The sequence below is a fragment of the Bowmanella denitrificans genome (assembly GCF_002887595.1).
GTDB lineage: Bacteria > Pseudomonadota > Gammaproteobacteria > Enterobacterales > Alteromonadaceae > Bowmanella > Bowmanella denitrificans.
The window spans coordinates 228,889-344,231 of sequence record NZ_PEBU01000001.1 but is presented as its reverse complement, the minus strand read 5'-3'; the positions used below and the strand labels follow the sequence as shown (position 1 = coordinate 344,231).

The window sequence follows — 115,343 nt, the reverse complement described above, 5'->3', positions numbered from 1 at the left end:
TCTGCAGGTTTGCGCAGCCTTGTCTGAGCCAATTGTTCTGGCCCCTGATCATTATCGCATTGAAAAACCACCCAAAGGCTATTTTTGTGGCGACGCCAGTATCAAGGTGAAGGCGTGCGACGATGCAGCTTGCAATACCCTGTACAGTAACCCGGCCGGTCTGACACTAACCACCAATAAAGGCAGTTGGGACAACAGTAATCTCAATATTAATGGTGAGATAACCGCAAAGCTCAGGGTTGACCAAAGCCTGGCGGATGGTAGTGGCGTTGCTCTGGTCACCATGGGGGGAATAAACCCCAGTCCTTCAGCGCCGGTTTATTGTTATAGCAATGGGCTGCAGACCGATTGCAAGCTGTCGTTTGAAGCCATGGCGCTGGCATTTAGTCAGGGTAGTAAAAATCGTCCGTTTACTGCTATTAGCAGCAAAAACGCCCAGACCGCATTCACTCAGGATATTTATGTGGGATTGGCCGCACCAGAAAGTTGTGAAGCAGACCTAAGTGGCCAGAGTTTGTTATTAAGTATGGATTGCGCTGATCCTGCCGTCTGTCATGCCTTGCAGTTCAGATTCAATGGCAATGCGGTGAGTGAAGGCAACTATATCAATACCCAGCTAACTTTTGATAGTCAGGGCTTTGCCCGCATTCCGGCAAATTCGCTACGTTATGATGATGCCGGAACGATTAATTTGTTGGCGAAAAATTCCGATCAGGATGCAGAAGGCGTCAGCAACAACTTTGTCGTTAAGCCAACAAATTTGCTGCTTAGTGCCGCTATGGACAATCCTCATGTGGCTGGAAAAGATTTCAATATCAGGGTAGAGGCCGTGGGGGCTGCCGGGCAGATCACTCCAAACTACAACGTCAGCGACGGCATTAACACCAATAGCAGTGATTTGCAGGTTAGGCTGGAAAAACTCTTGCCTGCCAGCATAGGAAGCCAGGGACGTTTATCCCTGGGTAGTATTCAGAGTCAAAACCCTGGTTCTGCCAGCTTTCAGGCCATCAGCAGCGAAGATTCCCTTAGTTTTAGTCAGGGCGTTGGCCAGGCCATTGTTAACTATAGTGAAGTGGGGCAGATCAGGCTGACTGTGCGTGACAGAGACTATCAGGGGGCGGGAAGCATTGTGTCTAATAGTCAGACACTGACAAACTTTATTCCCGCCTATTTCAGTTTACCTGTTGCAGGAGATGTGCAACCGGGTTGTGGCGAATTTACCTATATGGGACAAGAGTTTGCTATTAGTGGGCAGGTTGAGGCCAGAAATCTGCAGGGAGTTCGCACGGCAAACTATTTTGGTTCACTGGCCAGCGGATTATTGTATGCCAGGTTAAGCAATGGCAGCACTGAGGTGAATCGATTGCAAAATACCGGGCCTTTTGCCCTGAACTGGAATAATGGCCTGGCAAACTTTTCACAATCGCTGGTGTTTAGTCGTGCCACTGCAGCAGACGGCCCTTTTGCAAACATGCTAGTGGGTGTATTGGTGCAGGATGATGACGGCGTGCAGATGCAAACCCCCAGCACCGGCTTTGTTAGTGCGGTGGCATTGGAAAACCGGGCTGAATTTGAATTTCGTTATGGCAGGGCCAGGCTGATTAATGCATATGGTCCGGAAACCGAAAACCTTCCTGTTCCCCTGGAAATACAATATTACAACAACGGTGTCTGGCAACTGAACCAACAGGACAGTTGCACCCGCTATCAGGCCAGTAAGTTGGTTGCAGGTACCATGACCACCAGAGTCAATGGCATCACTAGTGGCGATGAAACAGTTGATAAAGGCAAGCCAGTGATGCCGCAAATGAGTTTTGTGCTGGATGCCCCGGGTGTCGTGCCCGGCACCAATCCCACGAGTCTAGAATGGCAAGTCGATGACTGGCTCAAATTCAACTGGACGGGGGCTGGCCCCAGCAATCCAACTGCCATTGCCACCTTTGGCACTTACCGTGGAAACGACAGGCTTATCTTCCAGCGTGAAGTTTTTTAGGTGCAACAACCAGCAAGATTTGAACATAAGTGCTACTCGCCACATAAACGGCGGGCGGATAAAAACGCCAAATCGCTGGCTTTAAGGGGTTTTTGCTAAATAACACCGCAAAAACGGAATTTTTCTCACTTTTTTATACCTAATGCCTGACCTGTCAACTTGTGCAGGGGCGGGGGCATTGGTAAAGTTAACCAGTTTGTCGTAAATGCTAAATTAAGCCCCATTTTCGTTAAATGGCGGGCGTAAAGGACCGGGTCAGTACATGTTCAAAAAGCTTCGCGGAATGTTTTCCAATGACTTATCTATCGACCTGGGTACAGCCAATACTCTTATTTATGTAAAAAACCAAGGCATAGTTCTGAATGAGCCCTCTGTGGTGGCCATTCGTCAGGAGCGTGCCGGTGGTCCCAAGAGTGTCGCAGCGGTGGGCAGCGAAGCCAAACGCATGCTGGGTCGTACCCCGGGCAACATCAAGGCCATTCGGCCAATGAAAGACGGTGTGATCGCCGACTTTTATGTTACCGAAAAGATGTTGCAGCACTTCATCAAGCAAGTGCATGACAATAATTTTTTACGCCCCAGCCCGCGTGTGCTGGTGTGTGTACCTTGTGGTTCTACTCAGGTGGAGCGTCGTGCCATTCGTGAATCGGCCCTGGGCGCCGGTGCGCGTGAGGTATTTTTGATTGATGAACCCATGGCGGCGGCTATCGGTTCAGGCTTGCCGGTTTCTGAAGCCACAGGCTCCATGGTGGTAGATATCGGTGGTGGTACCACTGAAGTTGCGATTATCTCCTTAAATGGTGTGGTGTATTCCTCGTCGGTACGTATTGGTGGTGACAAGTTTGATGAAGCCATTATTAACTATATTCGTCGTAACTTTGGTTCACTGATAGGTGAAGCCACTGCCGAGCGAATCAAGCATGAAATTGGTGCGGCTTACCCGGGTGAGGAAGTGCGCGAAATTGAAGTACGTGGTCGTAATCTGGCCGAAGGGGTACCCAGAAGCTTTACGCTGAACTCCAATGAAATTCTGGAAGCGCTGCAGGAACCACTGACAGGCATCGTTTCTGCAGTGATGGTGGCGCTGGAACAATCTCCTCCCGAGTTGGCATCAGACATCTCCGAACGTGGTATGGTACTGACCGGCGGTGGTGCCCTGCTTAAGGATCTGGATCGCCTGTTAATGGAAGAAACCGGTATTCCTGTGGTGATTGCTGACGACCCGCTGACCTGTGTGGCCAGGGGTGGCGGTAAAGCCCTGGAAATGATCGATATGCATGGTGGCGATCTGTTCAGCTACGAATAATCGATAACTACTTGAGGCGGCGTTAGCCGCCCATTCGTTTTTAGGCCTCTGTCTTGGATACTATTTTTACCCGCGGTCCTTCTCTGACCAGCCGACTGGTGCTTGCCACTGTGCTGTCGGTGCTGCTTATTGTGCTGGACGGCAAGCTGGATACCTTCAGCAATGTGCGGGTTTATCTCAATTCCCTGGTAAGTCCATTGCAATATATGGCAAACCTGCCCGGTGAAGTGCTAAACCAAACATCCCGAGCCCTGACTACCCAACGGCAGTTGCTGGAGAATAATGCACAACTTACCCGCCAGAATATTCTGATGAGTGAGCAACTGCAGCGTTTTGAAGTGCTGCGGCAGGAAAATGATCGCCTGCGTACCTTGCTGGGCTCCCCGGTGCGTGCCGACGCGCGTAAGATGGTCGCTGAATTAATGGCGGTAGATAACAATCCCTACAGCCATCAAATCGTGATCAATAAGGGCACATTACAAGGTGTATATGAAGGGCAGCCTGTGCTGGACGATAAAGGCATCGTTGGGCAGGTAATGCAGGTGGGCACTACCACCAGTAGGGTATTATTGATTGCTGATGTCACCCATGCGGTGCCGGTCCGGGTATTGCGCAATAATGTTCGCATGGTCGCTTCGGGATCGGGGCAGTTAAACCGTTTGGTTATCAACCATGTTCCTCATAGTACCGATATTCAGCGCGGTGACATGCTGGTTTCATCCGGGCTTGGGCAGGTGTTTCCAGAAGGTTATCCGGTTGGCCGCATTACCGATGTTATCCGGGATGAAAGCCGTCCTTTTGCTATTATCAGGGCAGAACCTGCTGCACAGTTGGACAGGTTAAAATATTTATTGTTGTTATGGCCTGCCGATGCACCCCAGGCTCCGATAGATCAGGATGAGGCGGTTAATGAGTCTTAGTCTAAGACACTACACTATTGCCATCAGTTTGCTGGTGGCGCAAATGCTGCAAATTATGCCGATGCCGATTCTGGTCGACCCATACCGGCCCGATTGGGTATTACTGGTGTTGGGATACTGGACACTGGCGCTGCCACAGCGGGTTAACGTTGGAGTGGCCTTTTTGAACGGCTTGGTACTGGACATTTTGCTCGGTACCGCGCTTGGCATTCACAGTCTGGCCCTGAGTCTGGTGGTGTTTATTCTGGCTGCCAATTATCAGCGTTTGCGTAACTATTCTGTCTGGCAGCAGGCCTTTATGATTGGCTTGTTGGCTGCGCTTTATCATCTGGTAATCTTCTGGTTACAGCATCTGCTGACGGATATTTATTTTCTCTTCGATTACCTGTGGCCGGTGTTGACAACCATGTTGTTCTGGCCCTGGTCCTTTATGATTCTGCGCAAAGCGCGCAGACAACTGAAGGTAAGTTGACATGTTGATTTTAGCGTCTGCTTCTCCCCGTCGTGCTGAGCTTCTGCATCAACTGCAGGTACCGTTCAGGCAAATCAGCGTTAATCTGGACGAGTCAGTTAAGCCTGCCGAGGAACCCATGGATTATGTGGTCAGGTTGGCCCGTGCTAAGGCTGAAGCCGGCTGGCGTCAGGCCGGCCACGTGGACCCTGTGTTGGGTTCGGATACGGCAGTGGTATGTCAGAATCGCATTTTGGGTAAACCAGTCGACAAAAGTGACTTCCAACGTATGTTCGCACTGTTGTCAGGCGCTCACCATCAGGTCATGACAGCGGTGGCACTACGCAGTGATCGTGGTCTGCAACACCGACTGGTGGTAACCGATGTCAGCTTTAAAGTGTTAAGTCAGGCTGAAACAGACTGGTACTGGCAAACCGGCGAGCCGGCAGATAAGGCCGGTGGCTACGGAATCCAGGGCTTGGCCGGACGCTTTGTGACCCGCATCCAGGGTAGCTATAGTGCCGTAGTTGGCCTGCCACTATACGAAACTGCTGAACTACTGAAGGAGCAAAATCTGCTATGAGTGCCGAGCTGCTGATCAACGTTACCCCCTCTGAGTCCAGGGTTGCCCTGATCGAAAACGGCATCTTGCAGGAAATCCATGTCGAGCGGCATACCAAGCGGGGCTTGGTGGGCAATATCTACCGGGGCAAGGTCAGCCGGGTGTTGCCCGGTATGCAGGCGGCATTTGTGGACATTGGTCTGGATAAAGCGGCCTTTCTGCATGCGTCAGATATCGTTATTCACAATGAGCTGGTGGGTGAGGTATCAGAAAGCCATATGTCCAAGCAAGACATTCGCGAACTGGTGCGTGACGGCCAGGACATTGTTGTACAGGTGGTGAAAGACCCACTGGGCACCAAAGGTGCGCGTCTGACTACCGACATTACCCTGCCCTCGCGCTACTTAGTATTTATGCCCAGTGTTTCCCATGTTGGCGTGTCCCAGCGTATCGAGGATGAACAGGAGCGGGAACGTTTAAAACTGCTGGTGCAGGATTTGTGCAGTGAAGACGGTGGTTTTATTCTGCGCACTGCCGCCGAAGGCGTGGGGGAAAGTGAGCTGCAGCAGGACGCGGAGTTTTTAAAGCGCTTATGGGCCAAAGTGCAGCAGCGCATGAAAAAGCGTAAGGCCAATGTGTTGTATGAAGATTTGCCCCTGGCTCGTCGCGTGCTGCGTGATTTTGTCGGCACTAAGCTGGACAAAATCCGTATCGATTCCAAATTGGCTTTCAGTGAATTGCAAAGCTTTACTAAAGAATACGCGCCAGAGCTGCATGAATTGCTGGAAGTCTATCAGGGCGAACGCCCTATCTTTGATCTATATGATGTGGAGAACGAAGCGCAGCGCGCCCTGGAAAGGCGAGTGGAGTTGAAATCAGGAGGTTACCTGATTATTGACCAAACCGAAGCCATGACCACCATTGATATCAATACCGGCGCATTTGTCGGCCACCGCAATCTCGAAGAAACTATCTTCAATACCAATATCGAAGCCACGGCCGCTATTGCCCGGCAGCTCAGACTGCGCAATCTGGGCGGCATTATTATTATCGATTTTATTGATATGACCGACCAGGATCACCAGCGTCGTGTTCTGCACAGTCTGGAAGTTGCCACCGGTAAAGACCGGGCAAAAATTAATATTCACGGCTTTACTGCACTGGGTCTGGTGGAGATGACCCGCAAACGCACCCGAGAAAGTTTGGAACATATTCTGTGTGGTGAGTGTCCAGTATGTAAGGGGCGAGGTTCAATCAAGACGGTGGAAACCATTTGTTTTGAGATAATGCGTGAGATTGTGCGCGTGAACCGGGCCTATGATGCAGATAAATTTGTGGTTTATGCCTCGCCAGCCGTTGCAGATGCGTTGCTGGGCGAAGAGTCGCATATGCTGGCGGAATTGGAAGTCTTTGTATCCAGACAAATCAAAGTGCAAACCGAGCCATTGTACAATCAGGACAAGTACGACGTGGTGATGATGTAATCATCTTAGCTACGAGCTACGAGCTACGAGCTACGAGCTACAAAGCGCTGCGGTGGTGTTTCCCTGAGCTTGCAGCATAGTGCTGCATACAGATAACTGAATTATTGTGAAGAAAGCTGTTTTTTATTTGTCCTACATCGTCCGTAAACTGTGGACCTTAAGTGCGATACTGCTGGTTACTCTGGCCGTATTGCTGAGTCTGCTGCGTTACAGCCTGCCGCACATGGACAGTAAAAAACACTGGCTGGAAGATTACATTAACCAGGAATATGGCACAGACCTGAAAATTGGCAGTATCTCGGCTGCCTGGCAAGGTACCGGACCGGCTATTGTTCTGCGTGATGTGGCACTGAATAATCAGCTTGATTCACCTCTGCAACTCAACATCCGCGAAACGCAAATTCAATTGGATTTCTGGGGCTCGGTGACGAGCGGTTCTCTGCAGTCTCAGCGTTTTAATCTTGACGGTCTGACACTGTCATTGGACATTCCCAGATTGGAATCGGGCGACGCTGAATATCCGGTGGTAGATGCCTTACAGGCACTGTTTCTTGAACAATTGCAGCGCTTTTCGGTTAACGACAGCGATGTGTTTTTAGCCAATGATCAGGAACGGCAGCATATTCAGATTCAGCAATTAAGCTGGTTGAATAAAGAGCAACGCCACCAGGGCGTTGGTTTTATGCGGGTCGCCGAGCTGACCCGCAACTCAGCCAGGTTTATTCTGGATTTGCGCGGTGGCCGCGACAACCTCAGTGGCACATTCCATGCCGATGCCAAAGAGCTGGATATCTCACCCTGGTTGGCGCAGATCAATCCCAGTCAGCGTGAACTGGCAAGCAGCCGCCTGAATTTTTCCATGTGGGCCGAGATCCGTGATTCTCAGGCTATCTCCCTGCAGGCCAATCTGAATGACAGCCAAATCAGCTTTAAAGGTGAGCAGCCCTTAAATCTTAAAGTGGCCAGTGCCAACTTATATGCCCAGCCGGATAGCAATGGCTGGCGTTTTTCGTTGCAGCAGGCCGAACTGTTAAGTAACGAAGAGGATAGCCTGATAGTCGACCTTAGCGGTCATATTAGCGACAAAGGCGAATATCTGCTGCGCAGTTCTAATCTGCAATTGGAAAGACTTCGTCCCATACTGTCCGGCTTTATTAACGAGCAGGACGCCGCCTGGCTGGCACAGATGTCGCCTAAAGGGGAGTTAAACCAACTGGCCCTGCGCCTGGATGAACAAGGCGTTGCCGCCACGCTGGCATTTAACAATCTTCAGTTGTCTCCCACTGCCCATCTACCCGGAATCAACAGCCTGCAAGGGCGGTTGGATTGGCGTAATGGTTATGGACGATTAGAGGTTGCCGGTCATGACGGTAAATTGCTGACGGACAGCATTTTGGACCATCAGCTAAGTTTTGATGCGCTCAATGCGAATCTGTATTTCAGTCTTGCTGGGCAAGGGCTGGACTTGAGTATGCCTGAACTGGCTTTTGAGTCCGATGTGGTGAGTTTCCGCCAGGCCTTGCATTATCAAAGTGCCGATAATGATCTGGCGCTGGTAACGCAAGTCGCTGGTCTGACAGTCGCTGACGCGAAAAGGCTTTTTCCAGGTGAGTTGATGGGTAAAGAAACCAAAGCTTATCTGGATAAATCACTGGTATCCGGCACCATCAATGCAGCCAGTCTGTTGTGGCGTGGTCAACCCGCCAATTACCCCTTTGCCGATAATAGCGGTATCTTCCAGGCCAGCGTTGATATGCAGGACAGCGAGTTTTTATTTGACAGCGACTGGCCGCCCTTGACCGGCCTGTCTATGCAACTGTTGTTTGAAAATGAAGGCCTGTGGATGAACAGCAGTAAAGGCAAACTGCGCCAGCTCAACGTGGGGCAGGTAAGCGCTGTTATTCCTGAACTAACCGAAGATTCAATTCTGACCATCAACCTACAGGAGCTGGCTGATGGGGCCGCCGTGACGGACTTAATGCTGCACAGTGAACTGGCAGATTCGGTGGGCGCTGCGCTGCAGGAAGTGCAAATCAGTGGTCCACTGCAGGCCGAACTAGAGCTGACTATCCCCTTAAGTGGTCATGACGTTGTCGCCCGCGGTAAGGTGGGGTTCAAAGATAATCTGGTCAGTGTCAACAGTCTGGCACTGGACCTGCAAAAGGCGCAGGGTGAACTGACCTTTGTTAACGATAAAATCCGCAGCGATAGGCTGCAGGTTGAGCTACTAGGGCAACCCACCACACTGGCCTTGCAAGGCGCGCAGCGACAGGATGGCTATCAAACTGATATTCAGTTGACGGGGCAATGGAACTGGCATCAGTTTCTGCTTGCCCAGCATGCCAGTCTCGAACCCTTCGTCGCGGGTGTTACTCCCTGGCAGGCCGATTTAAGTCTGAATCTGCCTGAACAAGGGTATCAATACGAATTTAATCTGCGTTCTGACATGCTGGATGCCGTATCCAGTTTGCCGGAACCCTTTGCCAAAGGGGCCGGCGTGGCCATGCCTTTGCATCTGGACGTCAGCGGTGATGAGCAGGTGTCTAATGTGCGGCTGCAACTGGGTAATAAAGTACGATTTAACGGCCTGCTGCCTCATCAGGAAATGCGCTTTTCCCGCGCCCATCTGGCATTGGGGGAAAGTGGTTTTGCGGGAATGGGCAACGGGTTCAGTATTTCAGCCAATTTGCCCGTGATAAACGTAGAGCAATGGCATAGTACTATCGAGGCGCTGCTGGCTGGCCAGAGCAGTGAAAACGGGCTGTTTCCGGTACCTGAACGTATTTTTGTTAACGCCGGTAACCTTGATGTGCTGGGCCTGGTATTAAACCAGGCTGAGGTGAATTTCAAGTATTCCGATCTGGCCTGGCTGGCGACACTGAGCGCCAAAGAAGGCCGGGCTGAGCTGGAGATTGGTCATGACTGGTTAGGCCGGGGGATCAGTATTCAAGCCGATTACCTCGACCTGCCAGCCTGGCAGGGCAGCGATAAGCCAGCTAATCGCGATCTACGTCAGGTGCCACCCTTAGTGCTGGAATGCAAACGCTGTAGCTATAACGAATATGAACTGGGGCAACTCAGCCTGAAACTAAGCCGGGCTGAGCAAGGCATGAAAATAGAACGACTGGATGTCAGATTGCCTGAAAGCCGATTGAGTGCCATGGGTGATTGGTATATTGGCCAAAGCAATACCAGTACCCGACTGACAGGTAATATGGAGAGCAAAGACTTCGGTGCCATGCTCAAGCATTTTAAGTTCGATGCTGGAGTACGTGATTCCGGCGCCAGAATGGACTTTGACTTAAGCTGGCAAAATGCACCTTACGAATTCAACTTTGCCAGCCTGAATGGCGATATTAAGTGGAGCTTGTCTGACGGCTATTTAAGTGAAGTGAGTGATAAAGGTGCCAGACTATTTTCCATTCTCAGTCTGGAATCGCTGGTGCGTAAATTGACGCTGGACTTTCGCGATGTGTTCGCCAAGGGCTTCTTCTACGACAAAATGGCGGGTACTTTTCAGCTTGAGAATGGCCGGGTGCATACCCAGGACACCAGTATTGATGGTGCTGCGGGTAAAATGGTACTGGCCGGTTATACAGATTTAAACGACAAACACTTGGATTACAAGATTGGTTTCACACCCAAGGTCACCTCCAGTCTGCCAGTGATTCTGGCCTGGATGGTAAATCCAGCCACCGCGCTGGCCGCCTTTGCACTGGACGAGGTCCTGACCTCGGCAAAAGTGATTTCCAATATTGAGTATTCCCTGACCGGCACTATTGATCAGCCGGTACTGCAGGAACTGGGCCGTGACAGCCGCGAGGTGCAACTGCCCGCCAGAGCCCAGCCCAAACAAGAACAGCCACTGCCACCACAGATGCCGCTTAAGGAGACCTCTAATGGTTAATCTGGCAGCCATACAACTGGTGTCATCACCAAAGCCGAACGAGAATCTGGCTCAGGTCAGCAAACAGCTCAGCGAGCTGGATACCTCATGCCCATCCCTGGTGGTACTGCCTGAGTGTTTTGCCTGTTTTGGTGGCAGCGACAAAACCCAGCTTGAACTGGCAGAAGCCCTTGGGGAAGGGCCAGTTCAGAGTGCGTTATCTGCCATGGCGGCCGAACATGGCATTTGGCTGGTAGCCGGTACCATACCCATCCGGGTACCGGACAAAGAAAAATTCACAGCCTCCAGCTTGTTGTTTGGCCCCAAAGGACAGCAATTGGCTCATTATCAGAAAATTCATTTATTTGATGTGGAAGTGGCTGACGGTACCCGCACTTACCTGGAGTCCAAATATACCCAGCCCGGGTCGCAGGTGGTGGTTTTTGACACGGCCTTTGGCCGAATTGGTATGGCGGTGTGCTATGATCTGCGTTTTGCTGGTTTGTTCCAGGCCATGGGTGAGGTGGATATTCTGGTCTTACCCGCTGCTTTTACCCAGGTAACAGGCCAGGCCCACTGGTGGCCATTGCTTAAAGCCCGGGCGATAGAAAAGCAGTGTTTCGTGGTGGCTGCGGGCCAGGGTGGCGTACATGCCAATGGTCGGGAGACTTTCGGTCATTCCACCATCATATCCCCATGGGGTGAAGTGCTGATGAGCCTGAGCAAAGGGCCTGGATTAGTGCAGACCAAGGTGGATTTTGCCCAGATGCAGGAAATTCGCCGTACTATGCCAGTGGCACAACATAACCAATTCAGGAGCGAACTGATTGAATCCGATAGTTGAGCAGAACTTGCTGGCTGCCTCTGAGCTAAGCCAGACCGACCTGCAACAGGCCCTTGGTCTTATTTACCAGCATGACAATGACTTTGCTGATCTGTATTTCCAGTCCAGCCAGCATGAGAGCTGGATATTGGAAGACGGCATTATTAAAGAAGGCAGCTACAACATCGAGCGTGGTGTGGGTGTGCGGGCCGTCAGTGGTGAAAAAACCGGTTTTGCCTACTCAGACGAAATATCCAAACAGGCGTTACTGCAGGCCTGTCAGGCCGCCCGCAGTATCAGTGCGCAAGGCGGCAATCATCAGGTAAAAGCGTTTAGTGCGGCCAGGCAGAATAAGGCCTTATATGAAGGGCGAAATCCTATTCTGGACCTATCCGATCAGGACAAGATCAATCTGCTGAAAAGTATGGACGCCTATGTGCGTGCTCAGGAGCCGAATATCAGTCAGGTGGTGGTCAGCATCAGCGGTGTTTATGAAGAAGTACTGGTAGCCGCAACAGATGGCACCCTGAGCAGCGATATCCGTCCATTGGTAAGACTGAATTGCTCAGTTCTTATTGAGCAAAATGGTCGTCGGGAGCGCGGCAGCGCAGGTATGGGCGGCCGTTATGCTTATGCCAGATTTCTGGAACTGGATGCGGGGGGGCCCCGTTATCAGCAGCTTGCAGATGAAGCTCTGCATATGGCCAGGGTCAATATGCAAGCAGTGGATGCGCCTGCCGGACTGATGCCCGTGGTGCTTGGCAGTGGCTGGCCTGGCGTATTGTTGCACGAGGCCGTTGGTCATGGCCTGGAAGGAGATTTCAATCGTAAGGGATCATCTACTTTTAGTGGTCGTATTGGTCAGCAGGTGGCAGCCAAAGGCGTTACGGTGGTGGATGACGGCACGCTGGCAGAGCGGCGTGGTTCGCTGAGTATTGACGATGAAGGCAACCCAAGCCAGTACAACGTATTGATTGAGGATGGCATACTCAAGGGCTATATGCAGGATAAGCTGAATGCCCGTTTGATGGGCGTGCCCGTGACAGGCAACGGCCGGCGTGAATCTTATGCCCACCTGCCGATGCCTCGTATGACCAACACCTATATGCTTGGTGGCCAGTATGAGGCAGAGGAAATTATCAGCACCATCAAAAAAGGCATCTATGCGCCTAACTTTGGTGGCGGACAGGTAGATATCACCTCTGGCAAGTTTGTGTTTTCCACGTCCGAGGCCTACCTGATTGAAAACGGTAAAATTACCACCCCGGTCAAAGGTGCCACACTGATTGGGAATGGCCCGCAGGTCATGCAAAAAGTATCGATGATTGGCAACGATATGAGCCTGGATCGCGGTGTAGGTGTGTGCGGCAAAGACGGTCAGAGTGTGCCTGTTGGCGTGGGCCAGCCGACCTTAAAAGTGGACGAACTCACCGTTGGTGGTACAGCCTGACGGCATCTTTCTAAATCCAGGGCAGGATCCCCTGCCCTACTGATTCTCTTCCGTTGAGCTACACGCAGGTTGGCTAGCCGCGCATCTCTACCCTGAATAGCAATTGTGTTTGTGTTGCTGAAGACGGGGCTGTGGCGCTAATAGTCAGCCAGTAAAGGCCAGGTGCACCATCATTGGTTAAACTAAACCTGAGTTGGCTGGCATCATTCGTGAAGGGCGTATTTGGCACGCTAAAGGTGCCATTTTCCACAGTCCCTGATTCACTGGTAACATTGATGCTGGTGCCATCGGCCAGCACCTGCCCCGCAGTATCGAGAAATCCCACGATAAATTCCCGCCTTTCCCCGGCATCTAAGCTGATATCCGCAATATTAGGGTTAGTGTTTGGCGCAATCTGCGAACCATTGGCTTGTTGTAATGTCAGCACGGCTTCAGAACTGGACATAATCAGCAGGGCCGACGCGCGCAGGCTGATGCTTTGCGCCTGGCTGTCGCAATATTGCTCGGACTGACAGTGCGGACCGTTAAATTTACCGTCGGCTAAATCAAACAAGCCATTACCGTTGTGATCGTCAAACCACTCGCCAACATCGCGCTCGCCGCTTTCGTTGGCATCCAGCCAGGCTTCACTCATATCCACAAAGCCGGTCAGGGTACCATTCTGGTTATCGTCTTTGCCAAAGCCATTGTTGCTAACTGAGGAAATTGCGCTGCCATCCTCATCGTCAAAGTAATTATTGCTGTTTGCATCCCACAAGGTTTCATGGCCGTCGGTATAGGCCAGAATGGTGACTCTGTGATCCGTAGGTATCGGATGCTGGCCTGTCCAGGTGACCGAACAGACACCATTTTGGGTAACGCAGCGCTCTTCTATCTGCCCACCTTCGGTGACAAAGTTCACCGCCGTGCCGTCGGCCACCGGGTTATTGAACAGGTCCGATAGTCTGACTGTCACCTGCGAGGTGGCACCCTGATAACCGGAGGCTTCGACATTATGTACGGTCTTTGCGATGGAAAAACTGTTCTGATCGGCAAGACCAGTATTGATGGTCAGCAAATTGGACTGGGTGGAAACGCTTTTCCCTGCAGCGCTCTGAGTACTGGCCGTTACCCTGACCACTGCAGGGGCAATACCTGCTATCACCCTGGTGCTCACCGTGCCATCACCATTGGTCATCGCGCTGGAAGGTTCTACTTTTACGCCACCTGCCGAGGTGTTCAGGCTGAAGTCAACCTGTTGCTGTGCCAGCGGATTGTCCAGTACGCCCCTGACCTGAAACGTTAAAGTTGAAGTAGAGACATTATTCTGCCCACCCGTACCCTGGATCAGGATTTTATCTGGTGTGGCAGAAACAAAGGTCAGCTTCTCCAGTTCTTCTGCGGCAATATCCACAGACACTGTGGCTTGCAATGTGGTGGTATTGTCGGTCAATGTGGCCGTAATGGTATCGGTGCTGCCATGGGCTCCGGCACAACTGATGTCCTGATAATCGGTACGGGCAATTCCGCCCACCGTGGATACCGAACTGGCCAGGCTGGCGGCGCCGGCCAGAGCACAATCTGAGCTTAAGCCAATCTGCAAAGCCTGATTAACCGCCTTGTTGTCGGCACCTACTACCACCAGAGTCAAACCCAGCGTGCCACCTGCAGATAGCTCCCCGGCCATACTGACACCGATTTCACCCTGAATAAAATTATTGGCTGCATCGAAATGGCCTAGCTTCAGGTCACTTAAATCGGTATCCGTGCCAGGGTTAAACGGGGTACTGCCGTTATCGCCCGAGGTGCCATTGCAAGCGGCCAGGGCCAATCCCAGCGAGACAGTTAACCATCCCTTTAACAGCCAATTTGTCATACTTATTCTGTAGCCTCGCGCAGATACTGAAAAATTTCCCGGGCCGCTTTGGGCGGTTTGTTTTGTTGCTGCTCTTTTTGCGCCTGGCGGCTTAGCTGGCGCAGTTTCTGCCGCTCAAGCGTTGGATAGCGTTCCATGACCTGATCAATAGCCTCATCGCCCCTGGCCACAATATCATCCCGCAACCTTTCCAGCTTATGGAACTGAGCGGTCGCCTGCTGGTGCTTGTTTTCCAGCAAATCAATGGCTTGCTGGATTGGCTCGACGTCACGATTACGCATCAATTTGCCAATAAACTGCAGTTGACGGCGATAACCTTCCTTTTTTCTGTCGATGCGTTTTGCCAGCTTTACGGCGTCGCTTAATTCCTGATCCATGGGGATCTTTTCCAGCGCTGCCGGGCCAAGGCCAACTAACTTTTCCCCCAGTTTTTGCAGGTCCTGCATTTCATTTTTTAACTGGGTTTTACTCTTGGAATCGAATTCCTGATCGTCGTATTCGGTCATCTTGTTGTCTTTAATGATAAACTAGCTATCCAATTGTAACCTTTAGCCCGTTGGAAAACCTAATTCCCATGAATGCACAACAAAGTCTCGCTGAAATCCAGTCGGTTGTCGATGATGTCCTGACTCTGGCCAAAAAGCTTGGGGCCAGTCAGGCCGAAGCCAGTATGAGTAAAGTACAGGGCATTGCCGTTTCCTCACGTATGCAGCAGGTTGAAACTCTGGAGTTTACTAACGACGGTGGTTTAGGGATCAGCGTTTATGTCGGTAGCAAAAAGGGCAGTGCGTCTACTGCAGATCTCAGTCCGGCTGCCCTGCGCTTAACGGTTGAAAAGGCGATTGAGATTGCCCGCTATACCAGTGAAGACCCTTGTTCAGGTCTAGCTGACGCCGAGCTGATAGCGCGGGATTTCCCTGATTTAGATCTTTATCACCCTATCGAGTTAGATGCCGAAGCCGGTATTGCCATGGCCATTCGCGCCGAACAGGCCGCCTTTGCCGCCGATCCGCGCATTAACAACTCTGATGGTGCTTCTTACAATGCCAATCTTGGCGTAAAGGTGTATGGCAACAGCCATGGTATTAACGCGGGCTATCCAAGCAGCAGATACAGTCTCAGCTGTGTTCTGATTGCAGAGCAGGACGGGGATATGCAAAGGGACTATGCCTATAGCGTGAGCCGCGAAGCCCACTGCCTGGACACGCCCGAACAGATAGGCATCGAAGCGGCCAAGGCCACGGTATCCCGCTTGGGCGGGCGCAAAATGAAGACCGCTAAGGTACCGGTGTTATTCCACCGTGAAATTGCTTCCAGTCTGTTTGGTCACTTTGTGTCAGCTATCAGTGGCGGCAGCCTATACCGCAAATCTTCCTTCCTGCTGGATCATTTAGGCAAACAGGTGATGCCTGACTGGCTGCGTATTGAGGAGCGTCCTCTGTTGCTCAAAGGGCTGGCCAGTTCGTCCTTCGATCATGAAGGGGTGCAAACCCGGGATATGGACATTGTTGAACAGGGCATACTGCAGCACTATTTGCTGACCAGTTACTCTGCCCGCAAGCTGGGCATGCAGAGCAATGGTCATGCCGGGGGCATTCATAACTGGCTGGTGCAGTCCTCAGGCCAGGGTTTTGAAGAATTACTGCAGCAGATGGGCAGCGGCCTGCTGGTCACTGAGCTGATGGGCCAGGGAGTGAATATTGTCAATGGTGATTATTCCCGCGGTGCGGCAGGATTCTGGGTAGAGAATGGCCAGATCCAGTATCCGGTTCATGAGGTAACCATTGCCGGCAATCTTAAAGACATGTTGATGGGCATTCAGGCGATTGGCAGCGACACCGAGAAACGTGGTGCAGTACAAATCGGCTCTGTGTTACTGAGCCCTATGCAAGTGGCGGGTGATTGATAAGCTTGTCTGCCCTGGAGCAAGTGGCCAGTTGTCAGTGAACAGGGTTCAGACTGACAACTGGCAGCTACTATCTGATAACTTATCAGGCGTCAACGGCGCCACAGAAGCGATAGCCTTCACCGTGCACAGTCACAATCAATTCTTCTGCGCTAGGCTCTGACTCAAAATGTTTACGGATACGGCGAATGGTCACGTCCACCGTTCTGTCGTTGGGGCGTAGCTCACGACCGGTCATTTCCATAATCAGCTGTTCGCGAGTAAGGATTTTGCCTGGGTGACGCAAGAACAGGTGCAGGGCTCTGAATTCACTGCGAGGCAGGCGGAATTCCTGGCTCTTAGGTGAAATCAGACTGCGGCTGTCACTGTCCAATGTCCAGCCGTTAAAGGACACCTTGCTGGGCAGATCGTCATCTTCACTGCTGTTCAGCGTACGAGTCAGCAGGTTTCTGGCGCGAATGGTCAGTTCTCTGGGATTGAAGGGTTTGGTCAGATAATCATCGGCACCAATTTCCAGGCCCAGAATACGATCTACGTCGTTATCACGGCCGGTCAGGAAGATCAGACCGACATTTTTACGATCCCGCACTTCGCGAGCCAGAATCAGGCCATTTTTACCAGGCAGATTGATATCCATAATTACCAGATTGATGGTATGTTCAGCGAAAATGTTGTGCATTTCCTCGCCGTTTTCAGCTTCAAAAACCTGATAGCCTTCGGCTTCGAACAGACTTTTCAGGGTTGTTCTGGTAACAACCTCGTCTTCGACAATGAGAATATTAGGGGTTTGCATCTTTTAAAGTTCCACGCTTTGTTAGATTTTTGTAAGTTTACCAGATAATAGTCATTCTCATAAGTGGTCTGGGCCAACAGAATTGCGCGCTGGGCTTATTCTGTCTGTTGTTGAGCCCGTATGACCCACATCATCAGCGAAAGTTCACCCGCTTTAATAAGGCAGAGCTAAACTTCAGGCTGGTTTGTTCATACACATCCTGATTGAAGAAAATCTTCATCTTGGATTGTAGCGGGACAATGGCCATCATGCCGCCACGCTGGATAAAGTTAATGGACTCGCCAATAGAGACTGTTTGCTGGTTCACTTTTGCCAGGCGTTCAAAGAGTTCATCACTCTCCATACTTTGGCCGACAAACAGTACCTGACAATCCTGCCCATCTATTTGTGCGGCCTCAGCCAGCTCCACCAGTTTAATCGGTCTTTGTTTCACTTGTTGGTTAGGTGAACTCTGAAACACCTTGGCATGGGCATAGTTCTTATCTTCCAGAAAACAAAAGTTCACCGGCAATTGGCTGTCTTCATCAACAAATTGCGTAAAATTGGCTATGTGCAGCAGGAACGGGGCGCGCAGTTGTTCAGAACTGAAGCCCTGTGAAAATGCAGCCGTTGGCAACAATAGCGCACAAAGCAGCAGTAGTTTGTGAAGTGTCGGCAATCCCTGTCGCATTATGAACTCTTAGCAATATCTGAATGTTCCAGCTTCCTGATCGGGAACAGAATTTGAAATTCAACACCATGACCTTCTTCGCTGGTTACCGTAATGGAACCATTCAGGGCCTGAGTCACCAGGTTGTACACCAGGTGCATACCCAGGCCACTGCCACCCTGACCGCGCTTGGTAGTGACAAAAGGATCAAAGATGCGTTTACACAGATGCTCCGGTATACCTTTACCATTGTCCACATAACGCAGTGACAGTTTGTTGCCACCCTGCAATTCTACCCAGATATCAATCTGGCCTTTTTCCATAAATTCAAATCCATGAATAATGGAGTTCATAATCAAATTGATCATGATTTGGTTGATTGGCCCGGCTTTACTTTCGATGGTCAGCTCCGGGTCGCAATGCAGGACAATTTCGTGAGGCAGCTTTTTCAGTTTGGGGCGCATGGACAGCAGAATTTCGTCCATTAATTGTTTGAAGGCAAACACTCTGGCCGTTTCACTGGTTTGGTCTACAGCGACTTGCTTGAAGCTGGATATTAGCTCTGCAGCACGGTTTAAGTTGCGGTAGATAATGTTGAGATTTTCTTCGCCTTCCTTAAGGAATTTTGCCAGAGCACTGGCCTTGAGATTTTTGTTCTCAAAATCACTCTGCAGTTGGGTCAATCGGTCCAGCATCATGGTGGAAGCGGTGACGCCCAAACCGATTGGGGTGTTAACCTCATGCGCAACCCCTGCCACCATATCACCCAGTGAGGCCATTTTTTCGTTCTGGACGATCTGACGTTGAAACTGATGGAGTTTCTCCAGAGTTTGAATCAGTTCTTTGTTGGCTTCTTTAAGGGCAGTGGTGCGCTGGCTGACCTTTTCCTCCAGGCTCAGGTTAAGCCGACGGTATTCCTCCTCGGCCTGCTCCTGGCGAAGAATATGCTGCTGTATGGTTTCCAGCATGCCGTTAAAGGCATTACCCAGAATATCCAGCTCCTTAAGGCTGGATGAACGGGCCCGGCTGGAATAATCCTTCTGCTGACTAATCTGCTGAACCAGATAAACCAACTCTTCAATGGGATGGGTTACTGAGCGTTGCAACCTCAGAGTCAGCAAAAAGCTCAGGATCAAGGCCAGCATCAGGACCGAAAACGTGATCAGCACGGTGTTCAACGTCAGTTTGTTGAGAGCATCTACCGAGGCGCGAATATAGGTGAAACCAACCCGATCCCCTTCCAGGTTAACCGGCATCATATATTCCAGTGCATCGGCGCTGAAGGTAGGCAGGGCCAGCTCTTCTGTTCTGCCAAACATGGCTCTTACCGGCGCCTGTCCGGTTTTATTGTAACTGGCAAAGAATTCCAGTTCATTGGCCGGGTTGAGTTTGTAGATATGTACGTTGTTGATAAATGCCGCGGCTGAGAGTGCCTGCAAGTTTTGTTCTTCGGTGACATTGTCATTAAACACAATGCCACTGGCAGCATTGGTACTTATCAACTCTGCAAAAGTTTCCACCTCGTTGATCATTTCTTCTTTATAGTTACTGATTTGAACATAGAGGGATATGCTGGATGCCAGAAGCAATGCCGCCGCAGTGATGGACATTACTACCCAGATGAACAGGCTTTTTATCGATAGGACTTTCTTTTGTTGCGCCATGTGCTCTGATTCAGCCCTGAAATATCTTTATCGTTTCTTGATCAAGCTTATCACCATATTGATACAATCTTTTGAAAAATGAAAATAATTACAAGACCGGAAGGGAAAAGATGAGCAATAGCGAACAACAACAAACAACATCCAGGCTATGGCAACTGTACCAAAATACGATTTTTGTTTTATCTGAACGGCCGGTAGAGGCCGAGCAGAGGTGCATTATCACTGCCTGCAACCCCGGCGGCAGTGTGCTGTCAAAAAGCGAAAACACCCTGTTACAGGGGCAATTGGCTGGTCGTCTGAACCGTCAGGGCTTTCGTTGCAGTGAGTTAATTGGTGCAGGCGCAGATCTTAAGCATCAGGAGCCCAGTTATCTGATTGCCTGCAATAAGTTACAAGGCCTGGAACTGGCCAGGCACTTTAAGCAAAACGCACTTTATTGGCTGGATGGTGAGCAGGTGTGGCTGCTACCGGCAATGCTGGAGGGGTACAATGCTGTTGCCCTGGGAAACTTCAGGGCAAGGTGCAGGGGCTGCGAGCAGCCCCTAGTAACGAATTAGCTCGAGTAAAGTCTGTTCGTCCATATTTAACTGGGCGGCCAGGCTTTTCAGGCGCATTCTCTGCCTGACCCGCTCAGCTTCGCTGCTTGGTTGTGTCTGTAAGTCAGTAAAGTCGCTCAGGCAAACACAGACTAACTGCTTGGTGTTGTTGCCCTGTTTGTCTGTTAATTGCGCCTGTTTGTAAATCAGATGCGGACAGGGCTGAGTGCGGGCAGGGTCCTGCAGGCATTGCTCAGGCACTGCCTGCACGCTGAACGCACAAATCAACAGCAGAGCGGTTCTTGTGACAGCCACTGGATCAGCTATCCATCGGCAGACAATGCTGATACAGGGCCTGATAATTCAGTGCCGCGTCATACCAGGTGAATTTTTGCCGCATTGCACGTTTCTGCATTTGTACGAAACGGTCAGGGTATTCATGGTAAAACAGCATGGCCCGACGTACACAGTTTAACAGTGCTGAACTGTCCGGTGCTTCAAACATAAAACCGGTGGCTTGCTCCGGCAGCATTTGCAGGTCCAATACCGTATCTCGCAATCCCCCTACGGCACGAACAATGGGGATAGTGCCATAGGCCAGACTGTACATCTGATTCAATCCGCAGGGTTCAAACAACGACGGCATCAGGAAAAAGTCGCTGCCAGCTTCCAGCAAGTGTGCCATACGGGTACTGAAGTCGTTGCGAAACACCAGCTTGTCGGGAAATTGTGCGGCATTGAACTGTAATACGTCGCTGATCACAGGATCCCCTGTGCCTATAACCAGAATCTGCACATTATGTTGCAATAACTGGTTTAGCACGGGTAGTAAATAACCAAAGCCTTTTTGTTCCGTCAGGCGGCATAGCATGCCAATCAGCGGCACATTGGCCTTCTCCGGCAATCCGGCTTCCTGCTGCAGGGTTTGTTTACACAGGGCTTTGCCCTGCAGCGCCTCACCCGTGTAGTGCGCGGGTAAAAATTTGTCTGAACCAGGATCCCACTGCTGGTAGTCGCAGCCGTTCAGAATACCACTGACATCATTGGCCCGATGTTGAAAATCGTGATAGAGACTGTGGGACCCCAGTGGTGTGAGCAGCTCCCTGGCATAGTTGGGGCTGACCGCATTTATCTTGTCGGCATACTGAATACCCATTTTCAGAAAATTCAGATTACCCTGACTGTCGATTTGTGCCGCCAGTTCCGCATGAGGACGCAAGAAACTGATATCTGCAAACCTGTGTACGCCCTGATAGGCGCCATTGTGAATAGTCAGCAGGGTGCGGCAGCGGGCAAAAAAGCCGCTATCGTCACGCTTGATAAAATACGGGCAAAGCGACGTATGCCAGTCGTTGCAATGTACTACATCGGGCTGAAAATCCATGGCCTGTGCTGTACGCAATGCCGCCATTGAAAAAAAGGCAAACCGCTCGGCATTGTCGCCAAAAGCTTCATAGCCATCGGAATAGAGACCCGCGCGGTGGAAGTAGTCAGGATAATCCACGCAATACACCGGAACGGTTTCCAGTTCCAGTCGCTTGATATTAAAACGGTACTCTTTGTCGCCTGCGCGCAGAAGCTGTTCGTCGGCAACATTGCCAAGTTTGAATTTCTCGGCAAGCTGCTTGTAGTAAGGCTTCACAATGCGTACATCGTGACCAAGCGCCTTCAGGGCAATGGGCAGGGACTTGGCAACATCTGCCAGGCCACCGGTTTTAGCCAGGTCTTCTACTTCAGAAACGACAAAAAGTATTTTCATTCAAATCCAACCCTCATGCCTTTGGCGATCACGGTCAATCCTTCTTCGGTCACGGTCAGGCCGCGGGCCTTGTCCTGCTCTGGATTAACACCTATCTCGGTGCCGGGCGCAATACTCACTCCTTTGTCGGTGATCACCCGATTCAGGTAGCTGCCGGCACCTATATGCGCTCTGCCGAGGATAACGCATTCCTGCAACCTTGAACCAGCCCCCAGGTGCACATTAAAACCTAATACTGAGCGCTCCACCCTGGAACCGACAATTTTACACCCGGAAGAGATCAGCGAATTGAGTATGGTGGAGTGATTGCCTTTCTCATCGGCCAGAATACGCGCGGACGGTACCGGCGGGTGGTAGCTGCGCAATGGCCATTTTTCGTTATTGAGTTCAAATTGTGGTTCACATTCCAGCAGATCCATATGGGCTTCCCAGAACGAATATAAAGTGCCTACATCCCGCCAGTAATGGGTATTGGTTTCACCCTGAATTTTGTTCTGAGTAAAGTCGTAAACCTGTACTTGCTTGTCTTTATACAGCTTGGGAATAATGTCATGGCCAAAATCATGGTTAGAAAGCTTATTTTCTGCATCGGCGTACAGAGATTTATAAAGTACTTTGGCGTCAAACACATAGTTGCCCATAGAGACCAGTGCCATGGCCGGGTTGCCGGGCAGGGGCTTGGGGTGAGTGGGTTTTTCCTCAAAGCCGGTCATACGGAAGTTTTCATCCACTTCGATTACCCCAAAGCGGTGCGCTTCCTCGATGGGCACACGGGTAGCACAAACGGTCAGGGCAGCGCCGCTTTTCTCGTGGTAACGCACCATCTGGCGCACATCCATCTTGTAGATATGGTCGCTGCCGAAGATGCATACGTTGTCTGGATCATGCTGTTCTATCAGTCGAATATTCTGGTAGATAGCGTCGGCAGTGCCTTCATACCAACGTTTACCCATGCGCATCTGCGCAGGAATGGCGTCAATAAAATTGCCGGTTAAGCCTGAAAGATACCAGGCCTGCCGCAGGTGGATATTCAGTGATTGTGATTTGAACTGGGTCAGCAAATAAATTTTCAGCAGGTCGGAATTCACGAAATTATTCAGAACTAAGTCCACCAGGCGTAAGCCACCGGCGAAAGGGACGGCCGGTTTGGTGCGGGTCTGAGTCAGCGGGAATAAGCGGGTGCCGGCACCGCCAGCAAGGATCATTGCAAGAGTTCGAGCCATTTTGTCTCCTGAGACTGAAGGAATTGTGGTGCTTGTGCATGCGCTGTCCACCTGATGACCAGCCCGTCTGCGCGGAGTCAATAGGGGACAAAATGCAGTATAGACAAAGCACGAAGCGGCATCGGACTGGGTTGCTGATCCCGATCAAGGAATATCTGGTTTGGCAATCAAGTATGCCTTGCCACAGGAGAGGGCTCCGTCCATGAGCCATGCTTGCCTGGAAACAGAATTAAATCAGGCGGATTTTCTAAATCGAAGCGGTCGCAGTCTGGCTAACTGGTGTTGTTGCTCGTGAATTTGTTGCAACAGCGCATCGCGCTCCAATTCGTGAAAATATCTGAACTCCGGCTCCTCGCGGATAAGCTCATTGCAAAGGCTTACTCTCACTTCCAGCTCGCAGATGTTCTGTTCAATGGCCACCGCGGTGGCATTCTGGCCAAACCGAATAGGGACAAGAAGTGCATCTGACATATGGATTTCCTCCAAGATAAGGACAGGACCTGCGTCTTGCCACTGTCATTGCAATCAAATTCAATGCCAAAGCAGTCAGAAATGTGGCTGAAAACGCTAAATTGCCCGGCAATCAAGGCCATGCAGCTTAGAACGAGGGCATGACAATTTGATTAACCGGGGATGAAAATCTGGTGAATTGCGTCATATGAGCCGGGCTGGGGCGTGGTCGCACCCGATTGGTGCGACCAGCAACTTACTTGATACAGCGATAAACACGGAATTTTGGAGTGTCGGCCAGCCATTCCACCTTGCCCAGACTTTGCTCCAGCAGTGGTGGATATTTAAGGAAGCTGTTTGCCACCAGGTATAGCGGGGCTTTTGCTGACATCATTGCCGGAATACGGCGGATAAAGTCTTCACTAACCTGGTAATCGGTTTGTAAACCGGTATGAAAAGGTGGGTTGGTATACACTGCGGCAAATGGCCCCTGGATAGCTGCCAGACCATGACTGGCAACCACTTGCGCATTGATACCATTGTCTTTGGCGCTGTGCTCGGCACAATACAGTGCCAGGGCACTGACGTCGGACATCAGGACTTTGGCTTGCGGGTTTAGCTTACCCAGATAGCAGCCAATCACCCCTGCGCCGCAGCCGAAATCTAGCACCTGGCCCGTTGGTACATGGTCAATCTGTTCCAGTAACAAACGGGTGGCTGGATCCAGCTCGCCCTGGCTGAAAACCCCCGGCAGGAAACTGATGGTGAGTTGCTGATTAGCCACCGACAGACTGGTTTTCTTCAGCCATTGGCTTAGGGTAAAGGCTTTGGCGGGTTTGTCTGGAATTGCACCATACAAAGCACAATGGCGGGCAGAATCCAGCTTATTACAATGCTCAGCATAGGCTGCCATTAACTTAGGTGCCGCTTTTACCCCACCTTTATTGTCGCCCACTAACAATAACTGACCGCCCGGCAGCAGACAGTGCACCAGATTGGCAATCAGCATTTGCGCTTGTTCTTTGGCCTTGGGCATGTAGATCACAATGCCATCGAACTTCTGTTCGCAAGGGTGCTCAGCACCGAAATAATGATGTTCCGATTGGCTTATCTGGCAGGCATGTTGGTAGATATCAAAATACTGGTGATAGCCGAATAGCTGTTTATTACCCAGTTCGCGAAATACCTGAGCATCCTGGGGATTGACCAGCAGCCAGCGGCCAGTGGCAAATTGTTCGGCGTTTCTGACCAGTACCTGGCTGGGCGCACTCAACATCAGGCAATCCTCTCAAACATTAAATCCCAAACACCATGACCCAACCTGTGGCCACGCTGTTCAAATTTAGTCAGGGGACGAAAGTCCGGTCTGGGCACATAGTCGCCGCTGCTGGATTGGTTTTGATAGCCTTCGGCCTGGCTCATGACCTCTAGCATATGTTCGGCATAATTCTGCCAGTCTGTGGCCATATGCCAGACACCGCCAATGGCCAGCTTCTGGCGCACTTTCTGAGCAAACTCGGCTTGTACTATGCGGCGCTTATGATGGCGCGCCTTATGCCAGGGGTCAGGAAAATATAACTGCATTCTGGCCAGGCTTGCGTCCGGAATACACTGTGCCAGGACTTCCACTGCGTCATGTTCGAACAGGCGAAGATTGGTCAGGCCTGCAGCTTCTGCATCGGCCAGACAAGCACCTATGCCCGGGCGGTGTACTTCAATACCAATAAAATCTTTATCCGGCTCGGCCGCTGCCATGGCGACCAGTGATTTACCCATGCCAAAACCGATCTCCAGCACCACGGGGGCCTGGCGGCCAAATACCTGGTTAAAATCCAGCATGCCAGTATCCACCGATAAGCCCATGGCCGGCCAGTTGGTCTCGATGGCGCGGGCCTGACCTTTAGTCAGTCGCCCCTCGCGTTTGACAAAGCTGCGAATCTTACGAAGATAAACCCCTTCTTTTTCGGGTTGTGGATTTTGCTGTTCACTCATACTGTTTATCTCTGTTGTCAAAACACATGCCGTCTCGGCGAAAAAAAGGGCGCGTATTATGCCTTGTTGGTTAAAGGATATCCATGTATGACGGTGTTTTTAGATGCGGCTCTGCAAGTGCAGGGACAGGGCCTTTGGCTGTTCCAGCGGCAGCATATGACCAGCGCCGCTGAAAACCTGCATGCTGCTATGTTTTATGGCCTGATGCATAGTCTGCATAGCGCCAAGCGCTGCAACCTCATCGCACTCTGAGGCAATTATATGTACAGGGAATGCCGCTTGCGCCAAATCTTCCGTTAAATCCGGACGGGAAGAAGCTGCGATAAGGTGATACTTAAGTACCGAGCCACCCAAATCCTGCTCCATCTCTCGCACTACCTGCTGTGCAAATTGGTGGTTCGGGCTGTGTGGGTTAACCATCATGGCCAGACGCTGGGCCGACATAGGACGAAACTGCCCCTTATCCAGCGCGCGGATAATCAACTGACGTTGCTGCAGTTCCTGTTGGTTCAGACCAGCCGAACAAAAACCAATCAGGGTCAGGGACGCCACTTGGTCAGGATTCGCCAGGGCAAAGCGGCAGGCAATATAGCCACCCATGGAAAACGCCACCAGATGTACCTTATCACCAGCCACGGCATGCTCGGTTAAACCATCCATTTGCTCCAGGGTTTCGGCCCATTGCAGCGGTATGTAGCGGCGATCCGCTATTGTCATTTCGCGCCAGACCGGCAACCACAAGCGCTCGTCACACTGAGTGCCTGGAAAAAATACAACGGGCAAAGAATGGCTCATGTAATTGCGGTGTTGGTGTATTTGCTTGCTATCATAGCAGCTTGAATGAGTTCAGCAGTATTCAGGATTGCCTTTTGTTACATACCCAAGCCGCCTTTGCCGACAGAATTCTTGCCTGGTTTGATCAACATGGACGCAAAGACCTGCCCTGGCAACAGCATAAAACTCCCTATTCTGTCTGGGTGTCGGAAATCATGCTGCAGCAAACCCAGGTCAGTACTGTTATCCCCTTTTATCAGCGCTTTATGGCGCGTTTTCCCGATGTGCTGAGCCTGGCCAATGCACCTCAGGATGAAGTGCTGCATCACTGGACCGGGCTTGGCTATTATGCCCGGGCCAGAAACCTGCAAAAAGCCGCGCAGCAGATTCGGGATAATCACAAAGGGCAGTTTCCAAAGGATTTGCACCAGGTTATGGCACTGCCGGGTATTGGCCGCTCCACGGCCGGTGCCATACTCTCTTTGGCGTGCGGGCAAAGCCACGCTATTTTAGATGGCAACGTAAAGCGGGTACTAGGGCGTTTCGCCGCGATAGAAGGCTGGCCCGGTGAGAAAAAAGTTGAGACTCAGATGTGGCAACTGGCTGAGCGGCTAACCCCGCTCAGCAGAACCGGGGACTACACCCAGGCTATGATGGATATGGGCGCCACCTTATGCACCCGCACTAAACCCAATTGTCATGCCTGCCCCATTGGTGATGATTGCCAGGCCAAGGCGTTGGGGCGCCAGAGCGAATTTCCCGGTAAAAAAGTCAGGAAAGCCATTCCGACCCGCCACACTATTATGCTGCTGCCTAAGTGGCAAAATCAGGTGTTGGTGTATAAACGTCCCCCAGCGGGGCTATGGGGAGGTTTATGGGGGTTCTTTGAGGTTAGCCAGGAAAGCCAGATTGCCGGGCGCGCCATTGAATTAGGGCTGCAAGATTTTACCCTAACCGAACTGGCGGGTTTTCGCCATACCTTCAGCCATTTTCATCTGGATATACGCCCTGTTTTGCTGGAATTGCACAGCGCTCCTCAGGCAAGCGGCGTGCAGGAACAAGGGTTGTTGTGGTATCAGCTTGATCATCCAGCCAATATCGGATTGGCCGCGCCAACCAAAACGCTTTTTAGTACACTGAGACAAATTGACACCAGCGCAGCCTGAGGCTGTATTGCGAAAGAGGATTGTATGAGTCGCACGGTTTATTGCCAGTTCCTGAAAAAAGACGCCGATGGCCTGGATTTCCAACTTTATCCCGGTGATTTAGGTAAACGCATATTTGACAATATCTCCAAGGAAGCCTGGGCTTTATGGCAGAAGAAGCAAACCATGCTGATCAACGAGAAAAAGCTGAATATGATGAATGCCGAACATCGTAGCTTCCTGGAACAGCAGATGGCGGCTTTTTTATTTGAGGGCCAGGACGTAGAAATTGAAGGATATGTGCCACCCAAAGGCGAATAAGCTGCCATTCGCCTGGAAAAACCGCACTTTGCTGGTTTTCTGCGCACTCGACTTGAAATGGCAATAAATCTGCAAAAAAGGAGTTGACTTAAGTCGGCGGAATCCGTTTAATACGCACCCACGACGGCACGGCCACAAAGCCGGTCAGTCAACCGAATATTGCCCAGATAGCTCAGTCGGTAGAGCAGGGGATTGAAAATCCCCGTGTCGGTGGTTCGATTCCGCCTCTGGGCACCATATAAAACAAAAGGCCTCTTCGAAAGAAGGGGCCTTTTGTTTTATGCGCTCCAGAAGGTGGATGAGAATCACCGCGGTTCGACAAAAATGCCAGGAGCATTTTTGGACGCCCGGAGGGCGGGCCTTTAGGCCGAGTCCCAGGGATGGGGCGAGCATTCCGCCTCGTTTGCAATACCCCCAATAGCGCGACAGACCGGGGCTTTTTATTTATGGCTGCGCCAGAAATATAGCTCTTTTTTTGCTGCAATGATTATTCTTCATGTCTTTATTGGTGTACAGTGTACACTATCCCTCTTAGGAAGAGAGCTGCATGATGGGTAGGGCAATAGAGTTTGTTGAAACCTCAGTCTTTACCAAGCAGATTCAAGAGTTAGCTACGGACGATGAACTTAAAACGCTCCAGGCAGAGCTTATTGCACAGCCTGAAAAAGGTGACCTGATTAGGGGCTCCGGGGGACTGCGCAAGATAAGAATGGCTGTTGGTGGCCAGGGAAAAAGCAGTAGTGTGCGGGTGATTTATTTCCTGGTCCATGCCGAAAAAATTCATCTGATCCTGGCGTATCCCAAAAGCGTCAAAGATTCTTTATCCAAGGGCGAGAAAGCCGAGTTAAGAAATCTGGTCAAGAAACTGAAAGGAGAGGAAAAATGAGTATTTTTAATGACCTGAAAGCCTCCCTTGAGGAAGCGGTAGAGATCGAAATAGGGTATAGGAAGCCTTCGCGTGTCACTCACTACGAAGTGGCCGATGTTAAGGCGATTCGCGCCCAATTAAATGTATCGCAAGTAGAGTTTGCCGCTGTGCTTGGGACAAGTGTGGATACTATTAAGAGCTGGGAGCAACGACGTCGCAATCCCACCGGGCTGGCAGCCAAAGTGCTGGCGACCATCAAGGACAACCCGGCTATCTATCGGGAATTGGCCGCTCACTAAGCAAAGCTCATTGCGCTTTTGTGCAATACATCCCAGAAGGTGTGTGATAACCACCGACACGGGGATTTTCAATCCCCTGCCCTATTCGCCATCCCACTCAGGGTTCGTTCGATCTTGGAACCACAACATTACCAAAGCAAACTGTAATTCAGATAATGCATATTGGCGCCCTGGTTGCGTTCGGCCAGATAGGCGTTGGAATAATGGTTAATGCCGTAGGAAAGCCGGTGACGCCGGGCAAATTGAACCCCCAGTTCAAATCGGGTTTCAAACAGCCAGCGCGAACCCAATGAACGGTCCATCAGATAAATATCACTGAAGTAGCTGGCGCCGGCGCCTACGCCCAGATACCAATCCAGGGATTGTACTGGAATGCTGTAACGAAGTACCGGCAGCAGGCTGGCACCCTGCTTACTTTTGTTACGCCAGGGATCTTCCCAGTGATTAAGCGCGCCTTCCAGTTCAATACTGAGCTGATGGTTAGCGATAACAGACCATTGGTAACCTGTGGAATAAAGATAGGCCAGCCGGTAGGAGTCGGCCTTCGTGCTAAGGTGCTGCTCAGCTTCCCCCCGCGACCAGCTTTGGCCGACGGATAACACCAGCCCATCTGCCAGTGCCTGTGGCATCAGAATTAAGAAAAGCCAAGCCAGTGAGTGCATAGTGGCACCAACATTGTACTGCCTGATTAAACGTTAGTTAACAATGTCAGTTAACTCAACCTGCACCTGAAACATCGCCACTAAATTCATATACCTATGCTTGCAAGCTGTGGCTGGCAGTTACGCTGTGCCCCTTCGGTTAACATCCGTAAACACTTTAATACCCTTGCAGCCGGAGCATTGGAGTAGACTTGCGAGGTTATTTTCTTCGCATAATCAGAATAAAAGGTAACCCTATGTTTCAGAAAAACATAATTGCGACCCTGGTTGGCAGCATGATGGTGTTTGGCGGATTAACTGCTTGCCAGAGTCACCAGAACACCGCGACACATGCGGCAATGACCACAGAATCTATTGGTATCGATGTCGCGGCCATGAATACGGAAGTGAAACCTGGTGATGATTTCTACGCGTATGCCAATGGTGCGTGGATGACCAATACCAAAATTCCCGATGACCGTTCCAGTACGGGTTCTTTTCTGGTGGCATTCGAGGCCACTGAAAGGCATAAGAATCAATTAATTGACGAGCTGGTCAGGCAGAATCATGTTCCTGGCTCGGATAACGCCCGTATTGCAAACTTTTACAAGGCATATACCAATGTTGCTGCTATTGAACGTGCCGGTATGCAGCCGGTCCAGACTGATTTGCAACGTATTATGGCAATCAGCAACAAACAGCAACTGGCTGCCGTGTTAGGCGGAAATATTCGCGCCGACGTTGACCCTTTGAATGCAACGAACTTCTTTACCGAGAACCTGTTTGGCCTATTTGTTACTCAGGGGCTGGCAACACCTGGCGAAGTGCTGCCATATGTGTTGCAAGGCGGGTTAGGTTTACCTGAGCGTGAATATTACCTGTCTGACGATGCTAAAATGCTGGAACTGCGAACAGCATACCGTGACTATATTGAGAATTTGCTTAGTACGGCAGGGGTAAAAGACGCTGCGGCCAAAGCAGAACGTATCTTTGCACTGGAAAGCAAAATTGCCCAGGCTCATGTCAGTCGCGAAGACAGTGAAAACTTCAGTAAATCCGCTCATGTCTGGAACCGCAGTGACTTTGATCTGAAGGCTCCGGGCATGGATTGGCAAGCGTTTTGGGATGCCGCGCAACTGGGCACGCAGAAACGTTTTGCTGCATATCATGCCAGCGCTATTTCAGCTTTGTCTGCGCTGGTTGCCTCTGAGCCGCTGCAAACCTGGAAGGATTGGCTGGTATTCCACCAAATCAACAGCCATGCCAGTGTGTTGCCTGCCGCAATTGATCAGACGCACTTTGCCTTTTTTGGCACCAAGCTCTACGGTACACCACAGCAGCGCAGTCGTGAAAAACGGGCGCTAAGTGCACTGGATGTGTATCTGGGCGATGCGGTGGGTAAGGCTTATGTAGAGAAGTATTTCCCGTCGACGTCCAAAGCTCAGGTCAGCGAGATGGTCGACAATATCATTAAGGCTTTCCATAGCAGAGTTGAGAAACTGGACTGGATGGCTGCTTCGACCCGTAAAGAAGCACTGGCCAAAGTAGACTCATTGGCGGTTGGTGTGGGCTATCCCGACCACTGGCGAGATTATAGTGACTACGAAGTTAGCGCTGATAATGCATATGCCAATGCCGTTGCGGGTGAAAAAGCGGAGTATCTTCACCAACTGACAAAGATCGGCAAGCCTATGGACAAAAGTGAATGGTGGATGACCGCACAAGTGGTGAATGCGGTTAATCTGCCGGTGCAAAATGCCCTGAATTTCCCGGCCGGTATATTGCAACCGCCCTTTTTTAATGCCGGGGCGGATGCTGCTTACAACTATGGTGCCATTGGTGCTGTTATCGGCCATGAGATTAGTCATAGCTTTGATAACAACGGCGCAGACTTCGACGCCAGTGGCGCTATGCGAAACTGGTGGACAAAAGCCGATTTTGCCCGCTTCGCCGAGCAGGGTGATGCTTTAGCCAAGCAGTTTGATCAATATGAGCCTTTCCCCGGTATGCATGTAAATGGCCGCCTGACGCTGGGCGAAAATATCGCTGATGTGGCCGGTTTGGCAGCAGCTTATGATGCTTATCGGACTTCATTGAACGGCCAGGTAGCCCCGGTAATTGGCGGCTTCAGTGGTGATCAGCGTTTCTTTATTGGCTACGCGCAGACTTGGGCAACCAAGATGCGGGAACAAGCCATGCGCAACCGAATTGCAACAGATGGTCATGCGCCTGGTATGTACCGAGCTCTGACCGTGCGCAATCTGGATGCCTGGTATCAGGCTTTTGACGTAAAACCTGGTGACAAGCTATACCTGCCGCCGCAACAGCGGGTTAAAATTTGGTAGTGTGATGGGTATCTGGCAGCCTAGCTGCCAGATACTTAGCAGACTTTTACAAATTCCTACGCAGTCTGACATCTTCCCCACAGCCCGCTCACAGATCTGAGATTCACCATTGGGCACACTGTCTCCCACAAACATAAGGAGACCATCATGATCAAAACACAAATATTGCCACTGCTGTTTCTGGGTTTAGCCGCACCGGCTTTTGCCCAGGCCGAGCCTGAGTTTTCCCCACATAGTATGGGCCTGACCTTAGGGGGCGGCAGTGCCAAGTACAAGGGGTCCAGTGAAGATGGCAACGGAGTAGGCAATCTGTATCTGTATTATCACTACAGCTTTACCTCTCAGTTTGGTCTGGAAGTGGGAATCAATGGCGGCACCGAAGCCAGCGACTGGGAATGTAAAAAGCGTGACCGGGATAACTACGAGTGTCGTAATGACCGCAAGCCCATTTTCGGAATTAATGCCGATGAACTGGATTACACTAACCTGGTTGTTGCGGCGACGGCAAACTATCCCCTGAGCGAACGTAATTCGTTGTACGGCAAAGCGGGTGCGCAGTTTTTTGACTACGAAATCAGTCAGCAAAACGCCAAACTTGCCGATGATTCTGGCGTTGGCCTGTATCTGGAAGGGGGCTGGCAGTATCGCTGGGACAATGGGATTGGCATGAACGTCGGGGTAAAATACCTGACCATGAGTGATCTAAAAGTCACAGGGATGGATGTGGGTATCAGCTACCGGTTTTAACTTAATGCACCAGCCCATTGCCGGACTGGTGCCTTCATACTCTGGTTTGAATGCGCCGGACACCCTGCTGCCAGGATTTGTATAATTCGTCCCGCTTCGCCTTGCTTAAAACGGGATCAAATGAACGGTCTTCTGTCCATTGTGCGGCCAGTTCCTCAAGGGATGCAAAAGTACCGGCCTGCAGCCCGGCCAAGTAAGCCACACCCAGTACCGTGGTTTCATTTACTTTGCTACGTTGTACCTGGGCCCCGAGCATATCGGCCAGAAATTGCATTAACCAGTCGTTTCTGACCATGCCCCCGTCCACCCGCAGGCAGGTAGGGCGCACACCGTCGGCTTCCATCGCCTTTTGCAGGTCTTTGGTTTGATAACATACCGACTGTAATCCGGCGCTGACAATTTCCTTAATACCGGTATCGCGGGTTAAGCCTAAAATGGCCCCTCTGGCATCCGGATCCCAATAAGGTGCCCCTAAGCCGGTAAAGGCCGGTACCAGCAGCACACCGTGATCTACCTTAGTTTCCCGGGCTAATTGCTCAGATTCACCTGCTTGTTCTATCAGGTGCAAACCATCGCGTAACCACTGTATGGTGGCGCCAGCCATAAAAATACTGCCTTCCAGGGCATAGGTGGATTTACCGTTTAAGCGATATGCCAGGGTGGTCAACAGGCGGTTTTGTGATTGCAATGCCTGTTCGCCGGTATTGAGCATCAGAAAGCAACCCGTGCCATAAGTGCTCTTGGCCATGCCCTTTTCAAAGCAGCATTGGCCAACCAGGGCCGCCTGTTGATCCCCTGCCATGGCCAGAATCGCAATCGCGCCGCCAAACCAACTGGTATCAGTATTGCCAAATTCACAAGCGCTGTCTTTCACTTCGGGCAGCAAAGCGGCGGGAATATCAAACAGCCTGAGCAGATCCAGATCCCATTGCTGAGCATGAATATCAAACAGCAATGTGCGCGATGCATTAGTGGCATCGGTGGCATGTACCCGCCCCTTGGTTAAGTGCCAAAGCAGGTAGCAGTCCACCGTGCCAAAACACAGCTTGCCTTGCTCTGCCTTGTGTCTGGCGCCAGGCACGTTTTCCAGTAACCAGTGGATTTTGCTGGCACAGAAATAGGGATCCAGCAGCAGGCCGGTCTTGCTCTGTACTTGTGCTTCAAGAACGGGCTGGGCGTCCGTCAGTTTCTGACAATAATCTGCGGTGCGTCTGTCCTGCCAGACGATGGCCGGGTAAATGGGCTCGCCGCTGTCTTTATCCCAAATCAGGGTGGTTTCGCGTTGGTTGGTAATGCCGATACCAATAATGTCAGCCGCATTGAGCTGATGTTCTTTTAACAGTTGTTGGCAGCAGTCTAATACGGTGCGCCATAGATCGCCGGGGTGGTGTTCCACCCAGCCAGGCTCGGGATAGTGCTGACTGAAATCTCGCTGTACCATATCCACGATATGGCCTTGGCGGTCGACCAGTACGGCTCTGGAACTGGTAGTTCCCTGGTCTATAGCAAGCAAATAGCGACTCATATGACATCCTTCGTGACTGGCTGCATTAACCATATCTGAGACATCAGAGAATACCAACAGTACAGATTGCCTCTGCGTATTTATATGGATACATTGACCCTATCTGACCGGGAGTGGCAAATGGATGAATTCGACCTGTTGGTGGTAGGGGGGGGTATTAATGGTACAGGCATTGCAGCTGACGCGGCAGGGCGTGGCTTGTCAGTAATGTTGTGTGAACAGAAAGATCTGGGCTGGGCCACCTCGTCATCCAGCAGTAAACTGATTCATGGCGGACTAAGGTATCTGGAACATTATGAATTCCGCCTGGTCAGCCATGCTCTGGCAGAACGTGAGGTACTGCTTAAAAACGCCCCACATATTATCCGGCCGTTACGTTTTCGTTTACCGCACCGCCCCCATTTGCGCCCTGCCTGGTTAATCCGAACCGGGTTGTTTTTATATGATCATCTGGCTAAAAGGGTGAGTTTGCCACCGTCGGCCAGGGTGCGTATGCACCACCCTAGCCCGCTGCTAAATGACGTGGATACCTGCTTTGAGTATTCCGATGGCTGGGTGGATGATGCCCGGCTGGTCAGCCTGGTGGCGCAACAGGCGCGTGACAAGGGCGCGCAGATTTGCCCCCGCACCCGTTGCAGCGCCGTGCAACGCCAATCGGATCACTGGTTGGTGGAATTAACGTCAGGCTCAGGGGAAAAACGCCAGGTTAAGGCCAAAGTACTAGTAAATGCTGCGGGCCCCTGGGTAGGCAGATTTTTGCAGCAGGGAGTGCATCAGCAATCGCAAAACCATATCCGCCTGGTGCAGGGCAGCCATATTGTGGTGCCGCGTATTGATGACCAATCTTATGCCTATATTTTGCAGCACACAGACGGCCGTATTGTCTTTGTCATTCCTTATGAGCAGCACTTTTCACTGATTGGCACCACAGAGTTGGAATATCAGGGGGACCCGGCTAAGGTGCAGATCAGTGCTGCAGAGGTGGACTATTTGCTGAGTGTAGTAAACAGCTACTTCAAAATAAAAATTGCTGCCACAGATATAGTGCACAGCTTTTCTGGGGTCAGGCCGTTACTGGAAGATAATCAGCAACAGGCCGGTAAAGTCACCAGAGATTATCGTTTTGAACTCAGTGGCGCCAAGGATGAGCCACCACTGCTAACGGTGTTCGGCGGTAAAATCACCACTTACAGACGCCTGGCACAGGCGGCGGTCAACAAACTGGGTGAGTTTTTGCCAGCCATGGGGCGGCCCTGGACGGCAGCAGCCTTGTTACCTGGGGGGGATTTTACCTCTCTGGCTGCTTTACAATCGGAGTTGTGGCAACGCTACCCCTGGCTGGACAGGTCGGTGCTTGATCGCTATGCCCGTCAGTACGGCACTTTGAGTCATCGGATACTGCAGGATTGCCAGGCGGTTGAAGATTTGGGCGAACATTTTGGTCAGGGATTGTATCGCCGGGAGGTGGACTATTTGTGCCAGTATGAATGGGCCAGCACCACAGAAGATATATTGTGGCGACGCACTAAACTGGGGCTGCATATGAACCAAAGCCAGCAATTGCAGTTGCAGAGATTTATGGACAAAGGGTGAGACAGGAGGGGCTATGCGTATAGCGGTACTTATTGGCGTTGCGATGATTCCAGCCTTTTTGGCAGGCTGGTGGGTTGGTAAGCAAAGAATGGAACCCGTTCTGAGCGACAAGGAACAATATGTACAGGTTGGCAGCTCGCCCCAATCGCCAATTCCAGCCGTTAGCCGACCACAAAGTCAGATGAAGGAAGCAATAAAACTGTCCGGCCGCCAGGCATCAGACCATTCGGAATTTCAGTTGTACTGGCAAACCTATCAAACCGCTGCCGGGTTGTCGGTCCGAACGCTGCAAGATGAACTGACCGTACTTGCCACAAATACCGATGAGCATTATCGCCAGGGTATTTCCAGAATTTACTTCAGTCGCCTGGTAAGCCTGGATGGTGCACTGGCTTTCCAGCTGGCCCTGAGGTTGTATGGCGAGCGCATGGAAGACTTTGAGGTCTTGCAAAATGTATTGCATGAATGGGTACTTATCGCCCCCGAGGCTGCTGTAGCGAGCCTGGCTCAACTGGATGACAAACCAATAAAGCACTGGCTGATTTCCTCTGTTATACATGATCCTGCGGCTGCATCATTGTTGGATAAAGAAAGTCTGTTACCCATGCTGCCATCGTCAATGCGTCAGGGGATGTTAGTCAGACTGAAGCAGGATCTGCCACCGGAGCAAAGTTTTGAGCACTTTCTAAGCGGAAATTACAGTACCAATGAGCGGGAAGCCGGTTTGATGAATGCGCTGCTGCAGTGGGGCCGACAAGATCCTCAGGCTGCCCTGGATAAAATCATAACCAGTCTGTCGGCAAATCGACAGCGTAACTATCTGAATTTAGTGTTACGGCAGTGGGCAGAGACTGATGCCAACAGTGCCCTTAACCAGGCTCTTGTGCTGGAGAAAGGTGACGGTGATTTGATTGCCACAGTGTTGCAGGCGGTTGCAGAGCGGGACGGCCTGGCTGCCATGACACAATTCCAGCAACACAGAAACAGAATGCAACCGCATGCCGTACAGGGCATTCTGGCCACCTGGGCAACGCATGATTTGGACAGTACCTTAAGTTATGTGGAACAGAACAGTGCCTGGATTGATAAAACCCAGCTAACCCCGATGCTGAGTAATTTTGCTCAGCAGCGTCCAATTGACGCGGCGCTGTGGGTGTCTAATGCCAACCTGCCACAAGCCGTCATTCGTAATGTGGCTGGTCAACTGGTTTATGCCCATCCGGATGACGCGGAAGCATTACTGGAATACAGCCTGGATGGCAATTTACGTAATAGCCTGATCGACAGTCTGGCTAACGAAAAACTGGCAATGGGCTTTGCCGAGGCCAGTGCCTGGGTGCAGAGCAAGCTGCCACCGCAGCAATGGACAGAAAAAAGGCGTGAACTGTTGTCTAATCTGGCCCATCAGAACCCGGCCGAAGCGGCTGATTACGTGTTTGAGCAAGTGCCGGTGGACGAACATCTGGTGGCCAGTGTGGCGATGAATTGGGCATCAAGGGATACCCAGTCTGCCAGGCAATGGGTACAGTCACTGCCCACCGGACCTGCAAAAAATATGGCCATTTCAGGTTATATGCGCAACCTGAATCCCAGTCAGATTAATGATGCGTACTTTCTGCTTGAGCAGATTAGTGACGATGCCGTGCGCCAACGCCTGCAAAACCATTTAACCCAACAACTGAATCAGGGGCAATAAAGCCTGCGCTTTATCGCCTATCAGGGAGCCCTATTAACCTTGTTCGGCTATCCATTCATTGGTCAGCTCTTCAAGTAGATCCAGTGGCAGGCTGCCGGTGCGCAGGATCTGGTCATGGAAAGCGCGAATATCGAACTTGTCACCCAGTTTTTGTTCGGCACGTTGGCGCAGTTCGAGTATTTTCAGCTCGCCAATTTTGTATGATAACGCCTGACCCGGCCAGCTGATGTAACGGTCTATCTGGTTGACTACATCCGGCATGGAGAGTGCCGTATTGTTGGCCAGATAATCTATTGCTTGTTGTCTTGACCAGCCCAGGGCATGCATGCCGGTATCCACAACCAGACGGCTGGCTCGCCAGGCTTCGTAAGTTAAACGGCCAAAATCACTGTATGGGTCCTGATAGAAGCCCATTTCTTTGCCCAACCGCTCCGAATACAAGCCCCAGCCCTCACCGTAGGCGGAATGGTAGAGGGTTTTGCGAAACTCCGGCATATCCATCTCGCCGGCAATGGCAGATTGAAAATGATGGCCAGGCTCTGCCTCGTGAAAGGTCAATGCTTCCAGGTTATACAGTGGCTCTGCCTTAAGATCTTTGGTGCCGATAAAGTAGGTGCCTGACGTGGTGCCGCTGCCATCAGAAGCCACGTAATAAGCACCACCGCCGGGACTGGACTTAATATCAAAGGTGTTACGTGGCAGCGTATTGAACCACTTAGGTAACTGGCCGGCCATTTTACGGGTTATGTAGGCAGCCTTTTCCAGCAACTGCAATTCAGATTCGGCGTAGAATTTCGGCTCATTGCGCAGATAATGAATAAACTCTTTAAAGTTGCCGCTGAATTTTACCTCGCGGATGATCTGCTCCATCTCGCCACGGATACGCTTTACTTCATCTAAACCCAACTGATGAATCTGTTCTGCACTCATATTGGTCGTGGTGTAGAAGCGAGTCAGATACTGGTAGTAGTCCTTGCCTCCAGGCAAGGCGCTGATGCCCACCTGTTTGCGGCAGTTAGGCATATACTCGCGGGTAAAGAACTCAAACAGCTTGCGGTACTCAGGAACAACCACCTGCATAATCACCTGTTTACCTTGCTTAATCAGTTGCTGCTGGGCTTGTTGATTGATGCGGGATGGCATATTTGCCAAAGGGGCAAAGAACACTGAGTCTTCTACTTTATCCACCAGATGCTTGCTGATTGTCTGTTCATAGCCTGCAAAGCTTTGACAGTACTGGGTATGGCCCTGAGCAATGGCTTGCTTGAGACTGGTAAGGTGATCTTCGTTGTAGCGGGGAAAGTCTGCCAGACTGATCAGATAATCCTCATAGTCCTGTTGACTGAGAAATGACATATTGTCCGGCGCAGCGGCGAAGTAACTGTGGTAGCCCGCATAAATGGTGAAAGGATAGAAATGATCTAATTGCTGGTAACTTTGCGCTTCGCTTTGTCGTTCGTATTTAAATAAGCGATAGGTCAGCTGGTCAGCTTTTGGCAGCTGCTGCCAATCGATTTTTTCCAGCTCTGCCAGCATGTCCTGATTAAAGGCAGCGCGGCGCTCGCGACCTTGCTGAGACATATCGGGCAGTTTTCCGTTCATTCTGAAGGTATCGGGATCTTTGCGAAAGAATATCTGTTCCTTATTCGCCTGCTGCCAATGACGTGCTAATAACTGCTGCAGGCTGTCAGTTGCTTCATTAGCCTGAGCGGGCAAAGCCAACCCGATACCCAGTAAAGCGCCGCTTAGGATTAATTTGATTTTCATTCTGCTTCCTTCAAACATGGCGAGGCAGACAAACTAGCGTAAACCAGCGAAAATGCCTAGCTGCAATCCACAGATTGCAGCATAGAGGGCGTCAATGGGACTATGCAGGCCTTAGGCTGAGGCAGGGCTGTCAGGCATCAGTGTTTTAACCTGTAGCCGGTTTTAAAAATCCACCATACCCCGAACAGACAAATCAGCAAGAACATCAGAGTCATAAACAAACTCAGACCGACACTAACATCTGCTACGCCATAAAATGACCAGCGAAATCCACTGATTAAGTACACCACGGGATTAAACAGGGTAATTTGCTGCCAAACAGGCGGCAACATATTGATGGAGTAAAAGCTGCCGCCCAGGAAGGTCAATGGCGTGATAATCATGGCAGGAATGACCTGCAGCTTGTCAAAGCCGTCAGCCCAGATACCGATAATGAAACCAAACAGGCTGAAGGTCAGCGCGGTGAGTACCAGGAAAGCCAGCATCCACCATGGATGGGCAATTTCAAAAGGGACAAATACCCTGGCGGTTGCCAAAATCAGAATACCGAGAATAATTGACTTGCTGGCGGCCGCCCCGACAAAGCCGGTGACTATCTCAAATGGCGATACGGGCGCTGATAATACTTCATAGATGGTGCCAGTAAACTTAGGCATATGTATCCCGAATGAGGCATTGGAAATACTCTCGGTTAACAGTGACAACATTATCAAGCCCGGCACGATAAAAGCACCGTAACTGATGCCGTCTATTTCCACCATGCGCGAGCCGATGGCTGAACCAAACACGACAAAATACAAAGAAGTGGAAATGACCGGGGAGGCGATGCTTTGCATCAGAGTGCGCCAGGTGCGGGCCATTTCAAACAGATAAATTGCGCGAATTGCGTAAATGTTCATGCATGCTCCCTGACCAGGTTAACGAAGATATCTTCGAGTGAACTTTGTGAAGACTGCAGGTCTTTAAAATCGATCTGGTGATCGTTCAGTGTTTTGAGCAACTCGGCGATACCTGTGTGCTGAGCATGAACGTCGTAGGTATAAACAAGCTGACTGCCATTGCCCGTCAGCTCCAACTCATAGTGGTCCAAGCCATTTGGCAAGGCAGATATTGCGGTTTGCAGATGAAGTGTCAGTTGCTTCTTGCCCAGCTTGTTGATCAGACTATGTTTGTTTTCCACCAGAATTAAACGTCCTTTATTAATAACCCCGATGCGATCGGCCATTTCCTCTGCCTCTTCAATATAGTGGGTGGTCAGTATGATGGTGACACCCTGCTCACGCAGCTTTCTTACCAGATTCCACATGTCACGGCGCAAATCCACGTCCACCCCGGCCGTGGGTTCGTCCAGAAACAGGATTTTAGGTTCATGAGCCAGGGCCTTGGCAATCAGGACCCTGCGTTTCATTCCGCCTGACAGGGCCATGATTTTGCTGTCTTTCTTTTCCCACAGCGACAAACTACGTAGTAACTGCTCCAGATAGGCCGGATTAGCCGGTTTACCAAATAGGCCCCGACTGAAAGTGACCGTAGCCCATACGGTTTCAAAGGTATTGGTAAACAATTCCTGCGGTACCAGGCCAATCAGTGAACGTGATGCCCGGTAGCTGGTTAAAATGTCGTTGCCATCTACTGTAACCCCGCCATGACTTGGATTGACGATACCGCATATAATGCTGATTAATGTGGTCTTGCCTGCGCCGTTTGGTCCGAGCAGAGCAAATATTTCACCTTTATGGATATCCAGATTGATATCCTCTAAGGCGCTATGGCCGGAAGCATATTGCTTGCCCAATTGTTTGACAGATATGATTGGATGCACGACTTCTCCTTGTTGAAGTGGAACGGCAAGGATAAATCCTCAAGTAATATTGAGGTCAACAGTTTAAATGTATTTTTGCTACGGGGACGTTGCCCGGCTACTCTGATATTGTACGCAGGCCAGAATGGCGCTTAACAGCAGCGCTATCAATCCTGTTGCCGCAAATCCTGGCCCCAGAGCCGCCAAACCATAGTTTGCAATGATCTTAGCACCCACAAAACTCCCCAGTGCTATACCCAGATTACACACTGAAATATTCAGTGCCGCTGCCAGAGCAGGTGCATCCGGTGCGGCTGCCATCACCCTGACCTGGCATGCGACAAATGCAGCCATATGCGCCACTCCCCAAAATACAAACAACAGAAATGCTGGGGCACTGGGCGCTGCATACTGACTTAACAGCAGCAACACCAGTCCTAGCAGCAATGTTATATAGACAGTCGTTTGCAAAGGCTTTTTTTCGACAAGACGGGAGGCAAATTCATTACCGGCCAGACCTGCCAGGGCAAATATAAACAAGGCAACACCGATACGATTTGTCGTAATACCGGCTAACTGCAATAGCCAGGGACTAATGTAACTGTAACTGACAAACATACTGGTAAACACCAACAGAGACAGCAACAAGTGCAAGATAAAATGCGGCTTTAGCAATGCATTGCTGACATTGGTGTGCATTGTTACCCGATGCCTTATGGGGATCGCATGGCGGGTTATCGGTACAAGAACGAAGCAAAGAACGGCTAACAATAAAAGGATGTTTTGCCAGCCCAGCCATGGACTGAGTGAAAGTCCTAGCGGGATAATCACAACCAGACTGACAACTACACCCAGATTAATTTGACCTACGGCCCGACCCTGTTGTCCTGAAGCCGCGTGAAAGGCGGCATAGCTGCTGGCGATGCTGATATAGGCCGTTAACACTGCGCCCTGAATCATTCTGCAGCCTATGGCAACTTCAAATGAAGATGAAAAGGCCGTCAGCATGGTACTAAAGCCTGCCACTGCCAAGCATAAAGCCAACGCTCGTGAGGTCGACCATCGGCTAAGGTAAAACGTGATAACCGGGCCTGCCAAAGAGGCAGAAAGTGCAAACGTCGACACTAACATTCCCAACTCCTCCAAGGAGCGGTTGTAACTTGGTACCAATAATGGCAACAGTCCAACTATCAGGAACTCAAGAGTAACAAACAGGCAACAGCCTGTGATCAGAGTAAATAAAGGGGCGGCGGTTAAACCGCTACCCTGTTGATTAGCTGCCATAGCAAGGCTAAATGTTGGCGCCGTGATCGACAGTAATTTCAGTTCCGGTTAGGGCTTGCCCAGCTTCTTCAGCTAACCAACTGACCACATTGGCAACATCCATGGCAGAGTTAAATTTGGGAATGGCCATTAGCGCAAGTTGACCGCCGGCATGTTCACCGTTGGCCGGATTCATATCCGTGTCTGTTGATCCAGGGTGGACGATGTTCACATTGATACGTCGAGGGCCCAATTCCCGCGCCATGGCTTTTGTCAGCCCAACCAATGCAGCTTTGCTCATGGCATACAAGCTAAGCCCCGGACCAGGTACCCTGACCGCAAGATTGCTGCCGATATTGATGATCCTGCCACCATCCGGCATATGTTTTAGCACTGTCTGGCTGGCAATAAAGACCGCGCGAACATTCACGTTGAGGGTGTTATCCAGATCCTCTAAAGAGAAGGATTCCAAAGGCCTGGCATCAAAGATACCGGCGTTGTTGATAAGAATATCGATATTATTGCGGGATGCGCCTAGCTGCTGAATAGCGCCCTGCAATGCACGATGGTCAGTATTATCGGCTTTTATTGCCAAAGCTTTACCACCGGCGTGCTCTATTTCTGCTACCAGTGCGTTAGCCGCATGCTCAGAGTTGTGGTAAGAAAATGCCACAAATGCGCCCATTGCCGCCAGCTTTCTGACAATAGCTGCACCAATGCCGCGGCTACCACCCGTAATAAATACCGTTTTTCCAGTTAGATTTTTCATTATTTGCCTTTTATGTAGTGATCAATACATATTAAGATGTGTTTAGCGAGATGAGATGTCAAATGTTTTTTATAGTGATCGTTAAATAATGGGCGACGGTAAAAGAGGAAGGCCCCGGGCCTTTGATCGGGAAAAAGCGTTACAAAACGCAATGGAGCTATTCTGGCAGAAAGGCTTTGATAACACGTCGTTGTCAGAGTTGACGGCCTGTATGGGGCTGAATCCGCCAAGTTTATATGCCAGTTTTAAAAGCAAAGAGGGCCTGTTTAACGAGGCGTTGGCGCGCTATGAAGAAACGGAAGGTAAGGGAATTTGGGAGCACCTGGAAGAAGCGGCAACCGCCCGGGAGGCTGTGGAGCAGTTGTTACATGCGTCTGCCTTGAATTTCTCCCGGCAGGACAAACCCAAAGGGTGCATGATAGTCTTATCGGCACCGCAGATGTGTGGGAGCAGCAGCACTATCTGTGAAGAGCTGAGGCTAAAACGTAAGCGCTCCATGCAATTACTGCACAGCAGGCTGGAACGGGCTAAACGGGAAGGTGAACTGCCCGAACAGACAGATTGTGCAGGCCTTGCCAATCTTGTGCTGACTTTTCAGCATGGTATGTCTATTCAAGCCCGGGATGGAACCAGTCGCCAAACTTTGGTCAAGCTGGCGGAACAGTTTATCAGCGCCTGGGAATGTCTGATTCATATCCGCTAAAGGCAGGGCTTGAATATTTTGAGATTATTTTTTGAACAATTTTGCCGATAAAGTAAACTAAGTATTGTAAGTGTCGGGTTTGTATCCATACCCAAAGGATTATCGGCACTGTCATTGGCAAGGGAGGGAGTAGCTGATGAAAAGCCAGACTTTATATTTCGCTTACGGTTCTAATATGTCGCAAGCCAGAATTGCCGCCAGGATCCCGTGTGCATGCAAACTATTGGCGGCAGAACTAATGGGCTTTGTGTTACGTTTTGATAAACCCGGGCAGGATGGTTCAGGTAAAGGTAACGTGTGGCGCACTGGTGATCCGAGTGACAGTGTATGGGGGGTGGTATATCAAATGGATACTGCCGCTATACCGACTCTGGATAGTATCGAAGGTGACGGTTATATCAGACGCACCGTTGCTGTTTATCTGGATGATATCCGCCTTGAAGCGCAAACCTATATTGCCCAGCATACCCAAGCCAATTTGAAGCCTTTTACCTGGTATAAGAACCATGTTCTGACAGGTGCACGGGAAAGCCAATTGCCCTCCGAGCATATTGCCAATATTGCCAGGGTGCGAAGCGTGAAAGATCCTGTCACCAGTCGGCATATGCAGGAAATGGCAGTCTACAACATGGCACCGCAGTTAACCGCTACACATTAACTACATTCACCGGCTGTGAAGATAACAGCCAGTGTCTCTTGGTGTGAAAAAGCTGAAATTTTCACCGCATTAGCTTAGAATCGCGGCCTTTTTTCAACGCTGCGAAGTCCACTTATGCTGGAAAAACTCTTTAAGCTGTCTGCTCGCGGAACAGATGTCAGAACCGAGATGTTTGCCGGGCTGACTATCTTTCTGACCATGGCTTACATTATTTTTGTAAATCCTTCCATTCTTGCCGATGCAGGTATGGACAAAGGTGCGGTGTTTGTCGCTACTTGTCTGGCTGCTGCCATTGGTTGTCTGATTATGGGGTTGATGGCCAACTTCCCATTGGCATTAGCGCCTGGTATGGGGTTGAACGCCTTTTTTACATATGGTGTTGTGCAATCCATGGGGCACAGTTGGCAAACCGCGTTGGGGGCAGTGTTTTTATCAGGTATTTTGTTCTTTACCTTAAGTGCATTTAAGGTGCGGGAGTGGATTATTAATGCCATCCCACGCACTTTAAAACTGGGTATTGCCACAGGCATTGGTGCTTTTCTGGCCATGATTGCCCTGAAAAATGCCGGAATTATTGTTGCTCATCCCGCCACTTTGGTGACCCTTGGAGATCTAACCGCTTTTGTTCCGTTGATGAGCATTCTGGGATTTTTCCTTATAGCAGGCTTTACCGCCCGTAATATGCCCGGCGCGGTGTTGGTGGCTATTCTGATTATGACGGTCATCGGGCTAATGAGCGGCGATGTGCAATATCAGGGGATCGTCTCGGCCCCTCCTTCTCTGGCTCCGACTTTCCTGCAAATGGATATTCAGGCCGCATTGGAACTGTCCATGCTCAGCGTGGTGTTTGGCTTTCTGTTTGTGGATCTGTTTGACACCTCCGGCACTCTGATTGCGGTGACGCAAAAGGCCGGATTGGCGGATAAAGACGGTAATGTGCCGCAATTGGGCAGGGCATTGATGAGTGACAGTGCCGCGACTATTGCCGGTGCATCGTTAGGAACCTCCACTACCACAAGTTATGTGGAAAGTGCCTCGGGCGTGGCGGCAGGGGGGCGTACCGGTTTAACCGCAGTGGTGGTGGGCCTGCTGTTTCTGCTCAGCATCTTCTTTGCGCCTTTGGCCGGCATGATCCCTGTTTATGCCACCGCTGGCGCAATTTTCTATGTGGCAATACTGATGTTGTTTAACCTGCGTGAAATTGACTGGGACGACATCAGCGAAGCGGCGCCGGTGACGGTGGTTTTGCTGTTTACTCCGTTAACCTTTTCCATTGCCCATGGTATTACCCTGGCCTTTATTACTTATGCGTTTGCCAAAGCAGTTTGTGGGAAGTGGCGGGAGGTGAGTCTGAGTGTCTGGATCCTGACACTGCTGTTCGTATTGAAAATTGCTTTCTTTGATCATTAAAAAAGGGAGCAACCGCTCCCTTTGTTTTACTTCATCAGAATATCCAGGATATCCGCAAGTTCCTTCTTGCCTTCAATTATTTCTTGCGGGGTCAGACCGGATAGCTCATGCGGAAAGACCAGCCACTCATCGCTCTTGTTGACATAATAATCCGGCACAATGTCGACCTTGCTATTGGCGGGCTTATACCAAGGGCAGGCTACACGAATATCATGTGGTGTATTCAAGCGTGACAGCTTGCGGATCTGTAACAACAGGGCTTCGATACTGCGGCCAGAGTCGAACACGTCATCTACAATCAGCAGCTTGTCGTCGGCATTCGCGTTTTCAATCAGATAATGCAGGCCGTGAACTTTGATTTCCTTGGACTGCTTGCCAATGCCATAGTAAGACGACGTGCGCACAGCGATATGGTCGGTTTTAACGTGCTTGTAATCAAAAAATTCCTGAACGGCGATACCTATAGGTGCACCACCCCGCCAGATACCCACAATATAATCGGGCCTGAAGCCGTCTTCATAGACGATGGAGGCCAGACGAAACGCGTCCTGCAGCAGTTCCTGTGAGGTAATGAATTTCTTTTCCGACATACCGCTCACTCAGTTTGATTAAAAAGGGCGCGAATTATAGAGGAATCGACGGGAAATTACAGGCTTTTACCCTGAAACCAGCCAATTCTGCTGCGGATACTCAATACATATTGTCAGGGTATTAGCACGACTATCATTCACGGTATGAAGGTAAGTATACTGGGTACATAGAATTTTAGCGGGAAAATAGCATGCAGTTAATGAAAGCCAGTTGGATGGAAGTTGAAGATTACTTGCGAACCAGTAAGGCAGTATTGATTCCTATCGGTTCGGTGGAGCAACATGGCCCTAATGGTTTACTTGGCACTGACGCATTGTGCCCGGAACTGATAGCACATCGCGCCGCGCAGCAGGCCAAGATACTTGTCGGCCCCACCTTTAATGTTGGCTGTGCACAACATCATCTGGCCTTTGCTGGCAGCATAACACTACGTCCCAGCACTATGATTGCAGCGATACAGGATTGGACGGCGTCACTGCGCCGTCATGGCTTTGAACGGATTTACTGGCTGAATGGTCACGGTGGCAACATTGCAACCATTAGCGCCGCTTTTGCCGAAGTGTATGCTGATATGAGTTTTCAATCTCATGCACCCGCGCAAGACTTGCATATGAAGCTGCAAAATTGGTGGCAGTTGCCTGGCGTGGCAGAGCTTTGTAAAGAGCTTTATCCCGTTGGTGATGGTATGCATGCTACCGCCTCGGAAGTGGCGGTGACCTATGCAGGTTACCCGGAGGCGCAGAAACAGGTTGATATGTTTCCCAGAATTGCCCCGATGGGAGAAATTCGTCATGCCCATGCTTACCGTCAGACCTTTACTGATGGCAGGATTGGCTCAGATCCCAGTCAGGCTACAGTCGAAGGTGGTGAACGTATAATCCAACTGGCGGCCAAGTCTTTGCTGGCAGACTTTCAGACATTCAGTGCTTGAGTAAGGCAAGAGTCAGCCATTACTCAGCGCGACCTCCAGTCTGGCTTCAGGTAACAGGCTTCGCATGCTTTCCTGCAACCTGGCCAGATTGATCGGCTTGCTCAGGTAAAGGTCCATACCTGCACTCAAACAGGCCTCTTCATCGCCTTGCATGGCATTGGCGGTCATAGCGATAACCGGGATATTACTATAGTGTGAGCCTGCATCACCCTGCCTGATACGACGAGTCGCTTCATAACCATCCATAACGGGCATCTGGCAATCCATCAATACCAATTTGTAGTCAGGACTGGCTTTTAATTTTTCCAGTGCATGCTGACCATTCTCAGCAATGTCAGTGTTAATTCCCAGTCGCTCCAGCATGGACTTTGCCACTTGCTGGTTAATCTCGTTGTCCTCAACCAATAACACCTGAAGTTTGTCATTGTTAGCCGGCCGTTCGGTGATGATGGCAGGCTTATGTGAGCTGACGGTCCTGCCTTGCTGCCAGGCAATCAGTTCCCTGGCCAGTTCTGCCGAAGCAAAGGGCTTATGCATATTGGCTCTGCTTAGCTGATAAAGCAGGGTAGCCGGACCGGTATGTGGATGAAATGCCAGAATTGGAGGGGCCATCTTTTTCAGACTTTTAAGTTGCGACTCGTCAGCCTGTTCGGACAACACATCAGCATCCATCAATAACAATGCCCAGGGGTGCTTGTGGGTCATACCTTCCTGAAGTTGGGTATTCACTTCACTCAGGCTGGCAACTGATTGAACAATGGCGCCCCAGGCAGCTAATTGTCTGGTGTAGATTTGCCTGGATAGCTCGTGTCTGGCGGCAACCAGAATTTTTTGCTTTTTAAGATCGGGGTTGGCGATATCCTGTCCTTCTGATGCTTTGACTTTTATCTGTAAACTAAAGCAACTGCCCTTACCTTCTTCGCTTTGCAAACTGATCTCACCCTGCATCAATTCACAAAGCTGCCGACAAATGGCCAGGCCCAGTCCTGTACCGCCATAATGCCGGGTGGTGGAAGCATCAACCTGAGTAAATGGAGTGAATAGATCTGCCTGGCGCTGCACAGGAATGCCAATGCCAGTATCCTCAATATCGATCAGTAGCTGTACGGCTTTATCGCGAGCTTCTGTGCGACATCTCAGTAAGATATGGCCGCTATGGGTGAACTTAACCGCATTGCCAAGTAAATTGACCAGCACCTGACGGATTCTTCCCGGGTCACTAATAATCCAGGGGTGTTGTACCTCCTGGGCGTCTAAAAATAACTCCAGACCTTTACTTTGCGCCCGGTAGGCCATGGACTGTACGATATCCATCAGCAGTGGCTTGAGTTCAAATCGGGTGGATTCGATTTGTAACTGCCCGGCATCAATTTTGGAAAAATCCAGAATGTCATTGAGTAAGCCTAGCAGAGACTCTGCGCTGCTTTTGGCGATGTCGGTGCGATATCGCTGTTCCTGATTTAACTCATCTGCCAGCATCAGGTCGAGCATGCCTAGAATACCGTTCATCGGCGTGCGAATTTCATGGCTCATGACTGCCAGGAATTCACTTTTGGCCTGGGCTGCCTTTTCTGCGCTTTCTTTGGCACTTAGCAGCTCCTGCTCTGCCTGGCGGCGCAAGTCAGCAGCATGTATGGAACCCGCCAGGGTAGCCAGTGAACTGATAAAGGCCTCTTCTGCTTTTGTCCAGCGCCGCATCTCCCCCATATGCTCTGCACACAAAAGACCGACTATACCGCTACCGCCAGTAATCACCGTGTCCAGCATTGAACTGATATTGTGGGGTTTAAGATAAATTTCGGCGAATTCTGAGGTGCGAGGATCGTGCAGGGCGTCATTGGCGGCAATATGTGAATCCAGGTACATAGCGGCAAAATAGCGAGGGAAGTTCTCTCTTTTCAGCACTTCGCCCTGACTAAACATGCCAGTACTGCGTTGATATGACGCCAGACAATACAGACTACTTTTATCATCAGAAAACATCCATAAACTAGTTCGTTCTACCTGTAAGCCCAGGTTTAACTGCTCAACCAGTGTATGTTTGGCTACCATTAATTCACCCTGCAGAATGGCCGGATGTACGGTCAGGCGAGCCAGTATTTCGTTGTGTCTGGCAATGGTCTCGTCGGCTTGTTGAGCGCGTTTGCGTGAATTGATATCCTGGAATGAGCCATAGAGTCTGACACACTGGCCATTCTGCATTTCCGCCTGGCAGGTCACAGATACCCAGATTTCTCTGCCCTTGGCGGTAACGGCCAGGAGTTCCAGTTCCCAGGAAGAGCCGTTTTCCGCTGCTTCGGCGATGGCTTGTACAAAGCGTTTACGGTATTCGCCTTCTTTTATAAAGGTAGCTGTATCGCCCAGTGCTGGCTTAAAGTCCTGCTCCACCTCCAGAATGTTTTTAGTCATCTGTGACCAGAACACCAAAGAGTGGCTTAGATCCTGTTCCCAGGCGCCAATACGGCCTTGTCTGCTCATGGCTTCAAGCATTTCCCGCTGTCTTGCCAACTGTTGCTCATGCATTCTTTCTTGTGTCACATCGGTAGCTGAAGCATACAGCTTGCCCGAGTGTACATCCGGTGTGGTGTTCCAGCGCAGGTAAACGAAGCGGCCATCTTTACATTTATATCTGTTGGTAAAGGAAATTGTCGGCACGCCCTGGTTCAGTTTTCTTATTTCCTCCAGGGTGATCTGGATATCCTCCGGGTGGACAAACTCCAGAAAAGGGGTAGTCAGAAGTTCGGCTTCGCTGTAGCCAAGAATGTTTTCAAACGCACGGTTTATGCGCTCAAAGTAGCCATTGGTGTTGGCAATACATAACAGATTACGTGACAGGTCAAAAAAGTTTTGCAACTCCCGTTGAGATTTCTCCAGCTCCATGCTGGCCAGCTTTTGCGCTGTGATGTCCAGATGGGTACCGACCATACGCACAGGTTTACCTTCGTCGCTCCACTCCACCACCTTGCCGGTGTCCAGCACCCAAATCCAGTTGCCATCCTTATGTAACATGCGGGTTTCACAGATATAGTGGCTGGCTTGCCCCTGCCAATGACGGTCAAGCTGAGCATCGGAGATTGTCAGATCATCCGGATGAACCAACGACAACCAGGTATTGATCGTCAGAGGTTGCAGCTCCTCAATGCGATAGCCGACCATGGCTGCCCAACGTTCATTAAAGTGGGTTTTGCCACTGGCAATGTGCCAGTCCCATATGCCTACAGCGGTACTTTCCAGCACCAGCTCCAATTGTTCCCGCTGTTGTTTGAGCAAAGTCTCGGTCTGTTTCTGTTCAGAGATATCTTCAATGATGCACCAAATTAACTCCTGCCCCTGGCTATCTGTGATCAACATGCCATTTAACAGGACCGGAAAACGGCTACCGTCTTTGCGAATGTACTCTTTTTCATATGGGCCGAACTGACCGAGTTCTCTAAGTTGGCGAAGTTGTTCCTGCTCCTGCTGAAGATAACTCTTGGGAGTAATCTGCCAATAATTCAGTTGCAGAAATTCGTCTTTCTGATAGCCAGTAGCGTCCAGCAGGGCCTGGTTGGCGTCCAGAAAACGCCCACTTTCAAAGTCGTTCAGTCCGATGCCAATGGGGGATAAATGAAACAGGCCTTTCAGGCGTTTTTCCTGATCGCGGCGTTTGGCCGCCAGTTTTAGCTGGGTGTATAAAGAGAGGAACAGGATCAGCGCGACCGAGACCAGAATAACGCGAAAAACCACGGCATTTTCGGCCTTGTTCGGCCACCCGCTGGCTGGAATTGCTGCAATCTGCCATTGGTTTTGCGGCAAGGTCACCTGCATCTGGACCGGATTGCTTGCCAGTACTTGCTGTTCGCCAAAGAAAATCTGTGGCTTGTTGCTACCCTCTTCGTTTTTGCTGATGGTGATACTGAGTTTAAGAGGTTCATTCAACAGGCCGCTGAGACGATATACCTGCTCTATATCTATTACCGCTGACACCAGTCCCCAAAATTTGTCAGTGTCATTCTCTGAGCGGGTACGTACGGGAATACGACTAATAAATGCCTGCCCACCCTGCACTAAATCAACCGGGCCTGCCAGTACCATATGCCCGCTCAGCATGGCCTGACGGGCGCTATCCATTTGATCCGGATGGGCCAGATAGTCAAGGCCAATGGCTTGCTCATTGCCTTTTATTGGGTAAATCATACGCAGCACCATATCTGGTGCAGCACCTATATTGCGAAGCTGGCTTTGCTCTCCCACCAGATGCCGGGCAATTTGTTCAAAGCGGGACTGGCTAATATCGGGTTCGGTTTGAATAACTGCCACCAGCCCTTGCACCACCTGAATATTACTGACGATCGCGCCTTCCAGTCTGGCGCGTATAATGCCAAGCTCGTCGGTCACTTCCCGCCTGCTGTTTTCCAGATAGCGTTGATTATTCAGGTGATCGGCATACAGGCCAAGGCTGATGAGTACGATCAGAATACTATATAAAAGCAGGTTACTGGGATGCGTCAGGCGGCGAAGTGTGGCGAAAGCCCTACTTTTTAATGGTGTAGTCAAATTGGCATATCCCTGTCTAGACCCTTCTATCGGGGTGATATCTCTTGTGTATCAATCTCCAAGAATAGTCGCAAGGGGAATTTATTCCGCGACGAGCTCAACAAAAAATTACCTTTTATGATTGAAAGCGCACTAAATGCGCCAATATCTGAGCTATCGAATTGTCGAGAGAGCGTTTATGTCAGCCTCTGTTCAACTGGTCTGCCCGTCCTGTGAAGCGATTAATCGCATACCGGCAGACCGGTTAAGCCATGCACCTGTGTGTGGAAAATGTCGTGCTGCCTTGATTGTGGCATCGCCAATCCAGGCTAATGATCACAGTCTGCAGCGTCATATCAGCCGTAGCGATTTACCTGTGCTGGTGGATTTCTGGGCACCATGGTGTGGGCCTTGTGTGGGTTTCGCCCCAATATTCAGTGACCTTGCCAACCAAATGCAGCAGCAGGTCCGGTTTATTAAACTGGACACCCAGGAAAACCCCCAAAGTGGCGGGCAGTTTGGTATACGTTCTATTCCAACCCTGATACTTTTTCACCATGGTAAGGAAATTACGCGACTATCTGGTGCCTTACCTAAACAACAGTTCCACCAGTGGCTGCAACAACAACTGCAGTCGCTGACTTAAACCACACAATCTGGAGTCTTTATGTCTCTGTCTATGTTCAATGCATCCATTCCTCTGCTTATGCAGGGGCTAAATAACTTATTGGTGATCCTTGGTAAAGCTGAGACGTTTGCCGAACAGAAGAAGGTTGCCTCTGACGTGATGGCCGCCAGTCGACTGGCTATAGATATGGTGCCTTTAACCAGGCAGGTACAAATTGCCTGTGATACGGCCAAAGGCTGCGGCGCCAGGTTATCAGGTCAGGACAACCCCAGTTTTGCTGACGATGAAACCAACCTGCAGGAATTGCAGGCCAGAGTGCGCAAAACCCTGGCGTTTCTTGAACAACTTCATGCCGAGCAGTTTGAAGGTAGTGAAGACAAGGCCATTGTGCTGAATTTCCCCAGCATCACCCTGAATTTCAACGGCCAGGATTACCTGACCCAATTTGTGCTACCCAACTTTTATTTTCATCTGACCACGGCGTACGGCATCCTGCGCCATATTGGTGTGGATTTGGGTAAACGTGATTACCTGGGTAAGGTTGGCGGGGTCTGAGCTTCAACAAAAAAGGCGCCTGTTGCCAGGCGCCAAAGGGTTGAGGAATCGGAGAATGAAGCTAACTAGTGATTAATGAGTCGCAGCGGTTTGCATATCGTCTACGCTCAGGCGCAGACTTACCCGGCGATCAAAGGCATCGCCATCCAGGCTGGGAGTGCTGTCCAGTGGATTGGCTTCTCCCAGGGCCTGGCTGCTGATTCGGGATGCCGGTACGCCTTGGCGGACCAGTAATTGCTTCACCGACTCTACCCGCTCAGCTGAGAGTTGTTTGTTGCGCTGTTCGTCACCCCGGCGGTCAGCAAAACCTGCCAGCTCAACTTTCATGGATTTATTGCGTTTCACCGCATCGGCGAGTTCAGTCAGCTGTTGGCTGTAGATGGATTCCAGCGTGCTGGAGCCCGTGCGAAATTGTACATGCATGGTTAGATTGCTATCTTTACCGGCTTGCTCCTGTTCGCCAAGCGAGGCAAGTTGCATGCGACTTTTCTCCTCGCTGCTTTGCAGGCGGGTCAGAAGCTGCTGATTGGATGCCAGCAGTTGATTGATTTCTGCTTCATTTTGCGCCAGGGCCGTTTCCATTGACTTCATTTCCTTGTCAGCTGCCACCGAGTGGCCGACAAAGATACCTGAGACTCCACCTATGATGGCGCCCAGTGGACCACCAGCAATAGCGCCCACCAGCAGGCCGGAACCGAAACCGATGTTTTCCGCTTTCTTTATCTCCTGGTTGGCCAGGGCTGGGGTGGATAGAACCATCATCATGCTTGAAACCAATACTAACTTTTTCATCAATGCTCTCCTTACAAGGGAATATGTGTGTTGCGACAATTTCATTAAAACGCTGTTGGCTGGCACAAAAGGGGAGCAATAAAGGCAATACGCCGATGAATTGTGGCAAAAACATGGCATTTGCCCGGGGCGGCTAGTTTATGGTGTGGTTTAAGGTATAGTCCGCCTCATGCAAGAGGATTGTTGTTATGAGTAGAAGAATTGCCATTGTTGAAGATGAAGCCGCCATTCGTGAGAATTATGCAGCGGTCCTCAGACGTCAGGGCTATCAGGTTGCGACCTATGCCAATCGCCGCGAGGCGATGAGTGGCTTTGAACAACGTCTGCCTGACTTAGCCATCATAGATATAGGGTTACAGGATGAAATCGACGGCGGCTTTCTGCTCTGTCAGTCACTGCGTGGCATGTCGCCAACTTTGCCGATCATCTTCCTGACTGCCAGGGATTCGGATTTGGATACCGTGTCGGGATTACGCATGGGAGCGGACGACTATCTGACCAAAGATATCAGCATGCCACATATGACAGCCCGCATTTCAGCACTGTTTCGACGTATGGAAGCGTTCAGTCAACCCGACGACAAGCAGCAGCAGGTGCAGTGTGGCAGTCTGAGTCTGGATCTGAACCGTATGCAGGCGCGTTGGAAAGAGCTGGCGGTGGATTTAACTGTGACTGAATTTTGGATGGTGCATGCCCTGGCACGTTTTGCCGGCCATGTGAAAAGTCGTCAGCACCTGATGCAGGACGCCCGCGTGGTGGTGGACGACAGCACTATTACCTCCCATATCAAACGCATCCGTAAAAAGTTTGTACAACTGGACGAAGCCTTTGACTGTATTGATACCGTTTATGGTATGGGTTACCGCTGGACGAGTGACAGGGACTGATGTTTGGCACTACGTAAGTTTCATCTTTTCGGCCTGCGCTTTAAGCTGTTACTGTTGTCAGGCTTTTTGTTCAGTATTCCCTGGCTTGGCTATGAATATGTGTGGGAAATGGAAAAGTATCTGCGTGCCGGCCAGGAAAGAACGTTGCTGGGTACAGTACGAGCGGTGGCAACGGCGCTGCATGAAAGGCCAAAGCTGTTTGATGCCCAGGCCAGTTACCTGAGTGTTGAGAAAGGCCGGGATCTCTATGCCTATCCAATAGTCGACCCTATCCGGTTGGATGGTGATTTGTCAGACTGGCGTCAGCAGCAGCATGCTTTGCACTATGGGCAGGATCACCTGATTAGCCAGCGCGATGGCAACACTCCGGTCAGCCTGAGCTTTAATCATCTTATTGGTAAGTATCGTCAGCACCTGTATGCCTATTTTGAAGTGTCAGACGATCATGTGGTGTATCGGTCAGCCAATAGTCTGAGCGTGGACAACAATGATTATTTACAAATCGCCTTTACCACGCCTGCGGGGGATTTTCGCCGTTATCTGATCGCCACAGCTAAACCCGGCTGGCTGACCCCATATGAAATGAATGTTCAGGACAGCTTGAGCAACCAGCCGTTGAGGCCGGAGAACCGCATTCAGGGCGCCTGGCGGGAAACGCCTCAGGGTTACAATATTGAATTACGTATTCCCCTTGAACTGCTTGGCAGTAAACTGAGTTTTGCTGTTACCGATGTAGACAGTCCGGGCGGGCAGGCCCTGGCGACGATTGGCACCTCAAATGTATGGGAAGAAGACAAACTCGGTACAGTATTGGTTCCTTCACCGGAAATAGAGCTGATTTTAAAAGGCCTGGGGCATACCAACTCGCGGATTTGGGTAGTAGATCAACATCAGCGGGTACTGGCGAAATCCGGAGATATCAAGAATTCAGACGGTATCTGGAGTCGCCCCGCGACAACGACAAACGAAAACTGGTGGGAGCAAGTTGCCAGACGCTGGTTGCATCCACTGTACTATAAATTTCTGACCCGGCCCCCCAGTGATTTTATTGATGAGTTATATGATGTTGCCAATTTACAGGGCAGCCATATTGAACAGGCGTTGCGCGGGCAGGCAGGCTCCAGTTGGCGGCTGACACCGGATAATAAAGCCGTGGTGTTGGCGGCGGCTTATCCTATTTATATTGACGACAAAGTCATGGGGGCGGTAATCGCCGAAGAAACCACCAACGGCATTCGCAGTTTGCGCAATCTGGCGTTGGAAAAGCTCTTTACCTTGATGTTGGCGGTGATGCTGCTCGGTACTTTAGCGCTGTTTTTGTTGGCGTCGCGTATTTCCAGCCGGATCCGGCGGTTACGCGATCAGGCTGATGCCGCTATAGATGAACAGGGCCGAATCCGCAGTCAATTGAAGGCATCCAAGGTACAGGATGAAATTGGTGACTTGTCCCGCACCGTATCCGATATGGTGCAACGTTTGGGTCAGTATCACCATTATCTGGAAAGCATGTCATCCAGGCTTTCACATGAACTTCGGACCCCTGTAGCAGTGGTGCGCTCTTCCCTTGAAACCCTGCAGATGGAAGAAGAGAAACTGACAGATTCTGTTTATATGCAGCGTGCTCAGGAAGGTTTGAATCGCTTGTCCGCCATCCTAACCAATATGAGTGAAGCAACCCGGCTGGAACAAAGCCTGCAAAGCGCTGACAGACAGGAATACCAGCTCGATCAGGTGCTGGAAGGTTGTGTTCAGGGTTATCAGCTTGCTTACCCTGATACTGCATTGGTGCTTAAATTAGAAGACCGTCAGCTTAAGGTTAACGGTGCCCCCGAGTTGTTTGCGCAATTGCTGGATAAACTGGTGGCCAACGCGGTGGAATTTGCCACCCAGGGGACGCCAGTGGAGGTGGTGCTGAAACGCCACGGTCGCAAAGCCGTGCTGGAAATCAGTAACCAGGGGCCGCTGCTACCAGCGCAAATGCAAGGTCGACTGTTTGATTCCATGGTCTCGGTACGACCGCCCAATCAGGCAGGTAAGCTGCCCCACCTTGGTCTGGGCCTGCACATTGCCAGGTTAATCAGTGATTTCCATAATGGTCAGATTAACTTGCACAATTTAGCAGATAACACGGGGGTGATTGTCAGGCTGACCTTGCCCCTGGTGTAATGCACCAAGGAGGTGCATAAACGGCAGTATACCCAGATCCCGGGATAAACGCGCTAGCGCCCGTCAAGCCTGAGCCACAGCGGCATAACAGGTTTTTGCCTGTCAAGTCACAAATGGCAAAAAAACTGACATTTTGTTTAATTTCTAGCCTTTTCATCATGGCAAAAAAACCGTAAACTTAGCGCCCTTTTGAACGGGGTGGATGTTTTTTGCACAGTGGTGTTATGCAGATTGGTCCTTACAAACTAGACAATAATCTGATCCTGGCACCGATGGCGGGGGTAACAGACCGCCCATTTCGGCAATTATGCAAACGCATGGGCGCCGGACTGGTGGTGTCAGAAATGCTGTTGTCCAACCCTGACGTGTGGAAATCCGACAAGTCCAAACATCGAATGGACCATGAAGGAGAAACTGGCATCAGATCGGTACAAATTGCCGGTGCTGATCCAGCGTTGATGGCGATGGCCGCTATCCATAACGTCGAAAGTGGCGCCCAGATAATTGATATCAATATGGGCTGCCCGGCAAAAAAGGTAAACAAGAAAATGGCGGGCTCTGCCCTGTTGCAATATCCCGAACTGGTTCGCGATATTGTTCGTGCAGTGGTGAGTGCGGTGGATGTGCCGGTGACCCTGAAAATCCGTACAGGATGGGACAGGGACAATAAAAACGGTGTGGACATCGCCAGAATTGCTGAAGGTGAAGGTATTCAATCCCTCGCTGTACATGGCCGCACAAGGGCTTGTATGTACAAAGGGGAAGCCGAATACGACACCATTCGAGCCATCAAGCAGGCGGTGAACATTCCCGTTGTCGCTAACGGGGATATTACCAGCCCGCAGAAAGCCAGCCAGGTGCTGGCCATGACGGGGGCTGACGCTGTCATGATTGGACGTGGAGCCCAGGGACGCCCCTGGATATTCCGTGAAATCGCGCATTATCTGGAAACAGGTGAGGTTTTGCCTTCACCTGCATTAGCTGAAATCAGGCAGGTGATGCTCGAGCATGTCAGCAATGTACACCAGTTTTATGGTGAGTTTTCAGGCGCACGTATCGCCCGCAAGCATGTGGGTTGGTATTTGGCGGAACATGACCAGGATCGTCAGTTTCGTAGTCGATTCAATGCCATTGAGGATGCCGGTGAGCAAATCAGGGCCTTGGATCAGTATTTTGAACAGTTGATGGAACCGAAGCATGGCTTCGCTTCTGTCGCCGAGTATCATTAACCTAAGAGCAAAGATAGTATTATGTTCGATCAAAACGTAACTTCTCCTTTTACCACAACGGTAACGACTCCTTCTCAAACTCAGGCTCAGAAGCCACTGCGTGACTCCGTCAAGCAAGCCGTCAACAAATACTTGAAACAGCTGGACAACACTAATATCGAGAACCTGTATGAGCTGGTTCTGGCTGAAGTTGAAGCGCCGCTCCTGGAAGAAATCATGACCTTCACCCGCGGCAACCAAACCCGCGCCGCCATTATGATGGGAATCAACCGTGGCACACTGCGTAAGAAACTGAAGCAGTACGGTATGAACTAAGGCCAATTGGCCACCGATGAAAAGAGCACCTGATGGTGCTCTTTTCATTATTCCGGTCGGCAATTGCAGTGCAATTGGTATTACACTGTGCCAGGCCAATCTCATGTTCTTCTATTTTCATGCCAAGAGGACTTCTTGATGGAAAATGCAAAACCCATCCGCCGCGCCCTGCTGAGCGTATCAGACAAAACCGGTATCTTAGAATTTGCTCAGGCTCTGGCAGCCATGGACATCGAACTGTTGTCCACCGGCGGCACAGCCAAATTACTGGCCGACAATGGTCTGAAGGTCACTGAAGTATCAGATTACACTGGTCATCCGGAAATCATGGATGGCAGAGTGAAAACGCTGCACCCTAAAGTGCATGGCGGTATTCTCGGACGCCGTGGTCAGGATGAAGCGGTGATGGAACAACATGATATCCAAGCCATTGATATGGTGGTAGTGAATCTTTACCCGTTCGCTAAAACAGTGGAAAACGATGATTGCACATTGGAAGATGCCATTGAGAACATCGATATTGGTGGGCCGACCATGGTGCGGGCGGCGGCCAAAAACCACAATGATGTGGCCATTGTGGTGAATGCCCAGGACTATGCCAGGGTGCTGGAAGAAATGCAGAACAACAACACCAGCCTGACCTACGCCACCCGCTTTGATCTGGCTATCGCTGCTTTTGAACACACCGCCCAGTACGATGGCATGATCGCCAACTATTTCGGTGCCATGGTGCCTTCTCATGGTGAACCTTCCAGTGAAGGTTCGCAGTTCCCCCGTACGCTGAATCTGCAATTTATTAAACAGCAGGATCTACGCTATGGCGAAAACAGTCATCAATCTGCTGCATTTTATGTGGAAGCCGACGTGCAGGAAGCGTCCGTGGCTACTGCCCGTCAATTGCAGGGTAAAGAGCTGTCTTACAACAACATCGCCGATACCGATGCGGCACTGGAATGTGTGAAAGAATTCGATGAGCCAGCCTGCGTGATCGTTAAACACGCCAATCCTTGTGGTGTGGCGCTGGGCAGCGATATTCTTGAGGCTTACAATCGCGCCTACCAAACCGACCCCACATCTGCATTTGGCGGCATCATTGCATTTAACCGCGAATTGGATGGTAAAACCGCTCAGGCTATTATCGAACGTCAGTTTGTGGAAGTGATCATTGCTCCCAGTGTGTCTGCCGATGCCGTGGAAATCGTCAGTGCTAAACAAAATGTGCGCCTGCTGGAATGTGGTGACTGGCGTGGGCAGTTAACCGAAGAGTTTGACCTGAAACGGGTGAATGGCGGCCTGCTGGTGCAGGACCGAGACTTTGGTATGGTGGAAATGGACGATCTGAAAGTGGTTTCTAAGCGCCAGCCCAGTGAGCAGGAACTGAAAGATCTGCTGTTTGCCTGGAAGGTGGCCAAGTACGTTAAGTCTAATGCCATTGTGTATACCAAAGACGGTATGACCATAGGGGTGGGCGCTGGCCAGATGAGCCGGGTTTACTCTGCCAAGATTGCCGGTATCAAAGCGGCAGATGAGAACCTTCAGGTAGCCGGTTCTGTGATGGCGTCGGATGCCTTCTTCCCATTCCGTGACGGTATAGATGCTGCGGCAGCAGCAGGAATCAAAGCTGTGATTCAGCCTGGTGGCTCGATGCGTGATGAAGAAGTGATTGCCGCAGCCGACGAGCATGGTATGACCATGGTCTTCACTGGTATGCGTCATTTCCGCCATTAATCTGTAAGTCGGCCTGCGGGTCGACTTTCTGTTTGCTGAAGCCGGGGTATACTCGGGCTTAAAACAAGGACAATGGGAGAACAGAATGAAAGTATTGATTATCGGCGGCGGCGGTCGTGAACATGCGCTGGCATGGAAGGCTGCCCAGTCTGAACAGGTTAGTCAGGTGTTTATTGCCCCAGGTAATGCTGGCACCGAACTGGAACCGAATATCCAGAATGTTGCCATTGGTGCAGAAAACATTGGCGGTTTACTGGCATTTGCCCAGCAGGAAAAAATCGACCTGACCATTGTCGGTCCTGAAGCCCCGTTGGTGCTTGGCGTGGTAGACAAGTTCCAGGCCGCTGGTTTGCGCATTTTTGGTCCCAGCCAGGCGGCCGCCCAGCTTGAAGGCTCCAAAGCCTTTACCAAGGACTTTCTGGCCCGCCATAATATTCCCACTGCGGCTTATCAGACTTTTACTGAGGTTGGCCCTGCACTGGATTATGTTAAGCAACAAGGCGCACCTATTGTGGTTAAGGCCGATGGCCTGGCCGCTGGTAAAGGCGTTATCGTCGCCATGACGGAGCAGGAAGCGGAAGATGCCATTCGCGATATGCTGGCTGGCAATGCCTTTGGCGATGCCGGTAGCCGGGTGGTGATCGAAGAGTTTCTGAGCGGTGAAGAAGCCAGTTTTATTGTGATGGTGGATGGTAAAAATGTGCTGTCCTTTGCCACCAGTCAGGATCACAAACGTGTGGGTGATGGTGATCAAGGGCCAAATACCGGCGGTATGGGAGCCTATTCTCCGGCGCCCGTAGTTACCGCTGATGTGCATCAACGCATTCTGAACGAAGTGATTTTCCCCACTGTACAGGGCATGGCGTCTGAAGGGCATCCTTATGTGGGCTTCCTGTATGCCGGCTTAATGATCACCAGCGACGGCACACCTAAAGTGATCGAATATAACTGCCGTTTTGGTGACCCGGAAACTCAGCCCATTATGCTGCGTCTGCAATCAGACCTGGTCGGTTTGTGTGAAGCGGCGCTGGATGGCAAGTTGGATAACACTCAAATCGACTTTGATGCTCGCGCTGCAGTGGGGGTAGTTTTGGCTGCCAAGGGCTATCCCAGCGATTACCCTAAAGGTGACGTGATCAGTGGTTTGGGTAATGGTGAAAGCGCTACTGCAAAAGTGTTCCACGCTGGTACCAAAATGCAGGATGGACAGGTTGTCACCAATGGCGGTCGGGTACTTTGTGCCACAGCATTGGGGGAAACAGTCAGCGAAGCGCAGCGCAGCGCCTATAAACTGGTTGAAGAAATTAGTTGGAACGGCATGTTTTGCCGAAAAGATATTGCCTGGCGTGCTATTGCCAGGGAACAGGGCAAGTAAACCCAATACCATTAAGGCCCTGAACGGGCCTTAATGGTTGTTCACAAAGCATTGTTTATTGCACCCTGGGATGCTGTTGGCTTAGATCAACGCGTCTGCGGATAACGTAATATAAAACGCGCGCCTCCCAACGGCGAGCGTTCTACTTTACAACTGCCCTGGTGCCATTGTTGTATCCGTCTGACAATCGCCAGACCAAGTCCGGCCCCTCCGCGTTTTCTGTCCCGTCCTGCATCAGGTCTGAAGAAAGGTTCAAAAATTTTGTCTTTGTCGGCTTCTTCCACGCCCTGGCCGTCATCGTCCACCATCAGACGAATTTCGTCTCTATCTGTTTCAATACTGACCAGAATCCTGCTTTTGGCATAGCGCATGGCGTTTTGCATAATATTTTGCAGCGCCCGCTGCACAAAGTACCCATCAGCCAGCAACTCAGCATCGGATAATTGCAATTCGAGCTTAATATGTGGCGGGCAGTTGGCTGCCATGCGATTGGCTAGTCCTTCCACTAATTCCGCCAGTGGTAAGGTCGAGTAGTCCATCTCCGGTGCGGTATTTTCCATGCTGGCGTAATCGAGCATTTCCTGCACCAGTCGCTCCAATTCTTCAACATCCCGTGTCATATCCTGCCAGGGCGCTGAGCCGGGGGGGGGCTCCATGGCCAGAGCAAACTTCAAGCGTGACAATGGCGTACGAAACTCATGTGCCACGGCTCCGGTCAGTTCCCGTTGATTCTGCACTAACTGTTTGATTTGTGTTCCGAGTTGATTAAATGAATGCATAATGCTGGACAAAGCCGACGCTGAACCGACGGAAATGGCGGGCAGTGAACCATCCTGACGCAAAGAACGTGAGGCTTCTCGTAACTTGGATAAGTCGCGCCAAAGCGGCCAGGTCCATAGTGACAGAAGTAAAGCCAGCAAAGCGAAAAACACACCGCTATACAACCATACATTTAACTGACTGGGTTGATCCGGATGATAAATCTGCAGAAGCTGATTATTGCGGCTGTCGAGGATGTATAGCTGCTGCCCATATTCATCGTCGAACAACACCAGGGGCTGGCCATTTTGCAGTTGTTCAGCCATGTCTTGCGGCCAGGCAATACTGTCTACATCCAGGCGGTCAAGTTTAAGCCCGAAGCCGTCTAGCTGGCTGGGTAAATTTTCTGGTAGCGAAAGTTGTTGGCTAACAAAGGCAGCCGTGGCTGCAACCCAGGGGTCCAGCTTACTGTCGTTCTCCAGGAATACTTTGTCCAGAACTGCCGCCAGCCCAACTAAAGACAGCACAATAAAAACATACAGGCTGACGAACAGTCTGCCCATTATCTAAACCTGAAGAGTGACAAAGACTGCCCGCATATTAATCCCAGGCATCGGCCACAAAGAAGAAGCCTTTGCCCCAAATCGTTTTAATGCGCTGTGGGTTTTGCTGATTATCACGTAATTTTTTGCGCAATCGCGAAATACGTACGTCGGCTGAACGGTCCAGGCCGTCATATTCACGACCGATTAAATCGCGGTAAATCTGTTCACGGTCAACTAACTGTGACGCGTTTTCCGCCAGCATCCATAATAAATCAAATTCATGGCTGGTCAGTTGAATGGGCTCTTCCCCAAGCATGACCTGTCTGGAGGCGCTATCGATACGCAGACTACCGAACTTCAGTTTGCTGGCAGGCTGCGGGATACCAGTTGGTTTGACTCTTCTGAGTAAGGCATGGATACGGGCCAGCAATACACGAGGCTCGACGGGTTTGATCACATAGTCATCGGCACCCAGCTCCAAGCCCAGCACCTGATCATAGTTTGTATCTCTGGCCGTCAGAAACAGAATAGGGCCGTTGAAGGACTGGCGTAAAGAACGGCAGAGCATAAAGCCATCTTCACCTGGCAACATCACATCCAGCAAAATAATATCTGGCTGTTGTTTGCGTACTTGTTGAAGTAAGTCGGTACCATCCGCAAATTGCACAACATCCAACTGTTGGTTACGCAAAAATTCCGCCGTTAACTGGCTTAATCTCTCGTCATCTTCTACCAGAAAAACTTTTGCCATCAGAATAAACTCCAGGGCTTACGTACACGCTGGCGAACAGCACTCAGTGCCTTTACTTCCAGTGTCTCTGTCAATAAGTCGCGGTCATCCTGCCGCATACTGATAACCGAATCTTCACTGTAACTCAGGTTTAAACGAATATGTTGCCGTGGGGTCTGCCAGCATTGCAACTGCTCGTCACTGAGAAACAGACAGCTGTCAGGAGGTAAGTCCCCCCATATTTGAATATCCAGTTGCAATTGGCAGGCTTCCCCCAGCTCTTTAACAATGCAGACACTAGGCTTAACACGCCATCCCAGATCCTGCGCTGCCACTGACAAATGCCAGCCACTGACTGCCATTAATATCAGCAGCCGGTACCAAACCGGCTTCAACCTTGAGTCTCTTCAGAAGTGGTAGGCGGCACCGACAAAAATTCCTCTAATCTTGCTTTCATCCAACAACGGGCTGGCCGTCATCCCTTTATGCAGTTCTGTCCAGGTCAGGCTGCCAATCAGTCGCCAATGCTCAGCTATGGGACGGATAACCTGAATTGACAGAGAAGGATACCAGCCGGAACGGGCTTCATAATAGAGGGAAGTGTCAACCTCGTCGCGATCATCCAGACCGTAATAATAATCTACCAGTTTTGTGCTTTTCCATACCAGTGATGGTGTGGCAACCCAGGTCCAGTGACCGGTTTGCCAGGACAGGCTGTAGCTAAGCTCGGCTTGCTGACCATGGTGAACCTTACCAACGTCTGTCACCATACTGGCCTGAAACTCGCCTGATTCATGGCGAAGGTGCAGCCTGACGCCACCATTAACAGACCAACGCCGGGTGGCCACGTCATCTTTGGAAACGGTACGCTTTACTTCCATCGAGGGGCCAATAAAACCAGACCCCAAGGCCATATTAGAGAATAGATTGGCAGGGTGCCAAAAGGCAAAGTTAGCGGCTTCCTTGTTTAAATTAACGAAGCCTTCCAAAGCGAAGGTGCCATTATCAATAACCTGATAACCTACTTCATCATTATCCAGATAGAAGGCCTCGCCATACCAGGCGATATCGGGTAGAACCACCAGCGGAATATTATCGCCGTCAACCAGAGGATTGCTTCGGACGCCCGCCCCGATGGCCACACCCAACTGCCACTGCCCCTTTTCAATACATTGGCTTTCACAGGCAATAGCAGAGGGACCAGCCATTAGGCCAACCAATACAATCCACAAACCAACCCGCAACGTCATGACAGCTCCTGATACACCGGCAGACAAGGGTAGCAGAGGCCAAGGCCGGACTCATCTATGAATTACAATTATTCACAAATGCTGTCAAATTCGATCTGACCGAAGGAAGGCCAGAAGCTAGGATTGTGTTGTCGGTTTATGGCTAGGAAGCCTGCAGTTACCGACACAGTGCAAGAGCAGGTAACTTAATCCTTTACCTGTGTTGTGGTTGGCCGGTTCTACCGGCCTTTTTTATGTTCAGGATGAACGGTATGCCGTGGGTTCATGGAAGAACAGGAACGGCGATGTTCAGGATGAACGGTATGCCGTGGGTTCATGGAAGAACAGGAACGGCGATGTTCAGGATGAACAGTATGCCTTGGGTTCATGGAGGAACAGGAGCGGCGATGTTCAGGATGAACGGTATGCCGTGGGTTCATGGAGGAACAGGAACGGCGATGTTCAGCAAAAATTCAGTTGTATCCTGTAGACTCATACTCATCGTTCAGACATTTGTGCAGAGGTAAGAGTATGAAACAGGTTACCCGTTCCTTATTGTTGGCTACTACTTTAATGAGTGTCAGTGGTGTCAGTCTGGCCAAGGCCGATGTAGAGATAAACTGGCAGGATCCCGACCGTTATACGGATGTACACCCTGCCAATGAATCCAGAGTAAAGTTCAGAGAAAGAACCTTTGCCGAGATCCAGGAGTACGTAGAAAAGCTGGCAGAGAAGCTTCCCGATGGGCAAAAATTACAGTTGAATGTCACTAATCTGGATTTAGCCGGTCAGGTCTGGCCAGGCAGTTTTGTTGGCCTGAACAGTCCCTCTGATGTGCGCCTAATTAAACGTATTGATATTCCAAGGATGAAGTTTGATTACAAACTATTGGACGCCAGTGGTGAGCAGATCAAAGGTGAGGAAGTGGATCTTAAGGATATGAGCTTTCAGGACAGAGTGAACCCGCTGTTTAACAGTGAATCACTGCGCTACGAGAAAAATATGATTCGGGAATGGTTTAATGAGGCGTTCGCCGACATATTACCTAAAGAATAAACCCACAAAGCCAGGCTCCGCCTGGCTTTGTTTTGGTTAAAGCATTTTTTCAATAGACTTATATAACTCCGTCGCTTTTTCAGCGGACAAGTTATTGCTTTGCGCAGACGGCCCGACGCTGCTGGATACCCTGACAAAATCACTGCTGCCATCCTCTGCATCGTCCTGTTGTTTGTCCTGGCTGGCTGGGCGTGTTTGTTGCTGGGCTTGCAGATTCTGTTCAGTCTGCTGCAATATCCTGGCCTGGGGGGACAGTTCCACTTTGGGTTGTCCGGCACCGATACCAAAGGCAACAGGCTTTTCTTCTGCCGCGTTGACCGACTGTTGGCGGAAAGATGAATTTAAACTTGTGTTGGTTGCCAGTACTTCCATTACAACCTCCCCTTGATGCTTCGCACTTAGTTCAGTTCCATCAGATTTTCAACGGAACCTGTATAAGTATGCACCAGGCAGGCTAAAAAACAACCTGTCTGGCTCAGCCTTTCAGGCTGTCTTTAAAACCGGCCAGGGTCGAAAACAACAGTTCCATTTTGCGCACGACGTTGGCTAGTTGGGGCTCAAAGGTTTCGGTATCTGTCTGGTTTTCGAGAGTAACGATATCGCGAGCCAGTTCTTCAACATAAGGCCCAAACCTTTTACTTTGAACCTCAAATCCAGCGTCATCGGCAAACACCTGCTGGAATTTTCCCTGGCCTTGCTGATGCAGCTTGGCCAGTGACTGGTCGGCGTCCAACGCGCGCCGATAGATGACCTGCATGTTGTCTTTGAGTTTATCCAGAATGCTTTGCATGGAAAAAATTCACTTTTTTATTAAAGATGCGCTAAGGCATGCCGATAAGCTGTCGAAGGTGGGCAATTCTGCCCGCTTTTAAACTCAGTCTCAAGCTGTAAGAGGAACAGGTATGGAACTACAAGGTGCTTCTACCTCTGGAATGTCCGACGTGTCGGCAGAACTTCGCTCTGCAAAACTTGCTAAAAATCAGCAGGAACAAGAGGGCAAAGCCGCACTTCAGTTGCTGGATTCAGCTTCTGGCGTACCCAAAGCTTCTTCGGCAAATCCTGCGTTGGGATCGACTATCGATACCTTCGCCTGATTGGCAGCCCGACCCTGGCCAGGCTTGCCTGCGTTAGGGATGAAGATGTAAGTCGACGGGCGTCTTGCCGGGCTGGTGACCAATTTCTCTGACGAGTTTGGACACCAGGTATCCCGGCAGACGCTTTATCATTCCTGCCATTATTTGTCTTGCCTGGCTGTCATCCACCGCAAAATGCGCCGCGCCTTGTACCTTGTCCAGCAAATGCAGATAGTACGGCAGTACGCCAACAGCAAATATTGCTTCACTAAGCTCCACTTGAGCCTGCACAGAATCGTTCACACCTTTTAGCAATACAGCCTGATTCAGCAAAGTAACACCGGCAGCACGTAGCTTGTGTAGTGCTTCTTCGAGCTTTTTATCCACTTCATTGGCATGGTTGATATGCAGCACCATGACAGGGCGCAGACGGCTGTCGGCAAACCAGCCAAGTAGCTCATCAGTTATCCGCGCCGGAATTACCACCGGTAGCCTGGTATGCAGGCGCAAGCGTGTTACATGCGGAATGTTTGCAACCTCCTGGCTAAGCCAGGCGAGGAAATCATCTTTGGCCATCAGAGGGTCGCCACCTGAGTAGATAACCTCGTTAATCTCCTGATTGGCGCGAATATAGTTCAGTGCCTGTTGCCATCCTTGCCTGGAGGGGGCGTTGTCTGCATAAGGAAAATGGCGGCGAAAACAATAGCGGCAGTTTATCGCGCAGCCACCGCGAATAATCATCAGTACCCGACTTTGATACTTATGCAATAAACCCGGCACGGCACTTTGCTGTTCGTCCAGTGGGTCTGCACTGTATCCCGGTGTTTCAAGCAGTTCCTCTTCCAGGGTGAGTACCTGGCGCAATAAGGGGTCATTGGCATCGCCTTTTTTCATTCTTTCAACAAAAGGCCGTGGCACTATCAGCGGAAATAGTTTTCTGGCGGCAAAGCCGCTGACAAAGGCTTCTGCGGGCAGGTCCAGCGCTGCCAGTAATTTACCCGGATCGCGATATGCCAATGCCAATTCTTTTTGCCAGGAAGTCTCTACAGCGGGGACAATTTTAGGTATTATCTGCGCCAATAACGTGCTCTCAAAACGTAATGAGGAAAAGATGGCATTTTACAGCACAAACGAATTCAAAGCTGGACTAAAAATCATGCTCGACGGTGAGCCATGCAACGTCCTCGAAAACGAGTATGTCAAACCCGGTAAAGGCCAGGCCTTTAACCGGGTTAAGATCCGTAAGCTGATTTCTGGCAAAGTGCTGGAGAAAACCTTCAAATCAGGCGATACCGTTGAAGGTGCCGATGTAATGGATCTGAGCCTGTCCTACTTGTATACCGACGGTGAATTCTGGCATTTCATGAACAATGACACCTTCGAGCAGATTGCTGCTGATAAAGCCGCAGTAGGTGACAACGTTAAGTGGCTGGTAGAAAACGACCCTTGCACTATTACCTTGTGGAATGGTTCGCCTATCACTGTCACACCACCTAACTTTGTGGAACTGGAAATTACCGAAACCGATCCTGGCCTTAAAGGCGATACTGCAGGTACTGGTGGTAAGCCTGCCACCTGCAGCACAGGGGCGGTAGTGCGTGTGCCTTTGTTTGTGCAGACCGGCGAGGTGATTAAGGTTGATACCCGCAGCGGCGAGTATGTTTCCCGGGCGCAGAAGTAACACCTAAACTTGCTTTGAAAGCCCACTTCAGGTGGGCTTTTTTCATTGTTGCAGATATTGAGTTCAACATGGCATCTTCATCAGTTTCCTGGCGGCCAACGGCCAGCATCGCTACCTTGCAAAAACGCGCTGAGTTAACGGTGGCAGTACGGTCATTCTTTGCCAGGCGCGGTGTCTGGGAAGTGGAAACCCCTTGTCTTTCAAGTGCTACGGTAACAGATGAGCATCTGCAGGGCTTCAGTACTGAATTTGTTGGGCCGGGTGCTGCCCAAGGGCGTACCTTATACCTGCAAACCTCGCCTGAATACGCTATGAAGCGATTATTGGCGGCAGGCAGTGGCGCTATCTTTCAGATCTGTAAAGCCTATCGCAATGAAGAGTCGGGGCGTTGGCACAACCCGGAATTCACTATGTTGGAGTGGTACCGGCCAGGTTTTGATCATTTCGATTTAATGCAGGAACTGGACGAGCTGGTACAACTGATCTGCAGTACTGAGCCAGCCGAGCGAATCAGCTACCAACAGGTGTTTATGCAGCATGTTAAGCTGGACCCGTTATCCTGTAGTCTGGCTGAGCTTAAGCAGGCCGCCGCGCAACTGGGGCATGGCGAGCTGGCAGCGGCAGAAACTGACCGCGATGTGCTGTTACAACTGCTGTTTTGCGATGCGGTTGAACCACAAATCGGTCAACAGCGACCTTGTTTTGTCTATGACTTTCCTGCCAGTCAGGCCGCATTGGCTAAACTTAATCCTGATGATCCACGCGCAGCACAGCGTTTTGAACTGTATTTCCGCAATCTGGAACTGGCCAATGGCTTTCACGAACTGGACGACGCCGGTGAGCAAAAGGCCAGATTCGAGCAAGACAATCTGAAAAGGCGCTCGCAGGGCAAGCAGGAAAAACCCATAGATCCCATGCTGTTGCAGGCACTGGAAGCCGGCATTCCCGCCTGTGCCGGAGTGGCAGTAGGGTTGGACAGGTTGTTTATGCTAGCGTTGGCGCAATCCAGCATCAGTGATGTGCTGAGTTTTGATGTAGGAAATGCCTGAGCATGAGACTGAATGACGCCCAGGACAAAGCTGTAAAATATATCTCAGGACCTTGCCTGGTATTGGCTGGCGCTGGCAGCGGTAAAACCCGCGTTATTACCAACAAGATTGCCTATCTGGTCAGGGAATGTGATGTGCCCGCTCGCGGTATTGCGGCGGTAACATTCACCAACAAAGCCGCCCGGGAAATGAAAGAGCGGGTGGCGCAGACCCTGGGTAAACAGGAAGCCAGGGGCCTGAAGGTGTCTACCTTTCATACCATGGGCCTGAATATTATCAAGTCAGAAGTAAAAGCTCTGGGGTTAAAGGCGGGGTTTTCCCTGTTTGATGATAAAGACAGTCTGGCGCTACTAAAAGACCTGACGCAGGAGCAGTGGGACGGTGACAAAGAGCAGCTTGCGCTGCTGCAAAGCTGCATTTCCAACTGGAAGAATGACCTGATTCTGCCCGAGCAACTGCAACGAGCCGCAACATCTGCTGGTGAAAAGGAGTTTGCCGAGTATTACCTGCGCTACCAGCAAAATCTGAAAGCTTACAATGCCCTGGATTTTGACGACCTGATTCTGATGCCAACCCTGCTGCTGCGGCATAACGAAACGGTTCGGCACAAATGGCAGAACAAAATTCGTTATCTGCTGGTGGATGAATATCAGGATACCAATACCAGTCAGTATGAACTGGTCAAGCTGCTGGTCGGGGAGCGGGCGCGCTTTACCGTGGTTGGTGATGATGATCAGTCCATTTATTCCTGGCGCGGTGCCAAGCCACAGAATCTGGTGTTGCTGCAGAGTGATTTCCCCAAACTCAGGGTGATCAAACTGGAGCAGAATTACCGTTCATCGGGCCGTATTCTGCACAGTGCCAACATTCTGATTCAGAATAACCCCCATGTGTTCGACAAGAAGCTGTTTTCTGAACTGGGTTATGGTGAACCGCTGAAGATACTGCAGGCCAAAAACGAGGAGCATGAGGCCGAGCGGGTGGTGGCCGAGCTGATGGCACACAAGTTTATGAATGGTACGCAGTTTAAGGACTATGCCATTTTGTACCGGGGCAATCACCAATCCAGACTGTTTGAAAAGACGCTGACCACTAACCGAATTCCTTACAAAATCAGCGGCGGTACGTCTTTTTTTGCCAAGGCTGAGATTAAAGACATTATGGCTTACTTGCGCTTACTGGTGAATCAGGACGATGACAATGCCTTGCTAAGGGTGATTAATGTGCCCGCCAGGGGCATTGGCCGGGCTACTCTGGAAAAACTAGGTAACTTTGCTAATGAACTGCATGAGTCATTGTTTAGCGCATCCTGCCATGGGCAATTGCATAGTGTGTTATCCGGCAAAGCCCTGACGGCGGTACAGAATTTCAGTCGCTGGTTGGTGGAACTGTCCGACCAGGCTGTGCGGGGGGATACCACCCAAGCCATCCGCGACATGATCAAAAGCATGCATTACGAAGAATATCTGTATGAGTCCAGTGCCAGTCCCAAAGCCGCAGAATGGGCCATGAGCAATATCAGCACGCTGTTTGGCTGGATCAACGACATGCTGGAAGGCAATGAGCTCGACCCGCCCATGAGCTTGCAGGAAGTGGTAAACCGGCTGATTTTGCGCGATATGATGGAACGGGGGGAAGACAGTGAGGAGTCCGACCAGGTACAGCTAATGACCCTGCATGCGTCAAAGGGCCTGGAGTTTCCTTATGTGTTTATGGTGGGGATGGAAGAAGGTCTGCTGCCGCATCAAAGCAGTATCGATGAGAACAATATAGAGGAAGAGCGACGTCTGGCTTACGTTGGCATCACCCGTGCCCAGCGAGAGTTGTTTTTCACCCTGGCGAGAGAGCGTCGTCAGTACGGCGAAGTAATAAACCCGGAGCCCAGTCGATTCCTGTATGAACTGCCACAGGATGATCTGGTTTGGGAGCATAAAAAAGTTAAGGACAGCGCCGAGGTCAGACAGAAAAAAGGAGAGGTAGGGATCGCCAATCTGAGAAACTTGCTTAAACGCTGATTTTTCGGCTGGGTCCGCTGGTCAGTAATTCCATACGTTGAGACGGCATCACAAAACTACCCTGACCGAACTGGCAACCAATTTCTCGCAATGCGTCAAACTGGGCCTGTGTTTCAATGCCTTCGGCTATCAGTTTAAAGCCAAGGTGTTCGGCAATGCTGATAACGGACTGAATCATCTTCAGGTTCTTCTCTGACCTGGGCAGGGATTTAACAAAGCGATGGTCCACTTTCACATAGTCAAACGGGTAGGAATACAGGTAGGAAAGTGATGCCAGGCCGCTGCCAAAATTGTCCAGTACCAGTGTGACACCTGCCCGCTTGAGCTTCTTTAAGGCAGGCAGAATATGAGTGGAGCGCTTATTCAGATCGTTCTCGTCAAATTCCAAGACCAATTGTGCGGGGGAAATTCCGGCCGCTTCCACCTGCTCCAGCATCTGGGTGACTAATTTGTTCTGCAACAGATGATTAATGCTCAGGTTCAGGGCCACGCGTACAGGTTGTTTGGCCATACCCTGCATCTGGCTCAGGCATTCGCAGGCCCGTTCCAGCATAAAGTTATCCATTTCTATGGTCAGGCCGCTATGCTCGGCAACTTGCCAGAATTGTTCACGCTTCACCTTACCCAAGGTTGGGTGCTGCCAGCGGATATAGCACTCCAGATATACCCAATCCTGATTATCCAGATTAACAGCAGGCTGGCAGTAGCATTCGAACAGACTTTCTTTGAGCATGCGGCGGAACTCACTTTCCAGCTCAAGTTCTTCCAACAGGCGTTCCCGCATACTACTGTCGAAGGTCATAAAGCGGCCACGGCCCAGTGCCTTGGCCTGGTACATGGCGGCATCGGCATCGCGAATCACTTCTTCGGCCTTTTTATACCAGCTTTGAATAAAAGCAATACCGATACTGGCCCCTGAGTACATTTCCTTATCGTCCAGTACAAAGGGATTAGACAGTAAATCAATAATACGGCTGGCGACTTCTTCGGCGTCTTCTTCGTGTTCCAGACTGTCCAGTAATATCACAAACTCGTCGCCGCCCAACCGTGCTAATAAGTCATGGCCACGAATACATTGACTAAGACGTTTGGACACCTCAATCAGGAACATATCACCAGCATGATGGCCGATGGTGTCGTTGATTAATTTGAATCTGTCCAGGTCAATAAACAGTACGGCAAAGTTGTGGTCAGGGTGGCGTTTTTTATTGGCCACCGCCAGTTCCAGTCTGTTACTGAACATAACCCGGTTGGGCAGGTCGGTGAGGGCATCGTGATGAGCGTCATGGATTAACTTCAGCTCTATCTCTTTACGTTCTTCTATCTGCTTTTTCAGGTGCTGGTTGGTTTTATACAGCTCCTCGGTGCGTTCCTTAACCTTTTCGGCCAATTGCAGATTAATGGTCTGCAAGGCATCGGCTACCCGCTTGCGCTCCATGGCAACGGCAATATGGTGGGACACAAATTTCAGTAGTTCCAGATCTTTTAGGGTGTAGCCTTTCTTGCTCTCATAGGTCTGTACGGCAATCACGCCGGAAATCTCGCCATCTACCACCAGGGGTGAACCCAGCCAGGAATTGTCACGCTGGATCATTTTGTCGCTGACCCGTTTATCCAGCTCGCCTTGTTCGGTTAACAATCTGGAACGCTGCGCGTCAATCAGGGCAGCCTGGCCATTGGTGAGCACATATTCGGTCAAGCCTTTACCCAGGGGGCGCGGGGCGATACTTTGCTCAAGCTCATCGCTGAAGTACGGAAAATTCAGCAGATTCTGCTGCTTATCCCAAATGGCGATGTAACAGTTAGGGGCACTGAGTAGTCTGGATAAAATGTCATGCAGGCTGGAATAGAAGTCCTGCATATCGCCTTCCACATTGGCAGACAGTTCGGAGATCTCAAATAAGGCCTGCTGCAGTGACTCTATTTTTTGTCTTTCCTGGATTTCATCCTGCAGCTCTTCGTTCATCTGTCGCAACTGACGGGTGCGCTCGCGGATGGTCTTTTCTGTGATCTCACGGTTTTTCACCCTGTCCAGGGCATTGACGATATGCTGAGACACAAATACCAGAAATTCCAGATCCTGCTCTGTGTATCGTATCGACTCATCATAGCTTTGCACTACCATGGCACCTACGGTTTGTGCGCCACGTTTGAGGGGAACGCCCATCCAGTCGACCGGATCAGAGCCCAGTTCTTCCACTTGAATATGTTTTAACCGCTGGTGATAGTTTTCCTGAGTCAGAAACAAGGCTTCGCCGCTGCGCAGCAGGTATCCGGTCAAACCTTTGTTCAATTCTGCAGAAGGCATCTGTCGCACTTCCAGCTCATCGAACTCGTCGACAAAATAGACAAAATCTACCAGCTCGGCGGTTTGGTCATACAAGGCAACAAAGAAATTACGGGCATTCATCATGCCACTGATAATGTCGTGAATGGCGGGATACAGACGAGACAGCTCGCTAACGGAGTTTGCAAGCTCAGAAATATCAAACAGGGCCTTCTGCAGGGCTTCTGCCTGTTTATATTTTTCTGTTAGTTGCTGCAGTTCTGGCACAAGAGCGCGTAACTCTTCAATGCTCATGGACTCAGCGAGTTTTTCAGGTGCCATGTTGCCTTTGTTAAGCGAATTGCTTTAGGTGTTATAGTTTATTGGTCGCTAACCGGCCAAAAATAGCGCAATTCAAACAAAAAGACCACCAAAAAGGTGGTCTTGCATATAGCCAAAAAGCCTTTGTCGGCGGTTTTACAGCCCTTCGATCATATGTTCGATAGCGGCTTTGATTTCTTCATCCGAGCAGTTACCGCATGTCCCTTTTGGCGGCATGGCGTTGAAACCGTTGATGGCATGATTCAACAGCGTATCCACCCCTTTGGCGATACGATCATTCCAGGCGGCTGCATCACCGGCTTTCGGTGCGCCCATAACGCCAGTACCATGGCAGGCAAAGCAGGACGATTTAAATACGTCTGCACCAGAACGGGGACCTGATGCGGCAGCGGTTTGCGCCTGAGCACCTGCCACGTGAATTTGCCCAACAGGTTTGATGCGGTCTTTAATCGCATCACGAGCCATGTCGTCGGCCTGGCCAGCGAATACTCCCAGCAGACCTGCACCCAACACCAGTAAAGCTTTAATTTTCACAACCTACTCCCGCACCGATTCTGGTCTTTCATTAGATGTATGTTTTGGGCTCAGATTATAACGGTTAATCGGTGCCCTACAACCATTTATACACTATTAGTGTGGTCTTTATTGCCCTTACCTGCGGTTATACCCACCTTATGCTTGGCCAAGGTTATCTACAGGATTGATTTCAACTGTCTAATCAGGCATAGTACGCGGCCTCCAGACATCCCGTCTTGCTCTCGTGGTGAAATGGATATCACGTGGCCCTCCGGAGGCCAAGTTATAGGTTCGATCCCTATCGAGAGCGCCATACCTTTCAAGGCTTTTTACGATAGTTTTCACTATCAGAATATTGTCCGTGACCACAATTGGTAAGGCCACTAGATGCCAAACTTAAGTCTAAGCTCGAATTCTTCACTGGTGGTAAAGCATTCCCTGGCTAGTAAAAATGTCTAAGAATATCTAGAAATGTCTAAGCTATTGCTTGCTGGACATTCTCCAAATCTTACCTTCGCTCTCAATCCAGCCCTCTTTTTTCAGGGCTTGTTACAGATTTTTGATCTTGTGGTGTTTCTGGGGGGCGTCCAATACATCAGGCAATTTGTCTAAAAGTAGCCCGTCAATGTCTACAGGTCTTGCTGTACCGAATTTGTCCAAATATTCGACAATAAGTTGTTTGTAGTGATGGTCATCAAAGGCTCTGTTACGAATATATTGGGCCCTGTCTCCACTATGATCCGCCAGTTGCGCTGGAATATGATAGTTAGGCTTACGGCCTTCGATCAGTCTAAGAGCCTTGAGGTGTTTGGCCTGACCATCCGTGAGTGGTTTAGGTTTTTGTACCCGATCCAGCAACAGAATGTGTTCCAATGTCAGGTCTGGGTATTCGGCCAGCTTTCTGGCGTAGGCTATATCTGCGACTCGACCAATGATGGTGACTTGAACGCGATTATTCTTTAGCTCGTATTCCGGCAGAGGGAAGTAACGTTTCTTTTGAATGAGGAACATCTTGCGAATGCGCTGCCAATGGTATCAATCATGTTCAAATTGACCATAGCATCGGTTAGAAAACGATTGCGGTAACGGCTCTCAGGAGCACCGGCTTTTATAACAGATTCTACCGAGCCGGGAATAAACTGTCCCAAGTTGCTGAAGCACAAATGACCATCCCCAAACTCAACCACCGAGACCTTACCGCCCAGCTCGTAATCCTGATGGGCAATGGCATTATTGAGGGCTTCACGTATGATGTATGGGTCGTATTGATCCACTTCCTCCGGGAACAGTGTGCCTTCTTTCATATAGCGGTACTTTAGGTTCCGCACCTTATGAAAAACCTCATCTACGCTCACAGCCAAAATGCTGGTAGTCTCGCTCTAGCCCGTCTCTGTCTTTAAGAATCCAGGTGACGGTTGCCGAAGCCGGGTTAAGAAAGTGAGACGCTTCCGCTTTGCCCAACAACAAAATCGCTGTGCGGGTGATCTGACCATTAACAATAAGCTTTGCTTTGTTCAAGAATGTCGCGACATCTCACTGTTTGGCTTCATTTGCCAGCTTGGGATTCTTTTGAATAAAGTTCTCGCGCGCGATCTCAATGGCTTCTGGCGCGAGGTCGTTAATCGACGCCGATGGCAGAACCACTGCACTCCAGTCGTTCGCGCGAAATGGAAGTGCAAAGGCGGCGGAGTTGGACGGCTTCCCCTGGTCACTCCACCTTGAACTTATTTAATACTCAAACCAATTATCCGCATATGCGTATAAATTTATTTTTATACTCAAATGCGTATAAAATTTGACTTATCTCCATTTGCGTATAAATTGTATTTTATACCCACTTGCGTATAAGGCAGCGAACAATGAAAGTTACGGATCCGAAAACACTCTCGGTATATCTGCGGGACGAGCGCAAACGCCGTGGTATCAGTCAGTCTCAGGTTGCAGATCTAGTTGGGTTAAGGCAAGGAACGGTTTCCCGTTTTGAATCTTCTCCGGAAAAAATGCAACTCGATACGCTGTTCCGTTTATTGTCGGCTCTGGAATTGGAACTCTCCGTTACCCCTAAAGGTTCAATCAAACCTGAAGAGAATGATGATATCTCCGGCGCGGGTAAAACATGGACTGAGGAATGGTAATGAACACACTGGATGTGTATATGAATGGTTATTGTGTCGGTTATTTCGGTCGCGATAATGCTGGTGCCCATTCATTCCGCTATGAGCACTCCTGGATTGAACAGGAAGGGGCGCGGCCAATTTCTTTGTCGTTGCCATTACGCCGTGAGGTCTATAAAGGCCAGGAAGTCATCAATTTTTTTGACAACCTACTACCCGATAATGACGAGATTCGTGACCGTGTGGTTGCCCGTTTCCATGCCGATTCAGGTCAAACGTTCGATCTGTTAGCGGCAATAGGGCGAGACAGTGTGGGTGCCTTACAGTTTGTTCCTGCGGGCAAAAAACCGGGGACTATTCGCCAGTTAAATTACCAAACACTCAGTGAAGAAGCGTTGGAGCGCATACTGTTGGGATACCAGTCCCGCGCCCCACTTGGCATGTTGCGTGAGAACGACGACTTCCGGATTTCCATCGCAGGGGCGCAGGAAAAAACCGCATTGCTTAAAATTGGCGAGCACTGGTGTGTGCCGACAGGCAACACACCTACTACCCACATAGTAAAACTACCCATTGGGAAAATTCAAAGCCACGACCATACGATTGATTTAAGCGACAGCGTCGAAAATGAAATGCTTTGTTTACGCATCGCCCGGGAATTTGGTTTTGATGCACCCAATTGTGAAATTATTAACACCAAGAAAATCAGAGCATTGGCGATTGAACGCTTTGATCGCAAATATGCCAGCGATGGCAGTTGGATAATGCGCTTACCGCAGGAAGATTATTGCCAGGTATTCGGCCTGCCCTCGGCCAGAAAGTATGAATCGGATAAAGGTCCTTGCATTGCCGATGTGATGAAGCATCTGCAAGGCTCAGCCAATGCAGTGCGAGATCGCGACGTATTTATGGGCGCACAGGTACTGTTTTTTTTGTTGGGCGCCACAGATGGACATGCGAAGAACTTTTCAGTGCGTATTGATCCATTCGGTGCATACAGATTGACGCCGCTTTATGACATTCTTTCCGCTTATCCCGCCATTGGCGGCACAGGTCTTAATCTTAGAGATCTGAAGCTCGCGATGAGTTTACGCGGAAGCAGTGGCAAAAAATGGAAAATCTCACAGATGTTTCGACGACATTTTCTGGCTACAGCAAAACAAGCAGAGTTCAGCCAATCCAGAATGGACGCCATCATATCCCGCATGTGCGAGCAAGTGGATGGCGTTATTGAAAAAGTTCAACAGGCATTACCTGCTGATTTTCCTGAGCGGGTAGCACAACCCATTTTTGAGGGAATGCAAGAGCGAAAACATCGTTTACTGCTTAAGCCAGCTAGCTGTTTTCCCCCAAACTGATTTGCTCAGCAGTGACCAGCAAACGCCAGGGCGTATTGGCCGCCAGCGAGTCATAAGGGTAACAGGTGGTCAGATACAGTCCGCTGTGGTGTAAAAAGCCGGTGTCGGCCTGATGTACCACGCGCATTTCTTTTACCTGAAAATGCTGCCATGTGCCGTTTTGTAGTTGCATGCGAAATTGCTCCCCTGTTTTCAGGTGCTGCAGAAAAGCAAAATGGGTGTCGTTATGCCCGGCAATTAATACGCCTTTTTCGGCACTGTTGCCCAGCTCACCGCTGGCCAGCAAGTGGCCGGGGCCAAAGGCCAGATTGCGGCCACTGGCACCCGACAACACCGTTAGGCGCTGATGCTGGTGCGGAAAATCCAGCTGCGCGACGACATGGGTATCGGCATAAAACCAGGGTTTAACTTTGCTGTCTGGTTCGGCCAGGGCCTGCTGCCAGGCGTCACTAATCAGGTATTGGGCCAGCCACGCTTTAGCCTGCATATGGCCACCTGTGGCCAACAGAACCAGACCAGACACCAGCAAGGAGTAAAAGAGTAATGAGCGCCAGTTGCTTAACGGATCCATCTGCGTGCTCCCACAAAGCTCAGTATCAGCAGCATGCCCAGCAGCAATTGCAGACGGCTTTGTCCGTCGGTTTGTGGCAGGGTTAAGGAGCCTGCGTCGGGCAGCGCGTTGGGTACCTGAATATTCTGCGTAGCTGGCTGGCCTGAAGGCACGGTTTCCACGGCAACAAAGGCGGTGAAGGGGCTCAGCAATTGAAACTGCAAGGCCAGTTGTTCGACGCTGGATTTAACCTGCTGTTCAGGGTTGTACAGCAGCAGTGATTTGATTTTTTGTCTGGCCCATAGCCTGGCAATGCTGTCTCCTTTGCTTTGCAGGGTGGGGGTTAAACCAATATGCAACGGGCCAAGCGGGGTTTGGCCGGTAAGGGTAATGTCACCCGGACTATCCGGCAGTTTGATGGCCGCCATTAAGGGCTGACCAAAATACAAATCGGGCAGCGGATTGGGCCAATACGTCAACATCTGTCCGCCGCTGCTTAGCGACAAATTGACAATGGCCGGGTGATGCAGGCGATTAAACAATGCCTGCATTTTTTCCTGCACTTCAAAGGTGGCGCCAATAAAAGTGTAGGAGCCCCGGCCAACATCCGCCGCTCTGTTCATAAACAGGCTGTTTGGGGCACTGCCGATACCTACAGTGAACAGGCGGCTGTCACCCAGTTGCTGGCGGATTTTCTCAAACAGCTGAGCTTCATTGCTGACACTGCCATCGGTCAGAAACACCACTTGTCGCACTCTGTCATTTTGTTCACTCCCATCCAGCACCACATCCAGGGCCTGGGCTATCTCAGTGCCGCCGTCGGCTTCCAGGCTATGGACAAAGTCTCTGGCCATGCGCAGATTGGCTTTATTGGCCTCTAGCGGGCGCATACTGAGAGGATTGAGCCGGTGATTGAAGCCCAGGATATTAAAGCTGTCCTGGGCATCCAGTTGAGTTAAGGCAAATAACAACGCCTGTTTGGCCTGCTGCATTGACTGGCCATGCATAGAGCCAGAGGTATCAATCACAAAGATAGTTTCTCTCGGCAGACGTCGTGCGGCGGTAAAGCTGTCGGCCGGCGGTGTCAGCATCAGCAGCGCGTAGCGTTCACCCTGTTCGGTTTGCTGCACCAAGAATGCCGCCTGGCTGTCCTGCTTTAGTCTTGGGGTAAAGCGCAGGACTAAATCTTTGTTCATCTGTGGGTCGGTAAGGGAGAGCCGGTAACGGCCAAAGGCCGGGTTGTCCAGCGCCAGTGGTTGTTCACCCGCGCTGACTTTGGCCAGTTCCAGGCCTAAATCCATGTCCAACTCCAGGGTAAGGCCCGCATTGACTGGTTGCGGCTTGGCACTCTGGCTGAAAAGTGGTGCTATCCAACCCCTTGGTTGCGCGGTATTGTCAGCGCTGGCTGGCTCGTCTGTATCCGGCATTTTCATCACCATGGGGTGATAACGTGGGGTAATGGTGACCGGGAAACGCACAGAAAACTCACCGTCGGCGAAAGCCAGGGTTTGTTGATAATGCAACTCCACCGAAATGCTCTGGCCCGGTTCAATATTCGCCACGTCGGTAACGAACATATTAGCGCGCTGCTGGCGCACCAAAGCCGCTTTTTTGCCTTCTTGGCGTGCTTGTTGGTAGGTTCGCGTGGCTTCAGCTTTTTTGTCTATTTTGCCCTGAATGCGCCGCTCGCCTACCACTAAGGTCATGGCATACACGGCACTGTCATCTGGTAGTGGGAACACATAGCGGCCATTGACCGCAAAGGGGTTGTCATTGCGATACCGCTGAGTGACTCTGACCTGATTAATCAGGCCTGTGGTCTGCATCTTCACATCGGTGTTAAGGATAATTCCGGGCGCTACGGCGTCGCCCTGAAGGTTGAACAGTTCCAGTTGAGGAGACGTTGCCCATACCGGGTAGCTGCACAATATAGTGAGCAGGCTTATCAGTAAGCTTGTCCTGCCTATTGGGTAAACATACATTGCGGGTTTCCAATGAGGTGAATTCAGGCTTATTGAAGCAATGACCAATGGCCGACAGAGGGCGAAAAAAAGGCAATACCGGGAACAATTATGACAACATTCTGGCAACGCCTGGCAATGTAGAATAAATACAGCTAATGGCTGTCCCTGAAATTCGTTGTTTGTCATTGCGAGCTTGATCACCGAAGATAGCCGCAATATTCCCCCGGGTGCCCAATCATGACCGACAGAACCGCGCAAACCGGCGTGCTCCTTGCCATCGCCGCTTACACTATGTGGGGCTTTGCCCCCATGTATTTCAAACTGCTGCTGGACGTGCCAGCTACCGATATTTTGCTACACCGCATTGTCTGGTCCATGTTGGTTCTTGTGATTCTGGTGCTGGTTTCAGGGCAACTGCCTAAAGTAAGGCAGGCCATCGTCAATCCCAGAGTGATGAAGGTGCTGTTGATTTCAGGTTTGCTGTTGGGGGGGAACTGGTTGTTATTTATCTGGGCCATCAATAATGATCATTTGCTCGACGCCAGTCTGGGGTATTACATCAACCCGCTGCTGAATGTGGCCCTTGGCCGCCTGTTTCTGGGGGAACGCCTGCGTAAGTTGCAAAAGTATGCGGTGGCCCTGGCATTGTCTGGTGTGGCGATTCTGGTGCTGTCCTTTGGTCAGGTTCCCTGGATTGCCCTGGCACTGGCGGGAAGCTTTGGTATCTATGGCCTGCTGCGTAAACAAGTGGCGGTAGATTCTCTGCCCGGCCTGATGCTGGAAACCCTGCTGATGATGCCCTTTGCCATGGCCTATTGGATTTGGCTGGCCAGCCCGGCCAGCAATATGTTCAACAATAGCTGGGATCTTAATACCATTCTGATCTGTGCTGGGCTGGTTACCACCGCGCCACTGTTATGCTTTACTGCGGCGGCCAGGCGCATTATGTATTCCACCCTGGGCTTTTTTCAGTATATTGGCCCCAGCATCATGTTCGTGCTGGCGGTGTTCTTGTACAACGAGCCGCTGCATCATGAACGTCTGATCACCTTTGCCCTGGTCTGGACCGGTCTGGCACTGTTCAGCTTTGACTCTTACCGGCACTTTCGCAACAGCCGCAAGGCCATGAAGCAAAAACTGGCCACCCAGGAATAAGGTATTGGTCCAACACGCCGGTTAAGCCGGCGTGAGTCTGGCGTAGGCCAATACCAGCCATTTGCTGCCAACGTCGCTGAAATTTACCTGCACCCGGGCGTGCTCGCCTGAGCCTTCGTAATTCAGCACCGTGCCTTCACCAAATTTAGGGTGCAGTACCCGTTGCCCCAACTGAAAGCCGGTACTTTCAAACGCCATATGCGAAGTGGCCGGGGTAAAGCGGTTTTGTACCGGTCTGGATACCTGAGTGGCCCGCAGACGGATTTCCTCAATACAATCAGCAGGGATTTCACGGATAAAACGTGAAGGGGTGTGGTATTTATCCTGGCCATACAAACGGCGGCTTTCCGCGTAAGTGATATATAGCTTTTGCATCGCGCGGGTCATGCCCACATAGCAAAGCCGACGTTCTTCTTCCAAACGCCCCGGCTCTTCATTACTCATCTGACTGGGGAACATACCCTCTTCCACCCCGGCAATCACCACCAACGGAAACTCCAGACCTTTGGCGCTGTGCATGGTCATCATCTGCACCGCGTCCTGATGGCTGTCTGCCTGGGTTTCACCAGCTTCCAGAGAGGCATGGGCCAGAAATGCAGATAAGGGGGTCATACCTTCGGCTTCATCCGGGGCGACAAATTGCTTACAGGCGGTCACCAGTTCTTCCAGGTTTTCGATACGGGCCTGAGCCTTTTCACCTTTCTCCGCCTGATACATGGCATACAAACCAGAAGCCTTGATGGCCAGATCGGCCTGCTGTTCCAAGGCCAAACCGGGCAAATCTTCCTGCAGTTTGAGCACCAAATCGACAAAACCCTGCAATGCATTGGCGGCGCGCCCTGATAGGCGCTTTTCCCGCAGCATCAACAAGGCAGCCTGCCACATGGATTGCTCGGTGGCTTTGGCCGCTTCACGCACCTGCTCCAGGGTACGCTCGCCTATACCTCGGGCCGGGGTATTCACCACCCGCTCAAACGCAGCGTCATCCAGCGGTTGATTGGCCATACGCAAATACCCCAGTGCATCTTTGATTTCCTGGCGTTCAAAGAAGCGCAGGCCACCATAGATGCGATAGGCCAGGCCTTCGTGCAACATACCCTCTTCCAACACCCGGGACTGGGCATTGTTACGGTACAGTACCGCGCAATCACTCAGTGCCCCGCCTTTTTCCTGCCAGCTACGGATTTGCGACACAATAAAGCGGGCTTCATCCAGTTCGTTAAAGCCGGCGTACAGGGAAATGGGTTCCCCTTCACTGCCTTCGGTCCAAAGCTCCTTGCCCAGCCGACCACTGTTATTTTCAATCACTGTATTGGCCGCCTTGAGGATCTTGCCGGTGGAACGGTAATTCTGTTCCAGGCGAATGGTGGTGGCGCCGTCAAAATCCCGCAGAAAATGCTGGATATTGTCTACATTGGCACCACGCCAGCCATAAATGGACTGATCATCGTCGCCCACTATCATCATATTGTTGGTCGGGCAGGCCAGCATGCGCAGCCAGGCATACTGGATATTGTTGGTATCCTGAAACTCGTCTACCAGAATAGCGCGGAAGCGTTGCTGATAATGTTGCAGAATGCGTGGATGATTAACCCACAGTTCATGAGCCCGCAACAGCAGTTCGGCAAAATCAATCAAACCGGCCCGGTCACAGGTGTCCTGATAAATCTGATAGATCTCACGCATTTTAGTTTGTGTGGCATCACCGTGAGTCTCTAAATGCTGTGGACGTAAGCCTTCGTCCTTGTTGCCATTGATGTACCACTGAATATGCTTGGGTGACCAGTGCTTTTCATCCAGATTCATACTCTTCAACACCCGCCGAATCAGACGGTGCTGGTCGTCAGAATCGAGAATCTGAAAGTTCTCCGGTAAGCCGACTTCCTGATGGTGGGTGCGCAGCAGCCTGTGTGCCAGACCATGGAAAGTACCTATCCACATGCCCTGCAATGAGGAACGCATCAGGCTTTCTACCCGATTGCGCATCTCACGTGCCGCTTTGTTGGTAAAGGTTACCGCCAGAATGCCATAAGGCGAAATGCCTTCCACATCCATTAACCAGGCCATGCGATGCACCAACACCCGGGTTTTGCCACTGCCAGCGCCCGCCAGTACCAGCATATCACTGGGTGGCGCGGCAACGGCCTGGCGCTGTTTATCGTTCAGGGAATCGAGCAGGGCAGATACATCCATCGGGTTTGGCTGGCAGTTGAGTGATGGCGCCAGTATATCAGTTGTACTGTGTATTTATACATTCATTTGGCAGCATCGGACGTTAGATGGGTGCTCTGCTTAGAATTCAAACAAGCTGTCTGACTGCAAAACAGCCAATTACCAGGCGGGAGAATATTTTTCAGCCCCTATTGTGGAAATATCCTTGCGCACATTAGAATCTGCCGTTGGCGTTTTACGGCAGCACCTTCAGTGTGTTGTCTGCCAGTTCAAACTGCCCATCTTAGAACACGCTCTAATTATTACTGTCAATTTATTTGCGGAGTCTGTATGCAAAGACTGCGGGATCTATCGCGTCTTGTTGAGGCTGTGTATGACGAACTCGATCATACCTTCGGAACCTATCAACGTAACTCTGGGTTGGCCTGTCGCCCCGGATGTGGTGCTTGCTGTAACAATCCGGAAATTGAAGCCACACCACTGGAAATGTTACCCCTGGCCCTAACTTTCTATGACCAGGGCCGGGCAGAGCAGGTGCTGGCTGAGCTGGAGGCTTACTCAGGGTTTGCCTGTTATCACTATGTTCGTCATTCGTTGGATGGCATCTTGGGGCAATGTGGGGTGTATCAGCAGCGGCCGGCTATTTGCCGTATGTTTGGTGCCGCTGGTGTAAAGGGTAAACAGGGGGAAACCCGATTATCGGTGTGTCGTACCATTAAGCAGGATCATAGCGACAAGTACCAGCAAACCCTGATTACCATGTTAACTGAGCCTGCGCCTAAAATGGCGGAAGGCAAGGACAGGGTCAGACAATTGGACTATGTCCTGGGTAAGCAGGATATGCCTATTAATCAGGCGCTTAAAGTCGCGATTGAGCGAGTGCTGTTTATTGCTTATTACAGTGGTTTTGAACAGACCGAAGAAGTCGCATAATAGAAAAACTAAAACGGCCAGGGTTTAAATCAAGACCAATAGTTCTTCAAGCTTATGCAGGTGCAAATGTGGCAAGGGGCCGGACGGCTCCTCGCTTAACAGCATCGGTCGATTGACGGCAAACCAGGCGGTTTGGTAACCGGCCTGCAATGCCCCGAATACATCGTTATACAGGTTATCCCCCACATGCAAGATGGTATTTGGTGAGCAAGCCAGGCGCGAAGCCGCGAGGTCAAACATGGCACGATGGGGTTTCATTGGCTGTGACAGGTTGGCACGCAGGCACACCTGAAAGTAATCACCAATACCAATACGCTGAATATCTACGTTGCCGTTGGTAATGGCCAGCAAAGGCAGTTTGTCGGCAAGCCTGGCGAGTACAGAACAAATGTTCTTATCTACCTGAAAGCGGCTGCGCTCTGCATAAAAGAAGGCAAAGGCTTCCTGTACCGCTTTATCCAACTCCTGATTGCGATAGCCACAATGATATAAGCCTTTATTTAATACCGTCAGGCGCAACTGGCCCATGTCATTCTGAAGCTGAGGGTGCTCTTGCAGTGTCTGATGTTTGATGGTCTGCCAAAACTTACTGTCCGTGCCGGCTGTTGAGGCATAGGAAGAATGTAAAAAAGCCAGTAGCGCTTGCTCGGCCCGCATCAAAATGGGCTTGTTGTTATACAGGGTGTCATCAAGATCAAAGGTAAGAGCGCAGGGGCGTTGAAAAGGGCGATAGAAAATCATTTATTCTTCTTTGCTCTTGGGTGCGCACCATCATACACCTGGGCCAGGTGCTGAAAGTCCAGATGAGTATAAACCTGAGTGGTGGACAGATTGGCGTGCCCCAGCAATTCCTGCACGCCGCGCAAGTCACCGCTGGACTCCAGTAAATGGGTCGCAAAAGAGTGGCGCAGTTTATGCGGATGTACAGGTTGGGCCATGCCCTGTTTCTGTGCCCACAGGTTCATACGTTTGGCAATCTGACGCGAGGTAATCCGCTTATTTTGCTTACTGACGAACAGGGCTGGCTCATCAGCAGGGGCTAATTGCCCCCTGACTTTCAGCCAGGCATCCAGGCATTGTCTGGCCTGACGGCCTATGGGCAGTTGCCGCTGCTTGCTGCCTTTACCCAGTACCCGCAGCTCGCGCTCTCGTACATCGAGTAAATTCAGACCGGTAAGCTCGGCTAAACGCAGCCCACAGCCGTAGGTGAGTTCAAGCATGGCCTTGTCACGAATCGCCAGAATGTCATCACCAGGCTCAAAATCCAGCAGATTGCTCATTTCATCCACATGCAGTTGTTTGGGCAACGGTCGCCCGCGTTTGGGGGCCTGCACCCCCGTGGCTGGATTAAGAGACAATTGCTTCATCTGTACCAGATATTGACAAAAGGTGCGTAGTGCCGACAGTCGCAGTGCGATTGAATTGGCACTTAGTCGTTGCAACCTGGCTTTGTTCAACACCTGGCGAATATGCTCGGTCTGCAGCTGTGACCATTGCTCAATGGGCAGCTCCTGTGCAGACTGGCGCAATTGCCGGGCGTAGTTTTCCAGGGTCTTTGGCGACAGATTGCGTTCGTAACGCAGATGCGCCAGAAAGGCATCCAGCCATTCTTGCAGGGCCGGGGTAAGCAAGACTCAGTACTCCGCCAGTTGCGGTACCACTAATGTCAGGAATTTCTGTAACTGGGTAATAAGTAAGGTATCCATACCCGGATGGAAATGGTGGCTCTCATTACTGCCAATGGCCAGCAAGCCCATCTCGCCGCGCTCACCAATCAGCATCACCGCAACCGACTCAATGCGTTTTTCAGCAAACAACAACTGTTGTTCTTCCTGACTTAAGCGGCCCAAATAGAACAAGCCACTGGAGAAGCGTTTGGCCAATAACAAACGCTTATTGGTTTCCGGCAGGTCATCATCAAAGCCGAACAGACGCAAGGAAATGGCTTGCAGCTCCAGTTGGTGCAAAAGCACCTGCTCAAGTATTGTGCGTACCTCAAATAAGGTCTTACAGCTAAACAGGCGCAGGTTCAGATCGGCATAGATACGATAAATACGTTCGTTCTGTTTAGCCACAGACATAAGCTCGCTGATCTGGTGCTGCAACTGGCGCACCTTAAGACGTAACTGCTCACCTTGCCTTTCTACCAGCGACACCGCGCCTTTTTGTTGATGTGGAATACGCAGACTGTCAAGCACGCCAGGGTAGTACATAAAGAAATCCGGATTGGCCAACAGATAATCTTTGACCTGATCGGGATTGAGGCCATCACTGTCTGCAACCAGCGACGCTGCGCGCTTTTCCTGTCTCGACATATCACTCATAAACTGAGGCTTCCATCAAATACATGTTCGGCCGGGCCGGTCATCTTGACCACTTTGTCACGTCCCTGCCAGCGGATATTCAGAGTGCCGCCGGGGAGATCGACCTGTACTTCGTTTTCCAGTTTTCCCCATAACTGCCCCACCACCACGGCTGCACAGGCGCCACTGCCGCAGGCTAGTGTCTCTCCGGCACCGCGTTCATATACACGCAGTTTTATATGCCTCGGCGACAGGATTTGCATAAAGCCGATATTGGCTCCTTCGGGAAATCGTTCATGTTGTACCAGTAAAGCGCCCAGCGTTTCAACTGGCGCACTGTCAATATCTTCCACTTCCATCACGCAATGGGGATTGCCCATCGATACGGCACCACAGAATACCGTGTGATCCTCTGCGCGAATAATATAAGTGGCTTCTTCTTTATTGGCTTTCAGTGGTATCTGGGCTGGCTCAAGTTGAGGCTTACCCATATTGACGGTGACCTGACCATCTTTTTCCAGGTACAGCACCATGCGGCCAGCCCGGGTACCCACCACGATTTTATTGCGGTTGGTCAGGCCTTTTAACTTAACAAAACGGGCAAAACAGCGGGCGCCGTTGCCACATTGGGATACTTCTGAGCCGTCGGCATTAAATATCCGGTAATGGAAATCCTGGTCTGGATCATAAGGCGGTTCCACCATCAAAAGCTGATCAAAGCCGATGCCGAAATTACGATCTGCCAGTTGCTGAATCTTGTCTTTGGTAAAAAATACATTCTGGGTGACATTATCAATCACCATAAAGTCATTGCCCAAGCCATGCATTTTTGAAAAGTGAATCTGCATCGGTACCACTAGTTGAATCCAATCGCCTTATTTTACGGAAGTTTATACTCGCCTTTAAACAGGTCCGCGAGCTTTTCCCGCTCACGAATCAGGTGGGGCGTATTTCCATCCACCAATACTTCAGCCGGACGACAACGGCTGTTGTAGTTGGAGGCCATGGCGAAACCATAAGCACCGGCACTGCGCACCGCAATCAGGTCGCCTTCGGCCAGTCCCAGTTCTCTGTCTTTGCCAAGGAAATCTCCCGTTTCGCAAACCGGACCAACCACATCATACAGGGCCTTTGGGCGATTGAGTGATCTGTCCACCTCAACAATATTCATCCAGGCTGAATACAATGCCGGGCGCAGCAGGTCGTTCATGGCGGCATCCACCAGGGCGAAATTCTTTTCCGCGCCCTGTTTCAGAAATTCCACCTTGCTGACCAGGATGCCAGCATTGGCCATAATGGCACGCCCCGGTTCAAATATCAGCGGCAGTGTAGAGCGGCCCTGCATACGGGATACGATGGCCTGTACGTAGGTATCCGGATCCGGTGGGGTTTCATCTTTGTAGGTTACGCCCAGGCCACCACCCACATCCAGATGTTCAATCTCGATGCCATGTTTGGCTAATTCATCCACCAGGTCTAATAGTCTGTCCAATGCATCCACAAAGGGGGCTGTTTGGGTTAACTGCGAGCCGATATGACAGTCCATGCCAACAATTTTGATGTTGTCCATGGCGGCTGCCTGGCGATAAACGTCGATGGCCTGTTCCCGTTCAATACCAAACTTATTGGCTTTCAGGCCGGTTGAGATATAAGGGTGAGTTTTGGCATCCACATCAGGATTGACGCGAAGCGAAACCGGCGCTTTTTTACCGGCCTGGCCCGCTACTTTGTTGATGCGCTGCAACTCGGATGGCGACTCGACATTAAAGCACTTAATACCTTGTGCCAGCGCATAGGCAATTTCTTCCTCGGTTTTACCTACGCCAGAGAACACCACCTTGGCGGGGTCACCACCGGCTTCTAATACCCGGGTCAGCTCGCCGCCGGATACAATGTCAAAGCCAGAGCCTAAACGTGCCAGCAGATTCAGAATACCTATGTTTGAGTTAGCCTTAACCGCATAGCAAATCAAGTGCGGGTGGTTGCCTACGGCTTTGTCAAAAGCTTGCCAATGGCGCTCGATAGTGGCACGGGAATAGATGTAACAAGGGGTACCGTATTGGGCAACAATGTCGGCTACCGGTACATCTTCAGCATGCAGTTGCTGATTCTGGTAGGAAAAGAAGTCCATCTAGTTTTGCTCTTGTGGTTGACTGTTTGGTGCTCTGTCGTCTTGCTGTTGTGTCTTCTGATTATCAGCAGCCTTGTCTGGCAGATAAAGTGCACCGTTCTTGCCACAGGCGCTGAGCATCAATACCAGTAGGGTTACTACAATTTTCAGCCTTTTCACACAGAGTCTCATCACAGGATATCGGGTCTGCTATGATGGCATTGCCGATTAAAAAAGCAAAGTCTGTGTCACGGCGAAGCTTTGTTATTTTGCGCCATTCATATAAAAATTCTGGGGTTCTGCAAATATACCCATTTATAATATGCCCCGTTAGACAATAGAGATTTTCTTCCGCTGCTGGCAGACCAAAAGGTTGCAAGCGTCAGAATTACGCAAAAGTGGTACGGAATCAGTTCGACATCTGACACCTGCACCTTCAACTATGAAAGTGCACTCGCATGGAGCCCAAGCGGTTTCAACCCTGTTTTTCTTATCGACCAAAGGGAGATTATACCTTGGCAGATTGGACTATTGATGATGCAGAGCGTCTCTATCGCGTTAAGCGGTGGGGCGGCGGGTATTTTGAAATTGGTGAGAACGGTAACCTGCATATTACGCCGGTGCCGGGCAATCCCCAAGTCAGGATAGATTTTAACAGCGTAATTGAAGAGATGAAGGAAGAGGGCATCCAGTTTCCCGTGGTGGTGCGCTTCCATGACATTCTTCGTTCCCAGGTTGCGGAGCTGAACCAGACCTTCCGCAACTTGATTGAAGAAGCCGAATATCAGGGCCGTTACATGGGCGTATACCCGGTGAAGGTCAACCAGATGCGTGAGGTTGTGGAAGAGATCGTCGATGCCGGTGCGCCTTTCGACTACGGCCTGGAAGCCGGTTCCAAAGCTGAATTGTTGACGGTGTTGGCATTTAACACCAATGAGTCGGCCCTGACCATTCTCAACGGTTACAAAGACGAAGAGTTTATGCGTCTGGCACTGCTGGGACGCAAACTGGGCCGCAAAATTATTGTGGTGGTGGAAAAGTATTCCGAACTGCTGTCATTGGTACGTATTGCCAAGGAACTGGATATCGATCCAATTATTGGTCTGCGCTCCAAAATGACGGTGAAAGGTCGCGGCAAATGGGAAAGTTCAGGTGGTGACAGGGCTAAGTTTGGCTTAACCATTGCCGAGATTATCAATGCGGCTCGTTACCTTGAACAGCAGGGCCTGGCTCATACCCTGAAGCTGTTGCATTTCCATATTGGCTCACAATTAGTGGATATTCGCTCGGTGAAGGATGCCGTGGCTGAAGGTGGCCGAATTTACGCTGAACTGCGCAAGATGGGCGTTAATCTGGAATATGTGGATGTTGGCGGTGGTCTGGGGATCGATTATGACGGCACCCAGTCGACCAGCGACTCTTCGCGTAACTACAGCATGCAGGAATATGTGGCCGATGTGGTTTACGGCATGAAGGAAGTTTGTGATCTGGAAGGGGTGCCACACCCTAATCTGGTCAGCGAGAGCGGGCGCGCCATTACCGCGCACCACAGTTGTGTGGTAGCGCAGATTGTTGGCGAGATCAAAAACAGCACAGTGCAGTTTGACACCTCAGAAGAAGAGGACGAACACGTATTTGTGCGTAATATGCGCGATCTGGCCGAGTCTTTGAAAGAAGAAGGCGACAATCTGCAGGAAATTTTCAACGACGCCTCACAGTGGAAAGAGCAAGCCATTGATGCCTTTAAACTGCGGGTGATTTCGTTGTCTGAACTGGCCAAGATTGAAACTTTCTACTGGCAGATTATGACGTACCTGCATCGTAAGATTAAGGAAGTGGAGTTTGTGCCTGAGGAATTACAGGAACTGGAGTATGACCTGTCGTCCCAGTATCTGTGTAACTTCTCGGTATTCCAGTCTGCCGCCGACACCTGGGCAATTGACCAGGTGCTACCGGTGGTGCCGCTGACCCGCATGAACGAAAAACCCACGGTAAACTGCTCGCTGGTGGACATTACCTGTGACAGCGACGGCAAGATCGACCAGTTTGTGGGTGAAAACGGGGTGGCGGATGTACTGCCTATCCATCCACTTAAACCCGGTGAAGACTACTATATTGGTTTGTTCCTGACCGGTGCTTACCAGGACGTGATGGGAGACATGCACAACCTGTTTGGGCGTTTAAATGAAGTGCATATCTTCAGTGACGACGACGATCCACAGGACTTCTACATTGAAGAAGTGGTAACAGGTTCATCGGTTAGCAATGTCTTGTCCATTATGCAGTACAACCCCTCGGCCATGGCTCAGGATGTTAAGCGCATTATCGACAAGCATGTTGCTGCAGGTAATATCAAACCGCGTGAAGGGGTGAAGTGGACGGATTTCTATGAAGACTGTCTGCACGGCTATACGTATTTGAAAACCAGTAAATAAGTCAAAGCCGCTTGATAAACTCAAAACCCTGTCAGGCATGCCAGCAGGGCTTTTTTGTTTTTTAAGGGGCGGTTTGTGCACGGATTTTCATTTGTTCGAAAAAGTCTGCCCAGAAGTTAACCGTAATCTCATTCATCAGATTTGATTCGGCGTTCATTAAAAACACCATGCCGGTTTTATACTTAGGCGAAAAGCCCACATCTGCACGGTAGCCTTTAACCCAGCCGCTGTGATGCACCAGCAATTCGCCATCAAAATCATACACCCGCCAGCCTAAACCGTAGTGGGCATCTTTTAAATGATCGCGCCAGTGACGGCGATACAGCTCGCGGCTGGTTCGGATTTTGGGTGCCAGTAATTGCTCAATTGCATGACTGGACAGCAGATGTGGGTATTGGCCCAGCATCAGTTTCAGCCATTGACGCATATCGCGAATGCTGGCGTTAACCCCTGCTGCAGGGGCAAAACGATAGTAGTCTTCATTAACCGCGACTTCATGCCAGCGATTTTTGGCCAGCAATACATGCGGGCGTGCCCAGTTTTCGTCTCTCATCAGCGCCTGGCGTCCGACTCCTGAACGGGACATGCCCAGTGGCATCAACAAGTTTTCCTGTAGCAATTGCGCATAGTTCTGCTGCAGGCTGTTGTGTAATCCTTCTTCCACCACCGCGAATAACGCATTTTGATAGGTGTAACAGCTACCGGGTGAGCAGATAGGTTTCAATCCGGCTAATTCGTTGAGTACCCGCTTAACCGGATAGTCCGCTTCAATCAGGTTGTCATAGGCATTTGGCATATAACCACTTGATTGACTAAGGATGTGTCCCAGCGTCATGCTCTTGGCCAGCTCAGGTTTGAACGGATAATCAGGGGCAAGCTGCGAAAGGGGCAGATTCCAGTTTAATTTACCCTGTTCCACTAATTTTGCGGCAAGTACTGAGGTGAAGGTCTTCGACACTGAGGCCAGACGAAACACCGTATCCTGATTCACAGGTTGTTTGCCGTTTTTTCGGGTTTTACCCTGCACAAAAACCTGGTCTGGTTCCTCGGCGCTGACCACCGCAAAGGCATAACCGGGAATGGCCTTAAGGTGGGCTGCGGTTTTAACTTCGTCGGCAAAGGTACCGAGCCAATTGTCCTGGGCGCTGCAGGTCAGGCTGGCGGTGCACAATAACACCAGCCAAAAAAAGTACTTCATTCTGTTTATGCTATCTCAATGTCGAACCGGTTAGCCCGGCGGTTACCACTATCAGTAGATTCGGTTTGGCATTCTATCATCTGAATAACAATTTTGGCTTGAGTTCCGCTTTCATCGCATTTTTTGTCACCGACTCGTTACAATACTCCGCATAGTTTTACAGTCAGAGACGATTATGAACCAGCAGGTTTATCAACGTGCCAGGCTTTCCCGCGATCGACGTTTTGATGGGCGTTTTTTCGTGGCAGTGAAGACCACCGGTATTTTCTGTCGGCCCATCTGCCCGGCTGTAGCACCCAAGGAAGAAAACGTTGAATATTATCCTATGGCGGAGCTGGCGATGCAGGCCGGTTATCGTCCTTGTCTGCGTTGCAGGCCAGATAGTTCTCCGCAATCCTGGGCCTGGAAAGGGGTTGAGACCAGTGTTGAACGGGCGCTGAAATTATTGGCGCAATATCCTGAGCTGAGCCTGGCGGATATAGCCGACAAACTGGGGGTAACAGATCGGTATCTGCGTAAGTTGTTTCAGCAACGCCTGGGTATAGCCCCTAAGCGCTATCAGCTTTTTCGCCAGTTGTTACAGGCTAAACAACTGCTGCATCAAACTAACCTGAACGTGGAGCAAGTGGCACTGGCATGCGGATTTCAGTCGTCGCGACGTCTGCAGGATAATTTTCGCCAATACTTGCAACTAAGCCCGGGGCAAATTCGTAGCAATGCAACTGGACAACAAAGTATGCAGATTCAACTTAATTTTCGACCGCCATACAACTGGCCGATGTTGCGTGATTTTTTGGCCTTGCGCGCCGTTCCAGGCACTGAATGGGTGACAGAAAACAGTTATGCCAGGCTGTTCAGGCTGGCATCCTGTTCCGGGTATTTTTGCGCTGAATATCAACCCCAGCAACATGGCTTTAGTGTTCGTCTGGAATTGGATGATATGAGTCAGCTCACCACGGTACTTGGGCAAATTCGCCGGGTATTAGATCTGGATGCCGACAGTCAGGTGATATCTGAACGTATGTTATCTGCAGGTATTCAGCCAGATCATCTGGTCGAAGGTTTACGTTTACCAGGGGTGTGGTGCGCTTTTGAAGCAGGATGTCGGGCGATTTTAGGGCAGCAGGTGTCGGTGAAAGCCGCTATTGGTCAAGTCACCTTGCTGGTGGAAACATTAGGGGATTCAACCGAGCGGGGGCGCTGGTTTCCCATGCCTGAGGTGATTGCTGAAGCGGACTTGTCATTCCTGCGCATGCCTGCCAGTCGCCGGGACACTCTACAGCGTTTTGCCCATTATTGGGCAACAATTGGTGAACCACTGGATGCTGATGAATTGCTTCACCTGAAAGGGATTGGCCCCTGGACAGTCAACTATATGAAACTGCGTGGTTACTCACAGCCGGATATCTGGTTGGACACTGATTTAGTGATTAAAAAGCAACTGCTACAGCAAGCGGTGGATGACAGTCTGGTGGCGCCCTGGCGTAGTTACCTGACATTTCAGCTCTGGAGTCAGGCATGAGTGCACAATATCAGTATTTGCACAGCCCCATTGGTCTGGTGGAAATTGCAGCCACTCATTCAGGCTTATGCGCGATTAAATTTGTCGAAACACAACGCTTTGACACGCAGCCGACGCGCTTATTGGACAAGGCTGTAACACAGCTTGACGAATATTTTCAGGGCAAGCGCAGACAGTTCGAGTTGCCCCTTGCAGCGCCTGGCACGGAATTTCAGCAGCAGGTCTGGCGGGCGTTGCAAACCGTTGATTTTGGCCAAACGGCAAGTTATGCGCAAATTGCCCGCCGTATTGGGAATCCCGCAGCCGTCAGGGCTGTGGGGGCCGCCAATGGCAAAAATCCGATTTCTATTCTGGTGCCTTGCCATCGGATAATAGGTAGCAATGGGACCCTGACAGGGTATGCCGGTGGTATAGAACGAAAGGCCTGGCTACTGCAACATGAGCAAGCACAATTCAGTTTGGGAGACTGGTAAGTGGGATGGATTTATATCGGCGAGTTGCTGTTACTTGCTGCACTGTGGGGCGCGTCATTCCTGTTTATGCGGGAAGGGGCTCCACAATTTGGCCCTATTCCACTGATGATGCTGCGGACTGCAATTGCCGCTCTTTTTCTATTGCCCTGTTTGTTGTGGCTTAGGCAGCAAAAAGCCGTGGTACAGCACTGGCGACCAATTCTGATTGTCGGACTAACCAATACGGCCATACCCTTTTGCTTGTTTGCTTACACCAGTTTATTTCTGGGGGCTGGCTTTACTTCCATATTAAATGCTACGGCTCCCATGTTTGCTGCATTGATTGCGTTTGTCTGGCTGGGACACAGGTTGTCAAAGGCTGCTGTAGCAGGTTTGCTGATCGGTTTTAGCGGCGTGTTTGTTTTGTTAACCGCCAGGCAAGGGCCTGAGCAATCCGTTCAGATTGTGCCAATGCTTTGTGCGTTAGGTGCCGCCAGTTTGTATGGCTTTGCCGCCAATTACAGCAAATCCCGGTTACAAGGGGTGCCCTCCATGGCGATTGCCTCCGGGAGTCAAATATTCTCTGCTTTGGTTCTGGCGCCGCTGGCCTGGTGGAGCTGGCCAATTGAGCCGCCCGACAACAGTGCCTGGATTCAGGTATTTATACTGGGTGTGGCTTGCACAGGCATTGCCTATATTATGTACTTTCATTTACTTGACCGGGTGGGGGTTGGTAAGGCAATTACGGTTGCCTATCTGGTGCCCGTGTTTGGTGTGCTTTGGGGCGTATTATTTCTGCAGGAATCCGTTACAGTCGTTATGTTGATTGGTGCGGCATTTATCTTGTTTGGTGTCGGACTTGCCACGGGTATGCTCAAACTCAAAAAGCTAACCTGGTCTCGACGCTCGTCATATCCTGATTAAATTTGTGTGTAAATTTCACTTGAATTGAATTTGCGACTTTGCGCAGAATAGCCCTAGGGTTTCGAGCTGTATCCCGCCTTGTATAGACCGTAGCACTGTGTCTGATTTACGCAAAAATGATGACCCGAACGGTTTCTGCATTACTAAACACCTGCTTCATGGAATTATTAAAAGGACCAATTCATGCACATTTCCAAATATCTGGCGCGCTATACAGCGCTTTTGGCACTATTTATGGTGTCGTTTACAAGTTCCGCAACAGGTCAAAGAGACCTGGGGCTATACAGTTTTCATCCAATCACCTCCTATGTGACTTTTTCCAGTGCCGATCCAAATGAAGATCTGACGATAGCCGGCCAATTGAGTATTCCTCAGGTTGGCAACACCGCCCCTCTGCCTGCCGTGGTGATTGTGCATAGCACAGCTGGCATTGACAGCACTGGTAGCTTTTATGCTCAAGCGTTAAACAAGGCTGGCATTGCGACCTTGGAAATTGATATGTGGACAGCACGTGGCTTGAATGGCGGTTCTGATGGTCGCCCTACGTCGGTGCCTGAAACAATGGGTGATGCGTTTGGTGCATTGAACTTCTTAACTGGCCTGGATGCAATTGACGAGAATCGTATTGGCATCATTGGCTTTTCATGGGGCGGTGTCATGTCAATGCTTTCTGCCACAAAACAATATGCTGACCTGTTGGGCGGAGGAAAAACATTCGCAGCGCATGTAGCGCAATATCCGGTTTGTTGGGCTTACAATCTGGTACCCGGCTATGAGTTTGGTGAGCTGACCGGCTCCCCCGTTATGTTGCAAGCTGGCACATTGGATACTTATGATGCACCGACATCTTGTAAGCAGTTGGTCAATTCCCTTCCGACTGATGATCGGGAGCATGTCAAGCTCAATCTATACTATGGTGCGACGCATGCCTGGGACAGATTAGAGCCCCAAATTACGGTTTTTGATCCATACGCCTGTCAGGGTGCCGGTTGCGAAGTAGACTTTGTGCCCAACCTGTTTGCTGCGTGGCTTTCGCAAGTCAGGGTTGTGGACTTTTTTCAGCGTGCATTTGATTAATTAAACTTACTGAGTAGAAAAACTGACTACCTTGTTGCGACCATCATTCTTAGCTTGATAAAGCGCCTTATCGGCATTGTGAATGAGGTCCACCAGTGCATGGTATTTGTCAGCCTGGGTTACCCCTAAACTGATGGTGACGCTTAACGCGCCATCATCGGTTGGGATAGCCACCGAAGCGACAGCCAGTCTGATACGTTCAGCTATTTGTTCTGCACTTGTCAGACTGGCACCCGGAAGTAGCAGAACAAACTCTTCGCCGCCCCATCGGCCGACATAGTCTCCTTCACGCACGCCGTGACTTAGCTGTTCGGCAACGGCACGTATAACCTGGTCTCCAAGATTATGCCCATAAGTGTCATTGACGGATTTGAAATGGTCTATATCGGCCAACACTAAGCTAAGGGGCAACTGCTTTTCTTTAAACAATTGGAATACGCTATCGATATGCGCCCGATTGGACAGCCCTGTGAGGCTGTCTGTGTTGATGCGCTGGTAAACATTGCGCTGAAACTTTTTAGAGAGCAGAGCTGTCAGCCAGTAAAGTATCAACAGGCAGCAAACAAGTAACAGCATGTTGATGACGAAGGTTTTCCCCATTGCATGTTTTCTGTCTTCCAGCGGGGCAATGATAAACACCCGCCAGTTCATGGCGGCGATAGGAATCTCGGTAATCAGGGTGTCCTGTTCGGCTGAGTTAACTAAAAAGGAATGGCTGCCATGCTGTGTCGGGTTGTTCTGCCAATGTGGATACCAATCAAGATCCTCAAGAGTCAGTAGTGCTTGGTTACTGGGAGAAAGCTGAATCAGCGACGTCAGTAAAATTTCGTTTCTGGCATTAACAAAAACAAAGTCATAACCATGTTCCAGGCGGTAGCGCTCGAAAACATGCAGAAAGTCATCCAGGGGTTTGCCGACACCAATAAAACCAAGAAATTGACCGCTGCTGTCATATTGGCGTATATCGACGTAAAGATGCACATCCTCACGCTTGCCCAGTGCCAGCGTCAGATCATCTGGGTCGTCTTTCATTCTCTGGTACCATTGCACATCGCCGCTGTCCAGACGACGAATCTCACCATTTGAATGGTATTGTCGCTTGGCTTTTTCACTGGCAATAAAAAACACCAGATCAAATTGTTGTTCCAGCCTGGTTAACTTCATCATCAGCGTTTGCTCATCTGCGTCCTCTTGCATATAGGGCAGGAAAATCTCAGCGCCGGCTAAGGCTTGCGCGATGTGAATAGGTTTGAGCAGTTCCTCTTCTATCAGACTAAAAACGGGCAGCATGGTGCGCTGTTGATGGCGGCTCTGCTCTGTGACTATGTTGCTGATAGCGAAATAAGCCACCAGGCTGATTGCTGCAACGGCCAGCAGAAATGTTATGAACAGAACTTTTTGTAGTGATTCTATACGATTCAACAAAGACTCCCTTAGCTAATTGGGTCATCAATGGTGTGTCTAAACTTCGTCATTTAAACCGTCCCTAAGCTGGCACAAATCTCTGCCTTAGTTAGAATAGCAGCCATTGTCGATATAAAAGGAATCAAGATGGCGTTTTCAGTAGTTGTTCTGGCGGCGGGAAAAGGAACCCGCATGAAGTCTTCATTACCCAAAGTTTTGCACCCTATTGCGGGTAAACCCATGGTTCAGCACATTATTGATACGGTGAAGGGGCTTGGAGCTCAGCATATCCATCTGGTCTATGGCCACGGTGGTGAACAATTGCAACAAGCGCTGGCGCACAATCAACTGAATTGGTGCCTGCAGGCCGAACAGTTAGGCACGGGGCACGCAGTTCAGCAAGCGGCACCGGCATTGCTGGATGAAGAAGATGTACTGATTCTGGTGGGTGACGCGCCACTGATTAAAACCGAGACCTTACAAGCACTGCTTGCAGTCAAACAGGGTTGTGATCTGGCGTTGCTCACTGTTGAGCTGGATGACCCCACCGGCATGGGCAGGATTATCCGTGAAGGTGATCAGGTGGTGGCCATTGTTGAGCATAAAGATGCCACCGAGCAGCAGCGTCAGGTGCGTGAAATTAATACCGGCATGATGGTAATGAAAGGAGCGGATCTTAAGCGCTGGCTGGGTAATCTGAGTAACGACAATGCCCAGGGTGAATATTATCTGACCGATGTGATTGCCATGGCAGCTGCAGAAGGCAAACGCATTCAGGCGGCCCATCCGCAACGCCCAACCGAAGTGGAAGGTATCAATAATCGCAAGCAACTGGCTAATCTGGAAAGGGCCTATCAACTTGAACAGGCCGAGCGCCTGATGATGGAAGGGGTCAGCCTGTTAGACCCTGCGCGCTTCGATCTGCGCGGTCAACTGCAATGCGGTCAGGATGTCAGTATTGATGTAAATGTCATTGTGCAGGGTAAGGTTGTGCTGGGTAACAACGTACAAATTGGCGCTAACTGTATCCTGATTGACTGTGAAATTGGCGACAATAGCGTTATCGAAGCCAACAGTATCGTGGAACAGGCTAATGTGGGTACTTACTGTCAGATTGGCCCATACGCCCGTTTGCGTCCTGGTGCTGTGTTGCAGGAAAAGGCCAAAGTCGGCAATTTTGTCGAGATGAAGAAATCCATTCTTGGTAAAGGCTCCAAGGCCAATCACCTGACCTATCTTGGCGACAGCGAAGTGGGTGATGGGGTGAATATTGGTGCCGGTACTATTACCTGTAACTATGACGGCGTGAACAAATTTAAAACGGTCATCGGCGATGGTGCTTTTATTGGTTCTAACACCGCTTTGGTGGCCCCGGTATCGGTAGGGAACAATGCCACTATCGGGGCGGGTTCCACTATTACCCAGGACGTCCCGGATGAGCAACTGGCTGTCGCTCGCGGTAAACAACGCAATATCAGCGGTTGGAAGCGGCCTGTTAAGAAATAGATTAAGGGGCAGAAAATAAGTGGGCAATCTTACTGCCCAATATGCTTTGTGGGTCGGACGTAAGTCCGACTAAAGCCGCGAATAAGCTTAAGGTTGCCGGAAGACTCAATTATTCGCAGCAGCAGTAAAGACGATTTCCACCAACATTTGCGGGTTAACCAGTTCTGCAATAATACAAGCCCGAACCGGCGCCTGGCCTTCAGGCAGCCAGGCATCCCAAATCCGGTTAAAGCCATCAAACAGTGTTCTGTCCTTCAGATAAATGGTAGCGCTCAGCAGCGCGCTTTTGTCGGCGCCAAACTGTGCCAGAGTGGTTTCGGCCAGGCTCAGTAAATCCGCCGTCTGAATCGCAATGTCACTATGCAAGTTTTCCGGCACTTCGGCCCAGTAGGCTGTTTGATTGTGAATGCAGATATCCGACATACGCTTGCCGGGATTGATACGCTGAATGGTCAATTGCTGTGCTCCATTTTGATTCTATGCACGCCAAAGCGGCCAAAAAAGAAATACAAATAGGTTATGGCCAATATTATCAGGGCTATGGCGGCCAACCTTGCCATTGGCTGTACCGCCAGCATAGTAAAATCGATAAAAGCCGGAGTAAAACCGTAGAACAGAAACCAGATGGCATTGGTAAAGCCATTATGGCCCATTCTGATATACCTGAGTGGGATCAGTAGCAGCATCATCGCGCTGAATAAAAAGGGTATTTCCAGATCGAAATACACCAGAAATAAACAGGTAAAAGCCAGATTGGCGCAGAATATATGACTGATTTTCACAGATACCTCAAACTTCCATAAATATCAGTTGGTCTGATTATACCCATGATGCAGATGTTCGCATGGGGAAATGACACAAAGATGTAAGGGGGGAAGCCCCCCTTCAATTACTCAGTCTCAGCCGTTTTCACATGTGTCTCCAGCCACTGGGACTGTTCCCACAACATGTGCAACAAAGACTCTCTGGCCCGGTAGCCGTGCTGTTCATGGGGGAGCATCACCAGGCGTGCATTGCCGCCCAGCCCCTTCAGTGCGGCGAACATTCGCTCTGACTGCATAGGGTAAGTACCTGAATTAGGGTCGTCCTCACCGTGCAACATCAGAATTGGCTCGTTGATTTTTTCAGCATGGAAGAATGGCGACATAGTGCCATACACATCCTGAGCCTCCCAGAAGCTGCGTTCTTCACCCTGGAAACCAAAAGGTGTCAGGCTGCGATTGTAAGCCCCGCTGCGGGCAATGCCGGCCTTAAACAAATCAGAATGGGCCAGCAGATTGGCTACCATAAATGCCCCATAGGAGTGGCCCCCGATGGCAATACGTTGTGGGTCGGCGATGCCTTTGTCTACCAATACCTTTACCGCGGCTTCGGCACTTTGCACCAACTGAGTTCGGAAGCTGTCATTGGGCTCTCCCTCACCTTCGCCTACTATCGCCATGGTGGGGTCGTCAAAGATGGCAAAGCCCTGAGCCAGATGTGGCATTGGGCCCCAATAGCTGACGCGTACAAATTCAAAGGGTGAATCCTTAACCTGGCTGGCGACGTCTTTATCCTTAAATTCCCTGGGGTAGGCCCACATCAGTACAGGTAATGGTCCCTGAGATTTGTCGTAGCCGGGTGGCAGATACAAGGTGCCGTTTAACGCCACGCCGTCGGCACGTTGATATTGAATCCGCTCTTTTGTCACACCCACAAAGGCCGGGCTGGGATGAGGAAAGTGACTGAACTGGGTCAGGCTGTCCTTTTGCAAATGGCGAATAAAGAAATTCGGCTGCTCGGTCTGCGACTCACGCAGGGTCAAAAGCTGGCTGACTTTGTCATCCAGCACCAGCATCACTTGCTCATAATATGGCGCTTCAGACTGCCACAAGCGCTGCTTCTGGTTGGTGGCAAAGTCAAAGCGGTCCAGAAACGGGATGTTACCCTGAGGTGAGGCCCCGCGGCCGGTCAGGTACACCTGGCTGGCGTTTTCCACCTTAATCACCCACTCGCCGTATTGATTTTGCGTGTATACAAAATCGCCGGGATCTTTGTATCTGTCGTTGTAGGAACGCTCTTCAAATAGTACCCAATCTGCTTTGGGATTGGCTGGCTGGAACTTCCAGCTACGCAGCATGCGATCGCTGAAGCGCCATTCACTGACGATTGCCAGCCCCTGGTTACCCCATTGAATGCCAGAGTAACGTCGCTCCAGACGCAGCATCTCAGCAGGTTTGCCATCAAAAGGCGCGGCCAGGCTGTAAAGGGCATCATGGTGGGGAACATCAACACTCATATCACCGCCGTCCAGCGCTTCTGCCCATACCAGGGTGGCGGCGGTATCGCTGCGCCAATGCACACTGCGTGGGCCTTCCCGCACCGAATCAAAGCCCTTGGGAATGGTTTCACCAGAAGGTAATTTGGCGACTTGTTTGACCAGTTTGCCCTGTGCATCCCACACTTCAACCAACTCAGGAAATCTGCTGTAAGGCACCATATAGGAAAAGGGCTTTTGCAGTTGTGTCACCAGCAAAAAACGGCCGTCTGGCGAAGCGTCAAACTCGCTAATCATGCCGGGCTGGCCGAGCATTTGGATGCTGCCGTCAAGTCCAACCCTGGCAAGTTGTGAGCGGGTCAGAAACTCAAACAATGCTTCGTCATAGGGTGATTTCAGCAGGTCCGAATAAGTGCGCACGGCAGCTTTTTTGCCATCGGTGGTTTGAATCACAGGTTTAGTGGCGGTAAGACTTGGTTGTGGGCGCTCATCGGCTTTGGCGACGGTAAGCCGGGTATAAACGCCACTGCTATCCGCTAACCAGCGGTATTTCTTGCCGCGCAGAGAGGCATTAATTAAACGCTGTGAGGCCTGATTCAAACGACGATCGGCCAGATGATAAAACCACAGGCTCAAACCCTGTTCCGTTTCCAGCACAAAGGCCAGTTTCTGAGAATCAGGAGAAAAGCTCACATCCAGAATTTTTCCGGCTGGCAATTTATCCAGTTGGTATTCCTGGCTGCCGTCCAGGCGCTTAAGTTTAATACCCTGGTAACCGGATGCACGGCTTGGGGCAAACAGCGTTGGGTTGATTTTAAGGCCAGCCAGTTTTTCTTCCGGTTGGGCCAGATCGGCCAGTGTTTGGGTACCGGGCCTTTCCAGAAAGGCCAGCCACTGCCTGTCTTTAGAGATGGCCACTCCCGGGCGCTGCGGGGCATCTACCAGGTCAGCCATTATCTTAATCGGGGTCTGATAGCCATCATCCTGTGCTTGGGCGGCCTGGACTGATGCCATTAAACCCAGTGCCAGCAATATGCCGGGCAATATCCTCATTGTCTGTCCTTATTGTTGGTTATTATCCATGTGATGTTATCTCAATTTGCAGCCCTTTTGCGCGACTATTTCGGCCAAAGTAAAGCTGAAAAAGATAATCTGCAGCAAATAAAAAAGCCGCCGCTCCGGGGAAGGAACGCCGGCTTCAGCGACACTATTACAAACTTTCGATGGTCTGCTTTTGTTCAAGCAGTTTGTCGACCTGGGTCTGGAACTCGGCCAGCTTGGCCTGCTCTTTTTCGATTACCGCCGGTGGGGCCTTGCTGACAAAGCTGTCATTGCTCAGTTTGCCCTGGGTGCGGGCCATATCCGCCTGCAGCTTTTCCAGTGCTTTGCCGATGCGGGCCAGCTCGGCGTCTTTGTCAATCAGGCCGGCCATGGGGATCATCACTTCCATTTCGCCAACAATGGCGGTGGCTGATGCAGGGCCTTTGTCACCTTCGGGCAGGACTGTGATGTTTTCCAGGCGCGCCATTTTGCTTAGCAGCAGTTCGGTATCGGCCAGACGGCGTTTGTCTTCGCTACCGGCGTTACGCAGCAACACGGACAACGGCTTGCTGGGGCTGATATCCATTTCACCACGGATATTGCGCACTCCAACAATCACCTGCTTAACCCACTCAATATCTGCCAGCACTTGTTCGTCTACCAGGCTGCTGTTCTGCCCTGGGAAGGCTTGCAGCATAATGCTCGATGGATTAGTAGTCGGACTGAAGTCCGACCTACAGAGTGGTGCTACCCGTTGCCAAATTTCCTCTGTGATAAAGGGCATTATGGGGTGCATTAAGCGCAGCAGGCTTTCCAGCACGTTCACCAGGGTATGACGGGTACCGCGCTTTTGCGCCTCACTGCTGCTGTCGGCATTCAGTACCGGCTTGGACAGCTCCAGATACCAATCGCAGAACTGGTTCCAGGTGAACTCATAAATCGCCTGTGACGCCAGGTCGAAGCGGTAGTCTTTCAGCGCCACTTCAAAGGCGTTCAGGGTTTGCTGGAAGCGCGCCCAGATCCATTTGTCGGCCAGACTCAACTCCAGTTCACCGCCATGGACACCGGTGTCCTGCTCTTCGGTATTCATCAACACAAAGCGCGAGGCATTCCACAGCTTGTTGCAGAAGTTGCGGTAACCTTCCACCCGGCCCATATCAAAGTTGATATCACGGCTGGTGGAGGCCATGGCTGTAAAGGTAAAACGCAGCGCGTCGGTACCATAGGCGGCGATGCCGTCAGGAAACTGTGCTCGGGTGCGTTTGGCAATCTTCTCGGCCAGTTGCGGCTGCATCATGCCGGCGGTACGTTTGGCCACCAGAGATTCCAGGTCGATACCGTCAATCAGGTCGATAGGGTCCAGTACATTACCCTTGGACTTGGACATCTTATTGCCCTGCTCGTCGCGGATAAGGCCGGTGATGTAGATTTCCTTGAACGGGATACGACCGGTGAATTTCTTGGTCATCATAATCATTCTGGCTACCCAGAAGAAGATGATGTCAAAACCGGTTACCAGCACAGAGGAGGGGACAAAGGTCTCCAGTTCCGGAGTCTTGTCTGGCCAGCCCATAGTGGCAAAAGGCCACAAGGCGGAAGAGAACCAGGTGTCCAATACGTCTTCGTCCTGACGCAGGCTAACGTCGTCAGCCAGGCCATGCTTGGCGCGCACTTCGGCTTCGCTGCGACCCACGTAGACATTTTCCTTGTCGTCATACCAGGCAGGAATACGGTGGCCCCACCACAACTGGCGGGATATACACCAATCCTGAATGTTGTACATCCACTGGTAGTAGGTTTTGTTCCAGTTCTCTGGAATAAAGCGGATCTCGCCGGACTCCACCGCATCAATGGCGGGCTTGGCCAGGGACTCTACCGCCACATACCATTGATTGGTCAGGTAAGGCTCAATCACCGCACCGGTGCGATCGCCCCTTGGCACTTTGAGTTTGTGGTCTTCTACTTTTACCAGCAGACCCCGGGCGTCCAGGTCCTGTACCACTTTTTCTCTGGCAACGAAACGATCCAGGCCGCGATAGGCCTCAGGTGCGTTTTCGTTGATTTTGGCGTCACTGGTAAAGATGTTAATCATCTCCAGGTTGTGACGCTTGCCCAATTCATAGTCGTTAAAATCGTGGGCCGGGGTGATCTTCACACAGCCGGTGCCGAATTCCGGATCTACATAGTCATCGGCGACGATTTTAATCAGACGACCAGACAGTGGCAGGCGGATATCTTTGCCGATAAAGGCCTGATAGCGTTCATCGTCCGGGTGCACTGCTACGGCGGTATCGCCCAGCATGGTTTCCGGACGGGTAGTGGCCACCACCAGCTCGCCACTGCCGTCGGCAAGTGGGTAGCGCATATGCCACATATGTCCGGCTTCTTCTTCGTTAACCACTTCCAGGTCTGACACGGCGGTATGCAGCACCGGATCCCAGTTAACCAGGCGTTTGCCGCGATAAATCAGGCCTTCTTCGTGCAGTTGTACAAAGACTTCCTGCACCGCGTTGGACAGATCTTCGTCCATAGTGAAGGCTTCGCGGGTCCAGTCGCATGAAGCACCAATACGGCGCATTTGCGAGGTAATAGTGCCACCGGAATGGGCTTTCCATTCCCAGATTTTTTCAATAAAGGCGTCGCGGCCCAAATCATGGCGGCTCTTGCCCTGGGCGGCCAACTGACGTTCCACTACCATTTGTGTGGCAATGCCAGCGTGATCGGTACCGGTTTGCCACAGGGTGTTATCACCCTTCATGCGATGATAACGGGTCAGGGCATCCATAATGGTTTGCTGGAACCCATGGCCCATATGCAGGCTGCCGGTGACGTTAGGCGGTGGTAACAGAATACAGTAGGGGTCGCCCTTTCCACTGGCCTTGAAATAATCACCTTGCTCCCATTCCTGGTAGCGACTCTGTTCGATATTTTGTGGATTAAAAGTCTTATCCATCTCAGCTCTCATTTAAACTTGAAGCGTTGCGGGTATCCAACTGGTGGCCCTGGGCGCGATATTGCTTGTATCTTTCTCTGGCCTGCGGTTTTTGTTGTTCTTCTACAGGCACAAAATCATAAATCTGTCTGGCACGCTGGTGCTGTGGGGGCAGTTGTTCGGCCAGGTTAATCAGCACCGGACGGGGGCTACTTTGTTGCCCTACCCAACTGATTTCAACCGGTGTGCCCCTGGCCGGCCCCTCGCCACACAGGTTATGTGGAATAAAGGCGTCGCTGGGGCGTTGCCACAACAACTCATCCAATGCTTCGGCGCTTTGTTGATCCTGACACCACAGCAGGCAGGCCTGTTTGTTGCGAAATGCCTGGGCCGCCAATTGACAAGCCAGCGCAAGGGGCGCTGGCTGGTTGTCGAGCTTGTCCTGCTCAAGCAGGTAAAAAATTACCTCTGCCAAGGCATCAGTCTTCCATTTCCACGCCAGCGCGATTCATTAAAAACTGAGTCAGCATAGGCACCGGGCGGCCTGTGGCACCTTTGGTTTTGCCACCACTGGTCCAGGCCGTACCGGCGATATCCATATGTGCCCAGTTGTACTTCTTGGTAAAACGCGACAGGAAGCAGGCTGCGGTAATAGTGCCGGCCGGACGACCACCCAGATTGGTCATATCCGCAAATGGGCTTTCAATCTGTTCCTGATACTCGTCCCATAAGGGGAGACGCCAGGCTCTGTCGCTGCTTTGCTCGGAGGCATTCAGCAGCTCATGGGCCAGTGGGTTGTGGCTGCTCATCACACCGCTGGCATGTTTGCCCAAAGCAATAACGCAGGCCCCGGTCAGGGTTGCCACATCCACCACAGTGTCGGGATTAAAACGTTCGACATAAGTCAGTGCATCGCAAAGTACCAGGCGCCCTTCGGCATCGGTATTCAGTACTTCAACTGTTTGACCGGACATGGTGGTAAGAATATCGCCCGGACGATACGCATTGGCATCTGGCATATTTTCACAACCGGCTAATACGCCAACCACGTTCAGCGACAAACCCAACTGCGCCAGTGACGCCATAGTACCCAGTACAGAGGCGGCGCCACACATATCGTATTTCATTTCATCCATGGCTTCGCCAGGCTTAATGGAAATACCGCCGGAGTCAAAGGTCAGCCCCTTGCCGACCAGCACAATAGGGGCCTGGCCGGGGGTGCCACCCTGATAATGCATCACTGTCATAATGGATTCATTTTCTGAACCGCGGCCTACCGCCAGGTAAGAATGCATGCCCAGTTCATCCATTTGCTGTTCGCCAATGGCTTCAATACTCAGTGAATCGTGCCTTTCAGCCAGTTCCTTGGCTTGTTCCAGCAGGTAAGCCGGGTTACAAATATTCGGTGGCATGTTGGCCACGTCTTTACAGATTTTCACACCGGTAGCCACTGCCAATCCATGCTGAATGGCGCGCTCGCCAACTGTCAGTTCCCGGCGGGTAGGAACATTGAAAACAATCTTGCGCAAGGGGCGACGGGGCTCTTCTTTCTTGGTTTTCAACTGAGTGAAGCTGTACAGGGAGTCCTGGGTGGTTTCCACCGCCTGGCGCACTTTCCAGTATGTGTCACGGCCTTTAACATGCAGTTCTGTCAGAAAACAAACGGCTTCCATTGAGCCGGTTTCATTCAGCGTGCTGATGGTGCGGGCGATTATCTGCTTATACTGGCGTTCATCCAGTTCGCGTTCCTTGCCGCAACCTACCAACAGTACCCGCTCGCTGAGAATGTTGGGGACATGGTGCAGCAACAACATCTGACCGGCTTTGCCTTCCAGATCACCGCGGCGCAGCAGGTTGCTGATGTAACCGCCACTGATTTCATCCAGTTGTTCTGCAACCGAGCTTAAGCGACGCGGCTCAAACACGCCGACCACAATACAAGCGCTGCGCTGTTTTTCAGGGCTGCCACTTTTTACACTAAATTCCATTCTTCACCCCATTAGAACTGGTGTTGAGTCACCTGGTGCGTTAGCCTTTTCGTTGTGGTTTGTGGCCGCCGCAGCAATAACGCGCAGTGGCCAACCTTGTGCGCAAAGGGAATTTTTAATTTATTCCGTTGCCAAACCGTTAAAAAAGGCCGGAATCGCAAATTAAACTTGTGAAAACATTAAGTTTACTTAAAAATTTACAGCATTCCACTAAAAATCCCGCTTTTCTATTGGACAGGACGTGCTGATTTTCCGATATTTGCTCAAAGAAACCTTCAAGTCGCAAGTGGCGGTTTTTCTGGTGCTGATGGCGATTTTTGTTATTCAAAAGTTCGTCCGTGTACTGGCCGAAGCCACCGATGGCGATATCCCTGCCGGTTTGGTACTGGGCTTTTTGGCGCTGAATATGCCGGTGCTGGCTTCGCTGATTCTGCCATTGAGTTTATTCCTGGGCATTATGCTGGCCCATGGCCGTTTCTACGTGGATAACGAAATGGCAGTGATGCGCGCTTGTGGCATCAGTGAATGGTATGTTACCCGGGTTATGTTAGTGCTGGCGGCGCTGGTGGCCGTGGTATCAGGGGCACTAACCCTATGGCTGGCTCCGCTGTCTATGGAAGTAGAGTATCAGTTGGAAGAGCAAATCAGTGCCGAGTCTGGACTAACCAGCCTAATTCCAGGCCGCTTCCAGCAAACTGCTAATCAGAAAGCGGTGATTTTTGTGCATGATATTGGTTCCGGTGACAATCAACTGGAACGCATTTTTCTGGCCCAGCAGGGGGAAGGTCAGGCAGAGTCTGAATTCAGAATTATCTACGCAGATCATGGCTCGGTACAGCAAGCGTCTGACGGTTCAGAAAAACTGGTGCTGCGCGGTGGCGTGCAGTATGAGGGCTCGCGCAGCAAGCTGGATTACCATGTGGTGAAGTTTGACGAGTATCAGGTGCAGATAGCCGAGCGCCCGCCAGAGCACAAAGCCCGCAAATTGGCGGCTTATCCCACCAGCCAACTTTGGGGGGATGAGGAACTGGATGCCATAGCGGAAATGCAGTGGCGCCTGGCCATTCCCTTATCCCTGCCGTTTCTGGTTCTGATCGCGGTGCCTCTTAGTGCGGTGAATCCGCGCCAGGGCCGCTTTGGGCGGATTTTTCCGGCACTATTGTTGTATTTGGGCTATTACCTGCTGCTGATGGCCGGCCGCAAGGTACTGGAAAACGGCAAAGTGCCGCCTGAACTTGGCCTTTGGTGGGTGCATGCGGTGATCCTGCTAATTGGTGTGCTGCTGATTGTCAGAGGTCGAAGTGCTGGTGTGCGTTTGCGGGCCCGGCTCAAAGGTAGTCTGGGGAGTCCGTCATGATTAAAACCCTGGACCTGTATCTGGCCCGTACGCTGCTCAGTACGGTATTTATTACCTTGCTGGTGCTGGTCGGGCTATCCAGCCTGATCAAGTTTGTTGAGCAGCTTAAGTATCTTGACCGCGGTAACTACGACATGATGGTGGCTGGCATTTATGTGTTGCTCAGTATGCCCCGCGAGATAGAACAGTTTTTCCCCATGGCTACCCTGATTGGCGGGCTGATTGGTATGGGTATGCTGGCCAGCAACAGTGAACTGGTGGTGATGCAGGCCGCCGGTATGAGCCGCTGGAATATTATCGCATCGGCGATGAAATCGGCCTTGTTGATGGTGGTGTTTGTAATGGCGCTGGGTGAGTGGGTAGCGCCGGTAACAGAAGCCCATGCCAAGGCTATTCGAACCCAGGCTATCTCGGGAGGCAGCCTGTTTTCATCAGAGCGCTTGGAGTGGGCTAAAGATGGTCGCAACTTTGTCAGCATAGGCGAAGTGGTAAGTAAGGACCAACTACTGGATATCAGAATCTATGAATTTGATGAGCAGTTACACCTTACCCGGATTATTAACGCTGCTCAGGCGAGTTTTATTGGCCAGAGCTGGCGCTTGAATAAAGTGGTCACCACCGATTTCACTGAAAACCTAATTCGCAAGCAGGTGGATAAGCAAGGTAAATGGGAGTCCAGCCTGACCCCGGATAAGCTGGAAGTGGTAAAGATTAAACCCGAAGCACTGTCTGTTCGAGGCTTGATGGATTACGTCAACTATCTGGAAAACAATAGTCAGGATGCCAGTCGTTACCAGTTGGCTTTATGGCGTAAAGCCTTTCAACCCGTCACGGTCGGCGTCATGCTGCTGGTTGCGTTGTCCTTTATTTTTGGGCCGTTGCGCAGTGTGACTATGGGCGCCCGGGTAATTATGGGAGTATTGACCGGCTTTGGTTTCTTTATCGCCAATGAAGTTTTTGGCCCCCTGAGCCTGGTTTACCAGTTACATGCTTCAGTAGGTGCATTGCTTCCCAGCTTTTTGTTTGCCTTGATTGCCGCTCATTTGTTACGTAAGTAGTAGGTGATTGGTCCGACCAGATCTGGTTGGGCCAGTTTATCTCTTGTCCTTGCCCGCCGTTACGGTTTTGACTGAACCACTCTACAGCCCGCTTTTTAATTGAACGTTTAATTAATAAAAACAATTCATTCCAGTTTTTGGCTGCCATAGTCAAAAAACTGTCATGTCGATGACATTTTTCTATCAAATTGGTGACATCAAGTTACTTTTAAATGCTGCCCTTGACCATTTTCTGGTCATTTTTTTATCCATAAAAAGGGCGCATTCATGTTCAACTTAAAAGACCTCTTTAGGCACAGGTCATGGCTGGTGCAAGGCTTACTGACTTGTCTGCTGGTCGGTTTCAGTTCGCTGGCTTTGGCCAAACCCGTTCCCTATCTGCAATCTGCGACACCCAATTCCATCTGGGTTTCCTGGAAAACCACCAGCGGCAGCGATTCCCTGGTAGAGTATGGAGTAACCGCAGAGCAGCTTGAACACAAGGTTAGTGGTAACGTACAAACGCTGGCCAGTGACTATCTGTACCACAGCGTACAGCTGACTGGCTTAAAGGCTGAAACCCGTTATTTCTACCGGGTCACCACTGGCAATCAGCAATCTGCAACATACAGTTTTATGACCCCACCGGTTGCCGGAAAAAACGACGGTAAGCTACGCATACTGGTGATGGGTGATCACCAGATCCGCAATGAAAACCGCTATGCACAACTGGTCAATGCGGCCAAGAATAAGATTGAGGACTTGTATGGCGAGCCCATTGAACAGGCTCTGAACCTGATTCTGAATGACGGTGACCAGGTCGACGTGGGTACCTTGGATCATTATGAGAATCTGCACTTTGCCCAGTCTTCGGCCATTTCCCCCAACGTGCCTATTATGACCACGGTGGGCAATCACGAGTACTACTACGACGGCAATCTGGCGAACTATCAAGCCCACTTTATTTACGACGGCCTGAGTTATCAGGGCATTGCACCTGCCAGTGATGAGAGTTACTACAGTTATCAGGTTGGTCGGGTGCTATTCGTGCACCTGAATAGCATGCGCACCGATGCCACCCAGCAGCAATGGCTGAGTCGGGTGATCGCCGCGGCGGATCAGGATCAACAGGTGGACTGGATCATCAGCATCATCCACCACCCTTACCAGGCGGAACAGTACGTTGGCGACATTTCCAAAACGCTGCGTGATTCCTGGATGGCAATTCTGTCTTCCACCCGTAAGCATGTACTGAATATCGGCGGTCATCACCATTTATACGCCCGTGGCCAAACCCGCGAGTGGCCCACTTACCATATGATTTCAGGGGGAACCGCCTGGGATCAATATTGGGGACAGTCCAGTGAAGTGGACTTTGACGATGTGCAAAAAACCATCGCCAACTGGGCCTGGCAGCTAATAGAGATAGATGTGGCCAGCCGCCAGATGAAGGTGGACACCTATGCTGAAGCCCATCCGATTGTGTATAAAACAGAAGGCTTTCATCTGCATAGCAAGCTGATCGACAGTTTCCAGCGTCGTCTTGACGGTGGACAGCCTAATCAGCCAGCGATTCAGAATGAAATCACTGCGCCGGTTGCCCTTCCTTATGATTTTGTCAGTAGCAGCTTTAGCTCAGCCTATCCGGATGGTTTAAACAGTACCCAATTCCAGATCGCCGACGATGCTGAATTTAAGCAGTTACGGGTGGATCGTATCCGCGATATTGAAAACATCTTCGGTGATACCGGTGCACCCTTATATGAACCCGTGGATTTGCATGCCAATGTGGACATTATGACCTGGCAGGTACCGGCTTATGGCTTGCCTAATGGCCAGTACTTTGTGCGGGTCAGACACCGTGACAGCAACATGGAATGGTCGCCCTGGTCTGATTCTGTCAGCTTTGAAGTACAGGGCAGCAGCAGCGGTGATCCCGCGCTAAAACTGGACAACAACAAATATGCCAGCGGGGCCATGGTGAAGGTTGGTTACAGCGGCGGACGTGGTAACCCTACTGATTGGATTGGCATTTATAAGGCGGGGGACAAACCTCAGTCAGTGCGCGCCACAAAATGGCAATACGTGCCAACACCGGCAGGTGAACTGAGTTTCACCGGCCTGACGGATGGTGAATATTTCGTAGCGTTTTTTGAGAAAGACAGCTACGAGGAAATCGCTCCGCGCCAGCATTTCTATATGGGGCCGCTGGTTAGCCTGAGTATGGAAAAAAGCCACTTCGCCGAGCAGGAACAGGTGAATGTCAATTGGCAGGGCTCAGGCGCTGGTAGCAAAGATTGGATTGGCATCTACCGGGTAGGGCAAACACCCGGCGGTGTTGGCTCCACAAAATGGCAATACACCACCTCCGCAGAAGGCACGGCCACATTCAGTGGCCTGGCCAAAGGGTATTACTTTGCCACTTTTATGATCAATGACGGCTATACCGAGATTGCCGAGCGTATAGCTTTCTCGGTCGGCGCGGAAATTGCCTCGGTGAGCCTGGACAAGCAACGTTTCGAGCAGGGCGAAGCCGTGCAAGTGCATTTTAGTAATGGCCCTGGCATTGCCAAGGACTACATTGGTGTGTTCCGTCAGGGTGCTATCCCCGGCCAGACCGGCAGCGAGCTGGTAACTTACCTGTACTTTGATGGTGCGGTGGCCGGTACGGTTAATTTCGAGCAAGGTTTTGAGCCGGGCCAGTACTTCCTCGCCATGTATACCAATGACTCCTATGACCAGGTATCCAATCGCGCCTGCTTTGTGGTGGGGAATGGCCCCCTTTGCGGTGCAGTGGCCAGCCTCAGTGTTGGGCAGCAGGACTACGAGACTGGCCAGGCAGTGGTATTCAGTTGGAGTGACACTCCGGGTAACAGCAAAGACTGGCTGGGGGTTTACAAAATTGGCCAGGAACCGCAATCCGATTACGCCACAAAATGGCAATACCTGAGCGACAAACAAGGCAGCCTGAGCATCAGCGGGCTGACCGCAGGGGATTACTACGGAGTGGTGCTGCTTAATGATGGCTATCAGGAAGCGACCAGCCGGGTGACCTTTAGCGTCAAAGCCGCTGTTATGGCCGGTGATTTAGACGGCGACGGCCAATTAACCATGCAGGATGCCCAGCAATTACGCGCTGCCTTTGGGCGCTGTGAAGGTGATGAGGGTTACTTGCCTGGTGCAGATCTGCAGGCCGACGGCTGTATCAATTTTGTTGACTACGGAAAATGGCTGGCCTTGTTCCGCCAGCAATAACCTTCTATCTGGCGGCCATTGGGCCGCCACACTTTATTTAAGGAATACAAAATGTTGAAACGCAACAATCTGAAATCTGTACTGCTGGCTCTGGCGGCAATCTGTGGGCTGACGACTGCACCTGCACATGCGGCTTTTTTGAGTCTGGACTTGTCTGACACCGACGCCAAAGTGGGGGATGTGGTGACTCTGGACTTGGTTCTGCATAACCCCTTTGACAGCGTAACGGATGGGCTGCTGTATGGCTTTGGCTTCAGTATGGACTTCGATAACCAGGGCCTGAGTCTGGGCCCGGCCACAATGGGCGCTGACTGGGAAGATGTCTCTGCCCTGTATGCCCAGACCGATTTGGCGGGTCTGTCTATGTTTGGGGTGCCGGATATGGGCCAGACCAGTCTGTTGCTGGCCAGTTTTGAGTTGACGCTGAACAAGGCCGGCAATTTTGTGCTTGATGTGTTTAGTGACAGCAACCTGCCAGGTGAGCAGGGCCTGTTCTACCTGGACCAAAGTGGCGCACCTGTATCATTGCTGCTGGATGCCAGCACCAGCCTGAATGTCAGTGCGGTGTCTGAGCCTGGTGTATTGGCGTTGTTTACTCTGGGCCTGATGCTGGCCGCACGACGCCGTTTTAACTAAGTTCCCAGCGGGCGCTGCGGCGCCCGGATATTGCCGATGAAATATTTATTTAGTGTTGTACTGGCAGTCTTCAGCTTTGTTTGCCACGGCCATCTGAGCGGTTTTACCGACACCGCCATTGAGGTGGCGCAGCCTGGCGTGCGCATTCTATATACCCTGCCTGCAGATAATCTGCTGGAGCTCGACCCGCTAACGGCTGGCAAAGAGCAAGCCGATATTCAGCCTCCTGAATATTATCTGCCCTGGGTGAGCCGTGGTTGGCAGGTCGATGCGCGTATGCGTAATTGCACTCAAGCTCAGGCACTGTCCCGTGAACTGAAAGAGATACAGGCTTATCAGTTTGAACTGATCTTCCTGTGTCCGCAGGGCATGGATGCGCTGGATATCCGCTATTTATTGTTTACCGAACAATGGCGTGGGCACCAGAATTTTACCCGTATCTTTATGGCCGATCAGCAACAGCGCATGCGCTTTGCGTTTGATAAGAGCCAACTGAGTATTCCGGTCAGTGACCTGCTTGATCAGTGGCAAGCCAGTTTGGCTGAAACCTTTTCCGGCCTGGACCCGAATCGCAAATTCAGTCGCCAGGATATGGGCATGGGCGCCGATGGCGGCACAGTAGAAAGTCACAGTCAGTGGCAGGAAGACCCGTATTTTATCTGG

The 115,343-nt window shown here is 50.8% G+C and carries 101 protein-coding genes and 2 tRNA genes (2 of these 103 only partly in view); 53 read left to right on the top strand and 50 right to left on the bottom strand.

Features of this window, described 5'->3' with window-relative positions; all coding sequences use genetic code 11:
• The 9 genes from CSR04_RS01635 to tldD all read left to right on the top strand — a co-directional run.
• Positions 1 to 1,993, top strand: partial view of a DUF6701 domain-containing protein gene (locus CSR04_RS01635; RefSeq protein WP_102794483.1) — the 3' portion only. The gene continues 1,346 nt to the left of window position 1, outside the view; the window shows 1,993 of its 3,339 coding nt (coding positions 1,347-3,339); its start codon lies beyond the left edge, outside the window; it ends in the stop codon at positions 1,991 to 1,993.
• 262 nt (positions 1,994 to 2,255) lie between these two features.
• Positions 2,256 to 3,299 (top strand): rod shape-determining protein, encoded by a 1,044-nt coding sequence (locus CSR04_RS01630; protein ID WP_102794482.1) that lies wholly within the window; start codon positions 2,256 to 2,258, stop codon positions 3,297 to 3,299.
• A 53-nt stretch (positions 3,300 to 3,352) separates the two neighbouring features.
• Positions 3,353 to 4,219, top strand: a complete 867-nt coding sequence (gene mreC, locus CSR04_RS01625; RefSeq protein WP_102794481.1) for a rod shape-determining protein MreC — start codon at positions 3,353 to 3,355, stop codon at positions 4,217 to 4,219.
• Positions 4,209 to 4,691, top strand: coding sequence for a rod shape-determining protein MreD (gene mreD, locus CSR04_RS01620; RefSeq protein ID WP_102794480.1), 483 nt, complete (start codon positions 4,209 to 4,211; stop codon positions 4,689 to 4,691). Before mreC ends, mreD begins: the two co-directional genes overlap by 11 nt.
• A gap of 1 nt (position 4,692) precedes the next feature.
• Positions 4,693 to 5,253 carry a Maf family protein gene (locus tag CSR04_RS01615; protein WP_102794479.1) on the top strand — a complete coding sequence of 187 codons (561 nt, stop codon included), beginning with the start codon at positions 4,693 to 4,695 and terminating at the stop codon, positions 5,251 to 5,253.
• Positions 5,250 to 6,716: a ribonuclease G gene (gene rng / locus CSR04_RS01610; RefSeq protein ID WP_102794478.1), complete on the top strand. Its 1,467-nt coding sequence runs from the start codon at positions 5,250 to 5,252 to the stop codon at positions 6,714 to 6,716. The genes CSR04_RS01615 and rng overlap by 4 nt, the downstream gene beginning before the upstream one ends.
• A 106-nt stretch (positions 6,717 to 6,822) precedes the next feature.
• Positions 6,823 to 10,623: a YhdP family protein gene (locus CSR04_RS01605; protein ID WP_172449200.1), complete on the top strand. Its 3,801-nt coding sequence runs from the start codon at positions 6,823 to 6,825 to the stop codon at positions 10,621 to 10,623.
• On the top strand, positions 10,616 to 11,446 hold the full coding sequence (locus CSR04_RS01600; protein WP_102794476.1) for a carbon-nitrogen hydrolase family protein: 831 nt from the start codon (positions 10,616 to 10,618) through the stop codon (positions 11,444 to 11,446). The genes CSR04_RS01605 and CSR04_RS01600 overlap by 8 nt, the downstream gene beginning before the upstream one ends.
• A complete protein-coding gene (gene tldD / locus CSR04_RS01595) occupies positions 11,430 to 12,875 on the top strand; it encodes a metalloprotease TldD (RefSeq protein ID WP_102794475.1) in 1,446 nt (481 codons plus the stop codon). The genes CSR04_RS01600 and tldD overlap by 17 nt, the downstream gene beginning before the upstream one ends.
• 73 nt (positions 12,876 to 12,948) lie before the next feature.
• Here tldD and CSR04_RS01590 read toward each other — a convergent pair whose 3' ends face one another.
• Together CSR04_RS01590 and yjgA are read right to left on the bottom strand one after the other, a co-directional pair.
• A complete protein-coding gene (locus CSR04_RS01590; RefSeq protein WP_102794474.1) occupies positions 12,949 to 14,730 on the bottom strand; it encodes an Ig-like domain-containing protein in 1,782 nt (593 codons plus the stop codon).
• A gap of 2 nt (positions 14,731 to 14,732) precedes the next feature.
• Complete coding sequence (yjgA, locus tag CSR04_RS01585; RefSeq protein WP_102794473.1) at positions 14,733 to 15,236, bottom strand: ribosome biogenesis factor YjgA; 504 nt, start codon at positions 15,234 to 15,236, stop codon at positions 14,733 to 14,735.
• 68 nt (positions 15,237 to 15,304) lie between these two features.
• Between yjgA and pmbA the strand changes: the two genes are divergently transcribed.
• Positions 15,305 to 16,636: a metalloprotease PmbA gene (gene pmbA, locus CSR04_RS01580; RefSeq protein ID WP_102794472.1), complete on the top strand. Its 1,332-nt coding sequence runs from the start codon at positions 15,305 to 15,307 to the stop codon at positions 16,634 to 16,636.
• An 85-nt stretch (positions 16,637 to 16,721) separates the two neighbouring features.
• Here pmbA and arcA read toward each other — a convergent pair whose 3' ends face one another.
• The 3 genes from arcA to CSR04_RS01565 form a co-directional block, all read right to left on the bottom strand.
• Positions 16,722 to 17,429 (bottom strand): two-component system response regulator ArcA, encoded by a 708-nt coding sequence (gene arcA, locus CSR04_RS01575; RefSeq protein WP_102794471.1) that lies wholly within the window; start codon positions 17,427 to 17,429, stop codon positions 16,722 to 16,724.
• A 133-nt stretch (positions 17,430 to 17,562) separates the two neighbouring features.
• Positions 17,563 to 18,099 (bottom strand): YfiR family protein, encoded by a 537-nt coding sequence (locus tag CSR04_RS01570; protein WP_102794470.1) that lies wholly within the window; start codon positions 18,097 to 18,099, stop codon positions 17,563 to 17,565.
• Positions 18,099 to 19,742: a sensor histidine kinase gene (locus tag CSR04_RS01565; protein ID WP_425427663.1), complete on the bottom strand. Its 1,644-nt coding sequence runs from the start codon at positions 19,740 to 19,742 to the stop codon at positions 18,099 to 18,101. Before CSR04_RS01565 ends, CSR04_RS01570 begins: the two co-directional genes overlap by 1 nt.
• 110 nt (positions 19,743 to 19,852) lie before the next feature.
• On the opposite strand from CSR04_RS01565, the gene CSR04_RS01560 reads away from it, so the two are divergent.
• Entirely contained in the window at positions 19,853 to 20,299 is a 447-nt protein-coding gene (locus CSR04_RS01560) for a DUF3293 domain-containing protein (RefSeq protein ID WP_102794468.1), read from the top strand.
• Here the strand turns inward: CSR04_RS01560 and CSR04_RS01555 are convergent.
• From CSR04_RS01555 to CSR04_RS01525, 7 genes are all read right to left on the bottom strand, one after another.
• Positions 20,285 to 20,593, bottom strand: a complete 309-nt coding sequence (locus tag CSR04_RS01555; RefSeq protein WP_102794467.1) for a hypothetical protein — start codon at positions 20,591 to 20,593, stop codon at positions 20,285 to 20,287. The genes CSR04_RS01560 and CSR04_RS01555 overlap by 15 nt on opposite strands.
• 4 nt (positions 20,594 to 20,597) lie before the next feature.
• A complete protein-coding gene (glgA, locus tag CSR04_RS01550) occupies positions 20,598 to 22,037 on the bottom strand; it encodes a glycogen synthase GlgA (RefSeq protein ID WP_102794466.1) in 1,440 nt (479 codons plus the stop codon).
• Positions 22,034 to 23,260, bottom strand: coding sequence for a glucose-1-phosphate adenylyltransferase (gene glgC / locus CSR04_RS01545; RefSeq protein ID WP_102794465.1), 1,227 nt, complete (start codon positions 23,258 to 23,260; stop codon positions 22,034 to 22,036). The genes glgA and glgC overlap by 4 nt, the downstream gene beginning before the upstream one ends.
• 234 nt (positions 23,261 to 23,494) lie before the next feature.
• Positions 23,495 to 23,731 carry a hypothetical protein gene (locus CSR04_RS01540; protein ID WP_102794464.1) on the bottom strand — a complete coding sequence of 79 codons (237 nt, stop codon included), beginning with the start codon at positions 23,729 to 23,731 and terminating at the stop codon, positions 23,495 to 23,497.
• Positions 23,732 to 23,966: 235 nt separating this feature from the next.
• Positions 23,967 to 24,986, bottom strand: coding sequence for a methyltransferase (locus CSR04_RS01535; RefSeq protein ID WP_102794463.1), 1,020 nt, complete (start codon positions 24,984 to 24,986; stop codon positions 23,967 to 23,969).
• Positions 24,986 to 25,702, bottom strand: coding sequence for a tRNA (guanosine(46)-N7)-methyltransferase TrmB (gene trmB / locus CSR04_RS01530; protein WP_102794462.1), 717 nt, complete (start codon positions 25,700 to 25,702; stop codon positions 24,986 to 24,988). The genes CSR04_RS01535 and trmB overlap by 1 nt, the downstream gene beginning before the upstream one ends.
• A gap of 99 nt (positions 25,703 to 25,801) precedes the next feature.
• Entirely contained in the window at positions 25,802 to 26,497 is a 696-nt protein-coding gene (locus CSR04_RS01525; protein WP_102794461.1) for an alpha/beta fold hydrolase, read from the bottom strand.
• Positions 26,498 to 26,571: 74 nt separating this feature from the next.
• Between CSR04_RS01525 and mutY the strand changes: the two genes are divergently transcribed.
• The 5 genes from mutY to nadS all read left to right on the top strand — a co-directional run bounded on the left by mutY (position 26,572) and on the right by nadS (position 29,109).
• Positions 26,572 to 27,642: an A/G-specific adenine glycosylase gene (gene mutY, locus CSR04_RS01520; protein WP_102794850.1), complete on the top strand. Its 1,071-nt coding sequence runs from the start codon at positions 26,572 to 26,574 to the stop codon at positions 27,640 to 27,642.
• Between the two features lie 24 nt (positions 27,643 to 27,666).
• On the top strand, positions 27,667 to 27,942 hold the full coding sequence (locus CSR04_RS01515) for an oxidative damage protection protein (protein ID WP_102794460.1): 276 nt from the start codon (positions 27,667 to 27,669) through the stop codon (positions 27,940 to 27,942).
• A 161-nt stretch (positions 27,943 to 28,103) separates the two neighbouring features.
• Positions 28,104 to 28,179 (top strand) — tRNA-Phe (locus CSR04_RS01510).
• A 310-nt stretch (positions 28,180 to 28,489) separates the two neighbouring features.
• Positions 28,490 to 28,828 (top strand): type II toxin-antitoxin system RelE/ParE family toxin, encoded by a 339-nt coding sequence (locus CSR04_RS01505; protein WP_425427662.1) that lies wholly within the window; start codon positions 28,490 to 28,492, stop codon positions 28,826 to 28,828.
• The gene (nadS, locus tag CSR04_RS01500; protein WP_102794459.1) at positions 28,825 to 29,109 is read left to right on the top strand and encodes a NadS family protein; all 285 of its coding nucleotides are present in this window, start codon (positions 28,825 to 28,827) and stop codon (positions 29,107 to 29,109) included. Before CSR04_RS01505 ends, nadS begins: the two co-directional genes overlap by 4 nt.
• A gap of 128 nt (positions 29,110 to 29,237) precedes the next feature.
• Here nadS and CSR04_RS01495 read toward each other — a convergent pair whose 3' ends face one another.
• Positions 29,238 to 29,771 carry an acyloxyacyl hydrolase gene (locus tag CSR04_RS01495; protein WP_102794458.1) on the bottom strand — a complete coding sequence of 178 codons (534 nt, stop codon included), beginning with the start codon at positions 29,769 to 29,771 and terminating at the stop codon, positions 29,238 to 29,240.
• 236 nt (positions 29,772 to 30,007) lie between these two features.
• On the opposite strand from CSR04_RS01495, the gene CSR04_RS01490 reads away from it, so the two are divergent.
• Together CSR04_RS01490 and CSR04_RS01485 are read left to right on the top strand one after the other, a co-directional pair.
• On the top strand, positions 30,008 to 32,095 hold the full coding sequence (locus CSR04_RS01490; RefSeq protein WP_102794457.1) for a M13 family metallopeptidase: 2,088 nt from the start codon (positions 30,008 to 30,010) through the stop codon (positions 32,093 to 32,095).
• A 147-nt stretch (positions 32,096 to 32,242) separates the two neighbouring features.
• The gene (locus tag CSR04_RS01485; protein ID WP_102794456.1) at positions 32,243 to 32,842 is read left to right on the top strand and encodes a porin family protein; all 600 of its coding nucleotides are present in this window, start codon (positions 32,243 to 32,245) and stop codon (positions 32,840 to 32,842) included.
• A gap of 34 nt (positions 32,843 to 32,876) precedes the next feature.
• Here CSR04_RS01485 and glpK read toward each other — a convergent pair whose 3' ends face one another.
• Positions 32,877 to 34,367 (bottom strand): glycerol kinase GlpK, encoded by a 1,491-nt coding sequence (gene glpK / locus CSR04_RS01480; RefSeq protein WP_102794455.1) that lies wholly within the window; start codon positions 34,365 to 34,367, stop codon positions 32,877 to 32,879.
• An 84-nt stretch (positions 34,368 to 34,451) separates the two neighbouring features.
• On the opposite strand from glpK, the gene glpD reads away from it, so the two are divergent.
• Both glpD and CSR04_RS01470 read left to right on the top strand, forming a co-directional pair.
• Entirely contained in the window at positions 34,452 to 35,960 is a 1,509-nt protein-coding gene (glpD, locus tag CSR04_RS01475) for a glycerol-3-phosphate dehydrogenase (protein ID WP_245921282.1), read from the top strand.
• Positions 35,961 to 35,973: 13 nt separating this feature from the next.
• On the top strand, positions 35,974 to 37,656 hold the full coding sequence (locus tag CSR04_RS01470) for a hypothetical protein (RefSeq protein ID WP_102794453.1): 1,683 nt from the start codon (positions 35,974 to 35,976) through the stop codon (positions 37,654 to 37,656).
• Positions 37,657 to 37,689: 33 nt separating this feature from the next.
• On the opposite strand, the gene CSR04_RS01465 is transcribed toward CSR04_RS01470, so the two are convergent.
• The 5 genes from CSR04_RS01465 to CSR04_RS01445 form a co-directional block, all read right to left on the bottom strand.
• Complete coding sequence (locus CSR04_RS01465) at positions 37,690 to 39,423, bottom strand: DUF885 domain-containing protein (RefSeq protein WP_102794452.1); 1,734 nt, start codon at positions 39,421 to 39,423, stop codon at positions 37,690 to 37,692.
• Between the two features lie 137 nt (positions 39,424 to 39,560).
• The gene (locus CSR04_RS01460) at positions 39,561 to 40,322 is read right to left on the bottom strand and encodes an ABC transporter permease (RefSeq protein WP_102794451.1); all 762 of its coding nucleotides are present in this window, start codon (positions 40,320 to 40,322) and stop codon (positions 39,561 to 39,563) included.
• Positions 40,319 to 41,245, bottom strand: coding sequence for an ABC transporter ATP-binding protein (locus CSR04_RS01455; RefSeq protein ID WP_102794450.1), 927 nt, complete (start codon positions 41,243 to 41,245; stop codon positions 40,319 to 40,321). The genes CSR04_RS01460 and CSR04_RS01455 overlap by 4 nt, the downstream gene beginning before the upstream one ends.
• A gap of 78 nt (positions 41,246 to 41,323) precedes the next feature.
• Positions 41,324 to 42,508 (bottom strand): MFS transporter, encoded by a 1,185-nt coding sequence (locus CSR04_RS01450; protein ID WP_102794449.1) that lies wholly within the window; start codon positions 42,506 to 42,508, stop codon positions 41,324 to 41,326.
• A gap of 7 nt (positions 42,509 to 42,515) precedes the next feature.
• Positions 42,516 to 43,256 carry an SDR family NAD(P)-dependent oxidoreductase gene (locus CSR04_RS01445; RefSeq protein WP_102794448.1) on the bottom strand — a complete coding sequence of 247 codons (741 nt, stop codon included), beginning with the start codon at positions 43,254 to 43,256 and terminating at the stop codon, positions 42,516 to 42,518.
• A 151-nt stretch (positions 43,257 to 43,407) separates the two neighbouring features.
• Here CSR04_RS01445 and CSR04_RS01440 point away from each other — a divergent pair, with 151 nt between their 5' ends.
• From CSR04_RS01440 to CSR04_RS01430, 3 genes are all read left to right on the top strand, one after another.
• Entirely contained in the window at positions 43,408 to 43,959 is a 552-nt protein-coding gene (locus CSR04_RS01440; protein ID WP_216362489.1) for a TetR/AcrR family transcriptional regulator, read from the top strand.
• A 136-nt stretch (positions 43,960 to 44,095) separates the two neighbouring features.
• Positions 44,096 to 44,617: a gamma-glutamylcyclotransferase family protein gene (locus CSR04_RS01435; RefSeq protein WP_102794446.1), complete on the top strand. Its 522-nt coding sequence runs from the start codon at positions 44,096 to 44,098 to the stop codon at positions 44,615 to 44,617.
• 114 nt (positions 44,618 to 44,731) lie between these two features.
• On the top strand, positions 44,732 to 46,027 hold the full coding sequence (locus CSR04_RS01430; RefSeq protein ID WP_102794445.1) for an NCS2 family permease: 1,296 nt from the start codon (positions 44,732 to 44,734) through the stop codon (positions 46,025 to 46,027).
• Between the two features lie 26 nt (positions 46,028 to 46,053).
• Here the strand turns inward: CSR04_RS01430 and CSR04_RS01425 are convergent, their stop codons facing one another.
• On the bottom strand, positions 46,054 to 46,617 hold the full coding sequence (locus CSR04_RS01425; protein WP_102794444.1) for a phosphoribosyltransferase: 564 nt from the start codon (positions 46,615 to 46,617) through the stop codon (positions 46,054 to 46,056).
• Between the two features lie 191 nt (positions 46,618 to 46,808).
• On the opposite strand from CSR04_RS01425, the gene CSR04_RS01420 reads away from it, so the two are divergent.
• Positions 46,809 to 47,549: a creatininase family protein gene (locus tag CSR04_RS01420; protein ID WP_102794443.1), complete on the top strand. Its 741-nt coding sequence runs from the start codon at positions 46,809 to 46,811 to the stop codon at positions 47,547 to 47,549.
• A 12-nt stretch (positions 47,550 to 47,561) separates the two neighbouring features.
• On the opposite strand, the gene CSR04_RS01415 is transcribed toward CSR04_RS01420, so the two are convergent.
• On the bottom strand, positions 47,562 to 52,085 hold the full coding sequence (locus CSR04_RS01415) for a PAS domain S-box protein (protein ID WP_102794442.1): 4,524 nt from the start codon (positions 52,083 to 52,085) through the stop codon (positions 47,562 to 47,564).
• A gap of 178 nt (positions 52,086 to 52,263) precedes the next feature.
• Between CSR04_RS01415 and trxC the strand changes: the two genes are divergently transcribed.
• Positions 52,264 to 52,710, top strand: coding sequence for a thioredoxin TrxC (gene trxC / locus CSR04_RS01410; protein ID WP_102794848.1), 447 nt, complete (start codon positions 52,264 to 52,266; stop codon positions 52,708 to 52,710).
• A gap of 21 nt (positions 52,711 to 52,731) precedes the next feature.
• On the top strand, positions 52,732 to 53,247 hold the full coding sequence (locus CSR04_RS01405; protein WP_102794441.1) for a DUF1993 domain-containing protein: 516 nt from the start codon (positions 52,732 to 52,734) through the stop codon (positions 53,245 to 53,247).
• Positions 53,248 to 53,319: 72 nt separating this feature from the next.
• Here the strand turns inward: CSR04_RS01405 and pdsO are convergent, their stop codons facing one another.
• The gene (pdsO, locus tag CSR04_RS01400; RefSeq protein WP_172449199.1) at positions 53,320 to 54,039 is read right to left on the bottom strand and encodes a sortase-associated OmpA-like protein PdsO; all 720 of its coding nucleotides are present in this window, start codon (positions 54,037 to 54,039) and stop codon (positions 53,320 to 53,322) included.
• A gap of 188 nt (positions 54,040 to 54,227) precedes the next feature.
• Here pdsO and pdsR point away from each other — a divergent pair, with 188 nt between their 5' ends.
• From pdsR to purD, 6 genes are all read left to right on the top strand, one after another.
• Positions 54,228 to 54,926: a proteobacterial dedicated sortase system response regulator gene (pdsR, locus tag CSR04_RS01395; protein ID WP_102794439.1), complete on the top strand. Its 699-nt coding sequence runs from the start codon at positions 54,228 to 54,230 to the stop codon at positions 54,924 to 54,926.
• Between the two features lie 3 nt (positions 54,927 to 54,929).
• Positions 54,930 to 57,092, top strand: a complete 2,163-nt coding sequence (gene pdsS / locus CSR04_RS01390) for a proteobacterial dedicated sortase system histidine kinase (RefSeq protein WP_102794438.1) — start codon at positions 54,930 to 54,932, stop codon at positions 57,090 to 57,092.
• A 224-nt stretch (positions 57,093 to 57,316) separates the two neighbouring features.
• Positions 57,317 to 58,321: a tRNA dihydrouridine synthase DusB gene (dusB, locus tag CSR04_RS01385; RefSeq protein ID WP_102794437.1), complete on the top strand. Its 1,005-nt coding sequence runs from the start codon at positions 57,317 to 57,319 to the stop codon at positions 58,319 to 58,321.
• Between the two features lie 21 nt (positions 58,322 to 58,342).
• Positions 58,343 to 58,636: a DNA-binding transcriptional regulator Fis gene (fis, locus tag CSR04_RS01380; protein WP_102794436.1), complete on the top strand. Its 294-nt coding sequence runs from the start codon at positions 58,343 to 58,345 to the stop codon at positions 58,634 to 58,636.
• A 138-nt stretch (positions 58,637 to 58,774) separates the two neighbouring features.
• Complete coding sequence (gene purH / locus CSR04_RS01375) at positions 58,775 to 60,364, top strand: bifunctional phosphoribosylaminoimidazolecarboxamide formyltransferase/IMP cyclohydrolase (protein WP_102794435.1); 1,590 nt, start codon at positions 58,775 to 58,777, stop codon at positions 60,362 to 60,364.
• Positions 60,365 to 60,449: 85 nt separating this feature from the next.
• Positions 60,450 to 61,739 carry a phosphoribosylamine--glycine ligase gene (gene purD / locus CSR04_RS01370; RefSeq protein ID WP_102794434.1) on the top strand — a complete coding sequence of 430 codons (1,290 nt, stop codon included), beginning with the start codon at positions 60,450 to 60,452 and terminating at the stop codon, positions 61,737 to 61,739.
• 86 nt (positions 61,740 to 61,825) lie between these two features.
• Here purD and CSR04_RS01365 read toward each other — a convergent pair whose 3' ends face one another.
• Genes CSR04_RS01365 through CSR04_RS01350 form a run of 4 tightly spaced genes read right to left on the bottom strand, consistent with a single transcriptional unit; the run spans position 61,826 to position 65,023 of the window.
• On the bottom strand, positions 61,826 to 63,061 hold the full coding sequence (locus CSR04_RS01365; protein ID WP_102794433.1) for an ATP-binding protein: 1,236 nt from the start codon (positions 63,059 to 63,061) through the stop codon (positions 61,826 to 61,828).
• A 37-nt stretch (positions 63,062 to 63,098) separates the two neighbouring features.
• Positions 63,099 to 63,794 carry a response regulator gene (locus CSR04_RS01360; protein ID WP_102794432.1) on the bottom strand — a complete coding sequence of 232 codons (696 nt, stop codon included), beginning with the start codon at positions 63,792 to 63,794 and terminating at the stop codon, positions 63,099 to 63,101.
• On the bottom strand, positions 63,794 to 64,168 hold the full coding sequence (locus tag CSR04_RS01355) for a DUF3019 domain-containing protein (protein WP_146027079.1): 375 nt from the start codon (positions 64,166 to 64,168) through the stop codon (positions 63,794 to 63,796). The genes CSR04_RS01360 and CSR04_RS01355 overlap by 1 nt, the downstream gene beginning before the upstream one ends.
• A 12-nt stretch (positions 64,169 to 64,180) precedes the next feature.
• Positions 64,181 to 65,023 (bottom strand): MipA/OmpV family protein, encoded by an 843-nt coding sequence (locus CSR04_RS01350; RefSeq protein WP_102794430.1) that lies wholly within the window; start codon positions 65,021 to 65,023, stop codon positions 64,181 to 64,183.
• 510 nt (positions 65,024 to 65,533) lie between these two features.
• Between CSR04_RS01350 and CSR04_RS01340 the strand changes: the two genes are divergently transcribed.
• The gene (locus CSR04_RS01340) at positions 65,534 to 66,058 is read left to right on the top strand and encodes a DUF3016 domain-containing protein (RefSeq protein ID WP_102794428.1); all 525 of its coding nucleotides are present in this window, start codon (positions 65,534 to 65,536) and stop codon (positions 66,056 to 66,058) included.
• A 36-nt stretch (positions 66,059 to 66,094) separates the two neighbouring features.
• Here CSR04_RS01340 and CSR04_RS01335 read toward each other — a convergent pair whose 3' ends face one another.
• A complete protein-coding gene (locus CSR04_RS01335) occupies positions 66,095 to 66,430 on the bottom strand; it encodes a hypothetical protein (RefSeq protein ID WP_102794427.1) in 336 nt (111 codons plus the stop codon).
• A 103-nt stretch (positions 66,431 to 66,533) separates the two neighbouring features.
• Positions 66,534 to 66,848: a hypothetical protein gene (locus tag CSR04_RS01330; protein WP_102794426.1), complete on the bottom strand. Its 315-nt coding sequence runs from the start codon at positions 66,846 to 66,848 to the stop codon at positions 66,534 to 66,536.
• A 112-nt stretch (positions 66,849 to 66,960) separates the two neighbouring features.
• On the opposite strand from CSR04_RS01330, the gene CSR04_RS01325 reads away from it, so the two are divergent.
• Complete coding sequence (locus tag CSR04_RS01325; RefSeq protein ID WP_102794425.1) at positions 66,961 to 67,152, top strand: hypothetical protein; 192 nt, start codon at positions 66,961 to 66,963, stop codon at positions 67,150 to 67,152.
• A 33-nt stretch (positions 67,153 to 67,185) separates the two neighbouring features.
• Here the strand turns inward: CSR04_RS01325 and epmB are convergent, their stop codons facing one another.
• Entirely contained in the window at positions 67,186 to 68,211 is a 1,026-nt protein-coding gene (gene epmB / locus CSR04_RS01320; RefSeq protein WP_102794424.1) for an EF-P beta-lysylation protein EpmB, read from the bottom strand.
• Positions 68,212 to 68,242: 31 nt separating this feature from the next.
• Between epmB and efp the strand changes: the two genes are divergently transcribed.
• The 3 genes from efp to rep all read left to right on the top strand — a co-directional run bounded on the left by efp (position 68,243) and on the right by rep (position 71,876).
• On the top strand, positions 68,243 to 68,812 hold the full coding sequence (efp, locus tag CSR04_RS01315) for an elongation factor P (protein WP_102794423.1): 570 nt from the start codon (positions 68,243 to 68,245) through the stop codon (positions 68,810 to 68,812).
• 68 nt (positions 68,813 to 68,880) lie between these two features.
• Complete coding sequence (epmA, locus tag CSR04_RS01310) at positions 68,881 to 69,861, top strand: elongation factor P--(R)-beta-lysine ligase (RefSeq protein WP_102794422.1); 981 nt, start codon at positions 68,881 to 68,883, stop codon at positions 69,859 to 69,861.
• Between the two features lie 2 nt (positions 69,862 to 69,863).
• Positions 69,864 to 71,876 carry a DNA helicase Rep gene (gene rep / locus CSR04_RS01305; protein ID WP_102794421.1) on the top strand — a complete coding sequence of 671 codons (2,013 nt, stop codon included), beginning with the start codon at positions 69,864 to 69,866 and terminating at the stop codon, positions 71,874 to 71,876.
• Here rep and CSR04_RS01300 read toward each other — a convergent pair.
• Together CSR04_RS01300 and CSR04_RS01295 are read right to left on the bottom strand one after the other, a co-directional pair.
• On the bottom strand, positions 71,866 to 74,484 hold the full coding sequence (locus CSR04_RS01300; protein ID WP_102794420.1) for a sensor domain-containing phosphodiesterase: 2,619 nt from the start codon (positions 74,482 to 74,484) through the stop codon (positions 71,866 to 71,868). The genes rep and CSR04_RS01300 overlap by 11 nt on opposite strands.
• 135 nt (positions 74,485 to 74,619) lie before the next feature.
• Positions 74,620 to 75,018 (bottom strand): c-type cytochrome, encoded by a 399-nt coding sequence (locus tag CSR04_RS01295; protein ID WP_102794419.1) that lies wholly within the window; start codon positions 75,016 to 75,018, stop codon positions 74,620 to 74,622.
• Positions 75,019 to 75,238: 220 nt separating this feature from the next.
• Here CSR04_RS01295 and CSR04_RS01290 point away from each other — a divergent pair.
• Positions 75,239 to 75,313, top strand: a tRNA-Arg gene (locus CSR04_RS01290).
• A 236-nt stretch (positions 75,314 to 75,549) separates the two neighbouring features.
• On the opposite strand, the gene CSR04_RS25105 is transcribed toward CSR04_RS01290, so the two are convergent.
• Both CSR04_RS25105 and CSR04_RS25100 read right to left on the bottom strand, forming a co-directional pair.
• Positions 75,550 to 76,011, bottom strand: coding sequence for a hypothetical protein (locus CSR04_RS25105; protein ID WP_216362488.1), 462 nt, complete (start codon positions 76,009 to 76,011; stop codon positions 75,550 to 75,552).
• On the bottom strand, positions 75,960 to 76,328 hold the full coding sequence (locus CSR04_RS25100; RefSeq protein ID WP_216362487.1) for a hypothetical protein: 369 nt from the start codon (positions 76,326 to 76,328) through the stop codon (positions 75,960 to 75,962). The genes CSR04_RS25105 and CSR04_RS25100 overlap by 52 nt, the downstream gene beginning before the upstream one ends.
• A 531-nt stretch (positions 76,329 to 76,859) precedes the next feature.
• On the opposite strand from CSR04_RS25100, the gene CSR04_RS01280 reads away from it, so the two are divergent.
• Positions 76,860 to 77,135 carry a helix-turn-helix domain-containing protein gene (locus CSR04_RS01280; RefSeq protein ID WP_102794418.1) on the top strand — a complete coding sequence of 92 codons (276 nt, stop codon included), beginning with the start codon at positions 76,860 to 76,862 and terminating at the stop codon, positions 77,133 to 77,135.
• The gene (locus CSR04_RS01275) at positions 77,135 to 78,472 is read left to right on the top strand and encodes a type II toxin-antitoxin system HipA family toxin (protein WP_102794417.1); all 1,338 of its coding nucleotides are present in this window, start codon (positions 77,135 to 77,137) and stop codon (positions 78,470 to 78,472) included. The genes CSR04_RS01280 and CSR04_RS01275 overlap by 1 nt, the downstream gene beginning before the upstream one ends.
• Here the strand turns inward: CSR04_RS01275 and CSR04_RS01270 are convergent.
• A complete protein-coding gene (locus tag CSR04_RS01270) occupies positions 78,450 to 79,043 on the bottom strand; it encodes a class GN sortase (protein ID WP_102794416.1) in 594 nt (197 codons plus the stop codon). The genes CSR04_RS01275 and CSR04_RS01270 overlap by 23 nt on opposite strands.
• A complete protein-coding gene (locus CSR04_RS01265) occupies positions 79,031 to 81,004 on the bottom strand; it encodes a marine proteobacterial sortase target protein (protein WP_102794415.1) in 1,974 nt (657 codons plus the stop codon). Before CSR04_RS01265 ends, CSR04_RS01270 begins: the two co-directional genes overlap by 13 nt.
• A 219-nt stretch (positions 81,005 to 81,223) precedes the next feature.
• Between CSR04_RS01265 and rarD the strand changes: the two genes are divergently transcribed.
• Positions 81,224 to 82,141 (top strand): EamA family transporter RarD, encoded by a 918-nt coding sequence (gene rarD, locus CSR04_RS01260; RefSeq protein ID WP_102794414.1) that lies wholly within the window; start codon positions 81,224 to 81,226, stop codon positions 82,139 to 82,141.
• Between the two features lie 21 nt (positions 82,142 to 82,162).
• Here the strand turns inward: rarD and uvrD are convergent, their stop codons facing one another.
• A complete protein-coding gene (gene uvrD / locus CSR04_RS01255; RefSeq protein ID WP_102794413.1) occupies positions 82,163 to 84,334 on the bottom strand; it encodes a DNA helicase II in 2,172 nt (723 codons plus the stop codon).
• A 309-nt stretch (positions 84,335 to 84,643) separates the two neighbouring features.
• Here uvrD and CSR04_RS01250 point away from each other — a divergent pair, with 309 nt between their 5' ends.
• Positions 84,644 to 85,246 (top strand): YkgJ family cysteine cluster protein, encoded by a 603-nt coding sequence (locus tag CSR04_RS01250; protein ID WP_102794412.1) that lies wholly within the window; start codon positions 84,644 to 84,646, stop codon positions 85,244 to 85,246.
• A gap of 24 nt (positions 85,247 to 85,270) precedes the next feature.
• On the opposite strand, the gene CSR04_RS01245 is transcribed toward CSR04_RS01250, so the two are convergent.
• Genes CSR04_RS01245 through lptM form a run of 6 tightly spaced genes read right to left on the bottom strand, consistent with a single transcriptional unit; the run spans position 85,271 to position 89,839 of the window.
• The gene (locus CSR04_RS01245) at positions 85,271 to 85,987 is read right to left on the bottom strand and encodes an HAD-IA family hydrolase (protein ID WP_102794411.1); all 717 of its coding nucleotides are present in this window, start codon (positions 85,985 to 85,987) and stop codon (positions 85,271 to 85,273) included.
• Positions 85,984 to 86,877 carry a tyrosine recombinase XerC gene (xerC, locus tag CSR04_RS01240; RefSeq protein ID WP_102794410.1) on the bottom strand — a complete coding sequence of 298 codons (894 nt, stop codon included), beginning with the start codon at positions 86,875 to 86,877 and terminating at the stop codon, positions 85,984 to 85,986. The genes CSR04_RS01245 and xerC overlap by 4 nt, the downstream gene beginning before the upstream one ends.
• Before the next feature lie 3 nt (positions 86,878 to 86,880).
• Positions 86,881 to 87,570 (bottom strand): DUF484 family protein, encoded by a 690-nt coding sequence (locus tag CSR04_RS01235; RefSeq protein WP_102794409.1) that lies wholly within the window; start codon positions 87,568 to 87,570, stop codon positions 86,881 to 86,883.
• The gene (gene dapF / locus CSR04_RS01230) at positions 87,567 to 88,397 is read right to left on the bottom strand and encodes a diaminopimelate epimerase (protein ID WP_102794408.1); all 831 of its coding nucleotides are present in this window, start codon (positions 88,395 to 88,397) and stop codon (positions 87,567 to 87,569) included. Before dapF ends, CSR04_RS01235 begins: the two co-directional genes overlap by 4 nt.
• A gap of 32 nt (positions 88,398 to 88,429) precedes the next feature.
• Positions 88,430 to 89,680: a diaminopimelate decarboxylase gene (lysA, locus tag CSR04_RS01225; protein ID WP_102794407.1), complete on the bottom strand. Its 1,251-nt coding sequence runs from the start codon at positions 89,678 to 89,680 to the stop codon at positions 88,430 to 88,432.
• Positions 89,681 to 89,839: an LPS translocon maturation chaperone LptM gene (gene lptM, locus CSR04_RS24840; RefSeq protein ID WP_216362486.1), complete on the bottom strand. Its 159-nt coding sequence runs from the start codon at positions 89,837 to 89,839 to the stop codon at positions 89,681 to 89,683.
• Between the two features lie 335 nt (positions 89,840 to 90,174).
• Here lptM and speA point away from each other — a divergent pair, with 335 nt between their 5' ends.
• Positions 90,175 to 92,094, top strand: a complete 1,920-nt coding sequence (speA, locus tag CSR04_RS01220) for a biosynthetic arginine decarboxylase (protein ID WP_245921280.1) — start codon at positions 90,175 to 90,177, stop codon at positions 92,092 to 92,094.
• Between the two features lie 61 nt (positions 92,095 to 92,155).
• On the opposite strand, the gene CSR04_RS01215 is transcribed toward speA, so the two are convergent.
• Entirely contained in the window at positions 92,156 to 93,292 is a 1,137-nt protein-coding gene (locus CSR04_RS01215) for a serine hydrolase domain-containing protein (RefSeq protein ID WP_102794405.1), read from the bottom strand.
• A gap of 172 nt (positions 93,293 to 93,464) precedes the next feature.
• Here CSR04_RS01215 and CSR04_RS01210 point away from each other — a divergent pair, with 172 nt between their 5' ends.
• From CSR04_RS01210 to CSR04_RS01195, 4 genes are all read left to right on the top strand, one after another.
• Entirely contained in the window at positions 93,465 to 94,814 is a 1,350-nt protein-coding gene (locus CSR04_RS01210) for a DNA-3-methyladenine glycosylase 2 family protein (RefSeq protein ID WP_102794404.1), read from the top strand.
• Complete coding sequence (locus tag CSR04_RS01205) at positions 94,811 to 95,287, top strand: methylated-DNA--[protein]-cysteine S-methyltransferase (RefSeq protein WP_102794403.1); 477 nt, start codon at positions 94,811 to 94,813, stop codon at positions 95,285 to 95,287. The genes CSR04_RS01210 and CSR04_RS01205 overlap by 4 nt, the downstream gene beginning before the upstream one ends.
• Positions 95,288 to 96,190 carry a DMT family transporter gene (locus CSR04_RS01200; RefSeq protein ID WP_245921278.1) on the top strand — a complete coding sequence of 301 codons (903 nt, stop codon included), beginning with the start codon at positions 95,288 to 95,290 and terminating at the stop codon, positions 96,188 to 96,190. It begins immediately after the preceding gene.
• A 183-nt stretch (positions 96,191 to 96,373) separates the two neighbouring features.
• Entirely contained in the window at positions 96,374 to 97,267 is an 894-nt protein-coding gene (locus CSR04_RS01195) for a dienelactone hydrolase family protein (RefSeq protein ID WP_102794402.1), read from the top strand.
• Between the two features lie 6 nt (positions 97,268 to 97,273).
• Here the strand turns inward: CSR04_RS01195 and CSR04_RS01190 are convergent, their stop codons facing one another.
• Entirely contained in the window at positions 97,274 to 98,689 is a 1,416-nt protein-coding gene (locus CSR04_RS01190) for a sensor domain-containing diguanylate cyclase (protein ID WP_102794401.1), read from the bottom strand.
• Between the two features lie 129 nt (positions 98,690 to 98,818).
• On the opposite strand from CSR04_RS01190, the gene glmU reads away from it, so the two are divergent.
• Positions 98,819 to 100,177: a bifunctional UDP-N-acetylglucosamine diphosphorylase/glucosamine-1-phosphate N-acetyltransferase GlmU gene (glmU, locus tag CSR04_RS01185; protein WP_102794400.1), complete on the top strand. Its 1,359-nt coding sequence runs from the start codon at positions 98,819 to 98,821 to the stop codon at positions 100,175 to 100,177.
• Between the two features lie 105 nt (positions 100,178 to 100,282).
• Here the strand turns inward: glmU and CSR04_RS01180 are convergent, their stop codons facing one another.
• From CSR04_RS01180 to pepA, 6 genes are all read right to left on the bottom strand, one after another.
• On the bottom strand, positions 100,283 to 100,633 hold the full coding sequence (locus tag CSR04_RS01180; protein ID WP_102794399.1) for a RidA family protein: 351 nt from the start codon (positions 100,631 to 100,633) through the stop codon (positions 100,283 to 100,285).
• Positions 100,630 to 100,959, bottom strand: coding sequence for a hypothetical protein (locus CSR04_RS01175; RefSeq protein WP_102794398.1), 330 nt, complete (start codon positions 100,957 to 100,959; stop codon positions 100,630 to 100,632). The genes CSR04_RS01180 and CSR04_RS01175 overlap by 4 nt, the downstream gene beginning before the upstream one ends.
• A gap of 107 nt (positions 100,960 to 101,066) precedes the next feature.
• Positions 101,067 to 103,487 carry a S9 family peptidase gene (locus CSR04_RS01170; protein ID WP_102794397.1) on the bottom strand — a complete coding sequence of 807 codons (2,421 nt, stop codon included), beginning with the start codon at positions 103,485 to 103,487 and terminating at the stop codon, positions 101,067 to 101,069.
• Positions 103,488 to 103,644: 157 nt separating this feature from the next.
• A complete protein-coding gene (locus tag CSR04_RS01165; RefSeq protein WP_102794396.1) occupies positions 103,645 to 106,428 on the bottom strand; it encodes a valine--tRNA ligase in 2,784 nt (927 codons plus the stop codon).
• 1 nt (position 106,429) lies between these two features.
• Positions 106,430 to 106,882 carry a DNA polymerase III subunit chi gene (locus CSR04_RS01160; RefSeq protein ID WP_102794395.1) on the bottom strand — a complete coding sequence of 151 codons (453 nt, stop codon included), beginning with the start codon at positions 106,880 to 106,882 and terminating at the stop codon, positions 106,430 to 106,432.
• A 4-nt stretch (positions 106,883 to 106,886) separates the two neighbouring features.
• Positions 106,887 to 108,395 (bottom strand): leucyl aminopeptidase, encoded by a 1,509-nt coding sequence (pepA, locus tag CSR04_RS01155; protein ID WP_102794394.1) that lies wholly within the window; start codon positions 108,393 to 108,395, stop codon positions 106,887 to 106,889.
• 241 nt (positions 108,396 to 108,636) lie between these two features.
• Here pepA and lptF point away from each other — a divergent pair, with 241 nt between their 5' ends.
• The 5 genes from lptF to CSR04_RS01130 all read left to right on the top strand — a co-directional run.
• Positions 108,637 to 109,752 carry an LPS export ABC transporter permease LptF gene (gene lptF / locus CSR04_RS01150; RefSeq protein WP_102794393.1) on the top strand — a complete coding sequence of 372 codons (1,116 nt, stop codon included), beginning with the start codon at positions 108,637 to 108,639 and terminating at the stop codon, positions 109,750 to 109,752.
• On the top strand, positions 109,749 to 110,810 hold the full coding sequence (gene lptG, locus CSR04_RS01145; protein WP_102794392.1) for an LPS export ABC transporter permease LptG: 1,062 nt from the start codon (positions 109,749 to 109,751) through the stop codon (positions 110,808 to 110,810). Before lptF ends, lptG begins: the two co-directional genes overlap by 4 nt.
• A 309-nt stretch (positions 110,811 to 111,119) precedes the next feature.
• Entirely contained in the window at positions 111,120 to 114,044 is a 2,925-nt protein-coding gene (locus CSR04_RS01140; protein WP_216362485.1) for a fibronectin type III domain-containing protein, read from the top strand.
• Positions 114,045 to 114,095: 51 nt separating this feature from the next.
• Positions 114,096 to 114,680, top strand: a complete 585-nt coding sequence (locus tag CSR04_RS01135) for a hypothetical protein (RefSeq protein ID WP_102794390.1) — start codon at positions 114,096 to 114,098, stop codon at positions 114,678 to 114,680.
• A 36-nt stretch (positions 114,681 to 114,716) separates the two neighbouring features.
• Positions 114,717 to 115,343: the 5' portion of a HupE/UreJ family protein gene (locus tag CSR04_RS01130; RefSeq protein ID WP_102794389.1), read on the top strand. The gene runs 531 nt beyond the window's last position; the window shows 627 of its 1,158 coding nt (coding positions 1-627); the start codon lies at positions 114,717 to 114,719; its stop codon lies off the right edge, out of view.

Coding starts and splice junctions, on each gene's coding strand:
- CSR04_RS25105 (WP_216362488.1), bottom strand. CDS start 76,011: ATGTTCCTCATTCAAAAGAAACGTTACTTCCCTCTGCCGGAATACGAG.
- CSR04_RS01485 (WP_102794456.1), top strand. CDS start 32,243: ATGATCAAAACACAAATATTGCCACTGCTGTTTCTGGGTTTAGCCGCA.
- CSR04_RS01465 (WP_102794452.1), bottom strand. CDS start 39,423: ATGAAAATCAAATTAATCCTAAGCGGCGCTTTACTGGGTATCGGGTTG.
- CSR04_RS01235 (WP_102794409.1), bottom strand. CDS start 87,570: ATGAGTGATATGTCGAGACAGGAAAAGCGCGCAGCGTCGCTGGTTGCA.
- glgC (WP_102794465.1), bottom strand. CDS start 23,260: ATGGCTCGAACTCTTGCAATGATCCTTGCTGGCGGTGCCGGCACCCGC.
- CSR04_RS01615 (WP_102794479.1), top strand. CDS start 4,693: ATGTTGATTTTAGCGTCTGCTTCTCCCCGTCGTGCTGAGCTTCTGCAT.
- CSR04_RS01440 (WP_216362489.1), top strand. CDS start 43,408: ATGGAGCTATTCTGGCAGAAAGGCTTTGATAACACGTCGTTGTCAGAG.
- CSR04_RS01490 (WP_102794457.1), top strand. CDS start 30,008: ATGTTTCAGAAAAACATAATTGCGACCCTGGTTGGCAGCATGATGGTG.
- lptG (WP_102794392.1), top strand. CDS start 109,749: ATGATTAAAACCCTGGACCTGTATCTGGCCCGTACGCTGCTCAGTACG.
- CSR04_RS01460 (WP_102794451.1), bottom strand. CDS start 40,322: ATGAACATTTACGCAATTCGCGCAATTTATCTGTTTGAAATGGCCCGC.
- yjgA (WP_102794473.1), bottom strand. CDS start 15,236: ATGACCGAATACGACGATCAGGAATTCGATTCCAAGAGTAAAACCCAG.
- CSR04_RS01325 (WP_102794425.1), top strand. CDS start 66,961: ATGGAACTACAAGGTGCTTCTACCTCTGGAATGTCCGACGTGTCGGCA.
- CSR04_RS01205 (WP_102794403.1), top strand. CDS start 94,811: ATGAGTGCACAATATCAGTATTTGCACAGCCCCATTGGTCTGGTGGAA.
- rarD (WP_102794414.1), top strand. CDS start 81,224: ATGACCGACAGAACCGCGCAAACCGGCGTGCTCCTTGCCATCGCCGCT.
- CSR04_RS01525 (WP_102794461.1), bottom strand. CDS start 26,497: ATGAGCCATTCTTTGCCCGTTGTATTTTTTCCAGGCACTCAGTGTGAC.
- CSR04_RS01515 (WP_102794460.1), top strand. CDS start 27,667: ATGAGTCGCACGGTTTATTGCCAGTTCCTGAAAAAAGACGCCGATGGC.
- CSR04_RS01420 (WP_102794443.1), top strand. CDS start 46,809: ATGCAGTTAATGAAAGCCAGTTGGATGGAAGTTGAAGATTACTTGCGA.
- dapF (WP_102794408.1), bottom strand. CDS start 88,397: ATGCAGATTCACTTTTCAAAAATGCATGGCTTGGGCAATGACTTTATG.
- dusB (WP_102794437.1), top strand. CDS start 57,317: ATGCAGATTGGTCCTTACAAACTAGACAATAATCTGATCCTGGCACCG.
- arcA (WP_102794471.1), bottom strand. CDS start 17,429: ATGCAAACCCCTAATATTCTCATTGTCGAAGACGAGGTTGTTACCAGA.
- pepA (WP_102794394.1), bottom strand. CDS start 108,395: ATGGAATTTAGTGTAAAAAGTGGCAGCCCTGAAAAACAGCGCAGCGCT.
- CSR04_RS01170 (WP_102794397.1), bottom strand. CDS start 103,487: ATGAGGATATTGCCCGGCATATTGCTGGCACTGGGTTTAATGGCATCA.
- CSR04_RS01495 (WP_102794458.1), bottom strand. CDS start 29,771: ATGCACTCACTGGCTTGGCTTTTCTTAATTCTGATGCCACAGGCACTG.
- CSR04_RS01340 (WP_102794428.1), top strand. CDS start 65,534: ATGAAACAGGTTACCCGTTCCTTATTGTTGGCTACTACTTTAATGAGT.
- CSR04_RS01405 (WP_102794441.1), top strand. CDS start 52,732: ATGTCTCTGTCTATGTTCAATGCATCCATTCCTCTGCTTATGCAGGGG.
- CSR04_RS01505 (WP_425427662.1), top strand. CDS start 28,490: ATGATGGGTAGGGCAATAGAGTTTGTTGAAACCTCAGTCTTTACCAAG.
- CSR04_RS01215 (WP_102794405.1), bottom strand. CDS start 93,292: ATGAAGTACTTTTTTTGGCTGGTGTTATTGTGCACCGCCAGCCTGACC.
- rng (WP_102794478.1), top strand. CDS start 5,250: ATGAGTGCCGAGCTGCTGATCAACGTTACCCCCTCTGAGTCCAGGGTT.
- glgA (WP_102794466.1), bottom strand. CDS start 22,037: ATGAAAATACTTTTTGTCGTTTCTGAAGTAGAAGACCTGGCTAAAACC.
- lysA (WP_102794407.1), bottom strand. CDS start 89,680: ATGGACTTCTTTTCCTACCAGAATCAGCAACTGCATGCTGAAGATGTA.
- CSR04_RS01265 (WP_102794415.1), bottom strand. CDS start 81,004: ATGTATGTTTACCCAATAGGCAGGACAAGCTTACTGATAAGCCTGCTC.
- fis (WP_102794436.1), top strand. CDS start 58,343: ATGTTCGATCAAAACGTAACTTCTCCTTTTACCACAACGGTAACGACT.
- CSR04_RS01245 (WP_102794411.1), bottom strand. CDS start 85,987: ATGATTTTCTATCGCCCTTTTCAACGCCCCTGCGCTCTTACCTTTGAT.
- CSR04_RS01590 (WP_102794474.1), bottom strand. CDS start 14,730: ATGACAAATTGGCTGTTAAAGGGATGGTTAACTGTCTCGCTGGGATTG.
- mreD (WP_102794480.1), top strand. CDS start 4,209: ATGAGTCTTAGTCTAAGACACTACACTATTGCCATCAGTTTGCTGGTG.
- CSR04_RS01540 (WP_102794464.1), bottom strand. CDS start 23,731: ATGTCAGATGCACTTCTTGTCCCTATTCGGTTTGGCCAGAATGCCACC.
- trxC (WP_102794848.1), top strand. CDS start 52,264: ATGTCAGCCTCTGTTCAACTGGTCTGCCCGTCCTGTGAAGCGATTAAT.
- CSR04_RS01470 (WP_102794453.1), top strand. CDS start 35,974: ATGCGTATAGCGGTACTTATTGGCGTTGCGATGATTCCAGCCTTTTTG.
- CSR04_RS01280 (WP_102794418.1), top strand. CDS start 76,860: ATGAAAGTTACGGATCCGAAAACACTCTCGGTATATCTGCGGGACGAG.
- CSR04_RS01195 (WP_102794402.1), top strand. CDS start 96,374: ATGCACATTTCCAAATATCTGGCGCGCTATACAGCGCTTTTGGCACTA.
- CSR04_RS01330 (WP_102794426.1), bottom strand. CDS start 66,848: ATGCAAAGCATTCTGGATAAACTCAAAGACAACATGCAGGTCATCTAT.
- CSR04_RS01600 (WP_102794476.1), top strand. CDS start 10,616: ATGGTTAATCTGGCAGCCATACAACTGGTGTCATCACCAAAGCCGAAC.
- CSR04_RS01300 (WP_102794420.1), bottom strand. CDS start 74,484: ATGGCACCTGAAAAACTCGCTGAGTCCATGAGCATTGAAGAGTTACGC.
- CSR04_RS01350 (WP_102794430.1), bottom strand. CDS start 65,023: ATGACGTTGCGGGTTGGTTTGTGGATTGTATTGGTTGGCCTAATGGCT.
- epmA (WP_102794422.1), top strand. CDS start 68,881: ATGGCATCTTCATCAGTTTCCTGGCGGCCAACGGCCAGCATCGCTACC.
- CSR04_RS01565 (WP_425427663.1), bottom strand. CDS start 19,742: ATGGCGCAACAAAAGAAAGTCCTATCGATAAAAAGCCTGTTCATCTGG.
- glpK (WP_102794455.1), bottom strand. CDS start 34,367: ATGAGTCGCTATTTGCTTGCTATAGACCAGGGAACTACCAGTTCCAGA.
- purD (WP_102794434.1), top strand. CDS start 60,450: ATGAAAGTATTGATTATCGGCGGCGGCGGTCGTGAACATGCGCTGGCA.
- trmB (WP_102794462.1), bottom strand. CDS start 25,702: ATGAGTGAACAGCAAAATCCACAACCCGAAAAAGAAGGGGTTTATCTT.
- CSR04_RS01425 (WP_102794444.1), bottom strand. CDS start 46,617: ATGTCGGAAAAGAAATTCATTACCTCACAGGAACTGCTGCAGGACGCG.
- CSR04_RS01430 (WP_102794445.1), top strand. CDS start 44,732: ATGCTGGAAAAACTCTTTAAGCTGTCTGCTCGCGGAACAGATGTCAGA.
- pdsO (WP_172449199.1), bottom strand. CDS start 54,039: ATGAAAAAGTTAGTATTGGTTTCAAGCATGATGATGGTTCTATCCACC.
- nadS (WP_102794459.1), top strand. CDS start 28,825: ATGAGTATTTTTAATGACCTGAAAGCCTCCCTTGAGGAAGCGGTAGAG.
- glmU (WP_102794400.1), top strand. CDS start 98,819: ATGGCGTTTTCAGTAGTTGTTCTGGCGGCGGGAAAAGGAACCCGCATG.
- CSR04_RS01560 (WP_102794468.1), top strand. CDS start 19,853: ATGAGCAATAGCGAACAACAACAAACAACATCCAGGCTATGGCAACTG.
- CSR04_RS01630 (WP_102794482.1), top strand. CDS start 2,256: ATGTTCAAAAAGCTTCGCGGAATGTTTTCCAATGACTTATCTATCGAC.
- glpD (WP_245921282.1), top strand. CDS start 34,452: ATGGATACATTGACCCTATCTGACCGGGAGTGGCAAATGGATGAATTC.
- CSR04_RS01445 (WP_102794448.1), bottom strand. CDS start 43,256: ATGAAAAATCTAACTGGAAAAACGGTATTTATTACGGGTGGTAGCCGC.
- efp (WP_102794423.1), top strand. CDS start 68,243: ATGGCATTTTACAGCACAAACGAATTCAAAGCTGGACTAAAAATCATG.
- uvrD (WP_102794413.1), bottom strand. CDS start 84,334: ATGGATGTATCTGCCCTGCTCGATTCCCTGAACGATAAACAGCGCCAG.
- CSR04_RS01335 (WP_102794427.1), bottom strand. CDS start 66,430: ATGGAAGTACTGGCAACCAACACAAGTTTAAATTCATCTTTCCGCCAA.
- rep (WP_102794421.1), top strand. CDS start 69,864: ATGAGACTGAATGACGCCCAGGACAAAGCTGTAAAATATATCTCAGGA.
- CSR04_RS01535 (WP_102794463.1), bottom strand. CDS start 24,986: ATGTTGAGTGCGCCCAGCCAGGTACTGGTCAGAAACGCCGAACAATTT.
- CSR04_RS01165 (WP_102794396.1), bottom strand. CDS start 106,428: ATGGATAAGACTTTTAATCCACAAAATATCGAACAGAGTCGCTACCAG.
- CSR04_RS01435 (WP_102794446.1), top strand. CDS start 44,096: ATGAAAAGCCAGACTTTATATTTCGCTTACGGTTCTAATATGTCGCAA.
- pmbA (WP_102794472.1), top strand. CDS start 15,305: ATGAATGCACAACAAAGTCTCGCTGAAATCCAGTCGGTTGTCGATGAT.
- CSR04_RS01570 (WP_102794470.1), bottom strand. CDS start 18,099: ATGCGACAGGGATTGCCGACACTTCACAAACTACTGCTGCTTTGTGCG.
- pdsR (WP_102794439.1), top strand. CDS start 54,228: ATGAGTAGAAGAATTGCCATTGTTGAAGATGAAGCCGCCATTCGTGAG.
- CSR04_RS01365 (WP_102794433.1), bottom strand. CDS start 63,061: ATGGGCAGACTGTTCGTCAGCCTGTATGTTTTTATTGTGCTGTCTTTA.
- CSR04_RS01275 (WP_102794417.1), top strand. CDS start 77,135: ATGAACACACTGGATGTGTATATGAATGGTTATTGTGTCGGTTATTTC.
- purH (WP_102794435.1), top strand. CDS start 58,775: ATGGAAAATGCAAAACCCATCCGCCGCGCCCTGCTGAGCGTATCAGAC.
- CSR04_RS01450 (WP_102794449.1), bottom strand. CDS start 42,508: ATGGCAGCTAATCAACAGGGTAGCGGTTTAACCGCCGCCCCTTTATTT.
- CSR04_RS01360 (WP_102794432.1), bottom strand. CDS start 63,794: ATGGCAAAAGTTTTTCTGGTAGAAGATGACGAGAGATTAAGCCAGTTA.
- CSR04_RS01250 (WP_102794412.1), top strand. CDS start 84,644: ATGCAAAGACTGCGGGATCTATCGCGTCTTGTTGAGGCTGTGTATGAC.
- CSR04_RS01135 (WP_102794390.1), top strand. CDS start 114,096: ATGTTGAAACGCAACAATCTGAAATCTGTACTGCTGGCTCTGGCGGCA.
- CSR04_RS01270 (WP_102794416.1), bottom strand. CDS start 79,043: ATGGATCCGTTAAGCAACTGGCGCTCATTACTCTTTTACTCCTTGCTG.